The sequence below is a fragment of the Pseudomonas sp. 21 genome (genome assembly GCF_000955805.1).
Taxonomy (GTDB): domain Bacteria; phylum Pseudomonadota; class Gammaproteobacteria; order Pseudomonadales; family Pseudomonadaceae; genus Pseudomonas.
The window spans coordinates 288,732-400,275 of the sequence record NZ_JYOA01000007.1; the positions used below are offsets into that span (position 1 = coordinate 288,732).

The 111,544-nt window shown below is 66.2% G+C and carries 109 protein-coding genes, 1 tRNA gene and 1 pseudogene (1 of these 111 running past the window's edge); 33 read left to right on the forward strand and 78 right to left on the reverse strand.

Annotated elements, in window-relative coordinates; translation table 11 throughout:
* Window positions 1-28: 28 nt before the first annotated feature.
* The 4 genes from UB43_RS16820 to UB43_RS16835 form a co-directional block, all read right to left on the reverse strand.
* Window positions 29-1,153 carry an ABC transporter permease gene (locus UB43_RS16820; protein WP_045213141.1) on the reverse strand — a complete coding sequence of 375 codons (1,125 nt, stop codon included), beginning with the start codon at window positions 1,151-1,153 and terminating at the stop codon, window positions 29-31.
* Between the two features lie 3 nt (window positions 1,154-1,156).
* On the reverse strand, window positions 1,157-3,892 hold the full coding sequence (gene rbbA, locus UB43_RS16825) for a ribosome-associated ATPase/putative transporter RbbA (RefSeq protein ID WP_045213143.1): 2,736 nt from the start codon (window positions 3,890-3,892) through the stop codon (window positions 1,157-1,159).
* On the reverse strand, window positions 3,889-4,962 hold the full coding sequence (locus tag UB43_RS16830) for an HlyD family secretion protein (RefSeq protein ID WP_045213146.1): 1,074 nt from the start codon (window positions 4,960-4,962) through the stop codon (window positions 3,889-3,891). Before UB43_RS16830 ends, rbbA begins: the two co-directional genes overlap by 4 nt.
* Before the next feature lie 230 nt (window positions 4,963-5,192).
* On the reverse strand, window positions 5,193-5,606 hold the full coding sequence (locus UB43_RS16835; protein ID WP_045213149.1) for a flagellar basal body-associated protein FliL: 414 nt from the start codon (window positions 5,604-5,606) through the stop codon (window positions 5,193-5,195).
* A 162-nt stretch (window positions 5,607-5,768) separates the two neighbouring features.
* Between UB43_RS16835 and UB43_RS16840 the strand changes: the two genes are divergently transcribed.
* Window positions 5,769-6,746: an NADPH:quinone oxidoreductase family protein gene (locus UB43_RS16840; protein ID WP_045213152.1), complete on the forward strand. Its 978-nt coding sequence runs from the start codon at window positions 5,769-5,771 to the stop codon at window positions 6,744-6,746.
* A 124-nt stretch (window positions 6,747-6,870) separates the two neighbouring features.
* On the opposite strand, the gene UB43_RS16845 is transcribed toward UB43_RS16840, so the two are convergent.
* From UB43_RS16845 to UB43_RS16875, 7 genes are all read right to left on the reverse strand, one after another.
* Window positions 6,871-8,394 (reverse strand): malonyl-CoA synthase, encoded by a 1,524-nt coding sequence (locus UB43_RS16845; RefSeq protein ID WP_045213155.1) that lies wholly within the window; start codon window positions 8,392-8,394, stop codon window positions 6,871-6,873.
* A 9-nt stretch (window positions 8,395-8,403) separates the two neighbouring features.
* The gene (locus tag UB43_RS16850; protein WP_045213157.1) at window positions 8,404-9,723 is read right to left on the reverse strand and encodes a malonyl-CoA decarboxylase; all 1,320 of its coding nucleotides are present in this window, start codon (window positions 9,721-9,723) and stop codon (window positions 8,404-8,406) included.
* Between the two features lie 24 nt (window positions 9,724-9,747).
* The gene (locus tag UB43_RS16855; protein WP_045213159.1) at window positions 9,748-11,205 is read right to left on the reverse strand and encodes an amidase; all 1,458 of its coding nucleotides are present in this window, start codon (window positions 11,203-11,205) and stop codon (window positions 9,748-9,750) included.
* 175 nt (window positions 11,206-11,380) lie between these two features.
* Window positions 11,381-12,415 (reverse strand): extracellular solute-binding protein, encoded by a 1,035-nt coding sequence (locus UB43_RS16860; RefSeq protein WP_045213161.1) that lies wholly within the window; start codon window positions 12,413-12,415, stop codon window positions 11,381-11,383.
* Between the two features lie 21 nt (window positions 12,416-12,436).
* Entirely contained in the window at window positions 12,437-13,243 is an 807-nt protein-coding gene (locus UB43_RS16865) for an ABC transporter permease (protein ID WP_045213163.1), read from the reverse strand.
* Window positions 13,243-14,169, reverse strand: coding sequence for an ABC transporter permease (locus tag UB43_RS16870; protein ID WP_045213165.1), 927 nt, complete (start codon window positions 14,167-14,169; stop codon window positions 13,243-13,245). The genes UB43_RS16865 and UB43_RS16870 overlap by 1 nt, the downstream gene beginning before the upstream one ends.
* Window positions 14,170-14,181: 12 nt before the next feature.
* Window positions 14,182-15,300, reverse strand: a complete 1,119-nt coding sequence (locus tag UB43_RS16875) for an ABC transporter ATP-binding protein (RefSeq protein WP_045213168.1) — start codon at window positions 15,298-15,300, stop codon at window positions 14,182-14,184.
* Between the two features lie 248 nt (window positions 15,301-15,548).
* Here UB43_RS16875 and UB43_RS16880 point away from each other — a divergent pair, with 248 nt between their 5' ends.
* Window positions 15,549-16,454 carry a LysR substrate-binding domain-containing protein gene (locus UB43_RS16880; protein ID WP_045213170.1) on the forward strand — a complete coding sequence of 302 codons (906 nt, stop codon included), beginning with the start codon at window positions 15,549-15,551 and terminating at the stop codon, window positions 16,452-16,454.
* 135 nt (window positions 16,455-16,589) lie between these two features.
* On the opposite strand, the gene UB43_RS16885 is transcribed toward UB43_RS16880, so the two are convergent.
* From UB43_RS16885 to trxA, 4 genes are all read right to left on the reverse strand, one after another.
* Window positions 16,590-17,558, reverse strand: a complete 969-nt coding sequence (locus UB43_RS16885) for a CDP-6-deoxy-delta-3,4-glucoseen reductase (RefSeq protein ID WP_045213173.1) — start codon at window positions 17,556-17,558, stop codon at window positions 16,590-16,592.
* A gap of 120 nt (window positions 17,559-17,678) precedes the next feature.
* On the reverse strand, window positions 17,679-19,145 hold the full coding sequence (gene ubiD, locus UB43_RS16890) for a 4-hydroxy-3-polyprenylbenzoate decarboxylase (protein WP_045213175.1): 1,467 nt from the start codon (window positions 19,143-19,145) through the stop codon (window positions 17,679-17,681).
* A gap of 115 nt (window positions 19,146-19,260) precedes the next feature.
* Window positions 19,261-20,523 carry a transcription termination factor Rho gene (rho, locus tag UB43_RS16895; RefSeq protein ID WP_015475046.1) on the reverse strand — a complete coding sequence of 421 codons (1,263 nt, stop codon included), beginning with the start codon at window positions 20,521-20,523 and terminating at the stop codon, window positions 19,261-19,263.
* Window positions 20,524-20,761: 238 nt separating this feature from the next.
* Complete coding sequence (trxA, locus tag UB43_RS16900; protein ID WP_015475045.1) at window positions 20,762-21,088, reverse strand: thioredoxin TrxA; 327 nt, start codon at window positions 21,086-21,088, stop codon at window positions 20,762-20,764.
* A 190-nt stretch (window positions 21,089-21,278) separates the two neighbouring features.
* On the opposite strand from trxA, the gene ppx reads away from it, so the two are divergent.
* Window positions 21,279-22,781: an exopolyphosphatase gene (gene ppx, locus UB43_RS16905; RefSeq protein ID WP_045213176.1), complete on the forward strand. Its 1,503-nt coding sequence runs from the start codon at window positions 21,279-21,281 to the stop codon at window positions 22,779-22,781.
* A gap of 187 nt (window positions 22,782-22,968) precedes the next feature.
* On the opposite strand, the gene ppk1 is transcribed toward ppx, so the two are convergent.
* Together ppk1 and hemB are read right to left on the reverse strand one after the other, a co-directional pair.
* Window positions 22,969-25,173, reverse strand: a complete 2,205-nt coding sequence (gene ppk1, locus UB43_RS16910) for a polyphosphate kinase 1 (RefSeq protein ID WP_045213178.1) — start codon at window positions 25,171-25,173, stop codon at window positions 22,969-22,971.
* 20 nt (window positions 25,174-25,193) lie between these two features.
* The gene (hemB, locus tag UB43_RS16915) at window positions 25,194-26,213 is read right to left on the reverse strand and encodes a porphobilinogen synthase (RefSeq protein ID WP_045213179.1); all 1,020 of its coding nucleotides are present in this window, start codon (window positions 26,211-26,213) and stop codon (window positions 25,194-25,196) included.
* Window positions 26,214-26,446: 233 nt separating this feature from the next.
* Between hemB and UB43_RS16920 the strand changes: the two genes are divergently transcribed.
* Window positions 26,447-27,007 (forward strand): DedA family protein, encoded by a 561-nt coding sequence (locus UB43_RS16920; RefSeq protein ID WP_045213182.1) that lies wholly within the window; start codon window positions 26,447-26,449, stop codon window positions 27,005-27,007.
* On the opposite strand, the gene UB43_RS16925 is transcribed toward UB43_RS16920, so the two are convergent.
* A complete protein-coding gene (locus UB43_RS16925; protein ID WP_045213185.1) occupies window positions 27,008-28,246 on the reverse strand; it encodes a sterol desaturase family protein in 1,239 nt (412 codons plus the stop codon).
* Between the two features lie 126 nt (window positions 28,247-28,372).
* Here UB43_RS16925 and elbB point away from each other — a divergent pair, with 126 nt between their 5' ends.
* Complete coding sequence (gene elbB, locus UB43_RS16930; RefSeq protein WP_045213188.1) at window positions 28,373-29,023, forward strand: isoprenoid biosynthesis glyoxalase ElbB; 651 nt, start codon at window positions 28,373-28,375, stop codon at window positions 29,021-29,023.
* A 141-nt stretch (window positions 29,024-29,164) separates the two neighbouring features.
* On the opposite strand, the gene UB43_RS16935 is transcribed toward elbB, so the two are convergent.
* The 6 genes from UB43_RS16935 to UB43_RS16960 all read right to left on the reverse strand — a co-directional run bounded on the left by UB43_RS16935 (window position 29,165) and on the right by UB43_RS16960 (window position 35,855).
* On the reverse strand, window positions 29,165-29,635 hold the full coding sequence (locus UB43_RS16935) for a YaiI/YqxD family protein (RefSeq protein ID WP_045213190.1): 471 nt from the start codon (window positions 29,633-29,635) through the stop codon (window positions 29,165-29,167).
* Between the two features lie 71 nt (window positions 29,636-29,706).
* A complete protein-coding gene (locus UB43_RS16940) occupies window positions 29,707-31,608 on the reverse strand; it encodes a cytochrome c/FTR1 family iron permease (protein ID WP_045213193.1) in 1,902 nt (633 codons plus the stop codon).
* Window positions 31,609-31,736: 128 nt separating this feature from the next.
* Window positions 31,737-32,366, reverse strand: coding sequence for a LysE family transporter (locus tag UB43_RS16945; protein WP_045213196.1), 630 nt, complete (start codon window positions 32,364-32,366; stop codon window positions 31,737-31,739).
* A 241-nt stretch (window positions 32,367-32,607) separates the two neighbouring features.
* Window positions 32,608-33,366 (reverse strand): TerC family protein, encoded by a 759-nt coding sequence (locus UB43_RS16950; RefSeq protein WP_045213198.1) that lies wholly within the window; start codon window positions 33,364-33,366, stop codon window positions 32,608-32,610.
* A gap of 15 nt (window positions 33,367-33,381) precedes the next feature.
* Complete coding sequence (locus tag UB43_RS16955; RefSeq protein ID WP_045213201.1) at window positions 33,382-33,945, reverse strand: mechanosensitive ion channel family protein; 564 nt, start codon at window positions 33,943-33,945, stop codon at window positions 33,382-33,384.
* On the reverse strand, window positions 33,945-35,855 hold the full coding sequence (locus tag UB43_RS16960) for an ATP-binding cassette domain-containing protein (RefSeq protein WP_045213204.1): 1,911 nt from the start codon (window positions 35,853-35,855) through the stop codon (window positions 33,945-33,947). Before UB43_RS16960 ends, UB43_RS16955 begins: the two co-directional genes overlap by 1 nt.
* Window positions 35,856-35,902: 47 nt before the next feature.
* Here UB43_RS16960 and UB43_RS16965 point away from each other — a divergent pair, with 47 nt between their 5' ends.
* Entirely contained in the window at window positions 35,903-36,367 is a 465-nt protein-coding gene (locus tag UB43_RS16965) for a TIGR02444 family protein (RefSeq protein WP_045213206.1), read from the forward strand.
* A 3-nt stretch (window positions 36,368-36,370) separates the two neighbouring features.
* Here the strand turns inward: UB43_RS16965 and UB43_RS16970 are convergent, their stop codons facing one another.
* The 3 genes from UB43_RS16970 to UB43_RS16980 all read right to left on the reverse strand — a co-directional run bounded on the left by UB43_RS16970 (window position 36,371) and on the right by UB43_RS16980 (window position 39,433).
* Window positions 36,371-37,558 (reverse strand): AlgP family protein, encoded by a 1,188-nt coding sequence (locus tag UB43_RS16970; protein ID WP_045213209.1) that lies wholly within the window; start codon window positions 37,556-37,558, stop codon window positions 36,371-36,373.
* 665 nt (window positions 37,559-38,223) lie between these two features.
* Window positions 38,224-38,691 carry an Rsd/AlgQ family anti-sigma factor gene (locus UB43_RS16975; protein WP_045213212.1) on the reverse strand — a complete coding sequence of 156 codons (468 nt, stop codon included), beginning with the start codon at window positions 38,689-38,691 and terminating at the stop codon, window positions 38,224-38,226.
* Window positions 38,692-38,947: 256 nt separating this feature from the next.
* Window positions 38,948-39,433 carry a disulfide bond formation protein B gene (locus UB43_RS16980; protein ID WP_045213214.1) on the reverse strand — a complete coding sequence of 162 codons (486 nt, stop codon included), beginning with the start codon at window positions 39,431-39,433 and terminating at the stop codon, window positions 38,948-38,950.
* Between the two features lie 116 nt (window positions 39,434-39,549).
* Here UB43_RS16980 and UB43_RS16985 point away from each other — a divergent pair, with 116 nt between their 5' ends.
* Window positions 39,550-40,635 (forward strand): sorbosone dehydrogenase family protein, encoded by a 1,086-nt coding sequence (locus UB43_RS16985; protein ID WP_045213215.1) that lies wholly within the window; start codon window positions 39,550-39,552, stop codon window positions 40,633-40,635.
* 48 nt (window positions 40,636-40,683) lie between these two features.
* Here the strand turns inward: UB43_RS16985 and UB43_RS16990 are convergent, their stop codons facing one another.
* From UB43_RS16990 to UB43_RS17015, 6 genes are all read right to left on the reverse strand, one after another.
* Window positions 40,684-41,916, reverse strand: a complete 1,233-nt coding sequence (locus tag UB43_RS16990; RefSeq protein WP_045213217.1) for a heme biosynthesis HemY N-terminal domain-containing protein — start codon at window positions 41,914-41,916, stop codon at window positions 40,684-40,686.
* The gene (locus UB43_RS16995; protein WP_045213219.1) at window positions 41,913-43,025 is read right to left on the reverse strand and encodes a uroporphyrinogen-III C-methyltransferase; all 1,113 of its coding nucleotides are present in this window, start codon (window positions 43,023-43,025) and stop codon (window positions 41,913-41,915) included. The genes UB43_RS16990 and UB43_RS16995 overlap by 4 nt, the downstream gene beginning before the upstream one ends.
* A gap of 27 nt (window positions 43,026-43,052) precedes the next feature.
* Window positions 43,053-43,811, reverse strand: coding sequence for a uroporphyrinogen-III synthase (locus tag UB43_RS17000; protein WP_045213221.1), 759 nt, complete (start codon window positions 43,809-43,811; stop codon window positions 43,053-43,055).
* Window positions 43,808-44,746, reverse strand: coding sequence for a hydroxymethylbilane synthase (hemC, locus tag UB43_RS17005; protein WP_045213223.1), 939 nt, complete (start codon window positions 44,744-44,746; stop codon window positions 43,808-43,810). The genes UB43_RS17000 and hemC overlap by 4 nt, the downstream gene beginning before the upstream one ends.
* Before the next feature lie 113 nt (window positions 44,747-44,859).
* Window positions 44,860-45,606: an alginate biosynthesis regulator AlgR gene (gene algR / locus UB43_RS17010; RefSeq protein WP_017521347.1), complete on the reverse strand. Its 747-nt coding sequence runs from the start codon at window positions 45,604-45,606 to the stop codon at window positions 44,860-44,862.
* 4 nt (window positions 45,607-45,610) lie between these two features.
* Complete coding sequence (locus UB43_RS17015) at window positions 45,611-46,681, reverse strand: sensor histidine kinase (RefSeq protein WP_045213226.1); 1,071 nt, start codon at window positions 46,679-46,681, stop codon at window positions 45,611-45,613.
* A gap of 232 nt (window positions 46,682-46,913) precedes the next feature.
* On the opposite strand from UB43_RS17015, the gene argH reads away from it, so the two are divergent.
* Window positions 46,914-48,308 carry an argininosuccinate lyase gene (argH, locus tag UB43_RS17020; protein ID WP_045213228.1) on the forward strand — a complete coding sequence of 465 codons (1,395 nt, stop codon included), beginning with the start codon at window positions 46,914-46,916 and terminating at the stop codon, window positions 48,306-48,308.
* A gap of 54 nt (window positions 48,309-48,362) precedes the next feature.
* On the opposite strand, the gene UB43_RS17025 is transcribed toward argH, so the two are convergent.
* The 3 genes from UB43_RS17025 to gabD all read right to left on the reverse strand — a co-directional run bounded on the left by UB43_RS17025 (window position 48,363) and on the right by gabD (window position 52,740).
* Window positions 48,363-49,559, reverse strand: coding sequence for an HDOD domain-containing protein (locus UB43_RS17025; protein WP_045213230.1), 1,197 nt, complete (start codon window positions 49,557-49,559; stop codon window positions 48,363-48,365).
* A 247-nt stretch (window positions 49,560-49,806) separates the two neighbouring features.
* Window positions 49,807-51,087 carry a 4-aminobutyrate--2-oxoglutarate transaminase gene (gene gabT, locus UB43_RS17030; protein WP_045213232.1) on the reverse strand — a complete coding sequence of 427 codons (1,281 nt, stop codon included), beginning with the start codon at window positions 51,085-51,087 and terminating at the stop codon, window positions 49,807-49,809.
* A 201-nt stretch (window positions 51,088-51,288) separates the two neighbouring features.
* Entirely contained in the window at window positions 51,289-52,740 is a 1,452-nt protein-coding gene (gabD, locus tag UB43_RS17035) for an NADP-dependent succinate-semialdehyde dehydrogenase (protein ID WP_045213237.1), read from the reverse strand.
* Window positions 52,741-53,397: 657 nt separating this feature from the next.
* Between gabD and UB43_RS17040 the strand changes: the two genes are divergently transcribed.
* Both UB43_RS17040 and UB43_RS17045 read left to right on the forward strand, forming a co-directional pair.
* Window positions 53,398-53,474, forward strand: a tRNA-Arg gene (locus tag UB43_RS17040).
* A gap of 214 nt (window positions 53,475-53,688) precedes the next feature.
* Window positions 53,689-54,282: pseudogene (locus UB43_RS17045) on the forward strand (hypothetical protein).
* A 35-nt stretch (window positions 54,283-54,317) separates the two neighbouring features.
* Here UB43_RS17045 and UB43_RS17050 read toward each other — a convergent pair.
* Window positions 54,318-55,043, reverse strand: a complete 726-nt coding sequence (locus tag UB43_RS17050) for a hypothetical protein (RefSeq protein WP_045213238.1) — start codon at window positions 55,041-55,043, stop codon at window positions 54,318-54,320.
* 77 nt (window positions 55,044-55,120) lie between these two features.
* Entirely contained in the window at window positions 55,121-55,300 is a 180-nt protein-coding gene (locus UB43_RS17055; protein WP_045213239.1) for a hypothetical protein, read from the reverse strand.
* Between the two features lie 175 nt (window positions 55,301-55,475).
* On the opposite strand from UB43_RS17055, the gene UB43_RS17060 reads away from it, so the two are divergent.
* Window positions 55,476-55,910, forward strand: coding sequence for a CBS domain-containing protein (locus UB43_RS17060; RefSeq protein WP_045213241.1), 435 nt, complete (start codon window positions 55,476-55,478; stop codon window positions 55,908-55,910).
* Window positions 55,911-55,926: 16 nt separating this feature from the next.
* Here the strand turns inward: UB43_RS17060 and UB43_RS17065 are convergent, their stop codons facing one another.
* A complete protein-coding gene (locus UB43_RS17065; protein WP_045213243.1) occupies window positions 55,927-56,664 on the reverse strand; it encodes a metallophosphoesterase in 738 nt (245 codons plus the stop codon).
* A gap of 365 nt (window positions 56,665-57,029) precedes the next feature.
* On the opposite strand from UB43_RS17065, the gene UB43_RS17070 reads away from it, so the two are divergent.
* The 4 genes from UB43_RS17070 (at window position 57,030) to UB43_RS17085 (ending at window position 61,089) form a co-directional block, all read left to right on the forward strand.
* A complete protein-coding gene (locus tag UB43_RS17070; protein WP_045213245.1) occupies window positions 57,030-59,246 on the forward strand; it encodes a TonB-dependent receptor in 2,217 nt (738 codons plus the stop codon).
* Between the two features lie 14 nt (window positions 59,247-59,260).
* Window positions 59,261-60,337, forward strand: a complete 1,077-nt coding sequence (locus tag UB43_RS17075) for an ABC transporter substrate-binding protein (RefSeq protein WP_052969556.1) — start codon at window positions 59,261-59,263, stop codon at window positions 60,335-60,337.
* Between the two features lie 156 nt (window positions 60,338-60,493).
* Complete coding sequence (locus UB43_RS17080) at window positions 60,494-60,748, forward strand: type II toxin-antitoxin system HicA family toxin (protein ID WP_045213246.1); 255 nt, start codon at window positions 60,494-60,496, stop codon at window positions 60,746-60,748.
* On the forward strand, window positions 60,745-61,089 hold the full coding sequence (locus UB43_RS17085) for a type II toxin-antitoxin system HicB family antitoxin (RefSeq protein ID WP_045213247.1): 345 nt from the start codon (window positions 60,745-60,747) through the stop codon (window positions 61,087-61,089). The genes UB43_RS17080 and UB43_RS17085 overlap by 4 nt, the downstream gene beginning before the upstream one ends.
* A gap of 129 nt (window positions 61,090-61,218) precedes the next feature.
* Here UB43_RS17085 and UB43_RS17090 read toward each other — a convergent pair whose 3' ends face one another.
* A complete protein-coding gene (locus tag UB43_RS17090) occupies window positions 61,219-61,950 on the reverse strand; it encodes a class II aldolase/adducin family protein (RefSeq protein ID WP_045213248.1) in 732 nt (243 codons plus the stop codon).
* A 338-nt stretch (window positions 61,951-62,288) separates the two neighbouring features.
* Here UB43_RS17090 and UB43_RS17100 point away from each other — a divergent pair, with 338 nt between their 5' ends.
* From UB43_RS17100 to UB43_RS17130, 7 genes are all read left to right on the forward strand, one after another.
* Window positions 62,289-63,443 (forward strand): LLM class flavin-dependent oxidoreductase, encoded by a 1,155-nt coding sequence (locus UB43_RS17100; RefSeq protein WP_045213251.1) that lies wholly within the window; start codon window positions 62,289-62,291, stop codon window positions 63,441-63,443.
* A gap of 17 nt (window positions 63,444-63,460) precedes the next feature.
* Window positions 63,461-64,516: an ABC transporter substrate-binding protein gene (locus tag UB43_RS17105; RefSeq protein WP_045213253.1), complete on the forward strand. Its 1,056-nt coding sequence runs from the start codon at window positions 63,461-63,463 to the stop codon at window positions 64,514-64,516.
* An 86-nt stretch (window positions 64,517-64,602) separates the two neighbouring features.
* Window positions 64,603-65,658, forward strand: coding sequence for an ABC transporter substrate-binding protein (locus UB43_RS17110; RefSeq protein WP_045213255.1), 1,056 nt, complete (start codon window positions 64,603-64,605; stop codon window positions 65,656-65,658).
* Complete coding sequence (locus UB43_RS17115; RefSeq protein WP_045213256.1) at window positions 65,645-66,856, forward strand: MFS transporter; 1,212 nt, start codon at window positions 65,645-65,647, stop codon at window positions 66,854-66,856. Before UB43_RS17110 ends, UB43_RS17115 begins: the two co-directional genes overlap by 14 nt.
* Window positions 66,857-67,618 carry an ABC transporter permease gene (locus tag UB43_RS17120; protein ID WP_045213259.1) on the forward strand — a complete coding sequence of 254 codons (762 nt, stop codon included), beginning with the start codon at window positions 66,857-66,859 and terminating at the stop codon, window positions 67,616-67,618.
* Window positions 67,615-68,376, forward strand: a complete 762-nt coding sequence (locus UB43_RS17125) for an ABC transporter permease (protein WP_045213260.1) — start codon at window positions 67,615-67,617, stop codon at window positions 68,374-68,376. Before UB43_RS17120 ends, UB43_RS17125 begins: the two co-directional genes overlap by 4 nt.
* A gap of 26 nt (window positions 68,377-68,402) precedes the next feature.
* On the forward strand, window positions 68,403-69,197 hold the full coding sequence (locus tag UB43_RS17130) for an ABC transporter ATP-binding protein (RefSeq protein WP_045213261.1): 795 nt from the start codon (window positions 68,403-68,405) through the stop codon (window positions 69,195-69,197).
* A 137-nt stretch (window positions 69,198-69,334) separates the two neighbouring features.
* On the opposite strand, the gene UB43_RS17135 is transcribed toward UB43_RS17130, so the two are convergent.
* Complete coding sequence (locus tag UB43_RS17135; protein WP_177329802.1) at window positions 69,335-70,978, reverse strand: SulP family inorganic anion transporter; 1,644 nt, start codon at window positions 70,976-70,978, stop codon at window positions 69,335-69,337.
* Between the two features lie 472 nt (window positions 70,979-71,450).
* Here UB43_RS17135 and UB43_RS17140 point away from each other — a divergent pair, with 472 nt between their 5' ends.
* Together UB43_RS17140 and mdtI are read left to right on the forward strand one after the other, a co-directional pair.
* Window positions 71,451-71,810 (forward strand): multidrug/spermidine efflux SMR transporter subunit MdtJ, encoded by a 360-nt coding sequence (locus UB43_RS17140; protein ID WP_045213264.1) that lies wholly within the window; start codon window positions 71,451-71,453, stop codon window positions 71,808-71,810.
* Window positions 71,804-72,133 (forward strand): multidrug/spermidine efflux SMR transporter subunit MdtI, encoded by a 330-nt coding sequence (gene mdtI, locus UB43_RS17145; protein ID WP_045213270.1) that lies wholly within the window; start codon window positions 71,804-71,806, stop codon window positions 72,131-72,133. The genes UB43_RS17140 and mdtI overlap by 7 nt, the downstream gene beginning before the upstream one ends.
* 263 nt (window positions 72,134-72,396) lie before the next feature.
* Here the strand turns inward: mdtI and UB43_RS17150 are convergent, their stop codons facing one another.
* From UB43_RS17150 to flgB, 12 genes are all read right to left on the reverse strand, one after another.
* Entirely contained in the window at window positions 72,397-73,443 is a 1,047-nt protein-coding gene (locus UB43_RS17150) for a hypothetical protein (RefSeq protein ID WP_045213272.1), read from the reverse strand.
* 140 nt (window positions 73,444-73,583) lie between these two features.
* A complete protein-coding gene (gene flgL / locus UB43_RS17155; RefSeq protein WP_045213273.1) occupies window positions 73,584-74,498 on the reverse strand; it encodes a flagellar hook-associated protein FlgL in 915 nt (304 codons plus the stop codon).
* A gap of 23 nt (window positions 74,499-74,521) precedes the next feature.
* On the reverse strand, window positions 74,522-75,889 hold the full coding sequence (gene flgK / locus UB43_RS17160) for a flagellar hook-associated protein FlgK (protein WP_045213275.1): 1,368 nt from the start codon (window positions 75,887-75,889) through the stop codon (window positions 74,522-74,524).
* Window positions 75,886-76,926, reverse strand: a complete 1,041-nt coding sequence (locus UB43_RS17165) for a lytic transglycosylase domain-containing protein (RefSeq protein WP_045213276.1) — start codon at window positions 76,924-76,926, stop codon at window positions 75,886-75,888. The genes flgK and UB43_RS17165 overlap by 4 nt, the downstream gene beginning before the upstream one ends.
* A complete protein-coding gene (locus tag UB43_RS17170; protein WP_045213277.1) occupies window positions 76,926-78,029 on the reverse strand; it encodes a flagellar basal body P-ring protein FlgI in 1,104 nt (367 codons plus the stop codon). Before UB43_RS17170 ends, UB43_RS17165 begins: the two co-directional genes overlap by 1 nt.
* A gap of 15 nt (window positions 78,030-78,044) precedes the next feature.
* Complete coding sequence (flgH, locus tag UB43_RS17175) at window positions 78,045-78,707, reverse strand: flagellar basal body L-ring protein FlgH (protein WP_045213279.1); 663 nt, start codon at window positions 78,705-78,707, stop codon at window positions 78,045-78,047.
* A gap of 2 nt (window positions 78,708-78,709) precedes the next feature.
* Window positions 78,710-79,495: a flagellar basal-body rod protein FlgG gene (gene flgG / locus UB43_RS17180; RefSeq protein ID WP_045213281.1), complete on the reverse strand. Its 786-nt coding sequence runs from the start codon at window positions 79,493-79,495 to the stop codon at window positions 78,710-78,712.
* A 27-nt stretch (window positions 79,496-79,522) separates the two neighbouring features.
* Window positions 79,523-80,251 carry a flagellar basal body rod protein FlgF gene (locus UB43_RS17185; protein ID WP_045213283.1) on the reverse strand — a complete coding sequence of 243 codons (729 nt, stop codon included), beginning with the start codon at window positions 80,249-80,251 and terminating at the stop codon, window positions 79,523-79,525.
* 9 nt (window positions 80,252-80,260) lie between these two features.
* Window positions 80,261-81,448, reverse strand: coding sequence for a flagellar hook protein FlgE (gene flgE / locus UB43_RS17190; protein ID WP_045213285.1), 1,188 nt, complete (start codon window positions 81,446-81,448; stop codon window positions 80,261-80,263).
* 36 nt (window positions 81,449-81,484) lie between these two features.
* Window positions 81,485-82,156, reverse strand: a complete 672-nt coding sequence (locus UB43_RS17195) for a flagellar hook capping FlgD N-terminal domain-containing protein (protein ID WP_045213288.1) — start codon at window positions 82,154-82,156, stop codon at window positions 81,485-81,487.
* Entirely contained in the window at window positions 82,156-82,584 is a 429-nt protein-coding gene (gene flgC, locus UB43_RS17200; protein ID WP_045213291.1) for a flagellar basal body rod protein FlgC, read from the reverse strand. The genes UB43_RS17195 and flgC overlap by 1 nt, the downstream gene beginning before the upstream one ends.
* A gap of 4 nt (window positions 82,585-82,588) precedes the next feature.
* A complete protein-coding gene (gene flgB, locus UB43_RS17205; protein WP_045213294.1) occupies window positions 82,589-82,954 on the reverse strand; it encodes a flagellar basal body rod protein FlgB in 366 nt (121 codons plus the stop codon).
* A 62-nt stretch (window positions 82,955-83,016) separates the two neighbouring features.
* On the opposite strand from flgB, the gene flgA reads away from it, so the two are divergent.
* Window positions 83,017-83,838, forward strand: coding sequence for a flagellar basal body P-ring formation chaperone FlgA (flgA, locus tag UB43_RS17210; RefSeq protein ID WP_052969557.1), 822 nt, complete (start codon window positions 83,017-83,019; stop codon window positions 83,836-83,838).
* 99 nt (window positions 83,839-83,937) lie between these two features.
* Here the strand turns inward: flgA and UB43_RS17215 are convergent, their stop codons facing one another.
* The 8 genes from UB43_RS17215 to UB43_RS29575 all read right to left on the reverse strand — a co-directional run bounded on the left by UB43_RS17215 (window position 83,938) and on the right by UB43_RS29575 (window position 91,208).
* Window positions 83,938-84,984, reverse strand: coding sequence for an ATP-grasp domain-containing protein (locus UB43_RS17215; RefSeq protein ID WP_052969558.1), 1,047 nt, complete (start codon window positions 84,982-84,984; stop codon window positions 83,938-83,940).
* Window positions 84,985-85,173: 189 nt separating this feature from the next.
* On the reverse strand, window positions 85,174-86,103 hold the full coding sequence (locus UB43_RS17220) for a phosphatidate cytidylyltransferase (protein ID WP_045213295.1): 930 nt from the start codon (window positions 86,101-86,103) through the stop codon (window positions 85,174-85,176).
* 1 nt (window position 86,104) lies between these two features.
* The gene (locus tag UB43_RS17225; RefSeq protein ID WP_045213296.1) at window positions 86,105-86,734 is read right to left on the reverse strand and encodes a 1-acyl-sn-glycerol-3-phosphate acyltransferase; all 630 of its coding nucleotides are present in this window, start codon (window positions 86,732-86,734) and stop codon (window positions 86,105-86,107) included.
* 14 nt (window positions 86,735-86,748) lie between these two features.
* Window positions 86,749-87,195 carry a hypothetical protein gene (locus UB43_RS17230; protein ID WP_045213300.1) on the reverse strand — a complete coding sequence of 149 codons (447 nt, stop codon included), beginning with the start codon at window positions 87,193-87,195 and terminating at the stop codon, window positions 86,749-86,751.
* Entirely contained in the window at window positions 87,185-88,525 is a 1,341-nt protein-coding gene (locus tag UB43_RS17235) for a phosphatase PAP2/dual specificity phosphatase family protein (protein ID WP_045214167.1), read from the reverse strand. The genes UB43_RS17230 and UB43_RS17235 overlap by 11 nt, the downstream gene beginning before the upstream one ends.
* A gap of 11 nt (window positions 88,526-88,536) precedes the next feature.
* Window positions 88,537-90,294 (reverse strand): bifunctional alpha/beta hydrolase/class I SAM-dependent methyltransferase, encoded by a 1,758-nt coding sequence (locus tag UB43_RS17240; RefSeq protein WP_045213302.1) that lies wholly within the window; start codon window positions 90,292-90,294, stop codon window positions 88,537-88,539.
* Window positions 90,295-90,357: 63 nt separating this feature from the next.
* Entirely contained in the window at window positions 90,358-90,978 is a 621-nt protein-coding gene (locus UB43_RS17245) for a CDP-alcohol phosphatidyltransferase family protein (RefSeq protein WP_045213304.1), read from the reverse strand.
* A gap of 83 nt (window positions 90,979-91,061) precedes the next feature.
* Window positions 91,062-91,208, reverse strand: a complete 147-nt coding sequence (locus tag UB43_RS29575) for a hypothetical protein (RefSeq protein ID WP_156160435.1) — start codon at window positions 91,206-91,208, stop codon at window positions 91,062-91,064.
* 88 nt (window positions 91,209-91,296) lie between these two features.
* On the opposite strand from UB43_RS29575, the gene lafA reads away from it, so the two are divergent.
* From lafA to UB43_RS17260, 3 genes are all read left to right on the forward strand, one after another.
* Window positions 91,297-92,178 carry a lateral flagellin LafA gene (gene lafA / locus UB43_RS17250; protein WP_045213305.1) on the forward strand — a complete coding sequence of 294 codons (882 nt, stop codon included), beginning with the start codon at window positions 91,297-91,299 and terminating at the stop codon, window positions 92,176-92,178.
* Window positions 92,179-92,470: 292 nt separating this feature from the next.
* Window positions 92,471-93,310, forward strand: coding sequence for a winged helix-turn-helix domain-containing protein (locus UB43_RS17255; protein WP_045213306.1), 840 nt, complete (start codon window positions 92,471-92,473; stop codon window positions 93,308-93,310).
* On the forward strand, window positions 93,298-93,786 hold the full coding sequence (locus UB43_RS17260; RefSeq protein ID WP_156160436.1) for a hypothetical protein: 489 nt from the start codon (window positions 93,298-93,300) through the stop codon (window positions 93,784-93,786). The genes UB43_RS17255 and UB43_RS17260 overlap by 13 nt, the downstream gene beginning before the upstream one ends.
* A gap of 6 nt (window positions 93,787-93,792) precedes the next feature.
* Here UB43_RS17260 and UB43_RS17265 read toward each other — a convergent pair whose 3' ends face one another.
* From UB43_RS17265 to UB43_RS17345, 17 genes are all read right to left on the reverse strand, one after another.
* Window positions 93,793-94,848 (reverse strand): OmpA family protein, encoded by a 1,056-nt coding sequence (locus tag UB43_RS17265; RefSeq protein ID WP_082085856.1) that lies wholly within the window; start codon window positions 94,846-94,848, stop codon window positions 93,793-93,795.
* Entirely contained in the window at window positions 94,845-95,717 is an 873-nt protein-coding gene (gene motA / locus UB43_RS17270; RefSeq protein WP_045213308.1) for a flagellar motor stator protein MotA, read from the reverse strand. The genes UB43_RS17265 and motA overlap by 4 nt, the downstream gene beginning before the upstream one ends.
* 13 nt (window positions 95,718-95,730) lie before the next feature.
* A complete protein-coding gene (locus tag UB43_RS17275; RefSeq protein ID WP_045213310.1) occupies window positions 95,731-96,492 on the reverse strand; it encodes a FliA/WhiG family RNA polymerase sigma factor in 762 nt (253 codons plus the stop codon).
* 6 nt (window positions 96,493-96,498) lie between these two features.
* A complete protein-coding gene (locus tag UB43_RS17280; RefSeq protein ID WP_045213312.1) occupies window positions 96,499-96,984 on the reverse strand; it encodes a flagellar basal body-associated FliL family protein in 486 nt (161 codons plus the stop codon).
* A 44-nt stretch (window positions 96,985-97,028) separates the two neighbouring features.
* A complete protein-coding gene (locus UB43_RS17285; RefSeq protein WP_052969559.1) occupies window positions 97,029-98,171 on the reverse strand; it encodes a flagellar hook-length control protein FliK in 1,143 nt (380 codons plus the stop codon).
* A 3-nt stretch (window positions 98,172-98,174) separates the two neighbouring features.
* A complete protein-coding gene (locus tag UB43_RS17290) occupies window positions 98,175-98,492 on the reverse strand; it encodes a hypothetical protein (protein WP_045213314.1) in 318 nt (105 codons plus the stop codon).
* On the reverse strand, window positions 98,476-98,874 hold the full coding sequence (gene fliS / locus UB43_RS17295) for a flagellar export chaperone FliS (RefSeq protein WP_037017149.1): 399 nt from the start codon (window positions 98,872-98,874) through the stop codon (window positions 98,476-98,478). The genes UB43_RS17290 and fliS overlap by 17 nt, the downstream gene beginning before the upstream one ends.
* Window positions 98,871-100,220: a flagellar filament capping protein FliD gene (gene fliD, locus UB43_RS17300; RefSeq protein WP_045213316.1), complete on the reverse strand. Its 1,350-nt coding sequence runs from the start codon at window positions 100,218-100,220 to the stop codon at window positions 98,871-98,873. The genes fliS and fliD overlap by 4 nt, the downstream gene beginning before the upstream one ends.
* A 367-nt stretch (window positions 100,221-100,587) precedes the next feature.
* Window positions 100,588-101,028, reverse strand: a complete 441-nt coding sequence (flgN, locus tag UB43_RS17305; protein WP_045213324.1) for a flagellar protein FlgN — start codon at window positions 101,026-101,028, stop codon at window positions 100,588-100,590.
* Entirely contained in the window at window positions 101,025-101,309 is a 285-nt protein-coding gene (flgM, locus tag UB43_RS17310) for a flagellar biosynthesis anti-sigma factor FlgM (RefSeq protein ID WP_045213327.1), read from the reverse strand. The genes flgN and flgM overlap by 4 nt, the downstream gene beginning before the upstream one ends.
* A 181-nt stretch (window positions 101,310-101,490) precedes the next feature.
* Window positions 101,491-101,913 carry a flagellar FliJ family protein gene (locus UB43_RS17315; protein ID WP_045213329.1) on the reverse strand — a complete coding sequence of 141 codons (423 nt, stop codon included), beginning with the start codon at window positions 101,911-101,913 and terminating at the stop codon, window positions 101,491-101,493.
* Window positions 101,913-103,244, reverse strand: a complete 1,332-nt coding sequence (gene fliI, locus UB43_RS17320) for a flagellar protein export ATPase FliI (protein WP_045213332.1) — start codon at window positions 103,242-103,244, stop codon at window positions 101,913-101,915. The genes UB43_RS17315 and fliI overlap by 1 nt, the downstream gene beginning before the upstream one ends.
* Window position 103,245: 1 nt before the next feature.
* The gene (fliH, locus tag UB43_RS17325; RefSeq protein ID WP_045213333.1) at window positions 103,246-103,944 is read right to left on the reverse strand and encodes a flagellar assembly protein FliH; all 699 of its coding nucleotides are present in this window, start codon (window positions 103,942-103,944) and stop codon (window positions 103,246-103,248) included.
* Between the two features lie 6 nt (window positions 103,945-103,950).
* Entirely contained in the window at window positions 103,951-104,991 is a 1,041-nt protein-coding gene (locus UB43_RS17330; RefSeq protein ID WP_045213334.1) for a FliG C-terminal domain-containing protein, read from the reverse strand.
* A complete protein-coding gene (gene fliF, locus UB43_RS17335; protein ID WP_045213336.1) occupies window positions 104,969-106,663 on the reverse strand; it encodes a flagellar basal-body MS-ring/collar protein FliF in 1,695 nt (564 codons plus the stop codon). Before fliF ends, UB43_RS17330 begins: the two co-directional genes overlap by 23 nt.
* 9 nt (window positions 106,664-106,672) lie before the next feature.
* Window positions 106,673-107,008: a flagellar hook-basal body complex protein FliE gene (locus UB43_RS17340; protein WP_045213340.1), complete on the reverse strand. Its 336-nt coding sequence runs from the start codon at window positions 107,006-107,008 to the stop codon at window positions 106,673-106,675.
* A gap of 23 nt (window positions 107,009-107,031) precedes the next feature.
* Entirely contained in the window at window positions 107,032-108,432 is a 1,401-nt protein-coding gene (locus UB43_RS17345; protein WP_156160437.1) for a sigma-54 dependent transcriptional regulator, read from the reverse strand.
* Window positions 108,433-108,884: 452 nt separating this feature from the next.
* Between UB43_RS17345 and UB43_RS17350 the strand changes: the two genes are divergently transcribed.
* The 5 genes in view from UB43_RS17350 to fliR are tightly spaced (at most 22 nt apart) and all read left to right on the forward strand, a layout consistent with a single transcriptional unit that may run on beyond the window.
* On the forward strand, window positions 108,885-109,724 hold the full coding sequence (locus UB43_RS17350; protein WP_045213342.1) for a flagellar motor switch protein FliM: 840 nt from the start codon (window positions 108,885-108,887) through the stop codon (window positions 109,722-109,724).
* Window positions 109,721-110,092 (forward strand): FliM/FliN family flagellar motor switch protein, encoded by a 372-nt coding sequence (locus UB43_RS17355; protein ID WP_045213343.1) that lies wholly within the window; start codon window positions 109,721-109,723, stop codon window positions 110,090-110,092. The genes UB43_RS17350 and UB43_RS17355 overlap by 4 nt, the downstream gene beginning before the upstream one ends.
* 2 nt (window positions 110,093-110,094) lie before the next feature.
* On the forward strand, window positions 110,095-110,847 hold the full coding sequence (fliP, locus tag UB43_RS17360; protein ID WP_045214176.1) for a flagellar type III secretion system pore protein FliP: 753 nt from the start codon (window positions 110,095-110,097) through the stop codon (window positions 110,845-110,847).
* A 22-nt stretch (window positions 110,848-110,869) separates the two neighbouring features.
* Entirely contained in the window at window positions 110,870-111,142 is a 273-nt protein-coding gene (locus tag UB43_RS17365; RefSeq protein WP_045213351.1) for a flagellar biosynthetic protein FliQ, read from the forward strand.
* 4 nt (window positions 111,143-111,146) lie between these two features.
* Window positions 111,147-111,544: the 5' end (the start) of a flagellar biosynthetic protein FliR gene (gene fliR, locus UB43_RS17370; RefSeq protein ID WP_045213353.1), read on the forward strand. 403 nt of this gene lie beyond the right edge of the window; the window shows 398 of its 801 coding nt (coding positions 1-398); the start codon lies at window positions 111,147-111,149; its stop codon lies off the right edge, out of view.

Consider the following 111,544-nt stretch of genomic DNA (forward strand, 5'->3'; position numbering starts at 1 on the left):
CATGGCGCGCTCCTACAGGGGCTTGGCATCAGGCCATCTGCCCGATGGTCCGGCGGAAGCGCCACAAGGCGCCGGCGAAGAACGCCGCGCCGATCCCGACGATGGCCAGCAGTTGCGGCCAGACGATGGACAAGTCCGCACCGCGATAGAGGATCGCCTGGGCCAGGCTGACGAAGTGCGTGGTCGGCGCCGCCAGCATGATGTTCTGCACCAGCTCCGGCATGCTCTCGCGCGGCGTGGTGCCGCCGGAGAGAATCTGCAGCGGCATCAGAGTGAGGATCACCAGCAGCCCCAGTTGCGGCATCGAGCGCGCCACGGTGCCAATGAAGATGCCCATGGACGTGGTGGCGAACAGGTGCAGCGCCGCCCCCAGCAGGAACAGCCCCACCGAGCCGCTGATCGGCACATCCAGCCAGCCGCGGACCACCAGCTGCAACGAGATCGCCGCCGCCACCAGCACCACGGTGCCCATGGACCAGACCTTGGCCATCATGATCTCGAAGGCGGTCAGCGGCATCACCAGCAGGTGCTCCACCGTGCCGTGCTCGCGCTCGCGGATCAGCGCGGCGCCGGTGAGGATGATCGACAGCATGGTGATCTGGTTGATCACCTCCATTACCGCGCCGAACCAGGCCTGGGTCAGGTTCGGGTTGAACTCCATGCGCACCGCCAGCTCCGCCGGCATCGCCGCTTCGGCGCGGTAGCGGCTGACGAATTCGCGCACCTCGGTGCCAACGATGTTCTGGATGTAGCCGGCGCCGGAGAAAGCCTGGCCGGTCTGTGTCGCATCGACGTTGACCTGGATCGCCGGCTGTCGCCCGGCCAGCACGTCGCGCTGGAAGTCCGGCGGGATGTCCAGGGTGAAGGTGTACAGGCCGACGTCCATGCCACGGTCCATCTCGGCATGGCCGATCATTTCCGGGATGCGGAAATACGGTGGCTGGAAGGCGTTGATGATCCGCGTGGAGAGTTGCGACTGGTCCTCGTCGACGATGGCGATAGGCGCGTGGTGCAGGGTTTCCGGCACCCCGGTAGCGGAGCTGTAGACGCCCAGGGTGAAGGCCCAGGCGATCAGGATCAGCATCGCGTAGTCGCGGCCCAGGCTGCGGAATTCCTTGATGCCGAGGTTGAAGATGTTCGCCAGCTTGTTCATGGCTCAGTCCTCCTGCTTCTTCAGGCAGGCCACGCTGAGCAACGTCAGCACCACGATCATCGCCGCCAGCGGCAGGTAGTAGACCCACAGGTCGGGGAAGCCCAGCGCCTTGGAGAAGGCGCCACGGCTGATGATGAGGAAGTGCGAGGTCGGGTAGAGCTGGCCGATGAAGGCTGCCGCGCCCTCCAGCGACGACACCGGGTGGATCAGCCCGGAGAACTGGATCGCCGGGATCATGGTGGCGATGGCGGTACCGAACACCGCGGCGATCTGGCTCTTCATGAAGGTCGAGAGCAGCAGGCCCAGCCCGGTGCTGGTCACCACGTAGAGGAACGCACCGACCAGCAGCGCGAGGAAGCTGCCCTTGAGCGGCACCTGGAACAGCAGCACGGCCATGGCCAGCATCAGCACGAAGTTGATCATGCCCATGCCGATGTAGGGCAGCTGCTTGCCCAGCAGGAATTCCAGGCGCGTGACCGGCGTGACGTAGAGGTTGGTGATCGAGCCCAGCTCCTTCTCCCGCACCACGCCCAGGGCGGTGAGCATCGCCGGGATCATGATCAGCAGCAGCGGGATCACCGCCGGCACCATGGCTTTCAGGCTCTCCACGTCCGGGTTGTAGCGGTAGCGCACCTCAGTGCTGGCCGCCGCGCTGGCAGCAGCGCTGCCGTTCTGCCGGGCGAGGTCGGCCAGGTAGCTGGCGTGCAGCCCCTGCACGTAGCCGAGCACGGTATTGGCACGGGTCGGCATAGCGCCGTCGATCCACACGCCGATGGTCGGGTCGGCGCCACGCTTGAGGTCGCGGCCGAAGTTCGGCGGGATCTCCACCGCCAGGCTGATGTCGCCGCTGCGCAGGCGGCGCTCCAGGTCGTCCGGGTCCTGGATCGCCTGCTTCTCGATGAAGTAGCGCGAGCCGGCGATGTTCAGCGCGTAGGCCTGGCTGGTGGTGGTCTGGTCGCGGTCGAGCACCGCGTAGGTCAGGTCCTCGACGTCCATGTTGATGCCGTAGCCGATGATGAACATCAGCAGCGCAGTGCCGACCAGCGCCAGGGTCAGGCGGATCGGGTCGCGGCGCAGCTCCATGGCCTCGCGTCGCGCGTAGCTGAACAGGCGCAGCCAGCTGAAGCGATCGCTGCCCTTGTAGCGCGTGGATTCAGTGGTCGGTTCCGGCGCAGGGGCCGTTTCCGGCACTGGCGCGCTGCCAGCGGCTTCTTCCAGGTAGGCGATGAAGGTGGCTTCCAGCGTCGGCAGGCCGCGCTTGTCGATCAGCCCCTGCGGGGTGTCGCTGTCGAGCACCTTGCCGGCGTGCATCAGCGAGATGCGGTCGCAGCGCTCGGCCTCGTTCATGAAGTGGGTGGAGATGAAGATGGTCACGCCGTCGTTGCGCGACAGCTCGACCATCAGCTCCCAGAAGCCGTCGCGGGCCACCGGGTCGACGCCCGAGGTGGGCTCGTCGAGGATCAGGATTTCCGGCTTGTGGATCACCGCCACGGCCAGCGACAGGCGCTGGCGAATGCCCAGCGGCAGGCTGTCGGGCAGTTCGTTGCGGACCTTGCCGAGGTCGAAGCGCTGGAGCATTTCCTCCACGCGCGGGCCGATCTGCTCGGCCGGCAGGTGGAAGAGTTTCGCGTGCAGCTCGAGGTTCTGCAGCACCGTCAGCTCGGCGTACAGCGAGAACGCCTGGGACATGTAGCCCACGCGCCGGCGGGTCTCCATGTCGTTGGCGTTGACCGGCTGGCCGAACAGCGCGCAGGTGCCTTCGCTGGCCGGCAACAGGCCGGTGAGCATCTTCATGGTGGTGGACTTGCCGCAGCCGTTGGAGCCAAGGAAGCCGAAGATTTCCCCGCGCTCGATGCGGAAGCTCACATGGTCGACCGCGACGAAATCGCCGAAGCGGCAGGTCAGCCCCTCGGCTTCGATGGCGATCTGCGGTGCACCGTCATTCTGCGGACGAGGGGGAATCACCAGCTTGTGGTGGCCGGCACGCTTGCTCTCGGGCAGCAGCGCGATGAACGCCTCCTCGAGGTTCTGCGTCGATGTCTGTTCACGCAACTCGGCGGGTGTCCCGGTGGCGAGCACCTTGCCCTCGTCCATCGCCACCAGCCAGTCGAAACGCTCGGCCTCTTCCATGTAGGCGGTGGCCACCAGCACGCTCATGCCTTCGCGACCGGCGCGGATACGGCCGATCAACTCCCAGAACTGGTTGCGCGACAGCGGGTCGACGCCAGTGGTGGGTTCGTCGAGGATCAGCAGGTCGGGATCATGGATCAGCGCGCAGCACAACCCGAGCTTCTGCTTCATGCCCCCGGACAGCTTGCCCGCCGGTCGCTCGGCGAAAGGCGCCAGCCCGGTGCTCTGCAGCAGGTCGGCGATGCGCCGCTCGCGCTCGGCCTTGTCGTGGCCGAACAGGCGGCCGAAGAAGTCGACATTCTCGAACACCGAGAGCGTCGGGTAGAGGTTCTTGCCCAGGCCTTGCGGCATGTAGGCAATGCGCGGGCACACCGCGCGGCGATGGCGCACATCGCGCATGTCGCCGCCGAGCACCTGGATCTCGCCGTCCTGCATCTTCCGCGCGCCGGCCAGCAGCGCCAGCAGGCTGGACTTGCCGACGCCATCCGGGCCGATCAGGCCGACCATGCGGTTGGCCGGAATTTCCAGGCTGACGTCGTCCACTGCGCGGGTCTCGCCATAGCGCAGCGAGACGCCAGCCAGACGGGCCACGCAGTCGGCGGCGTTCATTGCGGAACCTTGATCTGCAGGTCAGCCGGCCATTCCACCTGCGGGTCGAGGCGCATGTAGGCCATGCCCGGCACGCCGGTCTTCACGTAGGTGATGTATTTCTCCAGCAGGCCCGGATCCAGGCGCGCCTTGACGCGGAACATCAGCTTCTCGCGCTCGTTTGCGGTCTCCACGGTCTTGGGCGTGAACTGCGCAACGCTGGCGACGTAGGACACCTTGGCCGGGATCACGTACTCGGGCACCGCATCGATCACCAGGCGCACTTCCTGGCCCAGCTCGACCTTGCCGGCCTGGCCCGAGGGCAGGAAGAAGGTCATGTAGACGTCGGCCAGGTCGACCATGTTGAGCAGCTTGCCGCCGGCCGGCAGGACCTCGCCCGGCTGCGCCACGCGGTACTGCACGCGGCCGTTGCGCGGGGCCTTGAGGTCGCTGTCGTCGATGTCGGCCTGCAGGCGCACGGTGCTCGCGGTGGCGGCCTCGATGGCCGACTGCGCCTCGATCACCTGGGAGCTGGCGGCAGCGATGCTGGCCTGAGCCGAGATGACCTGGGAGCGCGAAGCGGCCAGCGCCGCCTGGGAACTCTGCAGGGCAGCGCGGTCATCGTCGAGTTGCTGTTGCGGCAGGGCGTTGCGCTTGACCAGTTGCTCGGTGCGGGTGAAGCGCTTCTGCGCAGCGGTCAGCTCGGCCTGGCGCTGGGCGACCATGGCCTCGGCGGTGGCCTTCTCGCTGTGCCGCTGGGCCACCAGGGACTCGGCAGTGAGCTTGGCATTCTGCGCCCGCCGCACTTCGGCCTCGGCCTGCGCCAGCTGGGCCTTGAGCACCTGGGTGTCCATGCGCGCGACAACCTGGCCGGTCGTCACGAAGTCGCCTTCGTCCACGAGGATTTCCGCCACCCGCCCGGCGAGCTTGGTCGCGACATCCACCTCGGTGGCTTCGATGCGCCCGTTGCCGCTGGCAAAACCTTCGCCCAGCCCGGTCGGCTTGAACGTCTGCCAGGCCAGCGCGGCGAGCACGGCCACCACCAGCACCGCGAGACCGCGGGTGCGCCAGCTTTTTGCGTTTCCTGTCATCCGATTTCCCCTTTGTCCAGGCGCTCGAATTCGAGCGGATCATGAGGGGATGTTCGGCGACCAGCGGCAAACGGGGTTTGATTCAGGTCAGGCGTGCGCCGGAAATTTCCTACGCGCCTTATGAGGCGGGGCTTTCAGCCAGGCATTGCGGCGAGCAGCCGCAGCCAGGAGAGAGCAGCGCCTGCCGTGCGCAGATGAGTCGCGCTCATGCAGGTGCCGCCCGGAAGGGGTCAGGGCTGAACGATCAGATTGTTGAACAGCAGGTCGTCCACCAGCGGCTTGCCTTCCTCCTGCTGGAGGGCGGTCTGCACCTGCTTGAGGGCCTCCTGGCGCAGCTTTTCCTTGCCGTCGACGCTGCCGAGGGAGTCATCGGTCTGCTGGGCGAAGAGCATCACCAACTGATTGCGGATCAGCGGTTCGTGGTGCTCGACCTTCTCGGAAGCCTCCTTGCCGGTGACCTTCAGCGCGATGTCGGCCTTGAAGTACTTCAGGCGCGGACCGCTGCCATAGTTGCCCACCAGCGCCGGGGTGAGGTCGATGAACACGGGCTTGTTGGCGTCTTCCGGCTTGGCTTCCTCGGATTCGGAAGCCACGACGAAGGTACTGAAGGAAAAGGCCAGCAACAGGGCGAGGAAAGCTCTCAAGGCAATGTCTCCGGATTCGATGGGCAAAGGATAGCCACACTCGCGCCGCCGCCCAAGCTATATCGGGGCATAAGCCCAGGCCATGGTGATTTGCCCCCTGTGCCCGCGCTCCTACACTGGCCCTCTACTCACAAAGAAGAACCTCCAACGGAGTACGTCCTCATGAAAGCCGTGCTGTGCAAAGCCTTCGGCCCCGCCGAAACCCTGGTGCTGGAAGACATCGCCAGCCCCGAGCCGAAGAAGAACGAAGTCCTGCTGCAGGTGCATGCCGCCGGGGTGAACTTCCCCGACACGCTGATCATCGAGGGCAAGTATCAGTTCAAGCCGCCCTTCCCGTTCTCCCCGGGTGGCGAAGCCGCCGGTGTGGTCGGCGCGGTCGGTGAGAAAGTCACCCATGTGAAGCCCGGCGACCGCGTGATGGCGCTGACCGGCTGGGGCAGCTTCGCCGAGGAAGTGGCGGTGCCCGGCTACAGCGTGATGCCGATCCCCGACGGCATGGACTTCGCCAGCGCCGCCGCCTTCGGCATGACCTACGGCACCTCCATGCACGCGCTCAAGCAGCGCGCCAACCTGCAGCCGGGCGAGACCCTGCTGGTGCTCGGCGCCTCCGGTGGCGTGGGCCTGGCCGCCGTTGAAATCGGCAAGGCCATGGGCGCCAAGGTGATCGCCGCCGCCAGCAGCGAGGCCAAGCTGGAAGTGGCCAGGGCCGCCGGCGCCGACGTGCTGATCAACTACAGCGAAGGCAGCCTGAAGGACAAGCTCAAGGAAATCACCGGCGGCCAGGGCGTGGATGTGATCTACGATCCCGTCGGCGGCGACCTGTTCGAGGAAGCCTTCCGCTCCATCGCCTGGAACGGCCGCATGCTGGTGGTCGGTTTCGCCAGCGGCACCATCCCGTCGCTGCCGGCCAACCTCACCCTGCTCAAGGGCGCCTCGCTGGTCGGCGTGTTCTGGGGCTCCTTCGCCCAGCGCCAGCCGCAGGACAACGCGGCGAACTTCCAGCAGCTGTTCAAGTGGTTCGCCGACGGCAAGATCAAGCCGCTGGTATCGCAGACCTTCCCGCTGGAGAAAGCTGCCGACGCGATCAATCACCTGGGCCAGCGCAAGGCGGTGGGCAAGGTGGTGGTGACCGTTCGCTGATCGCTGCCCGCGACATGAAAAAGCCCCGCATCAGCGGGGCTTTTTCATGTCGGAGGAAAACCTGTAGGAGCGCGCCATGCGCGCGATCGCGGGCGTGGCCCGCTCCTACAGGGAGACTCCGGGTTCAGGAATACAGCGCCTTGAACTGCTCGCGCAGCACGTTCTTCTGCACCTTGCCCATCACGTTGCGCGGCAGCGCATCGACCACCATCACCCGCTTGGGCTGCTTGAAGCGCGCCAGCTTGCCGTCCAGCGCGGCGAGTACCTGCGCCTCGCTCGGCGCCTGGCCCTGGGTGGCCACCAGCACAGCGGTAACGCCCTCGCCGAAGTCAGGGTGCGGCACGCCGATCACCGCCGACTCGACCACGCCGGGCAGGGTGTCGAGGATTTCCTCCAGCTCCTTGGGGTACACGTTGAAGCCGCCGCTGATGATCATGTCCTTGTTGCGGCCGACGATCTGCACGTAGCCACGCTCATCGACGAAGCCGATGTCGCCGGTCATGAAGTAGCCGTCCGCGCGCAGTTCCTCGGCAGTCTTCTCCGGCATGCGCCAGTAGCCCTGGAACACGTTCGGCCCACGTACCTCGATCATCCCCGGCTCGCCCTGAGGCAGCGGAGTCGGCTCGGACTGCGAAGGATCGGTGATGCGCAACTCGACCCCCGGCAGCGGGAAACCGACGGTGCCGGCGATGCGCTGGCCATCCAGCGGGTTGGAGGTGTTCATGCCGGTCTCGGTCATGCCGTAACGCTCGAGGATGGCCATGCCGGTGCGCTCGGAAAACGCCTTGTGGGTCTCGGCGGTGAGCGGCGCGGAGCCGGAGATGAACAGGCGCATGTGCGCCACCGCCTCGCGGGTCAGGCCGGGCTGGTCGAGCAGGCGGGTGTAGAAGGTCGGCACGCCCATCAGCAGGTTCACCTGGGGCAGCAGGCGGAGCATCTGTGCAGCATCGAACTTGCTGAGGAAGAGCATCGAGCCGCCCGCCATCAGCAGGCTGTTGCAGGCCACGAACAGGCCATGGATGTGGAAGATCGGCAGCGCATGGAGCAGCCAGTCCTCGCCGGTGATCTGCCAGGCATCCACCAGTGCGCGGGCGTTGGAAACGAGGTTGCCGTGGCTGATCATCGCCCCCTTGGAACGCCCGGTGGTGCCGGAGGTATAGAGGATCGCGGCAAGGTCGCTGGAAGCGCGCGGCACGTCGACGAAGCGCCCCGGCTTGCCATGCACGGCATCCATCAGCGAGCCGTCGCCCTGGTCGCCGAGGGTTGCCACGCGGGCCACGCCGCTGGCTTCGGCCAGTTCGCGGGCCTGGGCTTCGAAGGCCGGCGCGCAGACGAACAGCGAAGGTTCGGCGTCGTCGAGGAAGTAGCGCAGCTCGTCGCCGGTGTAGCCGCTGTTGAGCGGCAGGTACACCGCGCCAACGCGCAGCACGGCGAGGTAGAGCATCACCGTCTCGGGGCTCTTGTCGACCTGCACGGCGACGCGGTCGCCCGGCTGCACGCCGAGCTCCACCAGCGCATGGGCGAACTGCGAGGTACTGCGCAGCATGTCGGCGTAGCTGTAGCCGCCGCCCAGGGGCGTGCGGATGAAAGGTTTGGACAGGTCGCTGGGCAGGTGCTTGCCGACTTCGGCGAAAAGGCTCTGGTTCATGGTGAGGTCCTAGCGTTTTGTTTTCGCCGTCAGGGTCGCGAGCTTGCGCACCTCGGGTGAGGCCGCGACCGCGCCCTGGTTGGCGTAGGCTTCGTGGTTCTTTTCGATCTGGCGCAGTTCGTAGCGGTAGTTGACCATCAGCCCGGCGGCCTGGCGCAGGCCGCTGGCGGACAGGTCGCCACGCCAGTTCAGGCGCTCCAGGCGGGCGCCGTTGCCGAGGTGGAAGCGCGCCACCGGGTCCAGCGGCAGGCCTGCACCGTTCTTGGCGTGCAGGAAATATTCGGCGGCCAGCGCCAGCAGCGGCTGCTCGGTGCGCGGTGGTGGCGGCGCGTCGGGCTTGAGCGCCTTGAGCAGCTCGGCGGCGGCCGCGCCCAGTTGCGGGTCGTCGCCCAGCCCATCGAGCCAGCGACGGAACCCGGGTACCGGCGACAGGGTGACGTACTGGCGCAGGCCGGGAATCTCCCGCGCCAGCTCTTCCACCACCTGCTTGATCAGGAAGTTGCCGAAGGAAATGCCGCGCAGGCCGTCCTGGCAGTTGCTGATGGAGTAGAAGACGGCGGTGTCGGGTTCTTCCGCCGGTTGATCCGCGGGCTTCGCATCCAGAATGTCGGCGATCGCACCCGGCATCGCGCGGGTCAGCGCCACCTCGACGAAGATCAGCGGCTCTTCCGCCAGCGCCGGGTGGAAGAACGCGAAGCAGCGGCGGTCGGCCGGTTGCAGGCGGCTGCGCAGGTCATCCCAGTCCTTGATGGCGTGGACGGCCTCGTACTTGATGATCTTTTCCAGGATCGACGCCGGGGTCGACCAGTCGATACGCCGCAGCACCAGGAAGCCACGGTTGAACCAGGACGCCAGCAGGTGCTGCAGGTCGTGGTCCACGGCTGCCAGCTCGGGTTTGGCCTTGAGCTCACCGAGCAGCCGGCGGCGCATGGCGATCAGCTCGGCGGTGCCGCCCGGCGCCTGGTTGAGGCGGCGGAACAGCTCCTGGCGCGGCGGTTCGCTGGCCTCGAACAGCTTCGTGGTGTTGGCCGACGAGGGATCGTCGAGATAGCGCTGGCAGGCTTCGGCCAGCGCGTCATGGGGCGGCGCGAAGTCCTTGAGCAGCGTGTCGAAGAAAGCCTTCTGCTGCTCCTCCGGACAGTCGCGGTAGGCGCACAGCACCTGCCGCGCCAGCGCCACGCCGGAGGCCTCGCCGTGGCCGGAGATCAGTTTGCGGCAGGCCTGCGCCAGCGCCTGGGCATTGCCCGGCGCCGGTTCGCGCGACTCCAGCAATTGCCGGCCGCGCTCGCTGATGCTCTGCAGCAGTTCCTGGAAGAAGCTGATATTCATGCGTCCCCCTCGCTTGTGGATAAATCAGTCGCCTTTCAGCATCGGCGGCGGACAGCGCTGGTACCAGCGCGAAGCCTGCTCGTAGGCGTGGGCCAGTTGCAGCACGGCCATATCGGCCTGGTGCCTGCCGATGATCTGCAGGCCCATGGGCAGGCCCTGCTCATTGAAGCCCACCGGCACGTTGGCCGCCGGGCAACCGGACAGGGTGGCCGGGATCACCACTTCCATCCAGCGGTGGTAGGTGTCCATGGCCTTGCCGGCGATCTCTTTCGGCCAGTCCCAGCTCTTGTCGAACGGGAACACCTGGGCACTGGGCAGCAGCAGGTAGTCGTAGCGCTCGAACAACTGGCTGATCGCGCGGTACCAGTCGCTGCGCGCGGCGGAGGCGCGGAATACGTCCATGGCAGACAGCTTCAGGCCGTTCTCCACTTCCCAGATCGCCTCGGGCTTGAGCAGCTCGCGCTTGGCCGGGTCGGTGTAGGCCGCGCCGAGGGAGCCGGCGACCATCCAGTGCCGCAGGGTGCGCCAGGTGTCCCAGAGGCGCTCGGGCGAGAAGCCCATGGCGGTGTCCTCGACGTGGCAGCCGATGGCTTCGAAGTCGGCGAAGGATTTGCGGCACAGCTCCAGCACGCCCTTCTCCATGGGCAGGTGGCCGCCCAGGTCGCCCAGCCAGCCCAGGCGTGCACCCTTGAAATCACGTTCCAGCTTGCCGGCGAATTGCTCGCCACTCTCGGCGATGGACAGCGGCGCACGTGCGTCGCCGCCTGCCTGCACCGACAGCAGCAGCGCCACGTCGCGCACGCTGCGGCCCATGGGGCCTTCGTAGCCAAGCTGGTCGATGAACAGGTCGGCGCTGTCGTCGAAGGGCACGCGGCCCTGGGACGGACGGAAGCCGACGATATTGTTGAAGGCCGCGGGGTTGCGCAGCGAGCCCATCATGTCGCTGCCGTCGGCCACCGGGACCATCTGCAGCGCCAGCGCGGCCGCGGCGCCGCCGCTGCTGCCGCCGGCGGTGCGATCGGGCGCGTAGGCGCAGCCGGTGGCACCGAAGATCGGGTTGTAGCTGTGGGAGCCGAGGCCGAATTCGGGGGTGTTGGTCTTGCCGATGATGATCGCGCCGGCCGCCTTGATGCGCTCGACCATGATGCCGTCGCGCTCGGGCAGGTAATCGCGGAACAGCGGCGAGCCGAGGGTGGTGCGGATGCCCTGGGTCAGCGACAGGTCCTTCACCGCGTGGGGCAGGCCGTGCATCCAGCCACGGTACTCGCCACGGGCCAGTTCGGCGTCGCGCTGGTCGGCTTCGGCCAGCAGGAGATCGTCCGGTTGCTGGCTGACGATGGCGTTGACCGCCGGGTTGTAGCGCTCGATCTGGTCGAGGTGCGCCTGCATCACTTCGCGGCAGGAAACCTGGCGCAGGCGGATGCGCTGGGCCAGTTCGTGGGCCTGGAGCTGGACGAGTTCGTTGTGCTTATTCTGGCTCATGGAACGAGGCCTTTTTTCATCAGGGCTTCCCGCAGCGGGAAGGTTCAGTCGGGTTCAACGGCCCCGCCGGCTGGCAAGGCTTCAATCGAATATCCTGTTCGCCGGGCCGCACGCTGCCGGCGCGCCCACGAAAGTGGACGCGAGCAGCGTCGGTCGGTGGCTTTCCCGGTCGGGATCAGCGCATCAGGTTGGTCCAGATCCGGTCGGCCAGGCGGATCGCGCCTTCGCCGCAGGTCTTGCTGAACACCACCTTGGTGCCCTCGGGGATGTGCAGTTCCGGCGCATCCTTGAGGCTGGCATCGAGGAAGGGTTCCACGCCCTTGATCGGGCTCTGGTGCTTGAGGAAGTTCTGGGTCATCGCCGAGTTTTCCGGCTGGCTGAGGAAGGCGATGAACTTCTTCGCGTTCTCCGGGTGCTTGGCGCCGGCCGGGATCACCAGGTTGTCCACCCAGGCCATCACGCCCTCTTTCGGATAGAGGTACTTCAGGCTGGATTTCATCTCACGCGCACGCATCGACGAGCCGCCCCAGAACATCGACATGTCGACTTCGCCCGAGGCCAGGTTCTCGCGGATCGAGCCGGCCTTGGAGCTGTAGGTCTTGACGAAGGGCTTCTGGGTCTTCAGCAGGGTCAGCACCTGCTGCATCTGCTTGGGGTCCTCGCTGCACAGCGGGATGCCCAGGTAGAGGCTGGCGGTGTCGATCACTTCGCTGGCCGAGTCGAACATGTTGATCTTGCCCTGCAGCTCCTTCGGCGGAGTGAACAGCACCGAGTAGCTGTCGGCCGGGCCGCTGTATTTCGCGCTGTCCAGCACCACGCTGGTGGTGCCCCAGATGAAGGGCACGGCGTAGGCGCCTTCCGGGTCCCAGGCGGGCTTCTTCAGGTTGTCCTCGACGTTGGCGTAGTACGGCTGGCCGGCCGGGTCGAAGCGCTCCAGCAACTTCTCCTGGATCAGGATCGGCACGAACTGGTGCGAGGGAATGGCCACGTCATAGCCGGTGCCGCCCTGCTTGAGCTTGGCCAGCAGAGTCTCGTTGGAGTCGTAGGAATCCACGGTGACCTTGATGCCGGTTTCCTTCTCGAACTTCTCCAGGATCTGCGGGGTGAAATAACCACTCCAGCTCACCACGTTGAGTTGCTCGGCGGCCTGTGCATGGACAGCCATGGCCAGCGTCAGCGAGGCCCCTACAGCAGCGATCAGTTTGCTCATCTTCTACTCCGGTATGTGGGCTCAGGCCTTCTTCTTGCCGAGCAGGTAGGACAGGGTTACGAACAGCACGGAAACGCCGAGGATCAGGGTCGACACCGCATTCACATCGGGCGTCACGCCCATGCGCAGCAGGCCGAAGATGAAGATCGGCAAGGTGGTGGTGCCGGCCTGGGAGACCATCATCGAGATCACGAAGTTATCCAGCGAGACGATGAAGGCGAGCATCACGCCGGAGAAGATCCCCGGCATCAGCAGCGGCAGGGTGACCTTGCGGAAGGTCCGCCAGGGCCCGGCGTAGAGGTCGGCGGCGGCCTGCTCCAGGGACAGGTCCATGTCGTTCAGGCGGGCACGGATCGGCAGGTAGGCGAACGGGATGCAGAACACCGTGTGGGCGATGATCAGGTTGCCGTAGCCCAGCGACAGGCCGAGGGTGGAGAACAGCGCCAGGGTGGCCACGCCGACGACGATCTCGGGCAGCACCAGCGGCAGCATGATCGCTCCCATGGACAGGCGCAGGCCCTTGAACTTGGCCCCGCGCGAGGTGCCCAGCGCGGCCAGGGTGGCGATCGCGGTGGCGATCACGCTGGCACACACGGCGATCAGCAGGCTGTTGCCGGCGGCCTGGCGCAGCGCCTGGTTGGCGAAGGCGCTGCGGTACCAGTCGAGGCTGAAGCCGGTCCACACGGTGGCGGACTGGTTGGCATTGAACGACAGCACCACCAGCACCACGATGGGCGCGTAGAGGTACAGGTAGAACAGGAAACTCAGGACGCCGAAGCCACGGAAGTCCTGTACGCCCAGACGGCGCTTGGTCAGCAGCGAGAGCATCATTCACCTCCCCGGGCGATGCGCAGGCGCTCGGCGCGCATCGCGTAGAACATCAGCACCAGCATCACCGCGCCCATCAGCACCAGCGACAGCGCCGCACCGAAGGGCCAGTTCCGCGAGTCGCTGAACTGCCGGAAGATCAGGTTGCCGAGCATCATCTTGGTACCACCGCCGAGCAGCTCGGGGGCGATCATCGCGCCCAGGCAGGGCACGAAGGTGAGGATGGCGCCGGCCAGGATGCCCGGCCGGGCGATCGGCAGGACCACCTTGCGCAGAGTGCGGATGCGCCCGGCGTAAAGGTCCTGGGCCGCTTCGAGCAGGCGCATGTCCATCTTCTCGAGGGTGGCGTAGATCGGCAGCACGACGAAGGGCGCGTAGGTGTAGACCAGGCCCAGCAGCACGGCGCCGTCGGTGTAGAGCAGGTTCAGCGGCTGGTGGATTAGCCCTAAGCTCATCAGCGTGCCGTTGACCACGCCGGTGCCGCGCAGCAGCAGGATCCAGGCGTAGGTACGGATCAGCAGGTTGGCCCAGAACGGCACGGTGATCAGGAAGATCAGCAGGCCGCGACGGTGCGCCGGCTGCATGGCCAGCCACACCGCCACCGGGAAGCCCACCAGCAGGGTGATCGCGGTGGTCGCCGCGGCGATGCCGATGGAGCGCAGCGCGATCATCACGTAGGAGTCGGCGAAGGCCAGGCTGTCGTCGAGCTGGCGCTCGAACAGCAGCGAGACGTAGGCGTCGATGCTGAAGTGCGGGTTCACCCCGCCGTAGGGGTTGGCCTGCATCAGCGAGTAACCGACGACGATGAAGATCGGCACGATCAGGAACAGGCCGATGGACACCAGCGCGGGCGACACACCAAGGAAGCTGCGCAGCGCCTGGCGCCGCTCCAGCGCATTGCCGGAGGTTGTGGATAACCGGTTCATGCTCACCTCCGTTCAGTCCACCAGGACGCTGGCGCTGCCTTTCTCGAACAGCAGCCCGGCGCGTTGCCCGGCGACCAGGCGGCCACGCTGGCCAGCACTGTTCGGCGCGCGGACGGTCAACTTGCTGCCGTCCTGGAGCTCGACCTGGTACTGCAGGTCGGTGCCCAGGTAGATCTGCTGGACGACGGTGCAAGGCGCGGCGGACGACGTGTCCTCGGCCACCAGTTGCAGGCGCTCGGGACGGATCGACAGGGTGACTTCGGCGCCGACCTTCAGGCCCTCGCGGGAGCCGGCCTCGATCAACTGCTCACCGCCGATGCGGTAGTAAGCGCGGTCGCCGTCGAAGTTCTCGACGCGGGCCGGCAGGAAGTTGGTCTCGCCGATGAAGTCGGCGACGAAGCGGTTGCGCGGGTGTTCGTAGATGTCGTCGGGGCGGCCGACCTGTTGCACCTCGCCCTCGGAGAGCACGGCGATGCGGTCGGACATGGTCAGCGCTTCTTCCTGGTCGTGGGTGACGAAGATGAAGGTGATGCCGGTCTTGGCCTGGATCGCCTTGAGTTCTTCACGCATGGCCTGGCGCAGCTTGAGATCGAGCGCGGAGAGCGGCTCGTCGAGCAGCAGCACCTTCGGATGCGGCGCCAGCGCACGGGCCAGGGCGACGCGCTGCTGCTGGCCGCCGGAAAGCTGGGTCGGCTTGCGCTGGGCGAAGCGTTCCATCTGCACCAGGGCGAGCATCTCGCGGACGCGCTCGGCAACCTGCGCCTTGCTCATGCGCTGGCCCATCGGGTGGGATTCCAGGCCGAAGGCCAGGTTCTCGGCGATGGTCATGTGCGGGAACAGCGCGTAGTGCTGGAAGACGGTGTTCACCGGGCGCTCGAAGGGCGGCCGGTCGGCGATGTTCTCGCCGTACAGCTGGATTTCCCCGGCGGTGGGGAATTCGAAGCCGGCGATCATCCGCAGCAGGGTGGTCTTGCCGCAGCCCGAGGGGCCGAGCAGGGTGAAGAATTCGTTGTCGCGGATGTCCAGGTCGACGCATTTGAGCGCGACGGGACCGCTGGCCGGGTCGCCGTAGACCTTGCGCACGGAGCGGATCGAGACCGCCGCCGTCTGCAGGCTGTGCAGGGCATTCATGGTGAAACCTCCGCATCCTTCCCGTCCGCCGCACGCTGGCGTTCGGGGGATCTTGTAGTTGTTCTGGCAGGGCTGGAGTAGACGCTGGATGCAGCGCTGGCCGTGGGTTCGGCTCGATATTGTGGTGATGCTGCTGGAGCGGATATTCGAAGAAAGGTGGTTGAGCGAAAAGCTCAATTTTCTTACATTCGATATTAAATAATTTAACAGCTGAAATTTAACAGCTCAGCCCGCCTTCGAGGTCAGCCATGTCCATCCAGCGTCTCCCGCCGCTCAATGCCGTCCGCGCCTTCGAGGCCGCCGCACGCCTGGGCAGCTATGTCGCCGCCTCGAAAGACCTGCATGTGACGCAGCCGGCCATCGGCCGTCACGTGAAGCTGCTGGAGGATTGGCTGGGCGTGCAGTTGTTCGAACGCACGCCGCGTGGGGTCAGCCTGACGCCCGCCGGGCAGCGCTACTACGCGAAGATATCCACAGCCCTGCAGCAGATCGCCGATGCCGGCCACGAACTGGCCCCCGGCGGCACCGCGCGCTGGTTGAAGATCATGGTGGTACCGGCCTTTGCCAAACGCTGGCTGATGCCGCGTCTTGAAACCCTGCGCCAGCAGCGCCCCGGCCTGAAGGTGGCGGTGGAACCCAACCCGACTTTCAGCGAAGTGGACGGTAAAAGCGCCGATCTGGGGATTGTCTACGGGCTTCCTGGCGTCTATCCGCAGTGCCACAGCACCCTGGTGCGGCCGGCGGTGTTCCCGGTGTGCTCGCCCTCCTACCTCGCCGAGCATGGCCCGCTGAATAGCGTGGACGATCTCGCCCGGCACAAGCTGATCCACGTGGACGACGGCGAATGGTGGAACCTCTGGTTGTCCACCATCGGCCTGGACCTGCGGGTGAGTTCGGATGTGCTTTACGTCAGCAACGACCACGCCCTGTCCATGGCCGAGGCCGGCCACGGCATCGCCCTGGCCAACCTGGTGCTGGTGAAGCACCAGCTCGCCGCCGGCACGCTGGTGCGGCCGCTACCCGAGGAAGTGCCGCTGGAAAGCTACCAGCTGCTGCTGCCCACCGGTGCGGTAAGCGCCGACGTGGCCTGGTTCGAGGACTGGATTCGCGCGGCGCTGCAGGAGGAGTTTTCCATCGAGTCTCCGCGAGACTAAGCCGCCGGGGTATCGCAGCCAAGGCGTCATCCTGTAGGAGCGAGCTTGCTCGCGAACACGCCCAACACCGACGCTGCCGGGCACATCGTTCGCGAGCAAGCTCGCTCCTACAGAAAGTCCAGGCCCTGAGCTGAATCAGCCGCGCGGGGCGTAGGCGAAGACGTCGGCGCGCATCTGGTGCGGGTCCATGCCCGCCGCGACCAGCGCATCCAGGGTGCCATAGACCATCGCCGGCGACCCGCTGGCGTAGACGCGCAGGCCGGACAGCTCGGCGAAGTCCTCGCACACTGCCTCATGCAGCAGGCCACAGCGCCCCTGCCAGCCACACAGGTCGCTGACGATCTTGTGCAGGTGCAGGTTGGGCACGCTTTCCCACAGCTCCCAGTGTGGCAGCTCGTAGAAGTCTTCCGGGCGCCGCACGCCCCAGTACAGGTGGACCGGGTGGGCGAAGCCGGTGGCACGGCAGAATTCGATCAGGCTGTGCATCTGCGCCATGCCGGTGCCGGCGGCGATCAGCACCAGCGGGCCGTCCGGCAGGTCGGCCAGGTGCGCGTCGCCGAAGGGCATCTGCACGCGGGCGAAACGGTCGCGCTGGAGCTGCGCCAGCAAGTCGATGGCGCTGCTCTCGCGGGCCAGGATATGCAATTCCAGGTCACGGCCTTCCTGCGGCGCGGAGGCCAGGGAGAAGGCGGCCGGGTCGCTGCCGTCACGCTCGATCAACAGGTACTGCCCGGCGTGGTAGCGCGGCGGTTTGCCGGCCGGCGCGCGCAGGCGCACGCGCCAGACATCGCCGCCCACCGGCTCGCAGAGTGTCAGTTGGCAGGACAGCTTGCGCACCGGCAATTCGCCGGGCGCCAGCACGCCGTCCCAGTGCAGCACGCAGTCTTCCAGCGGCTCGGCCAGGCAGGTGAAGAGCTCGCCATGGTCACGCACCTCGCCATCCTGGCGCACGCGGCCTTCCACCAGCAGCGCCGCACAGATGTGGCAGTTGCCGTTGCGGCAGCTCTGCGGGCACTCGTAGCCCAGGCGCCGCGCACCGTCGAGGATACGTTCCCCGGGCGTCAGCTCGAGCTGGGCACCGGAGGGTTGCAAGGTCACTTTCAAGCGTCGTTCTCGTTCTTTTAGTTGCAGGAGCGAGCTTGCTCGCGAACACCCCCAGCAGCGGAGTTGGGTTCGCGAGCAAGGACTAGGCGTCCCCCTCGGTCCTACAGGCGGGCGGCCACATCAATCGATGCCCAGGCTCGCCCAGATTTCATCGACCCGACGGGTTACCGCCGGGTCCTTCTCGATCACCCGGCCCCACTCGCGGCTGGTCTCGCCCGGCCACTTGTGGGTGGCGTCCAGGCCCATCTTCGAGCCCAGGCCGGAAATCGGCGAGGCGAAGTCCAGGTAGTCGATCGGCGTGTTGTCGATCATCACCGTGTCGCGCTTGGGGTCCATGCGCGTGGTGATGGCCCAGATCACGTCGTTCCAGTCGCGGGCGTTGATGTCGTCGTCGGTGACGATAACGAACTTGGTGTACATGAACTGTCGCAGGAACGACCAGACACCGAGCATCACGCGCTTGGCGTGGCCGGGGTACTGCTTCTTCATGGTCACCACCGCCATGCGGTAGGAGCAGCCTTCGGGCGGCAGGTAGAAGTCGGTGATCTCGGGGAACTGCTTCTGCAGGATCGGCACGAAGACTTCGTTCAGCGCCACGCCGAGGATCGCCGGCTCATCCGGCGGGCGGCCGGTGTAGGTGCTGTGGTAGATCGGTTTCTGCCGGCGGGTGATGCGCTCGACGGTGAACACCGGGAAGCGGTCCACCTCGTTGTAGTAGCCGGTGTGGTCGCCGTACGGGCCTTCATCGGCCATCTCGCCGGGGTGGATCACTCCTTCGAGGACGATCTCGGCGCTGGCCGGCACCTGCAGGTCATTGCCGATGCACTTGACCAGCTCGGTCTTGTGGCCGCGCAGCAGGCCGGCGAAGGCGTATTCGGAGAGGCTGTCCGGCACCGGGGTCACCGCGCCGAGGATGGTCGCCGGGTCCGCACCGAGGGCCACGGCCACCGGATAAGGCTGGCCGGGATGCTTCTGGCACCACTCGCGGAAGTCCAGCGCGCCGCCACGGTGGCTCAGCCAGCGCATGATGACCTTGTTGCGGCCGATCACCTGCTGGCGGTAGATGCCCAGGTTCTGCCGTTCCTTGTTCGGCCCGCGGGTAACCGTCAGGCCCCAGGTGATCAGCGGCGCGACGTCGCCGGGCCAGCAGGTCTGCACCGGCAGCTTCGACAGGTCGACGTCGTCGCCCTCCTCGATCACTTCCTGGCACGGCGCGTCCCGCAGGACCTTGGGCGCCATGTTGATGACCTTCTTGAAGATCGGCAGCTTGGACCAGGCGTCCTTCAGCCCCTTGGGCGGCTCGGGCTCCTTGAGGAAGGCCAGCAGCTTGCCGATCTCGCGCAGTTCGGAGACGTCCTCGGCGCCCATGCCCAGGGCCACGCGCTCGGGCGTGCCGAACAGGTTGCCGAGCACGGGCATGTCGAAGCCGGTGGGCTTTTCGAACAGCAGGGCCGGGCCCTTGGCGCGCAGGGTGCGGTCGCACACCTCGGTCATTTCCAGCACCGGGGATACCGGCGCCTGGATGCGCTTGAGCTGTCCGCGCTGCTCCAGGGCAGCGATGAACTCGCGCAGGTCGCGATACTGCATGAGGGTCTCGATGGCGGCAGGATGATGCGACAGTCTACCGCCTATCACCGCCTGGCAGAAACACGAAGGCCGGGTTTCCCCGGCCTCGTGGCTTGCATCAGAGCAACAATGGCGCTTACTTGCTGCGCTTCATCGAATCGAAGAACTCGTCGTTGGTCTTGGTCTGGCGGAGCTTGTCCAGCAGGAACTCGACCGCGGCGATTTCGTCCATCGGGTGGAGGATCTTGCGCAGGATCCACATGCGCTGCAGCTCTTCCTCACCGGTGAGCAGCTCTTCGCGACGGGTGCCCGAACGGTTGATGTTGATCGCCGGGAACACGCGTTTTTCCGAGATGCGACGGTCGAGGATCAGCTCCGAGTTACCGGTGCCCTTGAATTCCTCGTAGATCACTTCGTCCATCTTCGAGCCGGTTTCGATCAGCGCGGTGGCGAGGATGGTCAGCGAACCGCCTTCCTCGATGTTGCGCGCGGCGCCGAAGAAGCGCTTGGGCTTTTCCAGGGCGTGGGCGTCGACACCACCGGTGAGCACCTTGCCGGAGCTGGGGATCACGGTGTTGTAGGCACGGGCCAGACGGGTGATGGAGTCGAGCAGGATGATCACGTCCTTCTTGTGCTCGACCAGGCGCTTGGCCTTCTCGATCACCATCTCGGCGACCTGCACGTGGCGGGTCGGCGGCTCGTCGAAGGTGGAGGCAACCACTTCGCCGCGCACGGTGCGCTGCATCTCGGTCACTTCTTCCGGGCGCTCGTCGATCAGCAGGACGATCAGGTGGCACTCGGGGTTGTTGCGGGTGATGTTCGAGGCGATGTTCTGCAGCATGATGGTCTTGCCCGCTTTCGGCGGGGCGACGATCAGGCCGCGCTGGCCCTTGCCGATCGGCGAGCAGAGGTCGATCACACGGCCGGTGAGGTCCTCGGTGGAGCCGTTGCCGGCTTCCATGGTCAGGCGCTTGGTCGGGAACAGCGGCGTCAGGTTCTCGAAGAGAATCTTGTTCTTCGCGTTCTCCGGACGATCGAAGTTGATCGAGTCGACTTTCAGCAGGGCGAAGTAGCGCTCGCCCTCCTTCGGCGGACGAATCTTGCCGATGATGGTGTCGCCCGTGCGCAGGTTGAAGCGACGGATCTGGCTGGGCGAGACATAGATGTCATCCGGGCCGGCCAGGTACGAGGAATCGGCGGAGCGCAGGAAGCCGAAGCCATCCTGGAGAATCTCCAGCACGCCGTCACCGGAGATTTCCTCGCCGCTTTTCGCGTGCTTTTTCAGCAGTGCGAAGATGATGTCCTGCTTGCGCGAACGAGCCATGTTTTCCAGGCCCATGGCATCGGACATTTCCAGCAATTCGGCAATCGGCTTTTGCTTGAGTTCGGTCAGATTCATAGAAGGGACGTAAATACGCTGAAAGGGGAAAAGGGAACAAGCGTGATGCTTGAAGAGCCGCGCCGTAGATGACGGACAGGATCGCTTGGAATTCGAATGGGAAGTGCGTCGGCGACGGCTTGCAGGGAACAACGAAAAACTCGTTGTGCGCCCGAATTTAACACCCGAGTTTCGGAGCGTCTAGGGGCAATAACGAAAAAACCCCGCACATTGGCGGGGCTTTTCGGGCTTCGTCGACTCAGATGTTGCTGTCGAGGAAGGCAGCCAGCTGCGACTTGGACAGTGCGCCGACCTTGGTGGCTTCAACGTTGCCGCCCTTGAACAGCATCAGGGTCGGAATGCCACGCACGCCGTACTTGGGCGGGGTGTCCTGGTTCTCGTCGATGTTCAGCTTGCAGACTTTCAGCTTGCCCTGATAGTCCTTGGCGATCTCGTCGAGTACCGGGGCGATCATCTTGCACGGGCCGCACCATTCGGCCCAGTAGTCGACCAGCACGGGACCGTCGGACTTCAGTACGTCCTGCTCGAAGCTGGCATCGGTAACATTGACGATATGTTCGCTCATGTATTCTCTCCGTCAATCGGATGCGAAAAAGTGTCCGCCATCATATCCCGCCTCGGCCCACACCGAAAGGCGCAGCCGATTGAGTGTATCTATCGCTGCCGCGGCGACTTCTGATCGGTGACAACCCCTTCATTGGCACTCCCCGCCTAAAATGGCAGGATGTCTCCCGTATTTTCCCGGACCTGCCCCTATGCCCCATACCCCTGCCAAGACCTTCCCGATGATCGCGGCCATTGACCTTGGCTCGAACAGTTTCCACATGGTTTTGGCGAAGGCCGATCACGGCGAGATCCGCATCCTCGAGCGGTTGGGCGAGAAGGTCCAGCTGGCCGCGGGCATCGGCGAAGACCGCATGCTCACCGCGGAAGCGATGCAGCGCGGCTACGACTGCCTGAAGCAGTTCGCCCAGTTCATCAACGGCATGCCGCCCGGCTCGGTGCGCGTGGTGGGCACCAACGCCCTGCGCGAAGCGCGCAACCGCGCCGAGTTCATCCGCGTCGCCGACCAGATCCTCGGGCACCCGGTGGAAGTCATCTCCGGCCGTGAAGAAGCGCGCCTGATCTACCTCGGCGTTTCCCACACCCTGCCGGACAACCCCGGCAAGCGCCTGGTGGTCGACATCGGCGGCGGCAGCACCGAGTTCATCATCGGCCAGCAGTTCGAATCGCAACTGCGCGAGAGCCTGCAGATGGGCTGCGTGAGCTTCACCCAGCGCTACTTCAAGGACGGCAAGATCACCCCGGCGCGCTATGCCCAGGCCTATACCTCGGCCCGCCTGGAACTGATGAGCATCGAGAACAGCCTGCGCCGCCTGGGCTGGGACGAGGCGGTCGGCGCCTCCGGCACCATCCGCGCCATCTGCCTGGCGATCCAGGCCGGCGGCCATGGCAACGGCGAGATCAACCCCGAAGGCCTCGCCTGGCTCAAGCGCAAGATGTTCAAGCTGGGCGAGGTCGAAAAGCTCGACATCGATGGCATCAAGCCGGACCGCCGGCCGATCTTCCCGGCCGGCATGGCGATCCTCGAGGCGCTGTTCGACGCCCTCGAACTGACCCGCATGACCCACTCCGAAGGCGCCCTGCGCGAAGGTGTGCTCTACGACCTGCTGGGCCGCCACCACCACGAGGACGTCCGCGAGCGCACCATCGGTGCGCTCATGGAGCGCTACCACGTCGATCCGGAACAGGCCGCGCGCGTCGAGGCCAAGGCGCTGGAATCCCTGGACCAGGTCGCCAAGGCCTGGGACCTGAACGACGAGGGCCACCGTGAGCTGCTGATGTGGGCCGCGCGCGTGCACGAACTGGGCCTGGACATCGCCCACTACCACTACCACAAGCACGGCGCCTACCTGCTGGAGCACTCGGACCTGGCCGGCTTCTCGCGCCTGGACCAACTGACCCTGGCGCTGCTGGTGCGCGGCCACCGCCGCAACATCCCGGTGGACAAGTTCAACGAGCTGGGCGACGAGGGCGACAAGCTGATCCGCCTGTGCGTCGTATTGCGCTTCGCCATTCTCTTCCACCACATCCGTGGCACCCAGGAAATGCCGGCCGTAGCCCTGAAGGCTTCCGGCAAGTCGCTGGACGTGCGCTTCCCGGATGGCTGGCTGGCGGCCAACCCGCTGACCCAGGCGGACTTCGAGCAGGAAGCGGAATGGCTCAAGCGCGTGGGCTATTCGCTCAGCGTGAGCTGATCGCACCTGCGACAGACAAAGGCCCCGGCGCGCAAACGCCGGGGCCTGTTCATTTCCAGCCCACGCAGGTGCTTTCACACCGCGCAGGAGCGGACTCCGTCCGCGATCGCCCACTGCCGGCACCACAATGCCCGGACGCGCATAAAAAAGCCCTGCCGAGGCAGGGCTTTCGATATCGCCAGCCGGATCAGCGAACGCTGATCACCGGCGTGCACAGGCGCTCCAGCAGGGTCGCCTGGGCGTTGCGGGCGTTCTGGTTGCCGCTGGGGCTCTGGCGCACATAGCTGCCATCGGACTGCAACACCCAGGCCTGGGTGTTGTCGCTCAGGTAGGACTCCAGCTCCTTCTTCACCCGCAGCACGAGCTTCTTGCCTTCCACCGGGAAGCAGGTCTCCACGCGCATGTCGAGGTTACGTTCCATCCAGTCGGCGCTGGAGAGGTAGAGCTTCTCCTCGCCGCCATTGAGGAAGTAGTAGATCCGGCTGTGCTCGAGGAAACGGCCGATGATCGAGCGCACCTGGATGTTGTGCGACACCCCCGGCACGCCCGGACGCAGGCAGCACATGCCGCGCACCACCAGGTCGATCTTCACGCCGGCCTGGCTGGCCTTGTACAGCGCGCGGATGACCTTGGCGTCGGTCAGCGAGTTGACCTTGGCCATGATGTGCGCCGGCTTGCCCTCGGCAGCCTGGGCGGCCTCGCGGTTGATCATCTCCAGCAGGTTCTTCTTCAGGGTGAAGGGCGCGTGCAGGAGCTTCTTCATGCGCAGGGTCTTGCCCATGCCGATCAGCTGGTTGAACAGCTTGTGCAGGTCCTCGCAGAGCGCCACGTCGGCGGTCAGCAGGCTGTAGTCGGTGTACAGGCGGGCGTTGCCGGCGTGGTAGTTGCCGGTGCCCAGGTGCGCGTAGCGGCGCAGCTCGCCGTCCTCGCGACGCAGGATCAGCATCATCTTGGCGTGGGTCTTGAAGCCGACCACGCCGTAGATCACCACCGCACCGGCCTGCTGCAGGCGGCTGGCCAGCTGCAGGTTGGATTCCTCGTCGAAGCGCGCCCGCAGCTCGATCACCACGGTGACTTCCTTGCCGTTGCGCGCGGCCTCCACCAGCGCGTCGACGATCTCGGAGTTGGCCCCGGAGCGGTACAGCGTCTGCTTGATCGCCAGCACGCTGGGGTCCTTGGCGGCCTGGCGCAGCAGGTCGACCACCGGGGTGAAGGACTCGAACGGGTGCATCAGCAGCACGTCGAGCTTGCCCAGGACGTTGAACAGGTTTTCCTTCTTCTGCAGCAGCTTGGGGATCGCCGGGGTGAACGGCGGGGACTGCAGCTCCGGATGACTGGCCAGACCGGTCACACTGAACAGGCGGGTCAGGTTGACCGGCCCGCTGACGCGGTACAGCTCGGTCTCGGACAGGCCGAACTGCTTGAGCAGGTAGTTGGACAGGGGAACCGGACAGGTGTCCACCACTTCCAGGCGCACCGCATCGCCGTAGCGGCGCGAGAACAGCTCGCCTCGCAGCGCGCGGGCCAGGTCCTCGACGTCCTCGGCATCCACCGAGAGGTCGGCGTTACGGGTCAGGCGGAACTGGTAGCAGCCCTTCACCTTCATGCCGTGGAACAGGTCGTCGGCGTGGGCGTGGATCATCGACGAGAGGAACACGTAGTTGTCACCCGGCCCTGCGACTTCTTCCGGCAGGCGGATGATCCGCGGCAGCGAACGCGGCGCCGGGATGATCGCCAGGCCCGAGTCGCGGCCGAAGGCGTCCAGGCCTTCGAGCTCGACCATGAAGTTCAGGCTCTTGTTCACCAGCAGCGGGAACGGGTGGGTCGGGTCGAGGCCGATCGGGGTGACGATCGGCGCGATCTCATCGCGGAAGAAGCGACGGACCCAGGCCTTGATCTTCGGCGTCCAGTAGCGGCGGCGGATGAAGCGGATGTCGTGCTTGGCCAGCTCCGGCAGCAGGATGTCGTTGAGGATGCTGTACTGGCGAGCGACCTGCTCATGCACCTGCTCGCTGATGCGCGCCAGCGCCTGGTGCGGCAGCAGGCCGTCGGCGCCGGCCTGCTCGCGGGCGAAGGTGATCTGCTTCTTCAGGCCGGCGACGCGGATCTCGAAGAACTCGTCGAGGTTGCTGGAGAAGATCAGCAGGAACTTCAGGCGTTCCAGCAGCGGGTAGGACTCATCCAGCGCCTGTTCCAGCACGCGGATGTTGAACTGCAGCTGCGAGAGCTCGCGATGAATGTAGAGGGCACTGTCGTCCACGTTGATCGCCGGGACCGCCGGTTCGACGAGTGGCGGCGTCGCCTCGGCGACCTCCTCCACGACGACTTCGGTGATTTCAGCGGTGGTGTCAGCTTCGATAACTTCGGTTTCGCTAATGCCTTCGGTATTCATCGCTCGTCTCATCGACGGGGTCAGCCCCCGCTTTTCATTTTCAATTGTTGTGCCGCGCGCTTGGCGAAGTAGGTCAGGATGCCATCTGCGCCCGCGCGTTTGAAGGCCAGCAGCGATTCGAGGATCACTGCCTCGCTGAGCCAGCCATTGTTGATCGCGGCCATGTGCATCGCGTACTCGCCGCTGACCTGGTAGACAAAGGTCGGCGCGCGGAATTCGTCCTTGGCCCGGCGAACGATGTCGAGATAGGGCATGCCCGGCTTGACCATGACCATATCGGCGCCTTCGGCGAGGTCAGCGTAGATCTCGTGCAGCGCTTCGTCGCTGTTGGCCGGGTCCATCTGGTAGGTGGCCTTGTTGCCCTTGCCCAGGTTGGCGGCGGAACCGACGGCATCGCGGAACGGGCCGTAGTAGGCGCTGGCGTACTTGGCCGAGTAGGCCATGATGCGGGTGTTGATGTGGCCGGTGGACTCCAGGGCCTCGCGGATGGCGCCGATGCGGCCGTCCATCATGTCCGACGGAGCCACGACCTGGGCGCCGGCTTCGGCGTGGGAAAGCGCCTGCTTGACCAGCACATCGACGGAAATATCGTTCAGTACATAACCATCCTCATCGAGGATGCCGTCCTGGCCGTGGCTGGTGAACGGGTCCAGTGCCACGTCGGTGATGATGCCCAGCTCCGGGAAGCGCTCGCGCAGGGCGCGGGTGGCGCGCTGGGCGATGCCGTCGGGATTGAAGGCTTCGGCGCCATCGAGGGATTTCTTCTCCAGCGGAGTCACCGGGAACAGCGCCAATGCCGGGATGCCCAGCTCCACCAGCTCTTCGGCTTCCTTGAGCAGCAGGTCGATGGACATGCGCTCCACACCGGGCATCGAGGGCACAGCTTCACGCTGGTTCTTGCCGTCGAGGACGAACACCGGAAGGATCAGGTCGTTGCTGGTCAGGACGTTTTCGCGCACCAGACGGCGGGAAAATTCGTCACGACGGTTGCGACGCAGACGAGTGAAGGGGAAGGCACGATCGGCGGGAATGAAGCTCACGGCGTACTCCAGGGCCTGATGCAGCAGGCACAGTCTGACAGTTATAGCCCTGAATTATGACCGATTGGTAACAACCGGTAACAGTGACCCTTGGTCGCGGCATCCTGCCGCAGCGGCATGCCGCCGCTCTGCACCGGCACGGACTTGTTCCAGGTCAGTTGTGCAGACTGGGGTGCCTTCCCTGCGGGCGGCAACCGAGTTAGGCTTCGCGTTCATTTCGCTGCGTTGCCTCGATAATGCTCCAACAATTCCTGCAGGATTTCGGCTACTTCGCGCTGTTTCTCGGCACGTTCTTCGAGGGTGAGACCATTCTGGTCCTGGCCGGCTTCCTGGCATTCCGCGGTTACATGCAGCTGGAGTACGTCATCGCGGTGGCTTTCTTCGGCAGTTACGCGGGTGACCAGCTCTGGTATTTCCTCGGTCGTCGCCACGGTCGCAAGCTGCTCGCGCGCAAGCCACGCTGGCAGAAAATGGGCGACAAGGCGCTGGAGCACGTGCGCAAGCATCCCGATCTGTGGGTGCTGAGCTTCCGTTTCGTCTACGGCCTGCGCACCGTGATGCCGGTGGCCATCGGCCTGTCCGGTTACCCGCCGGCGCGCTACCTGCTGCTCAACGGCATCGGCGCCATCGTCTGGGCCACGGTGCTGGGCAGCGCTGCCTTCTACTTCGGCAGCGTGCTCGAAGGCGTGCTGGGCAACATCAAGAAGTACGAACTCATGGTCCTTGGCGGCCTCGTGGTGATCGGCCTGCTGTTCTGGCTGCGCCGCCGCTTCAAGGCTGCCAAGGCAGACTGATCAGGCCGCCTGCGGCAGGCGCTCGGCGCGCCGCAGGCCCAGCAGACCGATCAGGCTGAGCAGCGAGTAGACCGCCAGCGCCCAGGGCGCCCACTGCGGCAGTTCGATCCCTCCCCACAGCGCCAGCGCTGCCACTGCCGGCACGTTCAGCGCCAGTCGCAGCAGTTCCAGGCGCAGCGCCCAATTGCGGTTTTCCAGCCAGCAACCGATGGCGTAGAGCCCGAAAGCCATCCAGCTCCAGCCGATCACCAAGGGCAGCACTTGCCAGTGTTCCCCGACGCCGAGCAACCAGGTGCCGACCACCACGTAGGTGGCGAACTGCAGCCCGGCGTACCACTGCCGGCCGCGCGTCAGCGGCACCTCGAACTTGCGGAAAGCCGCCAGGTCCGGCTTGGTCATCGGGTAGCGCCGGGCTACGTCCTCGGGGCGCCAGCCGGTGCGCATGAACCAGATGCGCAGCTTGTCCCACAGGCTGCCAGCACGACGCGCATCGTTCCACAGGTGCGCATAGACCTGCAGGTTGGCCCACAGCGGGTTCCAGCTGGCCAGCGGGACCGTCACGCCGAACACCACCGGCTCCTCGTCCAGTTCCTCCTGGAAGGTGCCGAACAGACGGTCCCAGAGGATGAACACGCCGCCGTAGTTGCGATCCATGTAGACCGGGTTCTGCGCGTGGTGCACGCGGTGGTTGGACGGGGTGATGAAGATCCATTCGAACCAGCCCAGCTTGGGGATGTGCCGGGTGTGCACCCAGAACTGATAGAGCAGGTTCAGCGCGGCGACGGTGAGGAACACCAGCGGCGGCACCCCGGCAATCGCCATGGGCAGGTAGAAGATCCAGCCGAAGATGAAGCCGGTACTGGTCTGCCGCAGCGCAGTGGAGAGGTTGTAGTCCTCGCTCTGGTGGTGCACCGAGTGCGCGGCCCAGAGCACATTGCGCTCGTGGCCCAGGCGGTGGTTCCAGTAGTAGCAGAAGTCGTAGAAGACGAAGGCGAACACCCAGACCCAGAGGTTCTGCGTGGACATCTCGAAAAGCGCCAGGTGCTGCCAGGCGATGGCGTAGGTGAACACTGCCAGGCCCTTGGTCAGCAGGCCGCTGGTGGTGGACAGCACACCCGCACTGAGGCTGTTCAGCGCATCGCTCAGGCGATAGGTGCGCAATCCGCGCCAGCGGTCGGCGAACAACTCGATCGCGATCAGCAGGAAAAAGAAGGGCACGGCGAAGAGGATGTAGTTCATGGCGCGACCGAATCGTTATGCTTATGAAGAAGGATCCTAGTCCCTTGCCCGACGCCGGCCACGGCCGTCGGCGACAGCCCGGGCGGCATATCGCGACAGCCCCGGCCCCTCGTACAGGAGCAGTTCATGAAGAAAGTTGCCGTTATCCTCTCCGGTTGTGGCGTCTACGACGGTGCGGAAATCCACGAGAGCGTGATCACCCTGCTGCGCCTGTCCCAGCGCGGCGCACAGGTACAGTGTTTCGCCCCGAACATCGCCCAGCACCACGTGCTGAACCACCTCACCGGCGAGGAAATGGCCGAGAGCCGCAATGTACTGGTGGAATCCGCGCGTATCGCCCGTGGAGAGGTGAAGGACGTGCGCGAAGCCAAGGCCGAGGACTTCGATGCCTTGATCGTTCCCGGCGGCTTCGGTGCGGCCAAGAACCTCAGCAACTTCGCCTTCAAGGGCGACCAGTGCGAAGTGCAGCCGGACGTACTGGCCCTGGCCAAGGCCTTCGCCGCGGCGAAGAAGCCGGTCGGCCTGCTCTGCATTGCCCCTGCTTTGGCGGCGCGCATCTATGGCGCCGGCGTGGAGTGCACCATCGGCACCGACGAAGGCACCGCACAGGCGCTGACCAGCATGGGCGCCAAGCACATCGATTGCGCCGTGGAAGACATAGTCGAAGACAAGGACCACAAGCTGGTCACCACCCCGGCCTACATGCTCGCGCAGTCCATCGCCGAAGCCGCCAGCGGCATCAACAAGGCGGTAGACCGGGTGCTGGAGCTGGCCTGAAACCGTAGGAGCGGACTCCGTCCGCGATGGTTTCCGGCGCGCTGCGGACCTATCGCGGACGGAGTCCGCTCCTACACCCAGTCCACCATCGGTGAATATGAAAACGCCCGGCATTGCCGGGCGCTTTCGTTTCAGGCCGGATCAGGCCTTGCGGCCCTCCGCCTCGCGCATCAGCCGCGTCAGCAGCCGATCCAGGCTGTTGGCGAAGGCCTGGCGATCCTTGTCGCCGTAGGGCGCCTGCCCACCTCCCACCTGGCCCTGCTCGCGCAGGTCGGTGAACAGGTTGCGCACGGCCAGGCGTTCGCCCATGTTCTTCTCGTCGAACTCGCGGCCACGGGGGTCCAGCGCGTCGACACCCTTCTTCACCAGGCGGTCGGCCAGCGGAACGTCGCTGCAGATCACCAGGTCGCCTGGCTCAGCTTGTTCCACCAGATAATCGTCGGCAGCGTCCATCCCGCTGGGCACGACGATCAGGCTGACGCAGGCGAACGGCGGCTTGGCCACGGGCTGGCCGGCGACCATCACCACCTCCAGCTTGCGCTTGAGGGCGAACTTGGCCACCAGGTCCTTGGCCGCGCGCGGGCAGGCGTCGGCATCGATCCAGATACGCATCGGAAAACCATTCTCCAGAAAGCACGACGGCCAGTATCGCACTGGCCGTCGTGTATCGCTCAGCTATCGCCTCAGGAAGAGGCCACCTCGGCCGCCTTGCGGCGCTCGGAGAAGTAGCTGCGTCCGTAGAGCACGGCCACCGCCAGCAACGCCACGGCCTGGGCCGACAGCGAGTAGGCGTCGGCCTTGATGCCGAGCCAGTCGAAGTCGAAGAACGGCACCGGGCGGGTGCCGATCACGCCGGCTTCCTGCAGGGCGACCACGCCGTGGCCGGCGAAGACCACCGACAGGGCGCAGAGCAGCGCGGCGTTGACGGTGAAGAACAGCTTCAGCGGCAGTTTCGCCGAGCCACGCAGGATCACGAAGGCGATGCCGATCAGGATCACCACCGCAGTGCCCGCACCGGCGATCACCGCGTTGTGGCCGGCCGGGCCGGCCTGCAGCCAGAGGGTCTCGTAGAACAGGATGACCTCGAACAGCTCGCGGTAGACCGAGAAGAACGCCAGCACCGCGAAGCCGAAGCGACCGCCGCCGCCCACCAGGCTGCTGCGGATGTAGTCCTGCCAGGCGGCGGCGTGGCGGCGGTCGTGCATCCACACGCCGAGCCAGAGCACCATCACGCAGGCGAACAGCGAGGTAAAGCCTTCCATCAGCTCGCGCTGGGCGCCGCCGATATCGATGACGTAGGCGGCAACTGCCCAGGTGGCGAAGCCGGCGACGAAGGCCAGGCTCCAGCCGATGTGGACGCCGCGCACGGCCTTCTCCTGCCCGGTATTGCGCAGGAAGGCGAGGATCGCGGCCAGCACCAGGATGGCTTCCACGCCCTCGCGCAGGAGGATCAGCAGCGCCGAGACGAAGCTGATGGAGAAGCTCAGCGAGTCGCCGCTCAGGGCCTTGGCGGCGTCCGCCAGCTTGGCCTTGGCCAGCGCCAGCTGCTGCGCCACTTCGGCTTCCGGCAGGCCGTCACGCAGCGCCTGGCGGTAGGCCATCAGTTGCTTTTCGGTGGCCTTGCGCAGGTCGGCGTCGACGTTGTCCAGCGAGCTTTCTACCAGCTCGAAGCCTTCCAGGTAGGCCGCCACGGACAGGTCATAAGCCTGGTCGTGATCGCCGGAGCGATACACGGCGAAGCTCTTGTCCAGGGTCGCGGAGGTATAGTCGATCTGCTGCGCCGGGCCACGGTGCTCCAGCGGCGGGTGGGCGCGCAGGGCGCGGAAGCTCTCGGCCGCCGCCTCGCCATCGCGCTCGGCGACATCGGCCGGCGTCTGGGTCGAGAGGGTCGCCAACGGGTAGGCGTGGGCCGGATCGACCTTGGCCTGACCGGCGCTGAGGCCAGCGATGTAGGACGCCAGGTCCCAGCGCTGACGCTCGTCGAGCTGGTCGGCGAAGGCCGGCATGTCGGTCCCGGAAACGCCCAGGCCGATGACATTGCGCAGGTCGTACAGGCTCAGCTGGTCGAGGCGCGCACGGTCGGTCAGGTTGGCCGGCGGCGGCTCCAGGCCGATGCCCGCCGGGCCGTCGCCCTTGCCAGCATCACCGTGACAGATCGAGCACTGCTGGGTGTAGATCTCGGCGGCGCGGGTCGGGTCCGGGGTAATCGATGGGGTCTGCACCACCTGGTAGATATCGGCGACGCGCGCCTCCAGGTGACGGGCCTGCTGGGCGACTTGCTTGCCCGGGAGGCGCTGCTCGATGGCCTGCTTGAGGCTGGCGGCGTCCTTTTCCAGGTCGGCGCGTTCGGGGGCGGCCGGCAGGGTGACGATCAGCGCCTGCAGATTACCGACGAATTCCAGCTGCTCCTTGTATTCGCTCTCGTCCACGACCTTGCCGTCAGTGACGGTGGCCGGGTAGTCAGCAGCGAGATAGCTGAGCAGGTGAAGGGCTTGGGAGGGGTCGACAGCCGTGTCGGCGTGAGCTCCAAGGCTGAAGAGACCGACCAGCGGCAACAGCCAGACGCAAAGTTTGGAGGGGCGCATACGGAAAGGTAAATGAGAATGAAAGAGGTTAAATTGTCACCTCAGGTTTCCGTCTATGCAAGGACAAATGTCCCGCAGAGTTGCGTCCGAAGCGCCCACGAGGGCGCTCCGGAGCCAGGGAATCCCCCTCAGGCCGGCGCGCGGCGGACGGTGGCGAGCAGTGCGGCGGCGCCCACGAACAGGGTAGCGAAGGTGCGATTCATCACCCGCTGCTGGCGTTGCGAGCGCAGGGCGCGCAGCACGCGCGCGGCCAGCCCGGTGTAGCCGGCCATGACGATCAGGTCCACGGTGATCATGGTCGCGCCCATGATCACGTACTGGATCGCCATCGGGCGGTGCGGGTCGACGAACTGTGGCAGCACCGCGAGCATGAAGATCACCGCCTTGGGGTTGCTGGCGTTGACCAGGAAGCCGCGCAGCACCAGGGTCATCGGGCGGCCGATGGGGCGCTCGCCGCTCGCTGCCATTACCTGCGGGGCAGCGGTCCACTGGCGGTACGCGAGGTAGACCAGGTAGACCACGCCGAACCACTTGATCGCGCTGAACGCCACCGCCGAAGCCGAGAGCAGCGCGCCGACGCCTGCAGCGACGATCGCGATCTGCAGCGCCAGGCCGATCTGCAGGCCCAGGGCATTCCAGTAGCCGCGCCAGAAGCCGTATTGCAGCCCGCAGGACATCGAGGCGATGGCCCCGGCGCCGGGCGACAGGCTGATCACCCAGCAGGCGATGAAGAAGGCGAACCAGGTACTGGCGAGCATTGCGGACCTCACGGCGCCCAGGCAGGCGCAATAATTTGTTACGGAGGCTCAGTTTGCCTCAGTCGCGCCAACTCGCCCAGCATTGCCGACGAAGGTCGCAGGCCGCGTTTGTAGGAGCGAGCTTGCTCGCGAACCGCCCCAGCTACGGAGTCGCGGGAAATTCTGTTCGCGAGCAAGCTCGCTCCTACAACAAGCAAAAAGCCCGGCGCTGGGCCGGGCTTTCTGTTTCACGACAGACCGATCAGCTCGGAATGTCCTTGCGCAGCTTCACCGGCTCCTCGCCGCGCTTGCGCGCCAGGGCGCCGCGCAGGCGGATGTTGATCGCCTCCACCGCCAGCGAGAAGGCCATGGCGAAGTACACGTAGCCCTTGGGCACATGGATCTCGAAGGCTTCGGCGATCAGCACGGTGCCGACCACGATGAGGAACGACAGCGCGAGCATCTTCAGCGACGGGTGCTTCTCGATGAAGGCGCTGATGGTGCCGGCCGACAGCATCATCACACCGACCGAGATGACAATGGCCGCGACCATCACCGGCACGTGCTGCACCAGGCCTACGGCGGTGATCACCGAGTCCAGCGAGAAGACGATGTCGATGATCGCGATCTGGATGATGATGCCCATGAAGCCGCGGGATTTTCCGCCCTGCTGCCCGCCCTCTTCCGCGCCTTCGAGGCTGTGGAAGATTTCCATGGTGCTCTTGAACAGCAGGAACAGGCCGCCGAAGAACAGGATCAGGTCGCGCCCGGAAATGCCGTGCTCGAACACGGTGAACAGGTCGGCCGTCAGGCGCATCACCCAGGTGATCGACAGCAGCAGCAGGATGCGCGTGCCCATCGCCAGCGCCAGCCCGAAGAAGCGCGCCTTGGGTTGCTGCTCTGGCGGCAGGCGGCCGACCAGGATCGAGATGAAGATGATGTTGTCGATGCCCAGTACGATTTCCAGGGCAGTCAGGGTCAGAAAGGCAACCCAGATCTCAGGGCTTGTGAGCCATTCCATAGTGGGGGATGTCCATTAAGGGGTGGTGGGGAGATTCGGGCCACGCCAGCGGCGGATGGCCTTCTGGAAGAACAGGTTGTTCGGCACCTGCAGCAACGGGCCGGGCGTACCGTCCTCCGCGACTTCCTCCAGGGTGGTGTAGAGCAGGTTGATCGCTATCACCCTGCCCTTCACGCCGGGCTTGTCGGCGGACTCGATGACTTCCACGCGATCCCCCAGGCGGAACGGGCCCATGGTGAAGATCATCAGCGCGCAGAACAGGTTGGAGAGCACGCTCCAGATGGCGAAGAAGGCCACCGCCGCGACGGCGGCGAAGCCGGTCAGCGCGGCCCAGAGCACATCGGCGGAGACGCCCAGGCGCTCCAGCACCAGCATCACCGCCGAGCCCATGATCAGCCAGCGCAGTCCGCCGCGCAGCGGCAGCAGCAACTCCGGCGGCATCGGGTAGCGCTCGCCGAGCCGGCTGACGGCACGCGTCACCACGCGCTGCACCAGCCACGCCAGCAGCAGGACGAGAATGATCTGCCCGCCGCGCAGCAGCGGTTCGCTCCACGCCACCAGCAGGTTCACGTCATCCATCACTCACTGGCCTCGAGCTGGCGCTGCAGCTCTTCGAGGGTTTCCAGGGCCATCAGCCAGGCCTCTTCCAGCTCGCTTTCGCGGCCCTTCAGGGTCGCCTGGCGAGCCAGCAGATCACGCAGTTCATCCTTGCGCGAGGACTCGTAGAGCGCGCTGTCGCCCAGGCGCTGCTCCAGCTCGGCAAGCTGCTCGTGGACCTTGCCCAGCTCCTTCTCCAGCTTGTCCGCCTCGCGCTTGTGCGGGGCGAGCTGCTGACGCAGGGCCGCGGCGGCCTGGCGCTGGGCGCGCTTGTCGGTCTTGTCGCCAGCGGGAGTGGCGGGCGACGACGGCGTCTGCCGCGCGCGGAAGTCCACCAGCCAGCGGGCGTAGTCTTCGAGGTCGCCGTCGAACTCCTGGATGCGCCCGTCGGCCACCAGCAGGAACTCGTCGGTGGTGCTCTTGAGCAGGTGACGATCGTGCGACACCACTACCACGGCGCCGGAGAACTCCTGCAGCGCGAGGGTCAGCGCCAGGCGCATTTCCAGGTCGAGATGGTTGGTCGGCTCGTCGAGCAGCAGCAGGTTGGGCTTCTGCCAGGCGATCAGCGCCAGCGCCAGGCGCGCCTTCTCGCCACCGGAGAAGTTCAGCACCGGCTCGTCGCAGCGCTCGCCACGGAAGTCGAAACCGCCGAGGAAGTCGCGCAGCGTCTGCTCGCGTTCCGCCGGCGCGATGCGCGCCAGGTGCAGCAGCGGGCTGGCCTTGGGGTCCAGCGAGTCGAGCTGGTGCTGGGCGAAGTAGCCAATGGCGAGATTCTCGCCACGGGCGAGCTCACCGGACAGCAGCGACAGGTCGCCGGACAGGGTCTTGATCAGGGTCGACTTGCCCGCGCCGTTGGGGCCGAGCAGGCCGATGCGCGCGCCGGGCACCAACTGTAGCTTGACCTTCTCCAGCACGGTTTTCTCGCCGTAGCCGAGGCGGGCTTCGGAGAGATTCAAGAGCGGGCTGGAAATCTTGTCGGACTCGCGGAAGGCAAAGTCGAACGGCGAATCGACGTGGGCCGGCGCCAGCTCTTCCAGGCGCTCCAGCGCCTTGATCCGGCTCTGCGCCTGGCGGGCCTTGGTGGCCTGGGCGCGGAAGCGAGCAATGTACTTTTCCATGTGCGCGCGTTGCGCCTGCTGCTTCTCGTACGCCTGTTGCTGCTGGGCGAGACGTTCGGCGCGGGTGCGCTCGAAGGCCGAGTAGCCACCGCGGTACAGGGTCAGCTTGCGCTGCTCGAGGTGGGCGATGTTGTCCACCACGGCGTCGAGGAAATCGCGGTCGTGGGAGATCAGCAGCAGCGTGCCCGGATAGCCCTTGAGCCACTCTTCCAGCCAGAGGATGGCGTCGAGGTCCAGGTGGTTGGTCGGTTCGTCGAGCAGCAGCAGTTCGGACGGGCACATCAGCGCCTGCGCCAGGTTCAGGCGCATCCGCCAGCCACCGGAGAAGTCGCCGACACGGCGGTCCATCTGCTCGGGCGTGAAGCCCAACCCCGCCAGCAGCTTGCGCGCACGGGCATCGGCAGTGTATCCGTCGGCACTGTCCAGTTCGCTGTGCAGGCGCGCCAGGGCAGTGCCGTCGTGGGCGTCTTCCGCCGCGGCGAGGTCCGCCTGGATCTTGCGCAGGTGCACGTCGCCGTCGAGCACGTAGTCGACGGCGAGGCGGTCGAGGGTATCGACCTCCTGGCGCATGTGCGCGATGCGCCAGTCCGCGGGCAGGTAGCAGTCGCCGGCATCCTGGCCGAGCTGGCCGCGCAACAGGGCGAACAGGCTCGACTTGCCGGCGCCGTTGGCGCCGATCAGGCCGACTTTCTGTCCGGCGTGCAGGGTGAGTTCGGCACCTTCCAGCAAGCGCTGGGGGCCACGCTGTAGCGTAAGATTTTGTAGTCGAATCATGGCGGCGGAGTTTATCAGCTTCGCCTGGCAATCGCTGTGGGTGCTCTATGTCTGATGATGTCTGGTCGTATGCACTGAAACTCTACGCCCGCCCTGGGGTTGAGGCGGCTTGCCTGACCCTGCAGGAAGGCGGCGCGGATGTCTGCCTGGTGCTCGCTGCGGCGTGGCTGGGCCGCACCGGCGTGGCCTTCGCGGCGTCGCGAATGAACGAGCTGGAATGCACAGCGCAGGGATGGCGCGAAGAGGTGGTCGTGCCTTTGCGTTCGCTGCGTCAGCGCTGGCGGGAATCGGCGAAGCAGGATGTGCAGCTGGCGCCGCTGCGCGAGCGGATCAAGCAGCTCGAACTGGAAGCGGAAAAAGTGCTGCTGGAGAGACTGGAGAGGCTGGCGCAGGATTGGCCACGGGGTGAAGCGGAGGATCTGGCGCGCTGGCTGGAAGCCGCGGCTGGCGAGGCAGGCGGCTTGCGCCGCGATGTGCGGGAAACCCTGCGCACCGCGGCGAGCCTCTCCTGAGCCTTAGGAAGCGCTGGAGGAGTTGCTGCTGGCCGGAGCAGCCGGTGCCGGAGTGGCGCTGGCAGCCGGGGTCGCGGCCGGAGTGCTCGGCTGGGCAGCCGGTGCGCTCGGGGCAGCCGGAGCGGCCGGTTTGGCAGCGACGGCAGGCTTGGCCGCAGCCGGTTTGGCAGCAGGCTTGGCGGCCGGTTTTGCGGCAGGCTTGGCCGCGGCTTTCACGGCCGGTTTGGCAGCCGGCTTAGCGGCGGGCTTGGCAGCTGGTTTGGCAGCGGCAGCGGGCTTCGCGGCAGGCTTGGCAGCCGGTTTGGCGGCAGCGGCGGGCTTGGCGGCAGCAGGCTTGGCGGCCGGCTTCACTGCGGGTTTGGCAGCAGCTTTTGCAGCAGGCTTGGCAGCCGGTTTAGCGGCGGGCTTGGCAGCCGGTTTGGCAGCGGCAGCAGGCTTCGCAGCAGGCTTGGCAGCCGGTTTGGCGGCAGCTTTGGCAGCAGGCTTGGCAGCCGGTTTAGCGGCAGGCTTGGCAGCAGCAGTCTTGGCGGCCGGTTTGGCTGCAGTTTTTGCGGCGGGCTTGGCGGCCGGTTTCGCAGCAACCTTGGCAGCCGGTTTGACGGCGGGTTTGGCAGCCGGCTTGGCAGCAGCTTTAGCGGCAGCAGGCCTGGCAGCGGCAACCTTGGCGGCCGGCTTCGCAGCAGGCTTGGCGGCGGCTTTCACGGCAGGCTTGGCAGCCGGTTTGGCAGCGGGCTTGGCGGCCGGTTTGGCAGCAGCCTTGGCAACCGGTTTGGCAGCGGCGGCAACCGGCTTGCGGGTAGCAAGGGATTTGCCAGCGGCTTCCTTCACCTTGGTCACGCCCTGGGCGAGCTTCAGGCTCTCCTGCACATCGCGCTTGAGGTTGGCGATGTAGGCACGGGTTTCAGTCTGACGGTTCTTCAGAACATCCAGCACGCCATCGAGCTCAGCGATGCTCGACTTGGCCTTGGCCTGCGCCTTCGCCTTGCCGGCCTTGGTCGCGTCCTGCAGCTTGGTGCGTGCGTTGTGCAGCTTCTCCTGAGCCTTGCCGCGCTGTTTCTCGAGCTTGGCGAGCAGCTTTTCGGAATCGACGAGCGCCTGCTTGCAGGCACCTTCGAGGTGTTCGATCAGACTGTTCGACAACTGGTGCAGCAGGTGCAGAGGGGTAGTGACGGGTTTCTTGTTGGCCGACATGACGTGCCTCCTGGCGGACGTGGTTGCGCCCATACTAGCCCCGCTGATGGCCTCTCGCCAATGTCCCTGGTGTGCTGCAGGCCGCAGCAGGCATTGGCTTCAGAGATTTTCAGCAGTGCGCGAAGGCGCGTTCTTTCACTCACACAATGACGCTGCCTCACGCACTTGGTTCCGTTGCCGCAATCGGCCTGGCAGCGCAAACGCCCGTGGCGCGTGCGTTTGGCGATGAGAAATAAATTTTCCAGGCAGGCCCAAAACACCCGTCGCAGAGCCTTTCACGCGACACGCAGCAGCACCGCAGGAGGCGGACTGGCAGTCGTTTTCAGCCCGCCAGCGCGACGCGAGAATCGCTGTCACGGCACCGTGGAAGTGCTCTTGCGAGCACGCGTTCGCAGTCACCGTTACGGCCTATTTTGAGCCGCGATTCATCACGCGAAAAAGGCGGCGAGAACACCGCTGCAAGCTGCCAGACGGCGCGAATTTTTCAGCGTTGCGCGCTCAAAGTGCGACGCTCGAACATCGCAGACAGAGTCCGCTCCTACGCGGGTTGAACCTTGGGTAGGAGCGGACTCCGTCCGCGATAGGCATGAACGGCACTAACCCAGCACAAACGAAAACGGCGCGAGTGCTTCAAGCGCTCGCGCCGTTGTCGGACGTCCCTTCGCTCAGGCCGTAACGGCTTTCTGCTCGTGGGAGTTGTGCAGCACTTCGATCAGGCAGTCTTCCAGTTCGAAGCGTTCGTGCAGTTGCTGGCGCAGGCTTTTCAGTTCGCTGGTCAGGCAGGTGCCTTCGCGGCAATCGCCGTTGTCGCAACGATCGTTGAAGTTCAGTGCATTGGCGGTGATGGTCTCCAGGCGCGGGTAGATCTGCTTGGCCAATTCCAGGCCGCGCGTATCACCGAAGGCCTGCGCCTCGTTCATCAGTTGTTCGTAGACTTCGAAGTGGCCCGCCGACACGTAGTCGAGCAGTAGCTGGCAGAAGCTCTGCAGGTTCTCGGCATTGGTCTTCGGCGCCTGGACACCGTCCAGGGAATCGAATGCCCGGACCAATTCATGTCGATCCCGCAACCAGCGGTCGATCAGCTGGTGTACGCCTCCCCAACGTTCCTGGGCATTACGGCAGCTCTCGAGCATGTTGTCCTCACTTCCCTTTCGCCGTCCCGGCTAGGTCCGCCCCGGGACAATATTCTGTCGAATCTCGACGTCCGCGATGTGTGAAGCTTGTTCGGCGGCGGCTTTCCGACGGAGTGGAAAACCAGAGTATGCCCGCCCGTTATCGCCTTCAAGACACCGGCATCGGGAAAATTCATACGAGCGTTTAATCGACAGACCGCGATGCCTCTGGCCTGCACCGATGCGGCGCAGGCCATGGCGAATTGAGATGCGACGCTCAGCCGCGGCGGCGGAAGAACTGCACGATGGCGAACAGGGCAAAACCGATGAAGGCCAGCAGACTCCACTCCGCAATGCTCATGCCGAGGAGCGTCCAGGTGACCTCGGCGCAGTCGGCCGAACCGTGGAACATGGTGTAGAGGATCTGCGTGTAAGGCATGCTCTCGAGCATGAAGTCCAACGGCGGCAGGCAGGATGGCAGCTGGTCCGGCGGCAGGGTCTGCAGCCAGATCTGACGACCCGCAGTGCCGGCACCGCCCAGGGCGCTGAGCAGGATCAGCAGCGAGTAAACGCGCGGCGCACGGCCGTGCAGCGCGGCGATCAACGAGAACAGACCGCAACCGGCAAAGAAGATGCGCTGCAGGATGCACAGCGGGCAGGGTTCCAGCCCGACCACGTACTGCAGGTAGAAGCCGGTGCCGAGCAAAGCGACGCAGGCGAGGAAGGCGAGGAAGAACAGGGAACGAGGGCTGGCCAGGTTCATGGCGGCTCCGCTGAAAAGCGCTGTTGCAGGAAAGGCCGCTACGGTAGTGGAAACACGGCGATCAGTTCAAGGCGAGTGTCTAGACTGGCCGTGGCACTCATCCGGGAATTCCTGCCATGCGTCGTCATTTCCTACTTTGCTCGCTGCTTTCCCTGACAGCAGCGCCGGCCATGGCCGCCGCCGACCTCAGCCAGATCCGACTCCCTGAAGGCTTCCAAATCAGCCTGCTCACCGACCAGGTGCCGGGCGCCCGCGCCATGGCCTGGGGCGAAAAGGGCACGCTGTTCGTGGGCAGTCGCTCCGCCGACAAGGTCTACGCGGTGAAGCCCGACGGCCAGGTGAAGACACTCGCCGATGGCCTGCAGATGCCCGTGGGCGTGACCTTCCACAAGGGAGACCTGTACGTGTCGTCGATCAACCGCATCGTCGTGCTGCGCGACATCGAAGCGCACCTCGACGCTCCTCCCAAGGCCGAAGAACTGCCGGCACAGTTTCCGAAGGAGACTGCGCACGGTTGGAAATTCATCGCCTTCGGCCCGGACGACAAGCTCTATGTGCCGGTCGGAGCCCCCTGCAACATCTGCCGCCCGGACCGCGAGCGGTACGCCAACCTGCAGCGCATGAACGCCGATGGCAGCGCGCGGGAAGTGGTCGCCTACGGTATCCGCAACACCGTCGGCTTCACCTGGCATCCGCAGACCAGGCAGCTGTGGTTCACCGACAACGGACGCGACATGCTCGGGGACGACAAGCCCGATGACGAGCTGAACAAGGTCAGCAGGGTGGGCGAGGACTTCGGTTATCCCGATTGCCACCAGGGCGACATCGCCGATCCCGAGGAAGGCAGGAAACCCTGTTCCGCATTCACGCCCCCCGTGGCCAAGCTGGGCCCGCACGTCGCCGCGCTGGGGCTGCGCTTCTACACCGGCGAGCAGTTCCCTGCCGAGTACCGCAACAACCTGTTCATCGCCGAGCATGGCTCGTGGAACCGCACGCAGAAGATCGGCTATCGCGTGGCGCGGATCGAGCTCAACGAGGACGGCACACTGAAGCGCCAGAGCGTGTTCGCCGAAGGCTGGCTCGACAAGGATGGCGGGGTCAGCGGAAGGCCGGCAGACGTGCTGGTGGCGCCGGACGGCTCGCTGCTGGTCAGCGATGACCAGAACGGCGCGATCTACCGCATCAGCTACGGCAAGCCCTGACAATGAAAACGGCGCCCCAGGGCGCCGTTTTCATGGGCATCGACAGGATCAGGCGCGCACTGCCACCGGCAGTGAAACCGGCGGAGCCAGCAGGCCCAGGCCTTCCTGGAACAGCTGGTTGCTGCGTTCCACTTCACCCAGCTGCGCCAGCAGGCGCGCCAGTTCGGCGCAGGTTTCCGCGCTGCGCTGGCGGGCCAGGCTGGCTTCCAGGTACTCGCGCGCCTTGCCCCACAGCTTGTTCTGCAGGCACAGGCGGCCGAGGGTCAGCAGCAGCTCGGGATCATCGCCCTGTTGCTTCAGCCAGCCTTCCGCGGTCTTCAGCTGGTGCGCAGCATCGCGGCCACGGGCGCGGCCATAGAGGTGCACCAGGCGGCTGTCGTAGCCCTCCTTGAGCGCCTTGCGCAGCACGTCCTCAGCCTCTTCCGGCGCGCCCAGGCGCAGCAACTGTTCGGCGTAGGCGGCCACCAGCGGCGGCTGTGCGCGAAGGTTGGAGGGCACGTTCTGCCAGCGCTGGGTCAGCGGTTGCAGGCTGCTTTCGCCCTGGCCGATGCCCTGCTCGCCCGCCTCGCCCAGTGCGGCCATCCAGGTGCGGCGCTCCAGGTCGGCCAGCTCGGCGTTCTGCAGCACGCGCTCCTTGCGCAGCTCGGGGAGCAGCACGCACAGCGCCTGCCAGTCGTGGAGGCTGACGTAGAGCTGCTGGAGCAGGCGCAGGACGGTCGGATGACGCGGATGATCCTGGTGCAGCTTGTCCAGCACCACGCGAGCGCGGGTGAAGTCGCCACGGTTGATCAGCAATTGGGAACGGGTCAGGCCCACCGCAAGTTCGGAGCCGGGCTCGCGCTCCTGGGCACGGTCCAGCAGCTCGTCGCATTCCTCGGTCTTGCCCAGTTCGTTGGCCGCGCGGGCGGCGCCCAGGTAGTGCGGCAGCGGCCGGTCGCTCAGCTCGGCGGCACGACGCAGGTGACGCAGCGCCTGCGCCCAGTGCCCTTCGGCGAGATCGCGCTGGCCATGTTCCTCGGCCAGTTGCGAGCGGCGACGACGGTTGAAGCGTGACCAGGGATTCACCACACGGCCGGAGACGCCCAGCAGGCGCAGCACCAGGCGCACGGCGAGGTAGATCACCCAGAGCACCACCAGCAGCGCGAGGAAGGTCCACAGGCTGGATTCGTAGCGGAAGCTCTTGTAGGCGATCAGCACGTAACCCGACTGCTCGGCGACGGCCAGCCCGACCAGGGTGGCCGCCAGGACCACGGCAAGGATCAGGACGTAGAAGCGGCTCATGGCTGGGTCCCCGCGTCGGGCGCCACCGCCTCCTGCTGCTGCACCGCGTTTTCGCGGCGCGACAGGTAGGCCTGCAGCGAACTCAGGGCCGGACCGAGGTCCGGCGTCTGCACGGTAACGGCCTGCCCGCTGAGCTCATCCAGGCGCGCGATCAGCGCGCGGCTGTCGGCGAGGTCCGCGTTGAAGAAGTCGCCGACGATCTGCTTGGCCTGTTTGAGCGCCTGCTCGTAGACATCCTGCTTGCCATTCAGCGCGGCCCATTGCGCCTGTTCCAGCGCCAGGCTCAGGGCGAGGCGGACGCGATCCAGTTGCTGGCCGGAGAGCAGCGGACGGATGTCCTGGCCGGCATTGAAATCGATGCGCACGTAGCGCGAGATGCGTTCCCACCACTGGTCCCAGGTGCTGCTGCCGTCGCCCCAGGCGGTGCTCGGGCCGGTGCCGCCCTCGGAGGGCTTGAACGCCGGGTTCAGCGGTTGCAGCTGGGCAGCCTGGTCACGCAGCGCGCCCAGTTGCAGGAACAGCCCGGTGCGGTCCGGACGCGGCAGGGCGCGCAGCGCTTCGAGGCTCTTGGCCAGTTGCGCACGCGCGGCGAAGGCGCCCGGATCATTGTTCACACGGAGGATGTCGTCGGCGCCCTGGACCAGCTCGGTGGCGCTGTCGATGTCCTGCAGCGCGGAGAGACGCAGCGCCGCCAGACGCAGCAGATGCTCGGACTCGGCCAGGCGCCATTGCTGGCGGCTCTGCCCCAGCACCTGCTTGACCTGCTTGGCCAGTTGCTGCTGGTCGCCCTGCAGCTCTACCACGAGGCGGCGGCGGGCTTCGAGTTCGTCGGCCTTGGGCAGGGTATCCAGGCGCTTGCTCAGCTCGGCGTTGGCGTTCTGTACGCCCTGCGCCTGGGCGCGGGCATCTTCCAGTTGCGCAGCACGCTGCTGCTCGACGCCCTTGAGTTGCTGGACCTGCCAGAGGCCCCAGCCGCCTGCGGCGAGGCCGGCGGCGCCCACCAGCAGGGCGAGCAGTGCGATGCCCGTGCCGCCCTTGCGCGGGGCCGGCGCGGCGGCCGGACTGGACGATGTTGGTGAAGTCTCTTGGGGAGTGACGGCTTCGCTCACAGATCCATCCTTCGCTCGGAAATTGTTCTAGTCGGCGCTTCTCAACGCTTCCATTAATGCCGCCGGGCTTGCGCCCCGGCAATCGATTACTTGTAGCGCACCCATCTCCCGCGCCTGCTCAGCCACCCGAGGGCTGGGCACGAACAGCGGCATTGCACTGACTTGCGACCAGTCCTGCGCCGCCAACTGGCGCAAGTGCTCCAGCCCCTGCCCACTACTGACCACGATGGCGTTCAAACGCTCCCCCTGGATTCGCCGCAGCAATTCGCCCGGGGGGTAAGCCGGCATTTCGCGCCGGTAGAGTTCCAGATAGTCGACCACCACGCCTTGGCCGCGCAGGCGCTCGGCAAGGAATTCTCGGCCACTCTCGCCGCGCATGATCAGCACCTTCGGATCATGCACCTGCAGGGCCTGCTCGAACTCCGGCAGGGCCAGCAGGGCCTCGCTGTCGTCACCCTCCTGCGGGCAGACCACATCCAGACCGTAGTCTTCGAGGATAGCCGCCGTGGCGGCGCCGACGGTGAACCAGCGCTGGGTCAGCGGCGGTTGCGGCCAGTAGCGGTCGAGCCGCTCCAGGCCCAGGCGCGCCGCGGGCTTGCTGACCACGATAACCGCGCAGTAGCGGTCCAGGTCAAGGATCAGGCTGCGCTCGATGGGCGTCTCTTCGCGTGGCGTGATCGCCAGCAAGGGCAGGCAGTCACCGTGGATGCCGTGCTCGGAGAGGGTGGCGGCGAGCGCCGCGCAATCCTCTTCCGGACGGGTCAGCAGCAGCCGCCAACGGCTCACGGGTGGCCGGCCTCGCCGTAGACTGCATTGAGAATTTCCTGGGCGCCCTGGCCCAGCAGGTCTTCCGCGACCTTCACGCCGAGGGTTTCGGCTTCGGCGAACGGCGCGCGCGCCTCGGCGCGAAGCAGTTGGGTGCCGTCGGGCTGGCCAACCAGGCCGCGCAGCCACAGTTGCTCGCCTTCGAGGATGGCGTAGCAGGCGATGGGCACCTGGCAGCCACCGTTGAGGCGCTTGTTCAGCGCACGCTCGGCAGTGACACGCAGAGCTGTCTCGCGGTGATGCAGCGGCTGCAGCAGCGCGTGGATTTCCGCATCGGCAGTACGGCATTCGATACCCACCGCTCCCTGCCCACCGGCCGGCAGGCTGGCCTCGACGCTGATGGAAGAGCGGATGCGGTCTTCGAAGCCGAGACGGATCAGGCCGGCGGCGGCAAGGATGATGGCGTCGTATTCGCCGGCATCGAGCTTGGCCAGGCGGGTGTTGACGTTGCCGCGCAGGAAGCGGATCTGCAGGTCCGGGCGGCTGGCCAGCAGCTGGGCCTGGCGGCGCAGGCTGGAGGTGCCGACCACGCTACCGGCGGGCAGGTCGTCGAGGCTCGCGTAGGTGTTGGAGACGAAGGCGTCGCGCGGGTCTTCACGTTCGCAGATGCAGTACAGGCCCAGGCCTTCGGGGAAGTCCATCGGCACGTCCTTCATGGAGTGCACGGCGATGTCCGCTTCGTTTTCCAGCAGGGCGGTTTCCAGCTCCTTGACGAACAGGCCCTTGCCGCCGATTTTCGCCAGCGGTGCGTCCAGCAGCTTGTCGCCGCGGCTGGTCATCGGCAGGAGGGTCACGGTCAGGCCGGGATGGGCCTGCTCCAGGCGGGCCTTGACGTATTCGGCCTGCCAGAGTGCCAGGGCGCTCTGGCGCGTGGCGATACGGATTTCGCGAGACATGGGCATTTCCAGGCAAAGGAAGCGTGCAAGAAAGTGCCCGCATGATAACAGCTCACGCAAACGAAAAGCCCGGGGGACGCCCCCCGGGCTTCAGGCGCTGCGGCACTGTGTCGCTACAGATTGTGCATCAGCCTCCGCACACCCGCGACGTGGCGTCGGCTGACGGTCAGCGCATCGCCATTGAGTCCTTTCAGGTACAGCTGGAAGTGCCCCAGCGGGGTGCGCTGCAGGCGTTCGATGCGCTCGCGGGAGACCAGCGCGTTGCGGTGGATGCGCACGAAGCGGTCGCCAAACTCGTCCTCCAGCGCCTTCAGCGGCTCGTCCAGCAGCACTTCGCCGCCCGCGTGGCGCAGGGTCACGTACTTGTGGTCGGCGATGAAGAAGATCACGTCTTCCAGCGGGATCAGCTCGATGCCTTTGCGGGTCCGCGCGCTGATGTGGCTGCGCGGGCCGGGGCCACCGGCGGCCGGCGGCTTGGTCAGCGCCGCCAGCTGCACGCGGTTGGGCCGCGAGGCTTTCTTCAGGGCGTCGGCCAGGTCCTCGCTGCGGACCGGCTTGACCAGGTAGCCGACCGCACTGACCTGGAACGCCTCCAGGGCGAATTCATCATGGGCGGTACAGAAGATCACCGCCGGCGGGGCTTCGCGCTCGCACAGCTTGGCGGCCACCTGAAGCCCATCGAGGCCGGGCATGCGGATATCCAGCAGGACGATATCCGGCTTCAGGCTGTCGATCAGCGTCAGCGCTTCTTCGCCGTTGCTGGCGGATGGCTCGAGGACGCGATAGCCGTCCAGTTGCCCCACCAGCCGGGCCAGGCGCTCTCGCGCCAGGGGTTCGTCATCGACGATCAGGACATTCATAAGCTCAGGCTTCCTGCATGAGACGCGCACATGGATAGCGTAGACAGGTGAAGTGCCGTCCGTCACGGCGCTCGACGCTGAGACTAGCTTTTGGCCCGAAAAGTGCCGCAAGTCGCGCTGCAATATTCTGCAGGGCCTGCTTGGTCCCCTTCGTGGGCAGCGTCTCGGTCGATTCGTCGTACGGGTTGCTCACGCAGAGCTGGAACACACCGTCACGGTAGTCCGCCTCAACTTTCACCAGACCGCCTTCGATGCGCGGCTGGATGCCATAAATCAACGAGTTCTCGAGCAACGGCTGCAGCGTCAGCTGGGGAATCGGTACGCCTTCGGGCACGCCGCTCACCTGCCAGTCCATCTGCAACCGGTCGCCAAGACGGAACTGCTCAATGGAAAGATAGCGTCTGGCCAGCTCAAGTTCCTCTCCCCAGGAAATTAATGTTCCAGGTTTGGCCAGGCTGGCGCGAAAAAGGTCCGAAAGATTCAGTACCGCCAGCTCGGCCTTGCCTGGATCGATCTCGATCAGGCTGGCGATGCTGTTGAGGCTGTTGAACAGGAAGTGCGGACGGATGCGCGCCTGCAGCGACTCGATCCGCGCCCGCAGCTCAGCCTGCTCCTGCCGTCGCCATTGGCTCTGGAGATAAAAGTAGCGTAGCAACAGCGTGGACATGATGAGCGCAATCAATGCGTGTCGCAGGTAGAGATTGACTTCGCCGGTGCGCGACATGGGGCCGCCGAGGGAAAAATAATCCGCCACCCAGGTGCAGCCCAGCGTCAGCAGAACCACCAGCACACAGCTGAGGAGGCCGGAGAACCACGCCGGCCAGCGCGCCATGAATGGCCGCAACTGGCACAGCAGGCCGGCCGAGAGCAGTACGATCCACTGCACGAACAGCGAGGACAGGGCCAGGCGCACCCAGTTGAAGCTGGGGGTCATCGGCTCGGCGAGCACCAGCACGAGCACCAGCAGCTCCGCGAGCAGCACCAGGCTGAACAGCGCTTCGGGCTGGCAGAGTTCGGGGATGAAGTAATCTTCGTTGGGCGCCGGCTTGTCGCCGGTCTTCGTCAGTCTGGGCATCGACGCAGTTTCCGTAAGCGCCCGCACGGCGGCAAGCGCCGCGTGCGACCAAAAGCCAGGAATTGTCGGGCAGCGCAAAGATCGGCACGGAGCCTGCGACGATTCACCGCCGCTCCCCCGCTGCAACCCGCCAAAGCGCCGCCGGTTTTGTCCTTCAGCCTGCTATTATCGTCGCACTTTGCCCTTCATGCAGGCCGCGCGCCGCGCCTGCCCGTTTCAGCGAGAGAGATCCATGAGCGTAGAGAAGACCAACCAGTCCTGGGGCGGCCGTTTCAGCGAGCCCGTCGATGCCTTTGTCGCCCGCTTCACCGCTTCCGTCGACTTCGACAAGCGCCTCTATCGCCACGACATCATGGGCTCCAAGGCCCACGCCACCATGCTGGCCAAGGTCGGCGTACTGAGCGACGCCGAGCGCGACACCATCATCGAGGGTCTCAAGCAGATCCAGAGCGAGATCGAGGCCGGCACCTTCGACTGGCGCGTCGACCTGGAAGACGTGCACATGAACATCGAGGCGCGTCTGACCGACCGCATCGGCGTCACCGGCAAGAAACTGCACACCGGCCGCTCGCGCAACGACCAGGTCGCCACCGACATCCGCCTGTGGCTGCGTGACGAGATCGACCTGATCCTCGCCGAGATCACCCGCCTGCAGCAGGGTCTGCTGGGCCTGGCGGAAGCCGAAGCCGACACCATCATGCCCGGTTTCACCCACCTGCAGACCGCGCAACCGGTGACCTTCGGCCACCACCTGCTGGCCTGGTTCGAAATGCTCAGCCGCGACTACGAGCGCCTGGTGGATTGCCGCAAGCGCGCCAACCGCATGCCCCTGGGCAGCGCCGCGCTGGCGGGCACCACCTACCCGATCGACCGGGCCATCACCTGCGAACTGCTGGGATTCGAAGCGATCTCCGGCAACTCGCTGGACGGCGTGTCCGACCGTGACTTTGCCATCGAGTTCTGCGCGGCGGCCGCCGTTGCGATGATGCACCTGTCGCGCTTCTCCGAAGAGCTGGTGCTCTGGACCAGCGCCCAGTTCCAGTTCATCGACCTGCCCGACCGCTTCTGCACCGGCTCCTCGATCATGCCGCAGAAGAAGAACCCGGACGTGCCGGAACTGGTGCGCGGCAAGTCCGGCCGCGTGTTCGGCCACCTTGCCGGCCTGCTGACCCTGATGAAGGGCCAGCCGCTGGCGTACAACAAGGACAACCAGGAAGACAAGGAACCGCTGTTCGACGCCGCAGACACCCTGCGCGACAGCCTGCGCGCCTTCGCCGACATGGTCCCGGCGATCAAGCCCAAGCGCGAGATCATGCGCGAAGCGGCCCGCCGCGGCTTCTCCACCGCCACCGACCTCGCGGACTACCTGGTGCGCCGTGGCCTGCCGTTCCGTGATTGCCACGAGATCGTTGGCCACGCCGTGAAATACGGCGTGGACAGCGGCAAGGACCTCGCCGAGATGAGCCTGGACGAGCTGCGCCAGTTCAGCGACCAGATCGACGACGACGTGTTCGCCGTGCTGACCCTGGAAGGTTCGGTGAACGCCCGCGACCACATCGGCGGCACCGCGCCGAACCAGGTCCGCGCCGCCGTCGCGCGTGGCAAGGAACTGCTGGCTTCGCGCTGATCGCGCTACTCGCCAGAAGCAAGGGCCGCGTCAATCGACGCGGCCTTTTTCGTTTCAGCTTCTGCCTAGAAAGCCCAGCTGCGCCGGCGTCAGCCGCAGCATCCGCGCCGCCTTGTGTTCGCTGAGCGTAGGCAATTGATCCTCTGGCAAGCGCGCTGCGCTGGAGGCCAGGTTGACGATCAGCGCCTCGCGGCTGAACACGCCGTTGTCGATGGCGTAGGCCGCGGCGATCAGGTTGCGCAGCTCCAGCGGCAGGCGCCAGCGGGTGCGCAGGGCGGAGCCGAAGCTGGCGCCGTGCTCCTTCAGGGCCTTATCCACATCCGCCTCGCCCAGTTCGCCACCGGCGCTGTGCCAGTCCTGCAGGCTGCGCAGTAGCGCAAGATCACCCAGGCAATGCAGCAAGCCGGCTGTAAAGCAGCGATCGGCATCGGCGCCGAGGGACTCGGCCAGCGCGAAGGCTGCGTCGGCGCTATGCCGGGAAAGCTCCCAGAAGCACTCGGCACGCTCCTTGAGCAGCGGGTCATTGAGCGTCGCGGCGCGCTGCAGCGCGACCGCCAGCATCAGGTTCAACGCCTGCGCTACGCCCAGGCGCGACAGCGCCTGCATCAGCGTCTGGCAGGGCATGCCGACGTGCCGCGCGGCGCTGTTGGCAGCGGAGATCAGGCAGGCGGTGATCTGCGGATCATGGCCGAACTCCTGTTCGAGCATCTCCAGGTTGATGTCGCTGGCCTCCATGCAGCGGTTCACCGCCGCACCGACCTCGCCCATCAGCGGCGCGCCCTCGGTGGCGTCGCGTTCGGTCTGCAGGAAGCGCTCCAGCGACAGGCTCTGCTCCAGCGTGGGCAACTCGCAGACGACGTTCTCGCCCGGCGCCAGCAGCAGAGAACGCAGGCGTTCGCGCAGGTTTTCGGCGTTGAAGGGTTTGACCAGGTAGGCCGTTGGCGCCAGCGGCACGGCGGCGCGCACGCTGGCGGCGTCGGCCTTGGAGCTGATCAGGATGAATGGCTGGGCAACCGGCCCGCGGCGGCGCATGCGCACATGGCGGAGCAACTCCAGGCCGTCGCTGCCGGGCAGCTCGCGCTCGGCCAGGATCAGGACAAAGGGATGCCGACGACAAGCCTCGATGGCCGTATCACCGTCCTCGCAGAACTCGACAGTCGCGTCGCAACGCACGCTCAGCACCAGCTGGCCGAGCAGCTCGCGGCTCCAGGGGTCGCTGGCAGCGACCAGCACGCCGGGAGAAACGCTCATGGATCGCACCTCGTTCGGGACGTATGCCGTCACGGGCGGAAGCAACCGATCCTGAGCCTTCTCTGCCGAGTGCCCGGTCCTTCGGATGCCGCCGGCCAACGGCCTTCGGATACTGCGCAGCGTAGTCCAAAGCCCACGAGCTTTCCCATGCGCGCCATCAACTTCGGCGGACATTTCTCACAAAAGGAAGGCATAAAAAAGGCCCGCTTGCGCGGGCCTTTTTCTTGAACCGTTAGAGCGGTAAGGCTCAGGCCAGTTCGTCGAAGCACTCGGCCAGGATGGCCAGGCCTTTTTCCAGCTGCGCGTCAGGGATGGTGACGGGCATCAGGAAGCGGATCACGTTGTAGTAGGTACCGCAGGAGAGCAGGATCAGACCTTTCTCACGGGCACGAACCACGATCTTGCTGACCAGTTCAGCGGCCGGCTTGTTGTGATCGCCGCCTTCGAACAGCTCGATGGCGATCATCGAACCCAGGCCACGAACGTCGCCGATTACCTTGTGCTTGGCCTGGATGTCGCGCAGACCCGCCTTCAGGCTTTCGCCAACGGCTTGCGAACGCTCCAGCAGCTTCTCTTCGTCGAACACTTTCAGCACGGCCAGGGCCGCGGCGCAAGCGATCGGGCTACCGGCGTAGGTGCCGCCCAGGCCGCCGGGAGCGATGGCGTCCATGATTTCGGCTTTGCCGGAAACACCGGAGATCGGGAAACCACCGCCAACGGACTTGGCGAAGGTGGTCAGGTCCGGAACGATACCCAGTTGCTCGGTGGCGAAGAAGGTGCCGGTACGGCCAGCGCCAGTCTGCACTTCGTCAGCGATCAGCAGGATGCCGTGCTCGTCGCACAGGGCGCGCAGGCGCTGCATGAAGGCCTTGGAGTTGACGTAGAAGCCACCCTCGCCCTGAACCGGCTCGATGATGATGGCAGCGATGTCGCGCGGCTGAGCGTCGTTCTTGAAGATGCGCTCGATGCTGGCGATCGACTCGTCTTCGCTCACGCCGTGCAGTTCGCACGGAGCCAGGGCGCGGAAGATGCCGCCCGGCATCAGGCCCATGCCAGCGGAGTACGGAACGACCTTGCCGGTCAGGCCCAGGGTCATCATGGTACGACCGTGGTAGGCGCCGGTGAAGGCGATCACGCCGGCACGGCCGGTGGCGGCACGGGCGATCTTGACGGCGTTCTCAACGGCTTCGGAGCCGGAGGTGACCAGCAGGGTCTTCTTCGGGAAGTTGCCCGGAACGCGCTTGGCGATCTCTTCGGCCAGCTCGATGTAGGGCTCGTACGCCAGCACCTGGAAGCAGGTGTGGGTCAGCTTGGTCAGTTGTTCCTGAACGGCGGCAACCACTTTCGGGTGCAGGTGACCGGTGTTCAGTACGGCAATGCCGCCGGCGAAGTCGATGTACTCACGACCTTCGACGTCCCACACGGTGGAGTTCTCGGCGCGCTCGGCGACGACCGGGTGGATCTGGCCTACACCGCGCGGTACGGCGGCCTGACGACGTTGCAGCAGGGATTCGTTGGTTTTGCTCATAGCTTCCTCAGTGGCCGCTCATCGGGCGACCGGATCAAAGGATGAAAGCGGGGAGAAGCCTCACGCGACAGCATACGATGATCGACTGTCGTGGAACTTGCGGCCCGCCAGACGGGTTGTCCGGTGCTACCACCGGAAAACGCCGACGCGAAGGTGGCTGTCAGCTCTTGCCTGCCACCTCGCGCCCACGGAAAAAACGGATCAGATACCGCCGAGGCAGAGGTATTTGACTTCGAGGTAGTCCTCGATGCCGTACTTCGAACCTTCGCGACCCAGGCCCGAGGCCTTGATGCCGCCGAACGGCGCGACTTCGTTGGAGATCAGGCCGGTGTTGATACCCACCATGCCGTATTCCAGCTGCTCGGCGACGCGGAACACGCGGGCCAGGTCGCGGGCGTAGAAGTAGGAAGCCAGGCCGAACTCGGTGTCGTTGGACATGGCGATGACTTCGGCCTCGTCCTTGAAGCGGAACACCGGCGCCAGCGGGCCGAAGGTCTCGTCCTTGGACACCAGGGCGGACTTCGGTACGTCGACCAGGATGGTCGGCTCGAAGAAGGTGCCACCCAGGGCGTGCGGCTTGCCGCCAGTGAGGACCTTGGCGCCCTTGGAAACGGCGTCGGCGATGTGCTCTTCGACCTTGGCGACAGCCTTGGAATCGATCAGCGGGCCGGTGGTGACGCCCTGCTCCAGGCCGTTGCCGATGTTCAGCTTGGCCACCGCGACTTTCAGCTTCTCGACGAAGGCGTCATACACACCGTCCTGAACGTACAGGCGGTTGGCGCAGACGCAGGTCTGGCCGTTGTTGCGGTACTTGGAGATCAGCGCGCCTTCGACGGCAGCGTCCAGGTCGGCATCGTCGAACACGATGAACGGCGCGTTGCCGCCCAGTTCCAGGGACACTTTCTTGATGTCCTTGGCGCATTCGGCCATCAGCTGGCGACCGATCTCGGTGGAGCCGGTGAAAGTCAGCTTGCGCACGATCGGGTTGCTGGTCAGCTCGCCGCCGACTTCGCCGGCGCTGCCGGTAACCACGCTGAACACGCCTTTCGGAATGCCGGCGCGCTCGGCCAGCTCGGCCAGGGCCAGGGCGGAGTACGGAGTCTGCGAAGCAGGCTTGAGCACCATGGTGCAGCCGGCGGCCAGGGCCGGACCGGCTTTACGGGTGATCATCGCGGACGGGAAGTTCCACGGGGTGATGGCCGCGGTCACGCCGATCGGCTGCTTGATCACGATGATGCGCTTGTCGGGCTGGTGGCCCGGAATGGTGTCGCCGTAGATGCGCTTGGCTTCTTCACCGAACCACTCGAGGAAGGAGGCAGCGTAGGCGATCTCGCCCTTGGCTTCGGCCAGCGGCTTGCCCTGCTCGATGGTCATCAGGCGAGCCAGGTCGTCCTGGTTCGCGATCATCAGGTCGAACCACTTGCGCAGCTTGTTGGCGCGCTCTTTCGCGGTCAGTGCACGCCAGGCCGGCAGGGCCTTGTCGGCGGCTTCGATGGCACGACGGGTTTCGTCGGCGCCCATCTTCGGCACGGTGCCGATGATCTCGTTGGTGGCCGGGTTGTTCACGTTGATGGTCTTGCCGTTGTCGGCATCGACCCAGGAACCGTCAATGTAAGCCTGTTGGCGGAACAGCTTGGCATCATTGAGTTGCATGACCTGTCTCCTTTCGAGGAAAGCCTGTGGACGACGGGTCTACCTCGAGTCCCCGCCTGCCTTGTTGTCTGGATGGGAGAGACCGCGGTCTCTGCCGTTCATTCGTCCCGGCCGACCAGTATCGACGCCGGATGCGAATGGCGCCTCTGCATGGAGGCGACGCCAGGCGAACGGCTCTTAGTTCGCTCGGCATGCGGACACGAAAAAACGCAGGCCGGGGTCATTGCCCGGTCTGGTTGAACTCGTTCACGCACAGATTCCCGGGCTCGGCCCAGGAGTACGACTGCCCTACAACCTTCCGGTACGCTGATCGACGGAAGCCGCACGGAGACCTGTCACAAGGGACATGCGGTGGGTGCAACGGAAGACTGTCATCCCGCAGGCTGATGGCCGGCTGGTGTGATGCCAATTCTCCGGTCTCCTGTTGTTGTGATGGGGAGGCGTTTGAAATCTCAAACGAATCCTAGGGCCCTCGACTGCAAAGGGCAATAGCTCGTTCGACAAAACCAACGAAGGTATCCGCTTGCAGGGGGTTTTCGGAGGATTTCTACCGACAAGCGGCTGTTTTCGTTCGATATCATGAACGAGCGTACCTGCATTGGACGCCTGCACGGGAGATGCGTATGATTGCCGCCTGCCGCGCCAGCCGCGGCATACGCACCAGTAGCTCAGCTGGATAGAGTACTGCCCTCCGAAGGCAGGGGTCGTGGGTTCGAATCCCGCCTGGTGCGCCATCTAACTGGTTTCGAATTGCTTCAGAAAGTCTGCGAAACCGCCTGAAAAGCCCGCCCTGAGCGGGCTTTCCTGTTTCTGGCGGTCAACTCCGCGTAGGCCAGGCCTTCAGGCGGCCTTCAAGGCCAGGAAGACCCTCGACGCCCGACGATTCCTCTTCGCCATACAAGGTTGTATAAGCCTTGCGCCATCGCGCGAGAAAAGGACAAACCGCCCATGCTCCGGCTCCTGCTGCCAGCCCTGCTGCTGACCCTTGCCGGCTGCGCCACCAAGCCTCCGGCGCACCCCGAAAACCTCTGCGAGATCTTCCGCGAAAAGCCGAAATGGCATGAAGCGGCGCTGCAGGTGCAAAAGCGCTGGGGCGGAACGATCCAGGTGCCCATGGCGATGATGTACCAGGAGTCCTCCTTCAAGCACGACGCCCTGCCGCCGCGTTACTACTTCCTCGGCTTCATTCCCTGGGGCCGGGTCAGTTCCGCCTACGGCTACGCCCAGGCCAAGGACGAGACGTGGGCGGACTACAAGAAGGAAGCCGGCGGCTGGGGCGCCGACCGCGACGACTTCGCCGACGCACTGGACTTCATGGGCTAGTACATGAACAAGACCTACAGCGTAAACCGCGTCTCCAAGTGGGACGCCTACGGCCAGTACCTGAACTACCACGAGGGCTGGGGTGGCTACCGCCAGCGCAGCTATGACGCCAAGCCGTGGCTGAAGACGGTGTCGCAGAAGGTCCAGACGCGCGCCTCGCTGTACGGCGCCCAGTACAAGAGTTGCGAGCAGGAATTGTCCGGCGGCGGCTGGTTCTAGCGACCCCGAATGTTCACGCTACAGCGCAGGAGCACTCAGCGCCCCATGATCCGCCGGTACTCGTCGCGGTATTCCTCGTAAGGCAGGTTGCGACGCTGCAGCTCCATCAGCTGCTGCTCCTGGCTCAGCGGGCGGGAGACGTGGGCAACGGTTTCCGCCGCGGTCGGAGAGACCGGCTGCGGCACCGCCTCGGGCGGCTGCGCCGGCGTGGTGGCGGGCAGTGGCGCCGGCAGGCTGCGGGACGGGCGGGCGACCAGCAGGGCGCTGGTGATCTCTTCGACTATCTGCTCGGACACCGCGCTGACTTCGGAGGAACCCATGGTGGTGAACAGGTCGCCATCGGCTTCGCTTTCGTAGCGGCGCGAGGCAAGCAGCTGGCCGGTCAGGCCGTCGTGGTAGCGCACGGTGGAGGTGATCCACTCCTCCTCGCCACTGCCGGGACGGTTGTTGGCGTTGTGCCCGGCGCCGACCTCGATCACGACCAGGGTGGACAGGGTGTCGGTGGCGCGTGGTTCGCCGTCCTGCTCGGTGAGCTGGTAGTCGGCCGAGCCGGCCTCGTCGCGCAGTGCCTCGCGCCAGCTGGCCTTCAGCGCGCCCCAGCGCGGATTGGCCGCCACCGTGGCGTCGGGCTGGAAGTTCACCACCATCACGTGGCGGGTGTCGCGGTAGAGGGAAATGGGCGCGGTGCGGTCATCCCGGCGGACGTCCGAAGAACATCCACAGAGCAGGGAGACGGCCAGGGCGAGCGTGACGTAGCGCATGGTGCTTTCTCTTTATTGTCTGGCCAGCATTCTGCCAGCCAATCATGACGCCCGGATATCGTCCGAAGGTCAGTCCTCTACCAGTCCTCGTCGTCCAGGCCCGGCTGGTACTCCTCCGCGTCGTCGTCCTCTTCGTGATCGCCGGGCGAGTCCTCGAAGAACGCCGCATCCTCCTCCAGCAGGCCGTCGAGGTCGTCATCGAGGTCCAGCAGGTGGTCGTGTTCGGGCTCGTGGAGGTCGAGGTCTTCGTCAGTCATGGCCGGTCTTTCGTGGGGGGAAACGGGGAAGGAATTCACAGTATAAGTCGCGCCGCGGGAGGATGACGCTCCCGTGACGGCGGACGGCGCTTTCCGGCCTTGCCGGATCGCGATTCGTCCACGATTCTCTATGAACCACGGGCATCGCGCCGTGAACGACGAACAGGGGGTAGGAATGAAGACTGTGGCTCAGCTGTTGAACGCCAAGGCGGACCAGCAGGTTTACACCATCGCCCCGGATGCGCTGGTGATCGATGCACTGCGCCTGATGGCGGAGAAGAACCTCGGCGGCCTGCCGGTGGTGGAGGCCAACCAACTGGTCGGCTTCTTCAGTGAGCGCGACTACGCCCGGCGCCTGGCGCTCAAGGGGCGCAACTCGGAAGACACACCGATCAGCGCGGTGATGACCGCGCCGGTGATCACCGTGGACACCCACCTGAACGTCGACAAGTGCATGGGCATCATGACCGAGCGCCACCTGCGCCACCTGCCGGTGGTGGAGAATGGCGAGCTGCTCGGGCTGCTGTCCATCGGCGACCTGGTGAAGGCCGCCATCGCCGAACAGGCCGCGCTGATCCAGCAACTGGAACAGTACATCCGCGGCGAGTGATCGCCCCGGCGGTCGCTCAGCGCGCGGCCGCCGTTTCCACTTCACCGCTGTGCATGTCGACGAGGCTCAGGCAGCCGTCGGCATAGCCGCTGCCCGTGTCGATGTAGTGGGTATTACCCAGCGGGCGCACGGCGCTCTGCGCGGTATGGCCGACGTACAGGCGCTCCAGCCCGGCAATGACCGTGGCGTCTTCCTTCTCGATTCGCGTGCGTGCCCACATCGCAAGGCCGACGGCGTTGCGCCGGGCGCTTTCACCCAGCTCGCCGGCCAGCGCGGCAACGCCGCTGTCCCAGTCCGGAAAGGCCGGTGATACCGGCGCCTCGGCGTGCACGATGCCGGCGCGACGGCCCTCCCCCAGTTCGACTTCGATCACCAGCGGCAACTGCTGCAGCCGCCGGGCGATGCGCTCGCGGGTCACCGGGGTGAGCTTGTACAGCCAGGTGCCGCCATTGCGGAAGTGCAGGTCGCGGTCATCGCCGGCCAGCACCACATCGATCACCAACTGCTCGTGATTACCGCGCACCGAGGCGAACCAGGGCTTGGCCAGCCACTCGAGCACCTGCGGCGAATAGGGCCCGCGATCCACCAGATCGCCGGCGGCGAACAGGCGGTCGGCGGCCGGATCGAATCCGACCTGGCCGAGCAGACGCTGCAGCAATTCGAAATGGCCGTGCACATCCCCCACCACGAAGTCGCGGCCGCGCGGGTTACGCGGGAAGCGTTGCAGGGGTTGCTCCGGCAAGAGCGTATTCATTGCCAACTCCAGTGCTTTCAAGTGACCAGCTTATCAGCTGCACATTGCGTTCCAGCGGCACTGCGACGAAAGCCGCGCCGCTCGGCCGACCTGCTGCTGACCCACTGCTGCCCAGGCAGCGACGGCCCAGCATGGAGTGTTGCCCCAGCAGCACAGCGGTCGCACATCCCAACAAAATCACTTTTATATCAGCAACTTACCGACAACAGAGAAAGCGGTACGGATGTTGCGATGTCCCCGGCAAGCCTTTCGGCCTTCATCACGCGTGAGCCAGCACAAGAGCAACGCAATAACAGCTTCATGCCTTGCGGCGACGACCGAGCACCACAGAGCCAGCCGTCCTTTCGCCGCCCCCTGGGGACACCATGTTCAAACGCAGCACCCTTTCCCTCGCCATCCTGGCGAGCCTGGCCAGCGTCGTCGTCCACGCGGCCGACGGCGAGTCGCCGAAAACCGAAGAAGCGAGCGCCGCGCCGACCCTCGGCAAGGTGGTGGTCACCGCGCAGAAGCGCGAGGAATCGGTACAGGAAGTGCCGGCGCCGATCACCGTGCTGAGCGGCGAGAAGATCCGCGACGCCTCCCTGCAATCGGCCAGCGAAGTCACCCGCTACACCCCCAACGCCTCCGCCGGCACCACCGACGGGCACGGTCGCCCGCGCTGGTGGATTCGCGGCCTGGGCACCGGTGACCAGGGCGCCAACACGGTCAGCCCGATCGGCATCTACGTCGACGACGTGTACATCGCCAACATCAGCGCCACCGGCTTCCCGCTGTTCGACCAGGAGCGCGTGGAAGTGCTGCGCGGCCCGCAGGGCACCCTGTGGGGCAAGAACACCACGGGCGGCGCGATCAACTTCATTTCGCGCAAGCCGACCTTCAGCCCCGAGGGCTACTTCAAGGTCGACATGGGCAATTACGCCAATCGCATCGTCGAAGGCGCGGTGAGCGATGCGCTGGTGGACGACAAGCTGGCCGGGCGCGTGTCCTTCCATCACCAGGGCCGCGACGGCTACACCGAGAACCTCAACGATGGCGACGACCAGGGCGCGCTGGAAGACGACGCCGTGCGCCTGCAACTGGCCGCGCGGGTCAACGACAACCTGGACGCCAACCTCAACGTCCACGCCCGCCACTACCACGACACCGCCAGCTACAACACGGTGAGCTACGGCACCCGCCCGGACGGCACCAACCAGTTCGGCTATTCCATCGACCCGAAGCTGGGCAAGGCCAACTTCAACGCCAAGTACCAGGCCGAGATCGACCAGGCCGGCAGCAACCTCAACCTGGTCTGGCAGCTGGGCGACCTGGAGCTGACCTCCATCACCGCCTTCGAGCACTTCACCCGCGACGGCTGGACCGACAGCGACAACACCCCGCTGGAACTGCAGCGCAGCTACAGCTATGCCGACAGCCAGCAATGGTCGCAGGAACTGCGCCTGGCCTCGCCGCGCAGCGACCGGCTGAACTGGGTGCTGGGCTTCCACTACTTCAACGAAGACCTGGAGTCGAAGAACGCCAACGCGGCGCTGCCCAACGTCTACGTGCCCAGCTACTACAACAACGTCAGCTACGACCAGAAGACCGAGAGCTACGCGATCTTCGGCAGCACCACCTACAACTTCACCGACGACTTCAACGTCACCGCCGGCCTGCGCTGGACCCGCGAGACCAAGGACATCGACCTGGAGCGCCTGGTCAACCGCGGCGCCGCCAGCTTCGGCGACGGCCACTGGTGGCAGCCGGGCAACGTCGACTCACCGCTGGTCGTCAACGCCACCCAGGACGAGAGCAACACCTGGAGCGACTACAGCTGGGACCTGACGCCCGAGTACCGGATTTCCGATAACGCCCGCGCCTACTTCCGCTATGCCCGTGGCTTCCGCTCCGGCGGCTACAACGCCGGCGTCACCAGCCAGGCCACCGTCGCCAAGGTCGATCCGGAATACCTCACCTCCTACGAGCTGGGCCTGAAGTCGGAGTGGTTCGACGGCCGCCTGAACGCCAACGCCAGCGTCTTCTACTACGACTACAAGGACATCCAGCTCAACATCGTCACCGCGGTGAACAACCAGACCGTCTCGCGCCTGGCCAACGGCGCCCAGGGCGAGGCCTACGGCGCCGAGTTCGAGCTCGAGGCCATCCCGGTGCAGAACCTCCACGTCAACTTCGGCCTGGGCCTGCTGCACACCGAGTTCACCGACTACACCTCGGGCAATGACGACTACTCCGGCAACCACTTCGTCCGCGCGCCCAGCGTCTCGGCGGTGATCGGCGCCGACTACCGCATCCCGCTGAACGTCGGCGGCGCGGTGGTGCTGGGCACCGACTGGAATACCCGCAGCCGCCAGTACTTCTTCACCAACGACCAGAGCGCCAACATGCGCACCGGCGGCTACACCCTGGGCAACGCGCGCGTGACCTACGAACTGCCGGGCGAGACCACGCGCATCACTGCCTACGTGAACAACCTCACCGACAAGGAATACCGCAACCACACCCTGCCCACCGGCTACCAGACGGCGGCGGTCATGTACGGCGACCCGCGCACCTTTGGCGTCTCGGTCACCACCGACTTCTGAGCGAGGTAATCTCCATGAACCTTCTGCATCGCGCGCTGCGCCGGCTGCTGCCGGCCGCCGCCGTGCTGCTCGCGGGCCACGTCCTGGCCGCCGAGCAGCCGACCACCCTGCGCATCGCCACAGTGGCCTATGCCAACGCCGGACAAATCACCTTCAACGGCCCGTCCTACGTGATCGACCGCGACAAGTGGCTGGAGCAACAACTGGCCAGGCGCGGCATCAAGCTGGAGTGGGTGCCTGCGGCGACGGGCTCGGTGGGCACCTTCGTCAACGAAGAGTTCGCCAACCGGCGCATCGACTTCGCCTTCTACGGCGACCTGCCGTCGATCATCGCCAACGCCTCGGGCGTGCAGACCCGACTGATCGTTCCCGGCGGCATCGGCAACAACGTCTACCTGGTGGTGCCGCCGGGCTCCACGGCGAAATCCATCGCCGACCTCAAGGGCAAGCGCATCGCCCTGCACCGTGGCCGGCCGTGGGAACTGTCGTTCGCCAAGCTGCTGGAAGCCAACCACCTGGGCTTCGAGGACTTCCGCATCTTCAACCTCAACCCGCAGGCCGGCGCCGCCGCATTGAGCGCCGGGCGAGTAGACGCCTTCTTCACCCTCAGCGACGCCTTCCTGCTGGAAGACAAGCAGGTCGGCCGCGTCATCTGGTCGAGCAAGGAGGCGCCGGCCGACTGGAAGATGCGCGCCGAAGTCTGGGGCGCGCGGGACTTCGTCAAGGCTCACCCGGACCTCACCCAACTGGTGGTGGACGCCTACCTGAAGGCCGCGTGGTGGGTCTCCCAGGACGCCAACCAGGCGGCGTACCAGGAAGCGCAGTCACGCTCCGGCGTGCCGGTCAGCGTGCTGCAACGAGAAGTCTCCGGCGAGCCTTGGCCTGCGCACTTCTCCCCGCTCTACGACGACGCCCTGCGCCAGCACTACACCGATGGCATCGCCTACAGCCTGAAGGCGAAGCTGATCCGCAACGAAGTGAAGGTGGACGACCTGCTGGAGCCGAAGTTTGTCGAGCAGGGGTTGAAGAATCTGCAGCTGGAGAGCTTCTGGCAGCGCAGCGCCGGGCCTTCCGTCGCTGCCAAGCCGTGACCTGAGCGTAGGAGCGGACTCCGTCCGCGATAGCCTCCAGCGCGCCGCGAGCCAATCGCGGGCGAACTCCGCTCCTACAGAAAAGCTCGACGATCCACTCGGATCATGGGCGCGTCACGGGCATAAAATGCTATCATCAAGCGATAGCATTTCCAGATGCAAAGTCGCCACCGAAAAACCCTCGTAATGATATTCCGCACGCCAACCAGTGCATCGATAGTCTTTACCGACATCGAAGCTCTGATTCTGCATTTGGGCGGCGCTGTCGAAGAGCGCGAGGGTTCGCGGGTGAAGCTGATGCTGCAGGGTCAAACCTGGCGTTGCCATCGCCCGCATCCGGGCAAGGAAGCCAAGCGCTACCAGGTCGAAGAAGCCCGGGAATTCCTGCGTCGGGCTGGAGTGGAAACATGAGCCGCATGTCTTACAAGGGCTACACCGCCCGTATCGAATTCGACGACCGTGACGATCTCTTCGTCGGCCGGCTGCTGGGCGTGCATGACATCATCAGCTTCCATGCCGACAGTGTCGGCGGTTTGCACGCTGCCTTACAGGAAGCGGTCGAGGACTACCTCGCCGATTGTGCCGAGCGTGGCGTAGAGCCGGAGAAGCCCGCCTCCGGAAAGATCATGCTGCGCATCCGGCCGGAAGTGCACGCCGCCGCCGCCATTGCAGCCAAGGCGTCCGGCAAGAGCCTGAACCAATGGGCAGAGAATGTCTTCGAGCGCGCCGCGCGCAGACGCACCAGCAGTTGAGCGCACATGTGTAGGAGCGAGCTTGCTCGCGAACAAACCCTGCGGCGGACTTGGTTCGCGAGCAAGCTCGCTCCTACGAACAGCAAAAGAAAAGCCCTCGCAAGAGGGCTTTTTGTTTGCGGCAAAAACTCAGGCCGCCGCGCCCAGCAGTTTCTGGCCCTGCTCCCAGAGGCCGGTCATCTTCCATTGCTGCTCCAGCACGCCGGGGCCGAATTCCCGGGAGCCGCCGAGGCCTTCGGCGAGGCCCTGGAAGTAGGCGCCTTCTTCGATCAGCAGGATCAGCTTGGAGGCCTTGATCAGGTCCTCGCCCCAGAAGGTCGCGCCACCGTTGGCTTCGAGGATGGCCGGGGTGTGCGGGTTCTCGGCGAGCTTGTCGAGGATGAACAGCGGCTCGGGCTGGCGGCGGTCGATGTAGATCGGCAGCTCGCGGGCCAGGGTCACGCGCTGGGAGGCGGCGTAGCGGATCGGCAGCACGCGGTGGGCGCTGGCCCAGCCGCCGAGGTACGGCGTGTGGACGTGGATCACCACGTTGATTTCCGGGCGCGCCTGGAAGATCGCCGCATAGCGCTTGCCGTTGCCGCCGGCACCGCGGCCGCTGAGCGGGGTCGCTCCGGCGATGCTTTCGTCGAGGATCACCTCGCCGTCATAGGTCGAGATCACCGCGCGGATTTCCTGGTCGTCGGCCCAGGGATTCGGCGCGTGGACGGCGATCACCTGGTCGCTGTCCGGCACGCGCACATAGGCCTGGTAGGTATTGGTGGCGGTGAGGGTGCGGCTTTCCTTGAGCACGCGGAAGGCCTTGGCGAAGTCACGGCGGACCTGTTCGAGCTGGCTGGCGAGTTGCGGATCGAGGGTGGACATGGAGTGCCTCCTGGCAGTCGGGATGGATGAACCGCGTGGCGGTGTTCCAGTGACTGAGCAGGACTTGTGCCACTAAAAAATATCACTATTAATCAACAGGTTAGAAAGCAATCAAGCCAGCGGCGGCGCGCCACGCCTGGCTGAACGGGCGAAATTGCTGCCCGCCCAGCATCCCCTGCTGACCCACTGCTGCTGTACAGACAAACGCCTTGCTGCCGCAGCAGCACACCACCCTGAAAGCCGCGCACGGCCTGGCCTGCAGCCTTTGGGCACAGCCCTTGCTCAACACCTTGCACGAGCAGCACGACGCTGCCCCCGCCACGTAAAGGAGCAAGGCCATGAGCACCGAATTCTTCTGGCGACTGCCGCTGGGCAGCGACGGTCCCTATCTCGCCTCGGACAAGAACAACCGCGGCAGCCACATCGAGCGCCCCGGCAACATCGCTCCGGGCCGCCTGCCCAACGGCGAGCCGGACGGCTTCACCTACATCGACTACATCGCCCAGGTGGCCAAGGCCGCCGAGATCGCCGGCTTCGAGGGCGCGCTGCTGCCCACCGGCCCGGAGCCGTGGATCGCCGCCGCCGCCCTGGCCCGCGAGACCCGCCGGATCAAGTTCCTCATCGCCTTCCAGGCCGCCTGGACCCTGCCCGCCTACGCCGCACAGCAGGCAGCGATCCTCCAGCACCTGTCCCGCGACCGCCTGGAGTGGAACATCATCACCGGCGGCAACCCCGCCAGCCAGCGCGCCAACGGCGACTTCCTCGAGCACGACAAGCGCTACCAGCGCACCGGCGAGTTCCTCGACATCATCGACGGCCTGTGGAAGAACGAGCAGTTCTCCTACCAGGGCGATATCTACCAGCTGGAGAACGGCTCGCTGCCCATCGCGCTGCGCAACGTGCGCAAGCCGGGCGTGTACTTCTCCGGCTTCTCGGACCCGGCGCTGGACGTCGCGGCAAAGCACGCCGACGTCTACCTGAACTGGGCCGAGCCCATCGACAAGCTCAAGCCGCACCTAGAGCGCGTGCGCGAGCTGGCCGACAAGCAGGGCCGCGAGATCCGCTTCGGCATCCGCATCGACCTGTTCGCCCGCGAGACCGAAGAGGCCGCCTGGAGCGAGCTGCGCCGCCAGTACGAGCGCATCGACGCGCGCACCAGCGCCTTCATCAAGAACTTCGCCACCGGCTCGGACTCCGTCGGCGCCGCGCGGCAGACCGCCTACCACCAGAACGTCGAGCGCTTCGACGACCTGATCCTCGGCCCCAACCTCTGGGCCGGCTTCGGCAAGGCCAAGCCGGGCCCGACCATCGGCCTGGTGGGCAGCCACGAGAACGTTGCCGAGCGCCTCGCCGAATACCGCGACGCCGGTTTCTCCACCTTCATCCTCGCCGGCAACCCGCACCTGGAAGAAGCCCTGCGCATCGGCCAGGAAGTGCTGCCGCTGGTGCAGGGCAAACGCGCCGACGTCCACGAACTCAAGGCCCGCGCCTGACCCACAAGGAGCTGCACATGTCCCGTCCCCTCGATACCCTCTGGTACACCCGTTGCCCGGTTCCCACCGGCCTCGGCATCGCCGTGCAGAAAGGCTGGCTGGAAGAATCCCTGGCCGAGCAGGGCACGCAGATCCAGTCGCTGCGCGAGTCCGCCGACCAGGCGGTGCGCGAGTCGCACTTCGACCACACGCTGCAGAACTCGGTGCGCCACGGCGGCAACATCCCGGCCATCTGGGCCCGCGCCAGCGGCCGCGAGACCCGTGTGATCGGCCTGTCCTGGGCCGATGAAGCGCAACTGATCCTGACCACCGCCGAGAGCGGCATCCGCACCGTGCGCGACCTCAAGGGCCGGCGCTTCGGCCTGCCGGACTGGAGCGGCGCGCAGATCGACTTCACCCGCGCCCAGGCCATCCGCGGCCTGGAAAACGCCCTACGCCTGGAAGGCCTGGAAGTGCGCGACCTGGAGCTGGTGGACTTCGGCCTGAAGGGCACCTTCAGCGACGAGGCGCCGGGCAACATCGTCGGCATCACCGGCCACGGCGGCAGCCGCCGGCGCAGCCAGAACCCGGAACTGGTCGGCCTGCTGCGTGGCGAAGTCGACGCGATCTTCCTCAAGGGCGCCCACGCCGTGCAGCTGGCACAGCAGTTCGGCCTGCACACGGTGATCGACACCGGCGCGCACCCCGAGCCGCTGATCCGCGCCAACAACGGTACGCCGCGCACCCTGAGCGTCGACCTCAACCTGCTGGAGCAGCACCCCGACGCCGCCACCGCGATCCTCGCCTCGGTACTGCGCGCCGAGGACTGGGCGCACCAGCACCCGGACGACACCCGCCGCTACCTGGCACGGGAAACCAACAGCAGCGAGTTCTGGGTCGCCACCGCCTACGGCGAAGACGCCCACCTGCGCCTGCGCACCAACCTGGACGAAGGCTCGATCCTCGCCCTGCAGGACTTCACCGACTTCCTGCACCGCTGGAACTTCGTCCCGGCGAGCTTCGACGTGCGTGAGTGGATCGACCCGCGCCCGCTGGAAACCCTGCGCAGCCGCCTCGCGCAAAAGGCCGGCTGACCAACGTCACGAGGGCGACTCCCTCTGTTTCCCGACCTGAGCCCCCGCGCGCCGGCGCGGGGGCTTTCATCCCCCGACGGACACCCATGAGCACACCGCTGGAAACCCTCTGGTACACCCACAGCCCCGTCCCAACGGGCCTCGGCATCGCTGTCGAATCCGGGCGCCTGGCCCAGGCCTTCCGTCCCTTCGGCACGCGCATCCAGTCGCTGCGCGAGTCCTCCGAACGCGAGGTGCGCGAGGCGCACTTCGACCATCACCTGCCCTATTCCGTGCGCCACGGCGGCAACATCCCGTCGATCTGGGCCCGCGCCAGCGGCGCGCGCACGCGGGTGATCGGGCTGTCGTGGAGCGACGAGGTGCAATTGATCGTCAGCGCGCCGGACAGCGGCGTGCGCAGCATTCGCGACCTGCGCCACCGGCGCTTCGGCCTGCCGAAGTGGGCCAACGTGCAGATCGACTTCACCCGCGCCCAGTCCCTGCGCGGCCTGGAAAACGCCCTGCGCCTGGAAGGCCTGGAAGTGCGTGACGTCGAGCTGGTGGACTACCCCTACGGCGGCACCTTCAGCGACGACCCCGTGCGCCATGTGTTCGGCGCCCAGGTGGCGCTCAAGGGCAACCGCGTGGTGCAGCGCAACAACGAGCTGATCGGCCTGCTGCGCGGCGACATCGACGCGATCTTCCTCAAGGGCGCCCACGGCCTGCAGCTGGCCCACGAATTCGGCCTGCACGTGGTGATGGACGTCGGCTCGCACCCCGAGCCGCTGGTGCGCTCCAACATCGGCACACCGCGCACCCTGACCGTCGACCAGCAACTGCTGGACGAGCACTTCGACGCCGCCGTACTGGTGCTCGACAGCGTGCTGCGCGCCGAGCAGTGGGCCTGGGCACACCCGGAAGAAACCCGTCGCTTCCTCGCCCGCGAGCTGAACACCAGCGAATTCTGGGTGGCCAGCGCCTATGGCGAGGACGCGCACCTGCGCCTGCAGACCAACCTCGCCGAGCGCTCGATCAACGCCCTGCGCGACCTCACTGCGTTCCTCCAGCGCTGGGAGTTCATTGGCGCCAACTTCAGCGTCGACGACTGGATCGATCCGCGCCCGCTGGAAGCCCTGCTGGGGAAGATCGATGTCGCCATCTAGCACCACGCGGCCCGGCGCCTTCCTGCTCAACTTCATGCTGCTGGCGGCGTTCAGCGGCGCCACCATCGGCATGGCGAAGATCGTCACCACGCTCTACGCCATCAGCATCGGCGCCAATGCCATGCAGATCGGCATCATCTCGGCGATGGAAGCCCTCGGCATGGTGATCCTCACCCTGCCCGCCGGCTTCGTCATCGCCCGCTTCGGTGCGCGCCGGGTGTACTTCCTCGCCAGCCTCGGGCCGATGCTGCTGAACCTGGCCATCCCGCTGTTCGGCGGCTGGCTGTGGCTGGCGTTCGCGCGGCTGCTGATCGGCCTGTGCATCCCGTTCCGCATCGTCGCCATGAACAGTGCCTTCCTGCGCCAGCTCAAGCGCATCGGCAACGACAAGGCCGGCTGGTACCGCGGCTCGCTAACCCTGGGCATGGGCCTGCTCGGGCCGCTGCTGGGCAACTGGCTGAGCGGCGCGGCGAGCTTCACCTGGGGCTTCGCCGCCATCGGCCTGTGCTTCGGCCTGATGGCCTTCTACAGCCTCGGCTTCTGGGAAGGCGAGGCGCCCGCTGAAGACGTTCCCGTGGCCGCCGCCACCGGCGGATTGCTGCAACAGGTCGGCGCCATGCTGGCCAATGTCGAGATCGCCGAGAGCTGCCTGATCGAACTGCTCAGCGCCGCCACCAGTGCGCTGTTCGGCACCTTCATCCTGCTGCTGGCGATGGAAGTCGCCGGCCTGTCGCAAGGCCAGGCAGTAAGCCTGGTGATGATCCAGGGCCTGGCCTCGGTGCTCGGCCTGTTCGGCTTCGGCTACCTGATCGAGCGCAGCGGCCGCAAGCTGGCCTACGTCGGCAGCCTCAGTGCGGCGCTCGCCGCCCTGCTGCTGCTCGGCAGCGCGCAAAACTACTGGCTGCTGGCACTGGGCGGCGTACTGCTCAGCGCGGCGGCGGCGCTGATCCACCTGGTGAACATGGCCCAGCTGGGCGAGCACGCCATGGACAAGAGCAAGATTTCCGGGCTGTTCAACCTGGCGTCCATGTCCGGCAGTTTCTCCGGCGCGCTGCTGGGCGGGGCGATCAGCCACTTCGTCGGGCTGGGCAACCTGTTCCTCTGCTGGATTCCCCTGGTGCTGCTGGCTGCGCTGTTCTGCTGGCAACGCAAGCAGCGCCGCCAGAACGCCGGGCCATTGCTCGGACAGGAGGGCTGAATGCTTGACCGTACCCTGGACCGCCTGAGCTGGTTCGCGTCCCCGCTGCTCCTGCTGCTGGCCTGGTTCGTCGCCGCCCGCGCCGGCTGGTTCCCGCCGCAGTTGCTGGTGCCGCCGGCGGAAGTCTGGACCAGCTTCCAGGACCTGCTGGCCAGCGGTGAACTGCGCGAGCACGTGGTCAACAGCCTGTCGCGCCTGGCCATCGGTTTCAGCATTGGCGCACTGGGCGGCCTCATCTTCGGCACCGCCATGGCGCTGTCGAAGACCATGGAAGCCTATTGCGCGCCGCTGTTCCACACGCTGCGCCAGGTGCCGTCGATCGCGCTGATCCCGATGTTCATCCTGTTCTTCGGCGTGGAAGAAACCTTCAAGGTGCTGATCGTCACCAAGGCCGCCTTCTTCCCCGTGGCGCTGGCCGCCAGCGAGGGCGTGAAGGGCATCCCGCGCGGCTATTTCGAGGTCGCCAGCGTGTACCGCCTGCCACTCTGGAGCCTGCTGCGCGACGTCGCCTTCCCCGCCGCCGCGCCGCCCATTGTCACCGGCCTGCGCATCAGCCTGAGCCGCGCCTGGATGGTGCTGGTGGCCGCCGAACTGCTCGCCGCCGACAGCGGCCTGGGGCAGATGATCGAGCTGAGCCGGCAGATGCTGCGCATCGACATCGTGATGGTCGGGGTGATCGTCACCGGCGCCATCGGCTTCGCCCTCGACTTCGCCTTCCGCCTGCTGGAGAAGCGCCTGCTGCGCTGGAGACCGACACCATGATCCGCTTTCTCAAGAGCCTTCGCGGGCTGCTGTTGCCGGCGCTGCTGATCGCCGCCTGGCACTGGCAGTCGCAACAGGGCGCCAGCGCCGCCTATGCCTTCGTCCCGCTGGAGCGCATCGGCGCCGGCTTTGCCGAGCTGATCCGCACCGGCGAGCTGTGGCTGAGCGTCGCCGCCAGCCTGCAACGCACCTGCCTGGGCCTGCTGATCGGCGTGCTCGCCGGCTTCGCGCTGGGCGCCGGGATGGCCTTGTCGCGCCCCGTGGAGCGGCTGTTCGCACCGCTGTACCACACGATCCGCCAGGTGCCGATCCTCGGCCTGATCCCGCTGATCGCCCTGTGGTTCGGCAGCGGCGAGCCGTCCAAGGTGCTGATCGTCAGCCTCGCCGCCTTCTACCCGATGACGCTGAACGCCTTCGAAGGTTTCCGCGACGTGGAGAAGCGCTACCGCGAAGTGGGCCGCCTGTATGCCTTCGGTCCCTGGCAGCAGTTCCGCGAAGTGCTGCTGCCCGGCGCGCTGCCCAGCCTGAGCAACGGGGTGCTGCACGCGCTGGCCTTCGCCTGGGTCAGCTCGGTGGGCTGCGAGCTGTTCCTCTCCACCGGCATGGGCCTGGGCAACCTGATGATGAACGCCGAGACCGGCTCGCGCATGGAGATCGTGGTGATCGGCGTGCTCAGCATCGGCCTGCTCGGCTACGCCATGAACCAGCTGTTCGCCCGCCTCGCCCGCCACCTGCTGCGCTGGCGCAACCTGCGCTGACCCTTATTGCCATGAGTGCCCAGACCATGAACGCGATCCTCGACCCCGCCATCCTTCCCGCCCAGCAGGCGCAATCGGGCGCACTGGCCATCCAGGGCCTGAGCAAGGCCTACGCCATCGACGGGCGCAGCCTGCCGGTGCTGGAGAACATCTCCCTCGACGTGCGCCCCGGCGAATTCGTCAGCATCGTCGGCGCCAGCGGCTGCGGAAAATCGTCCCTGCTGCGCCTCATCGTCGGCCTCGAAAACGATTACAGCGGGCGCATCCTGCTCGACGGCCAGGCCGTGACCGGCACCAGCCTGGAACGCGGCATCGTATTCCAGGACCACCGCCTGTTCCCCTGGAAGACCGTGGAAGACAACGTCGCCCTGGCGCTGAAGAACCAGAAGCTCAGCCGCGCCGAGAAGCGCGAACTCGTGGCCGATCACCTGGAACTGGTGGGCCTGACCGGTTTCGAACAGGCCTACCCGCACCAGCTGTCCGGCGGCATGGCGCAACGCGCCGCCATCGCCCGCGCGCTGATCACCCGGCCCAAGGTGCTGCTGCTCGACGAACCCTTCGGCGCCCTCGACGCCCTCACCCGCGTGCGCCTGCAACACGAACTGCAACGCATCTGGGTGCAGCAGCGCAGCACCATGATCATGGTCACCCACGACGTGGAAGAAGCGCTGTACCTGGGCGACCGGGTGGTGGTGATGGACGCCCGGCCGGGGCGGATTCGCCATGAGGTGCGGGTCGACCTGCCGCATCCGCGCGAGCGTGGGGAGCCGGTGCTGACGAAGCTCAAGGAAGAACTGCTGGCGGAGCTGATGCAGGGCTGATCCTGATGTAGGGCGGATAACGCCTGGGGCGTTATCCGCCCTACGGGCTGCTGCACCGCTGATCGTTGGGTAGGAGCGGACTTCGTCCGCGATCGGTCCGCATCGCGCCGGATACCCATCGCGGACAGAGTCCGCTCCTACGCAGCCGGTTGACTTACGGCAGAGAGCGCCGCCGGGAAATCCGGGTGATACCCCGCGCCGATCTCTTCCAGCACACCCGCCTTGCGCAGCTTGCCCAGCACCCGCGCATTGGCCTCGCACAGGCGCACCTCGATGCCCCGCCGCTGCAGTTGCTCGATCACCTCCTGCAGGGTCTGCAGGCCGGTGATGTCCATGAACGGCAAGTGGCGCAGGCGGATGATCAGCACCTTCGGGTCAGTGTGGGTCTTGGCCAGCGCGCGCTCGAAGGTCTCCGCCGCGCCGAAGAACAGTGGCCCCTCGATGCTGTACACCAGCACGCCCGGCGGCAGGTCGCCAAGGCCACGGCCGCGCAACTCCACGTCCAGCTCGGGGCCATCCTCGGCGTGTACCTCCACCGAGGACGCCATGCGCCGCAGGAAGTGCAGCATGGCGAGGATCACGCCGATGTTCACCGCGATCACCAGGTCGCTGAACACGGTGAGCAGGAAGGTCACCAGCAGGATGGCTACGTCGGCGCGCGGCGCGCGTTTGAGCATGAACAGGAAGTGCCGCGCCTCGCTCATGTTCCAGGCCACCACGAAGAGGATCGCCGCCAGCGCGCAGAGCGGGATGTTCGAGGCCAGCGGCGCGAGGAACAGCAGGATCAGCACCAGCGTGGCCGCATGGGTGATCCCGGCCAGCGGGCTGTTGCCGCCGTTGCGGATGTTGGTCGCGGTGCGCGCGATGGCGCCGGTGGCGGCGATGCCGCCGAACAGCGGGGTGACCAGGTTGGCGATGCCCTGGCCGATCAGCTCCTGGTTGGAGTCGTGGCGGGTGCCGGCCATGCCGTCGGCGACCACCGCCGAGAGCAACGATTCGATGGCGCCGAGCATGGCGATGGCGAAGGCCGGGCCGATCAGTTCGAGCACGCGCGGCAGCGTCACTTCCGGCAGGCTGAAGCTGGGCAGGCCTTGGGGAATGCCGCCGAAGGCGCTGCCGATGGTGGCCACGCCGTCGAAGTGGAACAGCGACTGGATGGCCGTCACCACCACCATCGCCACCAGCGGGCCGGGCACCCGGCGCAACGCGGCGATGCGCGGGGTGAACAGCACCAGCGCCAGGCTCAGCAGCGCCAGCAGGGTCGTCGCGAGGTGCAGTTGCGGCAGGGCCTGGATCAGGTGCCAGAGCTTCTGGTGGAAGTGTTCGCCAGTCACGGCGGGAAGGCCGAAGAAGTCCTTCCACTGGCCGACCCAGATGATCACCCCGATACCGGCGGTGAAGCCGACGATCACCGGCGCGGGGATGAAGCGGATGATGCTGCCCAGGCGACTGACGCCCAGCAGCACGAGGATCGCGCCGGCCATCAGCGTGGCGATCTGCAGGCCGTCGACGCCGTACTTGGCGGTGACCCCGGCGAGGATGACGATGAAGGCGCCGGTCGGCCCGGCGATCTGCACCCGGCTGCCGCCCAGCAGCGAGACCAGGGCGCCAGCGAAGATCGCCGTATAGATGCCCTGCTCCGGCTTCACCCCGCTGGCAATCGCGAAGGCCATCGCCAGCGGCAGCGCGACCACCCCGACGATGACGCCGGCCACCAGGTTGCGCGTCCAGTGCTCACGGCCAAAGAGTCCGGCCTTCCAGGCTTCTCGCAGGGCGATCATCACAGTCTCCGACGGGATATCGATGCTGGATGCTAACAGGCCGGAGCAGAAAGCGGCCTGGCGCAGGTCATGACTGTGGCGTGCTGTCGCAGGCGAAACAGGGTGAACAAAATATTGCACAACCCTGGCTGCGCGCTGCTTCCAGCAGGTTTTTGAAGTGCCGGAATATGGGCTTCTCGCCCCGGAACAGAGGCGGTCGATTTGCCAGGCGACCTGAAATTTGGCACAATATGTTCATTATGTTGAACATCAAGGCTCTACCTCTCCCCACTTCCCGCCTGGTGTCGCGCGAGCGTCACTGGACCGGCGACCTCTAGCTCCTCCCTTCGGCTGCTACCTGTTGGTGGTGCCAAGTGCGGCGAACACTCCCAGGTGATTGCCGCCCGAGTCGGCGCCACGAAACCCGAACCGAAACCGCCGCAAGGATGCTCTCAGCGAGACTGCGCGCGGCTGCCCGTGGGAGGGCTCCACCATGCGTTCCTGGATCTATCTGTTTGCCGCCATCGGCTTTGAAGTCGTTGGCACCACCTCGATGAAATTCACCCACACGCTGTTCCCGGTCGCCGGGCTGCTGCTGATGTACCTGATGATCGGCCTGTCGTACTACTTCCTGTCGCTGGCCATCAAGCGCGTGCCGGTCGGCGTGGCCTACGCCCTGTGGGAAGGCATCGGCATCGTGCTGATTACCCTGGTCAGCGCCTTCTTCCTCGGCGAGCACCTGAGCCTGGACAAGGCCCTGGGCCTGGCCGTGATGATCGCCGGCATCCTGCTGGTGAAGTCCGGCACCCGTACCGGTAAGCGTGAGGAGAACATGGAGGCTGTCACATGCTGAACCATGACCTGATTCCGATGGCCTGGCTGGGCCTGGCCATCGTCCTGGAAGTGATCGCCAACCTGCTGCTGAAGTACTCCGACGGCTTCCGCAAACGCGCCATCGGCGTGGCCTCGATCCTCTGCGTACTGGGCGCGTTCACCGCGCTGTCGCAGGCGGTACGCGGCATCGAACTGTCGGTGGCCTACGCCATCTGGGGCGGCTTCGGCATCCTCGCCACCGTCGCCATGGGCTGGGCGCTTTTCGGCCAGCGCCTGGTGTGGCGCGGCTGGGTCGGCCTGGCGATGCTGGTGCTGGGCATGGGCCTGCTGAAGCTGGCGTGATCACTTCGAGTGAAATGGAAAAGGCGGAGCTGGGCTCCGCCTTTTTTTTGCCTGGAATCAGGTGCCGTGCGGTTCGCGGGCGTGGCCCGCTCCTACGCTGAATCCCTGTAGGAGCGGGCCACGCCCGCGATCGGCGTCCGCAGGACGCCCTTGAATCCATCAGGCCAGAACGTAGGGCGCATAACCTGGAACAGGTTATCCGCCGCAACCCGCGCGGCGGATAACGCTGGCGCGTTATGCGCCCTGCGAAAGACCCAAGCGAATCACGCCAGCAGGCTCACCACCGCAAAGCGGCTGAGATTGGCCTGCGCCACCACCGTCTGCGCCGCTGCGCTGTAATGCGTCGCGCTGCGCCCCATGCGGTCGAGCATCGAGGCGGCGAAGGTGTGCGCCCACTCGCGCTCGTCCTCGCTGGCGTGGCGGTCGAGGAAGTCGCGGATGTCGTCCTGGCGGTGGCGCAACTGGTCGCGCAGGCCGCCGATGCGATCCAGCGCCGAGACCACCGAATCGAGCAACTGGCGCTGCTCGCGGAAGGCATCGGTCCTGACCTCGGTGGGGAATGCCAGCAGCCCTTCTTCCTGGCTTTTCAGCCGGGTGTTCTTGCCCTTGGCGAACAGCTTGCCTTCGCCCTGCACCGCCAGCTGGCCCTTGAGCTGCTGCCAGTCGGCCTCGGGCGCGGAGAACTTCAACGCGCCATCGCTATCGAGTTCGGCGCGGATGCCGGCCTGGCCCAGTGTCGCATTGAAGCGGCGCAGCACCTGTTCGGTGCTCATGCCGTCGTCCAGCACCACCGCCGCCGGTTCGGCGAGTTGGCGGCCGGCGCTGAACAGCAGGGTTTCCTTGCCGGAGCGCTGGATCGCTTCCACCGACTCCAGCCCCTCCAGGCTGAAGCGGCTGCGCACCGGTTCGTTGAGGCGCAGGCGGAAGTTGGCGTCGAGGCTGCCGTCCGAGCGCTGGGCGCGCTGCTCCAGCAGCTCGTTGACCTGCCGGGTGGCCTGGCGCACGCCCTCGCGGTCCTGGGATTGCGGCGCGCTGAGTTCGCGGCTGAGGTTGAGCTTGAGGCCGCCGAGGCGGTCCTGCAGGTCGCCCAGGTAGCTGTCGGCGGACTGCATGGACGACAACTGCTGGTTGAGCTGCAGGTTGAAGCTGCCGCTCTTCTGCGCGCCGCGCGCCATCTGTGCGGCGTTCTCGCCTTTTTCCTCACCTTTGCGCAGGGCGTTCTGCCGCTCACCCGTGGAGGGCAGGATGACGTCGCGGCGGGCGCTCGGGTCGAAGACGGCGGCGGCCGGCAGTTGCTTGATGACCTTCATGGTGACCTCTGCACCGATGTGCCTCCGCCCGGCGCAAGGGCCGGGCGGAGGCGGGATAAAAAGTAGGGGAACCGGGCGCTGCGCCGCCGATTGGCGTCCAGACCTCCTTGCGGTGCGGCCCGGCTCCCCTACGAAGAAACTTACAGGCGGCTGAACAGCGACAGGTCGTTGAGCTTCAGGTAGGTCTTCTGCGTCGCCTGCAGGGCCAGCTGGTAGGTGTTCAGGTCGATGGTCGCGCCGGCATAGTCCAGCTGCGACAGCTCGCCGTTGATCTTCTGGTTCACCAGCGAGACTTCCTCGTTGCTCGAGTTGAGCATGGTCAGGGTGTTCTGCCGGCCGCCCAGCTCGGTGATGGCGCCGAGCACGCCGTCGTGGGCGCTGTCGAGGCTGTCGATGGTCGCGGCGATCTGCGCGTGTACCGCCGGGTCGGCGACATCCAGCGCCGGGTCCTTGAGCATCTTCACCGTGGCATGCAGCTGGTTGAGGAAGTCCATGTTGCTGCCGAAGACGCCCAGCGCGGTGACGTTCTCTTCCACCTGCACACCGTTGGCCACGGCAGCCTGGCGCGACTTGTCGTTGCCGGTGGCGACGTAGGTATCGGTCAGCGGTTCGTAGGTCACCGCGGCGGTGTCGCTCAGGGTGCCGGAGAACAGGTAGCGGCCTTCCTCGTCACGCACGTTGACGAAGCTGACGATGGTCTTCTCGATGTTCTCCAGCTCGCCGGCCATGGCGTTGAGGTCGCCGCCGGTGTTGGAGCCGTTGGCCGCCCAGAGCAGCAGGTCGCGCACGTTGAGCATCGCGTCGGAGGTGGCCTGCAGGTTGGTTTCCTGGGTCGACAGGTTGCCCGAGACGTTGCCGATGTTGGTGCGGTACTGCGCCAGGCTCGCTTCCTCGCGCTGGATGCGCAGCATGCGCACGCTGGCGATGGGGTCGTCGGAGGGCTGGAGGATGCGCTGGCCGCTGGACATCTGCTGCATCAGCTTGCCCAGGGCCGCCGAGTTGCTGTTCATCGAGCCGCCCATCAGCGCGGTGATCTGTGCATTGGTAATGCGCATGCTGCTTTCCTTCGCAATGGCCCTTAGAAGGCCGCGAGCATCGAGTCGAACAGCTCCTTGGCGGTGCTGATGACTTTCATGTTGGCCTGGTAGGCCTGCTGGTAGGTGATCAGGTTGACCGCCTCCTCATCCAGGCTCACCGCGCTGACGCTGTCGCGACTGGCCTGTGCCTGGCTGGCCACGGTGGTGGCGGTCTTCTGGTCGGCCTGGTTCTGCCGGCTGGCGCTGGCAACTTTGCCGAGCAGGCCGGCGAAGGCGTCGTTGAGGGTCACCTGGCTGCCGTCGAGGGTGATCGACTGGCCCTTGAGATCGAGCAGCGCCAGCAGGTTCACGTTGTTGCCGGACTCCCCCGCGGTGTCCGACAGCGCCAGCTCCTCGGGCTTGAGGTCGTTCACGCTGAGCATCGCCGTGGTGCTGCCGGCGTTGTAGGTGAGCAGCGCCTGGCCGGGGTTGCCGTTGAGATCGAAACCGTTGGCCAGGGTGTCGTTGACCATCTGCGCGAACTGTCCGGCCATCTCGTGCAGCGCGGTCTGGTTCGGTCGCAGGGTGTCGTACTCGGTGTCGAACAGCGCACCGAGGGAGCCGCCCATGCCGTCCTGGGCCAGCGGGAAGCTGGTGCCGGCGAAGGTCAGGGCGATTTCCTGCTCGCCCGTGGCGGTGCGGCTGATCGCCAGTTGCCCGGCGGAGTTGCCCGCTACCAGCGGCTGGCCGTTGGCGAGCGACACGGTGAGCGAGCCGTCGGCCACTTCGTTGACGCGGATCGAGGCGTACTTGGACAGATCCGCCACCAGGCTCTCGCGGTGGTCGCGCAGCGCGGTGGTGTCGCCGCCGGAAGAGCCGACCTCGACGATCTGCTTGTTCAGCGCAGCGAGGTTGGACGTCAGCCCGTTGATCTCGCCGACCATGGAGCCGCGCTGCTCCTGCAGGGCACGCAGCTGGCTGTCGATGTTGCCGGACAGGCCGTTGAAGCGCTGGGCGAGGTTCTTCGTCTCGTTGACGATCTGCTGGCGCAGGGCGACCGAGCCGGGGGTGGCGGTGGCCTCGCTGAGCGCGGCGAAGAAGTTGTCCAGGCCGACACTGATGCTCGAGCCTTCGCCGCCCATCAGCCCTTCCAGCGCGGACAGGTACTGCTGGCCGCTGTCGTAGTAGCTCTGCTCGGTGGTGGCGCGCCACAGCTGCTGGTTCTGGAAGTCGTTGGCCATGCGCCGGATGCTGGTCACCGTCACGCCGCCGCCGACGTTCAGGCCACCCTCGCCGGCCAGCGAGGCAAGCACCGGGTTCAGCCGGCTGAAGCCGGGGGTGTTGGCGTTGGCGACGTTCTGGCCGGAGGTAGCCAGGGCGATCTGCGCCGCGCGCAGGCCGCTGTAGCCGATCTGGCTCAACATACTCAAGAGGCATTCTCCTTCGACTCGAGGCGGATCGGCTGGGCAAAGGCCGCCGAGGCCGGTCGGGAAACAAATTCGGGCTGTTGTCCCTGATAGGCGACGGAATCGGCGTGGCGCTTAAATCCTTCCTGCGGCGCGTGCTTCAGGCCGCTCTCCGGCGACAGTCCGCTGCCGGGCATGCGTGCCGGCGCCTGGGCCTCGCGCACCCGACGGAGCACGCCGAGGGTGTAGTCGCGGGTTTCGTCGTAGGGAATGCTGCGCACCCAGTCGGCCATGCCGATCTGTCCGCTGCGCGGGTCGCCGTTGTTCTTCAGCCACTCGTCCACCTTGCCGGGGCCGGCGTTGTAGGCGGCCAGGGCGAGTACGTGCTGGCCGTCGTAGCGGTCGAGCATCTTGCCCAGGTAGGCGCTGCCCAAGGCTTTGTTATAGGCCGGGTCGCTGGTCAGGCGCTGCTCGTCGTAAGGCAGGCCGAGCTCGCCGGCCACTTCGCGGGCGGTATCGGGCATCAACTGCATCAGGCCGCGCGCGCCCTTGGGCGAAACAGCGGCAGCGTTGCCGCCGGATTCCTGGCCGATCACGCTGTCCACCAACGTGCGGAAACCGGCGCTGCCCTGCTGCCAGGCGTGGGCGAGACGGTCCACGCCGCGCTGCCAGGTATCCACCAGCGGGTTGCGGCTGGACACCGAGGGGCGGCGCAGCGCCTCACCGCCATCGGCGAGCGCGACAGGTTCGGCAGTATCGGTGGGCTCGGCGGAAAGCTGGCGCACCAGCAGGTCGGCGATGCCGGTCTGCTTGCGCGAGGCCAGGTGCTCGGCCAGCGCTTCGTCGTAGAAGTCGCGCATCGTATCGAGGTCGCGGCTGCGCAGCGGGCTGCCGGCGGACAGCACGTCGCCGGCCTTGCGCATCTGCTTGAGGATCTGCTGCAGGAACATCGCCTCGAACTGCTCGGAGGCGGCCTGCAACTGCTCGCGGCGCACCTGCTCGGGCGACTCGCCCGGCTGGCCGGTGGGAACGATGGGGCGATTGAGCGAGGTGATGCTCATCAGATGACCACCAGCTCGGCATTCAGCGCGCCGGCCTGCTCCAGCGCCTGGAGGATGCTCATCACATCATCCGGCGTGGCGCCCAGGCTGTTCACCGTGTTGATGATGCTTTCCAGGCTGGTGCCTTCGGGCCATTTGAACATCGGTTTCTTGTCCTGGCTGACCGACACGTCCGACTGCGGCGTGACCGCCGTGGTGCCGTTGGAGAACGGCCCCGGCTGGCTGACCTGGGGGTTCTCGCTGATGGTCACGGTGAGCGTGCCGTGTGCCACCGCGGCGGCCTTCACGCGCACGCCCTGGCCGACCACCACGGTGCCGGTGCGGCTGTTGAAGACGACCTTGGGCCGGGTACGGCCTTCCTGCACCTCCATGCCTTCGAGCATGGCCATGAAACTGGTGCGCTGGGCGCTGCTGACCGGCGCGCGCACCGACACCTTGGTGCCGTCCAGCGCAGTGGCGGTGCCGGAGCCGAAGCGTTCGTTGACCGCGTTCATCACCTGGGTGGCGGTCTGGAAGCTCGGCTTGCGCACGTTGAGCATCACGTCCGGGCGCTGGGCGAAATCGCTGGGGATCATCCGTTCGATGGTCGCGCCGTTGGGAATCAGGCCGCTGTTGGCGCTGTTGATCGACACGCTGGAGCCGCTCTGGCCCTGGGCGTGCAAGCCGCCAACCACGAGATTGCCCTGGGCCAGCGCATAGACTTCGCCGTCCACGCCCTGCAGCGGTGTCATCAGCAGCAGGCCACCGCGCAGGCTCTTGGCGTCGCCCAGCGAGGACACGGTGACGTCGATGGTCTGCCCGGCGCTGTAGGACGGCGGCACGCTGGCGGTGACGCTCACGGCGGCGACGTTCTTCAGTTTCGGATCGACGTTCGGCGGCAGGTTCACGCCGAACTGCTTGAGCATGTTGGCCACCGACTGGTTGGTGAACTTGACCTGGTTCTTGTCGCCGGTGCCGTCCAGGCCGACCACCAGGCCATAGCCGATCAGCTGGTTCTCGCGCACGCCTTCGATGTCCACGAGGTCGAGCAGCGGGATGGCCAGCGCCTCGGCCTGCCAGAACAGGCAGGCCGTCGCCAGCAGGCGGGAAAGAGTTCTACGCATGAAGGGCTCGCCTGCTTACATCGGGAACAGCGGATGGGTGAAGAAGCGCGTCAGCCAGCCGGCCGAATTGCTGTCGTTGAGCACGCCGCGTCCGGCATAGGAAATCTTGGCGTTGGCGACGTTCTGCGAGGACACCTGGTTGGAGCGGTTGATGTCGTCGATGCGTACCAGGCCGGTGAGGCGGATGAACTCGTCGCCCTGGTTCAGGCGCAGGGATTTCTCGCCCTTCACCAGCAGCACACCGCCGGGCAGTACCTTGTGCACCGTCACGGCAATGGAGCCAGTCAGGGTGTTCTGCTGCGAGCTCTTGGCCGAGCCGTCGAAGTCACGGTTGGCCGTGGCCGACGTTTCCAGGCCGCCGTATTCCTTGGTCAGGATGGTCGGCACCGGCACGTCCAGGCTGGATTTCTTGCCGAAGCTGGTGCCCGCGCTCTTGCTCGACTGGGTGGACTCGCTGAGCACCACGGTGACGATGTCGCCGACGCCGATGGCGCGCTTGTCGCGCAGCAGCGAGCCGCCGTAGCCGGAACGGAACAGGCCGCCGCTGGTGGTCGGCGGCTGGCTGTAGTCCAGCTCCGGGGGCTGGTAGGTCGAGGAATCCTCGTCCGGCAGCATCTCCTCGAAGCTCTGGCAGCCGGCGAGCAGCGCCAGGGCGAGCAGCAGGGCAAGGCGCGTCATCGTCAGACCGTCTGGTTGAGGAACTGCTGCATGCCCGACGCAGCGTCGAGCACCTTGGCGTTGGCCTCGTAGGCGCGCTGGATGGCGATCATGTTCACCATCGCTTCCACCACCTGCACGTTGGAGCCTTCCAGCACGCCCTGCTTGAGGGTGCCCAGGCCTTCCTCGCCCGGCGTGCCTTCCTGCGGCTCGCCGCTGGCGGCGGTTTCCTTGTAGAGGTTGCCGCCGATGGCTTCCAGGCCCGCCGGGTTGGTGAAGTTGACCAGGGTAATCTGGCCCAGTTCGGTGGGCAGGGTCTCGCCGGGGAGGATGGCGGTGACGATGCCGTCGCTGCCGACGGTGAAGCGGCTGGCGCCGGCCGGCACTTCGATGTTCGGCGTCAGCGGCAGGCCCTGGGCGTTGACCACGATGCCTTCGTTGTTCAGTTGCAGCTGGCCGTTCTCGGTGTAGTAGGTGTCGCCATTGGGCGCCTCGACCTGGAAGAAGCCGCTGCCGACGATGGCCAGGTCCATCGGTTGCCCGGTGGTCTGCATGCTGCCTTCGGTGAACACCTTCTGCGTGCCGACGACGCGCACGCCGCTGCCCAGCTGGATGCCGGACGGCACGGTGTTGACCTGGTCAGCCTGGGCGCCGGGTTGCAGCTGCACCTGGTAGAACAGGTCCTCGAACACCGCGCGGTCGCTCTTGAAGCCGACGGTGTTCACGTTGGCCAGGTTGTTGGCCACGGTGGACATCGCGGTGTCCTGTGCCGCCAGGCCGGTCTTGCTGACCCAAAGTGCCGAACTCATGTTGTGCTCCTGTCTGCGCGCCGCGCGTTAGCCGCCACGGATCATGCGGTCGCCGGCCTCGGCGAGATCCGAGGCGGCCTTCATCATCTTTACCTGGGTCTCGAACCGCCGGTTCAGGCTCATGGTGCCCACCAGTTGCTCGATGGCCGAGACGTTGCTCTGCTCCAGGTGCCCGGAGACCAGGCGCACGTCCTCGCTGGCGGCGACGTTCTGGCCGTCCTTGCTCACCAGCAGGCCCTGGGCGTTCTTCACCAGCGACGCAGCCGGGGCGTCCACCAGCTTGAGGCGGTCGACGTCGGTCATCATGAAATCGCCGCGCGGCATCACCGAGATGGTGCCGTCGCTGCCGATGGCGATGGCGTCGTACTCGGGCAGGGTGATCGGGCCACCCTCGCCAAGCACGGCGCGGCCGTTGATCATCAGTTGGCGGTCGGCGTCGATCTCCAGGTTGCCCTGGCGCGTGTACGCCTCGCCGTTGCCGCTCTGCACGGCGAGCAGCCCGCTGCCCTGGATCGCGACGTCGAGGTCGCGACCGGTGGCCATCAGGGTGCCGGCGCTCATGTCGACGCCGCTGCTCTCGATGCGCGCGAGGTGGCGGCTGTCGTAGCCGGCGCCGCTCACGTCCACGGCGGTGGCGTGTTCCAGGTCGGCACGGAAGCCGGGGGTGTTGACGTTGGCCAGGTTGTTGGCGCGGATGTCCAGCGCAGACATGCTGCGGCTGGCCGCCGTCATCGCGGTGTAGCCGAGACGATCCATGGGGTTTCCTTAGATGGCCGAGAACAGGACCTGGGTGAGTTCCTTGTCGGTGGTCATCACCTTGGTGTTCGCCTGGTAGTTGCGCTGGCCTTCCATGAGGCCCACCAGTTGCTGGGTGATGTCGACGTTGGAGCCTTCCAGGTTGCCGGCCGACAGCGAGCCGAACTGGCCGATGCCGGGCACGCCGATCAGCGGGGCGCCGGAGGCGGAGGTCTCGGTCCAGGCGGTGCCGCTCTGGTTCTGCAGCCCGCCGCTGTTGATGAAGTTCGCCAAGGCGACCTGGCCCTGCAGCATGCGCTGGCCGTTGCTGTAGTTGACGTAGACCTTGCCGTCGTTCTCCACCGCGATGCCGGTCTGCTCGCCGGCGGCGTAGCCGGTGGTGCGGTTGGTGGTGACGACGAAGTCCGAGCCGTACTGGCTGGTGCCGGTGTAGTCCAGCGCGATGTTCATCGGATCGACGCCCGGCAGGGTGAAGCTCACCGGCACCGAGGCGATCGGCGAGGATAGCGAGCCGTCCGGCGCGAAGGTCAGCGACTGGGTGGCGCCAACGGCATTGCCGTCCACTGCGTAGTGGGCGTCCCAGGTGTTGGTGCCGGTCAGCACGAAGTACTGGGTCAGGGTGTGTTCCTTGCCCTGGGAGTCGTAGATCTTGCTGGTGTAGGTGGAGTTGTAGGTCTCCACCTTCTGCGGGTCGAACGGCGAGACGGTCGGCACTTTCTCGTTGGAGTCGAGGTTGGCGACGAACTCCAGCTTGTCGGTGGCCTTGGCCGGCAGGTTGGCGGTCTTCACCTGCAGGTCGGAGACGGTGCCCACCAGCAGGTTGCCCGCGGCGTCGGTCGGGTAGCCCTGCAGGCGCTGGCCGGTGGCGTTGATCAGGTAGTTGGCGTTGTCCTGGCTGAACACGCCGGCGCGGGTGTACTGGGTGTCGCCGTTGCCGCTCTTGACCACGAAGAAGCCGCCGCCGGAGATGGCCAGGTCCAGCGCGCGATTGGTCGACACCAGCGAACCGCCCTGGCTGATGCTCTGGGTGGTACCGGCGACTTCCACGCCCATGCCCTTGCTGTCGGCATAGACGCTGCCGAACTCGGTACGCGAGGACTTGAAGCCCACGGTGCCGGAGTTGGCGATGTTGTTGCTGATGGTGTCCAGCTGCTGGGTGACGGCGTTCAGGCCGGTCAGGGCGATGTTGAAGCTCATGGCGTTATCTCATCCTAAGAGGGGGGAAGCAGGCGCTCAGGCGGCCTGGCCCTGACTGAATTCGACGATCTTGTAGAACGGCACCGAGCCTGCGCCCTCGACTTCCAGCACGGGGCCGTCGGCGCTGACGCGGACGTTGCGCACCAGGCCGGAAACCTCGACACCCGGCGTCTCGCCGCTCTCGGTCTTGACCGCCAGCGTGTACTGGCCGGGCTTCAGGCCGAGCGCTTCGGGGTCCACGGTGAAGGGCACCGCGCCGGCTTCCTGCGGGCCGAGGGTGATATCGGTGCGCACGCCGTTGGCATCGGTGAGCTGCAGTACGGTGGTAGCCGAGGCATGCTCCAGGGTGATCTGCCCGCTGACCTTGTCGCCGTCCAGCTGCAGGCTGTCGGCGCTGACCTTCACTTCCTGGCCGACCAGGCCGGCGGCGGTGAGGGTCTGCAGGTTGTCCATCAGCACCAGGTTGTTCTGCTGCAGGGTGGTCATGTTCTGCATGCTCTTCACCTGCGCCATGGCCGAGTACTGGTTGATGAACTCGGTGCTGTCCACCGGCTTGGTCGGGTCCTGGTATTGCACCTGGGCGACCAGCAGGGTGATGAAGCTGTTCTCCATGTCGGTCAGCTCGCCGAGGTTGACCGCCTGCCTGGGCGTGTCGGACGAGGTGCCGCTGGTGCCGGTGGAGCTGGTGTCGTTGTTGACCGTGCTCATCAGGCGTCTCCCAGTTTCAACAGGCTGGACTGCATGCTCTTCACGCGGTTGAGCACTTCCACGCCGGTCTCGAAGCTGCGGGTGGCGGACATCATGTCGGTCATCTCCTCGATCTCGTTGACGTCGGGGTAGTAGACGTAGCCGGTGGCATCGGCCAGCGGGCTGCCGGGCTCGTAGCGGCGCTGCGGCGAGCGGCCGGAAGTCACCACGTCGAGCACCTGCACGTGGGCGCCGCCCATGCCGGCGCCGCGGGTGAGCTGGTCGTTCTCGTAGACGGCGGCGAACATCGGCTTGCGCGCCTGGTACACGGTGTCCGGGCTGTTGGCGGCGGAGTCGGCGTTGGCCAGGTTGCTGGCCACGGTATTCAGGCGCACGGTCTGCGCGTTCATCGACGAGCCGGCGATGCGGTAGATGGAGTCGAATGCCATGGCGTCAGCGTCCCTCGATGGCCTGCTTGAGGCCGCGGAATTTCATGGTCAGGAAGGTCAGGCTGGTCTGGAAATCCATCGCGTTGCGCGAGAATTCCGCCTGCTCGGTGGACAGCTCCACGCTGTTGCCGTCCTGGGAAGGCTGGTTGGGGATGCGGTACTTCAGGTCCATCGCGTGCGGGCCGGTGCTGGCCAGCAGAGCGGACGGATTGTCCTGGCGCTGCATCTCGGCGGCGAAATCGATGTCCCGCGCCTTGAAGCCGGGGGTGTCTTCGTTGGCCAGGTTGGAGGCCAGGATTTCGCTGCGCTGCATGTGCAGCGAGAGGGCTCTCTCGTGGATACCCAGGGTCTCGTCAAACCGTATACTCATTCGCGCAACCCGCTCTCGTCGTTCGGCCATCTTTCGGTGTGCGCAGCGACAGAGCACAAAGCATGCCCACCCCGGAATATCGCTTCATGTCGTTGATTTACAAGGCTTTATGCGCAGATAAAAAACGCGCATGCAACGCGGCTTTTCCGCTTTCGACGCGCCGTGCGAGGGGATGCGGAAAGGCCCTTTCCGCCTGCTTCCTCCTGCTGCTCCCCGCCCTTGCGCACGCGCAGGATGCGCGTGCGCAACTCGACGCCGCCGCGCAGCAGCAGGTCGCCGCCGAGCTGAAGGAAGCCGCGCGCAAGGCCGGCTGGAAAGGCATGACTTTCACGGTGAACAACAACCTGCCCAACAGCCTGGGCAAGCTCGCTGCCTGCCCCGGCGGCCCGCAACTGCGCGCGCTCGAAGCGCCCGCTGCGGTCACCGCGCGACGACGCTTCGAAGCCTCCTGCGCGGGGCAATCCGGCTGGCCGGTCACCTTCATCAGCCAACCCACCGTGTACCTGCCAACGGTGGTCGCCAGCGCCGAGATCGCGCGCGGCCAGACGCTGGACGCGGCGCAGCTCAAGCTCGCGCCGGTGGAGCTCGGCAAGAGCTCGCGGGGTTACTTCACCGCAATCGCCGAGGTGGCCGGCAAGACGGCCCGCCGCCGCATCCGCGCCGACCAGCCGCTGACGCCAGCACTGCTCGATGGGGCCATGCTGGTGCGCCGCGGCCAGCAAGTGAAGATCGTCGCCAGCCAGGACGGCATCCAGGCCAGCGCCGTCGGCGAGGCACTGGCCAACGGCAAGCAGGACGACGTGATCCGCGTGAAGAACCTGCGCAGCCAGAAGATCATCGAGGCGAAGGTGACGGCGTCAGGCGAGGTGAGCAGCATCTTCTGATGCCGGCCGCTCCGGCAGGTCGATCCCGACCTCCCAGGGTGCGCAGGCGCGGCGGACGGCGAACTCACAAATGGCGCGCGCCCATTCCCGCAGGCTCCTTCAACTCCGCAACGGCGACAGGACATCGCGGACGGAGTCCGCTCCTGCGTGCGCCGGTTGCCCCGTGCAGGTGGTCACCTCCACCAGCCGCCGCGCATGGATGCTTGGCGCCGGCAGCACCGGCGCATCCAGGGGCGCTTCGCGGAAGCAGCGCAGGTGGTTGGCGACCATGTCGTAGCCGGACAGGTGGCTGAAGGCGATCCCGCCGGAGAAGCGCGGGTTGACGTCCATCAGCAGCGCCTCGCCGTCCTGCACCAGGAACTCCATGTTGATGCAGCCGTTCACGCCCAGCACGCGGGCGACCTGCCCGGCCATCTCGACCAGTTGCGGGTCGGCCAGCATGCGCACGGTCAGGCCTGCGCCAGTAGGCGTGCGCACCAGTTCCTGGCGCGCCATGGCCGCCCAGTCGCCGCTGCTCCGCTGGCGCACCACATCCACCACGCAGACCTCACCCGGCAGCAAGGGCTGCACGATGTAGTCGCGGTCCGAGAAACGCTTGCGCACGTAATGCAGGAAGTCCCCATCGCGTACCTGCATCAGCCCTTCGCAATTGCGCCCGTCGCGCGGCTTGGCGATCAGCGGCAGGTCCAGCCCCGGCACGGGCAGGTCCTCCAGGCGCCAGGTGGGAATCGTGCGGATCAGCGGGTCATGGCGGAAGGCCTGGTGCACCCGCCACTTGTCGCGGGCGATGTGAATGGTCTCCAGCGGCTGCATGCACAGCGTGATGCCGCGTTCGGCGAACGCTTCGTGGTGCAGCGCAAAGGCATCGACCTCCGGGTCGATCAGCGGCAACACATGCGTCACCCGCTCGGCTTCGCAGATTCTGAGGATGTGCTCCACATACTCGGTAACATTTCTCGCCGCCGGAACCCGATGGAAGGCATCCAGCAAGGCCGAGGTCGTGCACCAGTCGCGGGGCTGGGTATTGGTCCCCACCACTCGCGCGCGCCAGTGTTCGCGCAATGACGAGATCACCGATTCGGCGGAGTAGGAGCCGATGGCGGTGACCAGGCAGGTAAAGGGGAAAACGCCGGTCGAGCCGTTCAAGACGCGGCCCCGCCGGTGACTCGCGGAAAGAGAGTGCTCATTGCTTCATGGCCCCGCAAAGATTCGACTGCCTACGTCCAAACACTCCGTTGCCGTATGACACTCCGCCAGGTGATAGAGCAAGCGTAGCCGCGAACCGGCGCTCCGGATGGGTTACTCCGGAGCGCCCGGGGGGATTTCCGACGGAAGTCAGGTCCACCAGTAACGGACGAAGTGGAAGAACACCGGTGCAGCGAAGCACACCGAATCCAGGCGATCGAGCATGCCGCCGTGGCCTTCGATCATGTGGCCCCAGTCCTTCACCCCGCGGTCGCGCTTGATCGCCGACATCACCAACCCGCCGAAGAAGCCCAGGATGTTGATCATCAGGGCGATCAGCAGCGCCTGCCAGAAGGTGAAGGGCGTGATCCACCACAACGCGCCGCCGATCAGCGTGGCCAGCGCCACACCGCCGACGAAGCCTTCCAGGGTCTTGGACGGCGACAGGTTCGGCGCGATCTTGCGCTTGCCCATGAGCTTGCCGCAGACGTACTGCAGCACGTCGGACAGCTGCACGACGATGACCAGGAAGGCGATCAGCAGCAGGTTGCGCCCTTCGTAGCCGGCAATCTCCAGGGTCAGCAGCGCCGGCACATAGGAGATGCAGAACACGGCCAGCATCAGCCCCCACTGCACCTTCGAGGCGCGCTCGAGGAAATGCTTCGAGTCGCCCCCCAGCGAAGCGAGGATCGGCAACAGCAGGAACACGTAGACCGGAATGAAGATGGAGAACAGCCCGTACCAACCGATGCCGATCAGCAGGTACTGCATCGGCAGCACGAAGTAGAACGCCGCCACCAGCGCCGGATAGTCGCTGCGGCGGGTCGGCATCAGGGTGAGGAATTCGCGCAAGGCGTAGAACGACACCCCGTAGAACAGCAGGATCACCGCCCAGTAACCCAGTGCGAAGGCGCAACCGATCACCGCGACCATCACCCACCAGGCGTTGATCCGCGCGTTGAGGTTGTCGATCACCGCGTGCGGTCCGGGCGGCGCTTTCCAGCGCAGCACCGCGCCGACCAGCGAGGCGAGGACGAGGATGGCGCCGATGCCACCGAAGAGCAGCCAGGTCTGGTTCATCTCAACGACCCTCCGCCGCGGCCAGTTTCAGCAGTGCCTCGCGGGCGCGTTCGAGGAACGCTTCCTTGGCCTCGTCCTCCTGTACCGCCAGCGGTGCGCCGAAGCTCAGGGTGCATAGCAGCGGCAAGGGCAGCGCGCGGCCCTTGGGCATCACGCGGTTGAGGTTGTCCAGCCAGACCGGCACCAGCTCGACCTGCGGATGGGCCTTGGACAGGTGATAGATGCCGCTCTTGAAAGGCAGCAGGCGCACTTCCTCGTCGAGGTTGCGGGTGCCTTCGGGGAAGAGGATCAGCGAGTCGCCGTCGGCCAGGGCGCGCTCCACCGGCTCCAGCGGATTACCACCCTCCGCGCCGCGCGTGCGGTCGATCAGCACGCCATGGAACACGCGGTTGATGATGAAGCCACGCAGGCCGCCCTTGCCCCAGTAGTCCATGCCCGCCACCGGCCGCGTGCGCGAGCGCAGCTCCGGCGGCAGCGAGGCCCAGAGCAGGACGAAATCGCCATGGCTGCTGTGGTTGGCGTAGTAGATGCGCTGCGCAGGGATCGGCGTGGTGCCGATCCACAGGCTGCGCAGGCCGGTCACCGCACGGGCTCCGGCGATGATGGCGTAGGCGCAGAGTCGTTCCAGCATTGCGGGTACGTTCCTCAGGATTGGAAGGTCAGGGCGATCAGGCACAGCAGTGCAACCAGCCACTGCAGCGCGCACAGCACTACCTGCCGACGCAGGAGCTTCAGCGCGCCACGGCTGCGCTCGCTCCAGGTGCGGCCGGACATTTCTTCCGGCACACCCACATAGGTGGCCAGTGCGTCATCCAGTTGGCGGGTTTTCTCCGGCAGTGCTTCGCCGGCGTTGGCCATGGCTTCGAACAGGTCGGCGTCCAGCGCCACGCGCATGGCATAGAACTTCTGCACCAGCCCGAGCAGCACCAGCAACGCCATGCTCAGGCTGAACGCCAGGGTGGCGCTGGCCATCAGCGCGCCGTAGAAGCCGAGCGCCAGCGCCAGCACGGTGAGCGCCGAGGAAAGGCCATTGAGACTGCTGCCGCGGCGCAACAGGCTGGCTACCAGGATCAGGGCCGGATCAACCGACATGACTCACCTCCTGTGACAGGTTCGGCTGGCCGGCGATCTGCGCCAGCACCGCCAGTTGTTCGGCCTTGAGCACCACCCGCGGACGCGCGTGGCGAACCTGCGCCAGCGCATCCTCGAGCGTGGCCGCACGGCCGGATAACAGCAGCCACGCGGCCAGGACCGTCGCACTGCGCGAATACCCCAGGGCGCAGCAGACCAGCAGCGGGCCGCGCGCGCGAAGTTCGTCGATCAAGGCGGCGCCCAGTCGACACTGATCGACGCTGGGCGTGATCAGGTCCAGCAGCGGCAGGCTCGCGTAACGATCGTCATGCGCGGTGCAGGGAAGCTCCGCACAGAGGTCGAGCACTCCCAGCTCGGGCCGCGCCTTGCGCTCCGCCGCGCCGGGCAGGCGACCCAGCCAGAGCCCGGGCAGTACCTCATCGGGCTGCGGGTGCTGGCGCGTCCAGGCGCGGGAGTTGATCCAGGCGGCCAGCCGATAAGGCGCCAGCAGCCAGCAGACAGCCAGCGAGTGGCGACCCTCCGCGCGCTTCTGGAAGCCCTCCGCGCCGATACCCAGGTAGCACAGCGCAACCAGCGCCAGCGACACCGCCGGCCAGCTCAACCAGAGCCATATGCCGCCTCCGCTCAGTGCCAACAGCCCGCAAAGCGCCGCGCCGATGGCGTAGAAGGTGGCCAGTCGAAGTCGCCGCGGATCGGTGCTCAGTGTCCAGGCGGCCAGCGGCGAACGCCCTTCCCGCGGCCACAGCCAGAGGCAGAAGAAACCCGCCAGGGCACCCGTCGGCACATCGATGAAGTGGTGCTGCCAGGTGGTCAGGACCGACAGCCCGATCAGCGCGAACCAGCCATGCAGCAACCAGCGCCAGACCCCGCTGGCGTAGCGCCCGTAGGCCGCCCAGAGCACCACCAGCAACGCGATATGCAGCGAAGGCGCCTGGTTGAAGGGCTTGTCGAAGCCCATCAGCACATCGAACAGCCAGCCGAAAAGGCCGTCCAGTGCCGGGCGCTCGAAGCTGAAGCGCAGCGGGAAAAGCAGGAAGCAGCTGACCGCGATCACCTGCGCCGTGAGCAGCCGCAAGCCGTGGCTGTCCAGCTCGCGGCGAGTGCGTGGCAGCAGGAAGGACAGGCCGTAGAGCAGGTCGATCGACCAGTACGGAATGATCGTCCAGGGCCACAGCGGCGTGCCGCGCTCCCAGTCGAACACCAGCACACCGACCGATTCGCGCTGTCCCGTCACCCAGTTGGCGAAGCCGTAGCTGGCGAAGAAGAATGGCGCGAGGCACAGCAACCAGATCACCGCCCGGCGAAACACGCCGGGGTCGCGCGGCGGCATCGCTGCGCCCATCAACGGCGCTCCCGGCGGGCCAGCGACACGGTGAAGATGCCGTCCTCGTCGATGCGCTGGGCCAGCTTGCGGAAGCCTGCCGCTTCAACCAGTTGGTCCATCTCCCGTTGCGTGCGGCGGCGCATTACCCAGGCCTGCCCGGCGCGGTGGCTGGTCAGGGCGCGGGCGATCAGCTCCAGCTGCGGGTGCCAGGGCTGGCCGGTGTAGATCAGGTAGCCGCCCTCCTCCACCGCTTCGCCGAGGCCGGCCAGCGAGCCGCTGACCAGAGCGTTGTCGGCGAACAGCTCGTACAGACCGGACACCACCGCCAGGCTCGGTTTCGGCTCTACAGCGGCCAGGTCAGCGCCATCGAAGGCATCGCCCTGGACGAAGCGCGCACGTTCTTTCAGGCCAAGGCGCTCGATCAGCGCCGAGCCTTCGCGCACATTCAGTTCGCTGTAGTCGCGCAGCAGGACGCTTTCCGGCAGCGGTTCGACGCCCTGCAGCGCTTCGAGAATGTAGCGTCCGTGGCCGGCGGCGATATCGAGGATGCGCACCTCGCGGCCCTGCTCGCGCAGGCTGGCCATGGCCAGGCGCAGCAGTTCCTCGATGTTCACCTTGCGCTGGCGGATGCCGCGCCAGCCGGCGGACTCCAGGTAGGTGCGGTCGATCATCCGGCCCACCGGCCCCGCCCCGGCGGGCTGGTTGCGGTAGACGTAGTCCAGCGTGCTGCCGGAGTCGAAGCCGGTCTGGAAGCCGAGGTTGATGCCGTCGGACAGCAGCCGGCCGAGGCGCATGTTGGCGCGTGTGGCGCGCCAGTAGAGATCGCGGATGGACCCGTTGGGCAATGGCGTCGCCAAGGCTTCCGCCTCGGCGCAGGTGTAGCCGAAGCGGTCGGCGTCGCGCAGGTCGGCGAGCTCGGGCGCGCGAGCGAAGCACTCGAGAATGAAGCGCCGCGCGCGGGTGGTCGCCTGCTCGCGGTTCAGCTCGCCGAGGGTGTCGTGGAAGAAGCCGGGCAGGATGTGCAGCTCCTTGCGCGCCGTGCCGAGGTTGTCGAAGAAGCGCTGCTGCGGTTTGCGGTGCACCACGAAGTCGGCGCCGGAGATCAGCAGTTGCGTCGGCACCTGGATCGCCTGGGCGTCCGCCACCACGCGGTCCGCCGCCTCATACAGGCCCAGCAGCACGTTCACCGAGATGGCCTTGGCGATCAGCGGGTCGCTGTCGTAGGAGGCGATGCGCTCGGGGTCGTGGGTGAGGAATTTCGCCTTCACATAGCTGTTGACGAAGAAGTTGCCGCGCCACCAGCGCGCCAGCTTCAGGCCCGGCCGGGCGAAGGGCACATAGAGCTTGACCTTGAACGCGGGCGAGGCGAGTACCAGGCTGCGGATCGGCGGCGCATAGTCGTGCACCCAGGTGGAGGCGACCACCGCGCCGACACTCTGCGCCACCACCGCCATGTCGCTGATGGCGATGCCGTAGGTCGAGGCGATGTGCTCGACGAAGGTCTGCACGTCGCGCACGCTGGTGCCGAAACTCGGGCTGTCGCCACGCGCGCCGGGGGACTGGCCGTGGCCGCGGGCGTCCCAGGCGAAGACGTCGAAGCCGGGCAGCTCGAGCTCGTCGGCCAGGTGGCCGATGCGCCCGGAATGTTCATGGCCGCGATGGAACAGCAGCACCGCACGGCGCGGCTCGTCGCTGCCGGCAGCGGCCGGCCAGTGGCGGTAGAACAGCTCGACGCCGTCATGGGTAACGAAGTGGTGATTCGAAGACTCGCGCATAACTTCCTCTGTTCGATGGCTTGCGGGACTGTCCGGTCCCTGTCCTGACGTGGCGGTCCTGGCTCAGCCGGCCTGCCGTTCCTTCTGCTCGGCCAGGCCCTGGCGCACCCGGTTGACGATAGTCAGCACCAGCAGCAGTGCCAGCAGCACCAGCAGCGGGTTCAGCCAGACCAGCGGCAGTTGCCCGACCGCCACGGCGGCGCCGAAAACGCCGAAGCACAGTGCGCGGTCGCTCTTGCCCATGGGCCCGTCGTAGCGCCGGGAGGCACCCACCATCACCCCGAGCACGCCGGCGTACTCGCTGATCACCGCCAGCAGGACCACCAGCACCACCAGCGCCGGGCTCACACCCGGCAGCAGGGCGAATGGCAGGTACAACGCGCTGTCGGCGATCACGTCGGTGAGTTCATTGAGATAGGCGCCCAGCTTCGACTGCTGGCCGAACTCGCGGGCGAGCATGCCATCCATGGCATTGAGCGCCATGCGCAGGAACATCCACAGGGGGACCAGCAGGAATATCCAGGCATGGCCGGCCAGCAGCGCGACCGTGAGCGCCACCAGCAGCGAAAGGCCGCAGGCGCCCAGCGTCACCTGGTTGGCGGTGACGCCGCGCTCGTACAGGCGGGTGACCAGGGGGCGGAGCAGGTTCTGGAAGCGGGACTTGAGCTGGTAGACGGAGATCATGAGGTTCCTTTCTCAAAGTTCGGCTCAAAGTTCGGAGCACGGTGTTCGGACGAACGATCCACAGCCTTGTGGACCCGAGGAGCTTAGCCGCACCCCGGCGTCAGGGCTGTCAGATATGTCTCAACAACATAGATGACCGCTCCCGAGTAAAAGGACACATGCTGCAGGCCGGCGATGCCCGCGCGGCGCCGGCCGGTATCGCCGGAATCCCCGCGCCAGATTTTTTTCATCCGCCCTTAATCCTTCCCCGCGAGCTGTCGCCTTACCCCTTCAGCAGGCACAACGCCGGCTTCATTCAGCTCATACAGGAAGTCCACCATGGCCTTGTCGATTCAAACCAACTACTCCTCCCTGATCACCCAGACCAACCTGGGCAAGACCAACAGCCTGCTGGCCACCAACCAGCAGCGCCTGGGCACCGGCCTGCGCATCAACTCCGCTGCCGACGACGCCGCCGGCCTGCAGATCGCCACCCGCCTGAACGCGCAATCCCGCGGAATGGACGTGGCCATGCGCAACACCAGCGACGCCATCTCCCTGATGCAGACCGCCGACGGCGCCTTCAGCGAGCTGACCGACATCACCCAGCGCATGAAGGACCTGGCCACCCAGGCCGCCAACGGCACCAACACCACCGACGACGGCAAGGCCCTGTCCGCCGAGTTCAACGAACTGGGCAAGGAACTGAAGAACATCATCGCCAACACCAAGTTCGGCGGCGATGCGCTGTTCGGCGTCGATGGCGCCAGCGGCAAGTTCGGCACCGCCAACGGCGTGACCTTCCAGATCGGCTCGGACAAGGCCGAGACCCTGAACGTCGACGTCACCACCGAACTGAAAGCCGTGACCGACGCCTTCGGCGCCCTGACCACCCAGTTCGCAGCCACCAGCGCTGACGGCACCGAGCTGGAAACCATCAGCGGCGCCAACGGTTCCATCGACCTGGCCAACGATGCCCTGGACGCCATCGGCAGCCTGCGCGCGCAGTTCGGTGCGAACATCAACCGCCTGCAGCACACCTCCAACAACCTGGCCAACATGAAGGACAACACCGACCTGTCCAAAGGCCGCATCATGGACGCCGACTTCGCCGTCGAAAGCGCCAACATGAGCAAGAACTCCATGCTGATGCAGTCCGGCATCTCCATGCTCAAGCAAGCTGGCCAGATGCCCAGCATGATCATGGGCCTGCTGGGCTAAGCCCCGGCCAGCGCGAGGCGCCCCCCGCCTCGCGCGCCCTGATCCGCCAACGCCCCGCCCCGGCGGGGCGTTGTGCTGTCTGCGGGTACGCTGACAAACAGCATTGCGACTTCCCGTCGCGGCGCAGCCCCTCTGCGTCAGTGGTTTCAAGGCTCGTGTGAAAATTGCAAGCACGAGTGTGCAAAATTCAGAACTTGCACCCACATTTTTCTGACGTCAAAATAATGCCTCTGCCTCCATGGACAAATGGAGTTTCCCCGCGACCGTCAAGGGAGCGGCTCGCAAGGGCAAGATGAACACACTCACTTCCACGCCAGCGGACAGTCGGCCGATCGCCTGCCTGACCCTCCGTACCGGGCGTTCCGATTGCGTCGCGCAGTTCTATCCCGCGCTCTATCAACTCGACCTCGACCGTGACGGCCAGGTGGAGCGTATCGACCTGGGTTTTTCCGGCAGCCGCGTACTCGAACGCCTGCTGCAGAGCCCGGGAGACGTGGTGGCCCGCGATGAGCTGCTGACCCACGCGTGGTCCGACCGGGTGGTCGGCCAGGGCAGCCTGAACCAGCAGATCTACACCCTGCGCCAGGTGCTGGCGGACGAGAAGCAGCGGCAGATCATCCAGACGCTGCCGCGCCGCGGCTACATGTTCAACCCGCAGTACCTGATCGGCCAGGCCAGCGAGCCGGATGCGGAAGTCACCGACGCCACCCCGGAAGTCATTCCGCTGGAGGAAGTCGTTCCCGTTCCCGGGCTGCGACCGCCGAATCTACGGCGCCTGAAACTCGCCGCCGCCAGCCTCTGCATCCTTGGCGTGCTGGTCCTCTCCGGCGCCTTCTACTACACCCAGGTTCGCAGCCCGGTCCTCACCGCCGAACAGAACGTCGGCTCCCTGCAGATCACCTACGTCGAAGACAACGAACAGGACCTGCAGCGGCTGATCAGCAACACCCGCCCCCTGGCCCACCAACTGGCCGACCTGGCCAGCCGGCCCATCGGCCTCCTGCTGCACATGACCTCGGGCTTCTATGAACTGGTCTGCGTGCAACCCGAAGGCAACTCCAACTGGCTGCTGATCCATGAAAGCCAGGTCGCCCGGATTCCCCAGGAGCAGCTGCGCAAGTGCCTGAACTGAACCTTCGTCGCCAGGTCGGCGCGGCCCGCCGCTGCCTGGTGATTTCGCTGTTCGGCTTGATCTGCCTGGCCCTGGCGCTGGGCATGCTGTGGAAGCACGCCCACGGCACCTCGGCCATCGATGGCCGCTACGCTTCGTCCGGCCAGGTGCTGCTGGGCAATGGCAAGGTGCTGGAGATCGCCCAGACCACCATGTTCCACGAGGGGCGCTTCTACTCGATGATCCAGCAGGACGCCAACATCCTCGAAGTCTCCGGCCTGGTCGGCAGCGACCTGAGCGGGCGCTTCCAGTTGCAGGTGGAGGAGAACAGCATCAGCAACCTGCAGGCCGACAGCGGCCTGGACAGCGAGCTGATCTTCAACCTGCTCTACGGCCGCCAGCGCGGTGCCCGCATCACCCTCGAACCCCTGGGCGGCTGCCTCTACGGCGTGGAGACGCGCCAGGTGTTCTGTCCGCGCCACCTGCGCAATCGCTGAGCCTGCTCAGAGCTTCAACGTCGGCTCCGCCACCCGGGAGGGGGGCGTTGCTTCGAGCGCCGCTGAAGCCGGCGCCTTCACCTCCGTCTCCTGCTGCGGCTGCGGCTGCGGCTGCGGCTGCGGCTCGACGAGCTTCGCGCCCGACGCCGAGTAGTGCACCTGGGCGTAACTTTCGCCGAAGATTTCCCGGTACAGGCTCTCCGCGCGCTGGGTCAGCAGGAGGATCTCGATGCGCCGGTTGGCGCCGTTCTCCGGGTCTTCCGGGCGCAACGGCATGACGTCGGCCTGGGCCGCCACCTGCAGCACGTGCGCAGCCGGCAGGCCACTGTCGACCATCACGTTGCGCGCGCGCAGGGCGCGGTCGCCGGAGAGGTTCCAGTTGTTGTAGCCATCGGCGCCGCGGTACTGCACGGCATCGGTGTGGCCACTGAGGATCAGCTTGTTCTGCACCTTGGCCAGTACGCCGGACAGCGCGCCGAGCAGCTTCTGGAAATGCGGATCGAGGGTCGCCTGGCCACGGGCGAACATGAAGCGCTGCTGGTCGTCCTTGATCAGGATGCGCAGCCCCTGCGGCACCACGGTCACTTCGATGTTGGCCAGGGCATCGACCTTGCCGGACACCTCGCGGATCAGCTCGGCCAGCTCGCGCAGGTCCTCGTTGCTGTCGTACTGGCGGCCTGCGCCGTCCTGCTGCACGCTCGAATCCTGCGGCTGCTCGCCAGCCTTGCCTTGCTTACCTGAGTCGATGGCGAGCTGCGGGGCGGGCTTTTCCGGCGTCTTGATCGGCTGCGGCATGCCGTCCAGCTCGATGGGTGTGCGGCTGGCGCCATCGAACACGCCGGCACCACCATCGACCACCGGGTTGGCATCCTGGTCGCCCACCGCCACCGGTTGCGGCTCGGTCTGCGGGTGGACGATCCACAGCACCATGAACAGCGCCATCATGGCCAGGGTGAAGTCGGCGAAAGCGACCTTCCAGGCGCCGCCATGCTCGTCATCGTGGCCCTTCTTGCTGCGGCGCTTGATGATGACTTCGCTGTGCTTGTCGGCACGTTTCTTCATGCTGCGTCCCGCTCTTCCTCATAGCGGGTGACCCAGGTCTCCAACTGCTTGAAGGCCGGCTTCACGTCCTGCTCGATCAGCTTGCGACCGGCGTCCACCGCCAGCAGCGTGGGCTTGCCGGCGACGTGGGCGACCAGCGTGGTGCGCACGCACTCCAGCGCCGACAGCTCGGTCTTCACCCGCTGCGACATGGCGTTGGACAACGGGTCCATCAGGCAGTAGCAGACGAAGATGCCGAAGAAGGTGCCCACCAGCGCAGCGGCCACGTGGGCGCCGATCTCGGCCACCGAGCCGCCGATGTTGCCCATGGTGATGATGATGCCGAGGATCGCCGCGAGGATGCCGAAACCGGGCATCGCCTCGCCGACCTTGTGCAGCGATTTGGACGGCTGCAGCAGGGCGTGCTCCATGGCGTCCAGTTCCTGCTCGAGGAAGCCTTCCAGCTCGTGGGCGCTGATCTTGCCCATGGCCATCAGGCGGAAGTTGTCGGCGATGAACGCCATCAGGTTCTTTTCCTGGAGGATCAGCGGGTAGCGGGCGAACAGCTCGCTCTGCTCCGGCTCCTCGATGTGCGCGTCGAGCACCTTCAGGCCGCCGACGTCGACCATCTCCAGCAGCTCGTAGAGCAGCATCAGCAACTGGCGCTGGAATTCCTCGCCGCGGCGCTTGAAGACGAACACGCCCTTGATCTGCGAGCACATCTCCAGCAGCACTTCGCGGGGGTTGGCGACGACCAGGGTGCCCAGGCCCGCGCCGAGGATGATGATCATCTCCGCCGGCTGCCAGAGCGCGCGCAATTCGCCGTGGGCCATGGCGTAGCCGCCGAGCACGCAGGCGATGATGATCAGGGCGCCGATGATTTTCTGCATGGTTTGGGATTCTTCAGGGAGTGTCGGGGGTCGTGAGGAAACGGCTGCACTTGCCGATCGCCTGCTTCATCAGCTGGCAGATGCGCGCATCGGTCAGCTCCAGCACCAGGGCGATTTCCTTGAGGTTCAATTCGTGCTGGTAATACAGGTTGAGGATCAGCCGCTCGCGCTCGTTGAGGCGCTCCAGCGCCTGGGCCAGCAGGCGCTCCTTGAGCACTCGCTCTTCCAGTGCGTCACCGCTGCCCTGCACACCGTCGTGGCCGTTCTGCAGCAGCGCATCGAAGCTCTCGATGGCCTCGGAGGATTCGGCGCGCAGGTAATCCTGGTAGCCCGCCTCGTCGAGGCCGGTGGCGGCCAGCACTTCCTCGTCGCTGGGCACGCGGCCAAGCTGGCGCGCCAGGGAACGGATCGCATCGCGCACCTTGTGCGCCTGCTGGCGCACCTGGCGCGGACGCCAGTCCTGGCGCCGCAGTTCGTCGAGGATGGCACCGCGGATGCGCAGCGCGGCGAAGCGGCCGAACTGCTCGTCCGGCTCGCCGTAGCGACGCAGGCCTTCGAGCAGGCCCATCAGGCCGATCTGCTCCATGTCCTCGCGATCCAGCACCTGGTTGGCCTGCAGCGACAGCTGGCTGACGATGCGCCGCACCAGCGGCAGGTACTGCATCATCCAGCGCTGCTCGGCCGCCGGCGACAGGCGCGCGTGGCCGCCTTCGGGGCTGTCGTAACCGCCGACGCCACTGGCATAGCCGTGATCAGGATCGCGAAGGGCGTGCATGGCGGCTTACTGGACGATCATCTTGCTGAGCATCACGTGCTCGAAGGGCACCACTACCTTGCGCGCGGCGAAGTCGTCGATCACCGCCTTTTCCAGGCGCGTCTGCACGTCGCCGATGGGCATCGCACGCAGCACTTCGAACTTCTCCGGGGTCAGGTTGGCGACCACCGAACTGCGCACCATCGGCGCAACGCTCTCGAGCTTCTTGCGCTCCTGCTCGGCCCTGGCCTGCAGCACCAGGTCGATCACGAAGTAGTGCTCGCGGTCTTCGCCGCGGGAGCTGACGATGATCTTCTCCACCGGCACGAAGAGGTACTCGGCGCTCTCCTGCTCTTCCTCCGTTGCATCTTCCTTGGCTGCCTCCTTGTCGGAAGCGGCGGCGGCCGGGGCGAGACTGGCGGACTTGATCATCTTGTAATTGACGAACACGCCGCCCAGCACGACGGCGATATTCACGATGAGCATCAGTAGAACGAGACGCGGCGTGGACATGGGGTTTCTCGAAAAATCCTGTGGGGGTGCGGGCCGCTGGCGGCCTACACGGTAATCAGTACATCGCTGTCGCCACGCGGCGCGGAGCGCTCGCCCGCCTGCGTGTCGCGCGGGTTGGCGGCGACTGCAAGCGGCTCCTCGGTGAAGCGCTGGCGGTTCTGCTGGCCCTGCTGGCCGGACGGCGAATCGGAGGACACCTGCACGTTGACCTGCAGGAAGTTCTGCCCGACCAACTCCTGGCGCAGGCGCTCGCTGGTGTTCTGCAGCATCCGCACGACATCGCCGTTGGAGGCGGAAATCTGCACGTTGAGCTGGCCGGCCTCATGGCGCACGAGGATCTCCAGGGCGCCCAGTTCCGGCGGGTCCAGGCGAATCGTGGCGTTCTGCACACGCTGGCCGAGTTGCAGCTCGACGTTGTCGCGCAGCGCACTGACCATCTGCTCGCCCCAGTGGGCCTCGTTGTTGCCCTTGAGGTGCAGCGGCCTGTCGAACAGTGGCGAGGTCGGCGTCAGGGTGGCGGGCTGTGCGTTGCCGTCGGCAGCAGACAGGCGCGGATCGATTGCGGCGGCCGGCAGTGCGGGCATGCCGGAGTTCGGCGTCTGCGCGGCAGCGGCCAGGTGCTGTTGCAGCAGCGTCTGCGCCTGGCTCTGGGTCGTCTCTCGGGGGGCCGGCGGAGCCGCCTTGGCGGGCTCCTCGGAAAGCTCGGCAGGAGGCAGCAACCTATCCTCCGGCTTCACTCCGACGGGCGCCGGCTGCGCAGACGAGTCGGCCGCCGGGGTGGCGAAGCCGGCCACGCGGGCGCTGGTCTGCGCCGGCGGATTGTCCCGCGCCTGCACCACCAGGCCGGCCTGGCTGAGCATCCCGGCGAGCCAGTTCTCCGCACCGGAGGGCGAAGCTTCTTCCGCCTGCCGGTCTTGCGCATCGCTGTCGCGGCTTTCCGCGGGCAGCGCCTCCGGCAGGACCGGCAAGGCAAGGTTGGGCTGCGGCAATGGGTCCTCGACCTGCGCCGTATCGAACTGCGCGAGGAACGACTGCACGGTGATGGTCCGCTCGCCGGCATTCGACTGCACCGGTTGTTGCTCGCGGAAGCCGGCTTCATCGCGGCGCGAACCCTGCGGGCGCGCTTCAGCCACCGCAGGCGCATCGCGGCCAGTGCCCGGCAGGGATTGGGTCGGGAGCTGGATCACGGTCTATCGACCCTCCTGGTACGTATCCACCTGCATGTACGCCGAGCGTCCCTCGGCATATTCCAGGTGCGAGAGCAGGAGGCGGCGCAGACGCTCGCACTCCTCGGCGCAGGCCTGCGACGCCTGTTCGTGCAGGCGCTTGAGGTGCTTCTTGGCCAGCAGTACATCAGCGGCCAGCCCGGCCTGCGACGACATCGCCACCAGTTGCGCGCGGATCGCCAGGTCGACCTGACCCATGGCTTTCCAGTCCTTGCGCTGCAGCGCCCCACCCAGCCGTTCGTACAGCTGCAGCAGGCGCTGGCGATCATCCACGGGCGGCACTCACGCCCTCCCAGCCTTCACGCAGGATGCCCAGCAGGCGCACCACTTCGTCGATGCCGGCAACCTCCAGCGACACGCTGACGTCGGAGAGGCGGTAGATGCAGTAGTCATAGAGGCGCGCCAGGCCCTGCACGGTCTCGCCGCCATTCTCGTAGTCGAGCGCGCCGTTCAGGCCGTTGAGGATGTTCAGGCACTTCTCCAGGGAGCGGCCCTTCTGCTGGTAGCGCTTGTGCTCGATATGCCCGCGGGCGCGGGCCAGCTCGTCGAGCAGGCCGTCGAACAGCACCAGCACCAGTTCATAGGGCGAGGACGAGGCGGCCTTGGACTCCAGGTCGATCATCCGGTAACTGTCGTAGCTTTCGTTCATGCCGTAGGCGGTCATCCGAACATCCCGCTGGTCTGGTCCATCGACTGCATGGTCTGCATCATCGAGGTGTATTGCTTGAGGTAGCGCGCGTAGTAGGTGTCGTACTGCTTCTGCAGGTTGTCGTAGTCATCGTCGACGCGGCGCAGGCTGTTGTTCAGGGCGTCCTTGCGGTTCTTCATGACGCCGTTGACGCTGTTGGTGTAGACGGCAACGCCCTTGTCCAGGCTGTCGAGCAGGTTGCCCTTGCCCATGAACAGCTTGTCCAGGGCCTCGGGGTCGCTGGCGATGGCCTTCTCGAAGCGGGTGGCGTCGAGGGTCAGCTTGCCGCTGCGGTCGGCGCTGATGCCCAGGGTGATCAGGTTGGCGCCGCCGAAGCTGGTGCGAACCATCTGGTTCAGCGCGTTCTCGATGGAGCGCACGCTGGAGTCGCCGGCCAGGGCGCCACGAGCGTTGCCGTTCTGGTCGCCGGCGGCGGTCAGGCTGTCGATGGTGCTGGCCAGCGCGTTGAAGGCGTCGATGAAGGTCTGCACCTTCTTCTTGGTCTCGCTCTGGTCCTGCGCGACGGTCAGGCGGATGGCCTGCTCACCGGACTTCTGCGCCTGGGTGAAGGTGGCACTGACGCCGTCGATGATGTTGTCGAAGGTGTTGCTGGCGTTGGTCAGCAGCATGCCGTTCTCACCACCCAGGCGGACGCGGGCGTCCTGCGCCTTGGACAGTTCCTGCGGGTTGCCAATGGCGTTCTCGAAAGCGCTGTTGGCGCTGTCGGTGCCGCTCAGCGACAGGCTGATGGCGTTGTCCGCGCCGGACTTCTCCGCGCCCAGCACCAGCGACACCTGGCCGTTGCTGCGCACCAGGGTGGCCTTCACGCCGGTGTTGTCGGTGGCCTTGTTGATCGCCGCGGCCAGCTCGTCCAGCGAGTTGCTGCCGTCGCCGTCGGTGTCGATCTTGCTCAGGTCGATGTCGAAGGACTTGCCGTTCTGGGTCAGGGTCAGAGTGCCCTGGGTGTCGACATCGCCGGACTGCAGCCCGGAGAAGGACAGCTGGTGGCTGGTGGCGAGCTGCTCGACGAAGAAGTCGTAGCTGCCGGGCACGGCGTTCTTGTCGACCTTGGCGGTCAGGTAGCCGTCCTTGCTGGTGGTGGCGCTGTTCACCAGCATGCTGGTGTTGCTGCCGGTCACGCCCTGCAGGCTCTTCACCGCCGAGGAGAAGGTCTTGAGCGCCGACTCCAGGGAGGTCACGGCAGTCAGCTGGGACTGGTACGAGGACTTGTTGCGGTCAGCCTTGTTCAGGCCGTTCTGCACTTCGTACGTGGCCAGCTGCTGAGCCATGCTTTTGACGTAATCGGAATCTATGGTCGCCATGTGAATCCACCTCTTTGGGTCGGAAGAGCAATTACGGTGCCAATGCTGCAAGGCCCGCCGCTTAGGGCTTTGCGGGCTCTACAGGGAGAAGGCGAACTTCCGCCTGGCATGCTTTGGCGCGCAGCGGGAAGCGGTGTTTCCGCCTGCCGCAAGTGCGCCTTGATGCAGGGAAAGGGCGACCGTGGGGAGGGATTCGTTAAGCCGTTTCGGCGGGATGTTTTTCGCGTGCAATGGCCGGGACGGGTGCCGTGCGGTTCGCGAGCAAGCTCGCTCCTACAGGGGGACGCCGGCGCGCTCTTTGTAGGAGCGNNCTTGCTCGCGAACAGCGCCCACCCAGGAAAACCGCGACCGAAAGATGAAGCGCGGATCAGTAGGTCTGGCGCGAATACACCGACTGCTCGCGCGGATCGCCCATGAGCTGGCTGAGGATGTCGTGGTGCATCGCCAGCAGCTTGCCGTTGCGCTCGTTGAGGCGCTTGCACTGGGCGGTGAGCTGGCCCAGTTGCTGCCACTCCTGCTGCAGCTCCTCGCGACGTGGCGGCTGGTAGTTGGACAGCAGCGTGCGCATGCCGTCGGCGTCCATTGGCAGATGGAAGGCGCGCAGCACGCGGCTGCGGCGCTGGGCGCGGCCGGCGATGGACTCGAGCAGTGCCTGGATGTCGGGGTTCAGCGCTTCGATCTGCGCGCTGTCCCGCGCCAGCAGGTGGCGATACAGCTCCTGCAGGCGCTCGCGCAGCGCCAGGCAATCGCGGCCATCCTGCTGGATGTCCTGCTCGATCACCTGCAGCAGCCGCGCGCGCTGGGTCATGCGTCGCTGCCGCGATGGTAGGAGAGGATGCTGGTGGCGAGCACGCTGGTGTCGTTCTGCAGCTCGCCATTCATCAGCGCACGGCGGATTTCCGCAACGCGGCTCTGGTCCACGTCGGGCATGGCGCGCAGGGTTTCCTGCATCTCGTCCAGGCGCAGCGAATCGCTGACCGGCGCACTGGCGCTGGTCTCCGCCACCGGGGCGACGCGCTCGCTGCGCGCGCTCTTGGCGGACTCGCTGGTGGCCAGCGCAACGCTGGTCAGTTGCCGGGTGATTTCCATGGTCGGTATCCGAATGTTTTTGGGGCTTTCCCTCAGAGGGCGACCGCCTCGCGGGAAAACTTAAATGCCGTGTTTCGCGCTCGCCGAACTGACGGCGGATAACCGCAAGCGGTTATTCGGCCTACGGATCGACGCTCCCACGCAGGGCGCATAACGCGGCACGCGTTATGCGCCACTCGCTTCATGCCCTGGCGCGCCACCAGGACTGCGCGGCGAGGCCATCCTGGATTTTCTGCTCCTGCTGCGCAAGCTGCAGCTGCCACTGGCCGACCTTGGCCTCGATCACCTGCGTGAGCACCTTCTCGCTGCGCATGGCCGCCATCAGCTCGCCCTGGATGCGCGCCAGGGTCTGTTCGGCGACCTCCAGCTCGCGGCGCTGCAACTGCAGCATCTTGTGCAGGGTGGCCTTGTACTGCTGCTGGTTGTGCCGCTGCAGCGGCGTGCTGGTGGCCACGCTGAAGCCGCACAGGCGATCCAGCCCGGTGATGTTGTTGCGGTAGCGCTGGCAGAGGTTCTGCTGGTAATTCACCCGGCCCAGCAACTCGCGGACCTTGCCGCCGCGCACGTCGGCCAGGCGCCCGAGCATGTCGATCTGCGTCTTCATCAGCGGCCACCGACGATGCTTTGCAGGGTGGCGACGCTGTTGCCCAGCTCGGCGCCGTCGGCGGTTTCCTGCCGCAGGTAGCGCTCCAGCATCGGCGCCAGTTGCACGGCGCGGTCGGTCTTCACGTCCATGCCCGGCGTGTAGCCGCCCAATGGGATCAGCTCCTTGATGCGCTCATAGGTGCCGCTGAATTCCTTGAACTGCCGCGCGGCGGCGAGGTGCGTCGGCTCGGCCACCTGGCTCATGCAACGGCTCACCGAAGCGCCGATGTCGATGGCCGGGTAATGCCCGACATCCGCCAGCCGGCGCGACAGCACGATGTGCCCGTCGAGGATCGCGCGGGCGCAGTCGACGATCGGGTCCTGGTGGTCGTCGCCCTCCGCCAGCACGGTGTAGATGGCGCTCAGGCTGCCGGTCTCGCCCTCGCCGTTGCCGGCGCTTTCCACCAGCTCCGGCAACATGCCGAACACCGACGGCGGATAGCCCTTGGTGGCCGGCGGCTCGCCCAGCGCCAGGGCGATCTCGCGCTGGGCCATGGCGTAGCGGGTCAGCGAATCCACCAGCAGCAGCACGTCCTTGCCCTGGTCGCGGAAGTAGGCGGCGATGCTGTGGCACAGCTCGGTGGCCTTCAGGCGCATCAGCGGCGATTCATTGGCCGGCGCCACCACCACCACGGCCTTCTGCAAGCCTTCCGGGCCGAGGGAGTGCAGGATGAATTCCTGCACCTCGCGGCCGCGTTCGCCGATCAGGCCGACCACCACCACGTCGGCCTTGGTCTGCCGGGTGATCATCCCCAGCAGCACGCTCTTGCCCACGCCGCTGCCGGCGAACAGGCCGACGCGCTGGCCCTTGCCCAGGGTCAGCAGACCGTTGATGGCGCGCACGCCAACGTCCAGCGGCTCGGACACCGGACGCCGGCGCAACGGGTTCACCTGCGGCAATTCGGTGGGCAGGGGATGACGGCCGGCGAGCTTGCCGAGGCCGTCCAGGGGTTCGCCGAGGCCGTTGACCACGCGCCCCAGCCAGGAATGATCGATGTGCAGCACGGCTTCGTCCGGCGCCGGGAAGACCCGCGAGCCGGAGGTCAGGCCGACGGGTTTCTTGAAGGGCATGAGGTAGGTGATGTCACGGTTGAAGCCAACGACCTGCGCCTCCAGGCGCTCGCCGTCGGCGACTTCCACGTAGCAGCGCTGGCCGGTCATGCGCCGGCAGCCGAGGCTCTCCAGCAGCAGGCCGGAGACGCGCACCAGGCGACCGCTGACCCGCGCCAGCTGGACCGAGTCCAGCGAACGCAGCGCTTCTTCGAGCTTGAAGCCGTCGCCCAGGGCCATCTCAGTCTTCGTCCTGCAGGTGCGCGCTCAGGGCTTCCATGCAGCTGTCCAGGCGCTGCTGGCAACCGATGTCGGCTTCCGCCTGGGCGGTGACGACACGGCATTCGCCCAGCGCCAGGCGCTCGTCCGGCACCAGGCGCCACTTGGCGGCACGCTCGGGGTTCAGCTCGCGGATGCGCGCGCATTCTTCCGGGTTGAGCAGGATCTGCACCTCGCCCTGCTCGCCCGGCATGGCGGCCAGGGCTTCCTCGGCCAGGGTCAGCAGCTGCGTCGGGTTGAGCGTCAGCTCGACACGGATGACCTGTTTCGCCACCTTCTGCACCAGCTCCAGCAGCTCTTTCTGGCGGCTGCGCTGGAAGGCCTGGTGGTACTCGCCGAAGGCCTCGACGGCGGCCTGCAGCGGCGCGCTGGCCTCGTCGAATACCTGGCGGCCGGTGGCACGGCCTTCCTCGCGGCCCTTGCGCAGGCCGTCCTGGCGACCGGCTTCGAAGCCTTCGCGCAGGCCGGCTTCGCGGCCTTCGCCGACGCCGTCCTGGTAGCCCTTCTCCAGGCCTTCCTGGAAGCCCTCGGAGATGGCGCGCTGGCGCGCCGCCGGGTCGCTGTCCCAGCCATGATTGTCGGCGCTGGCGGTGGCGCAGCGCGGCGGGAAGCGGTACGGGCGCCAGGCGCGGCTGTCGGCCTTGATGACTTTGATCGCCATGCGCGGTTACTCCACCGTCTGCTCGCGGAACAGTTGCACCTGCAGGTCACCTTCGGCCGCCAGCTCGCGCACCACGCCCATGATGTCCTTGCGCACCTGCTCCACGCGGCTCAGCGGCACCGGGCCCTGGCGGCGGTTGATGGACTCCATCTGCTGCGCCTGGCGCTTGGGCATGGCGCCCTGGATGGCACGCACCAGCTCGGGCTCGGCGCCCTTGAGGGCAACCACCCACTCGTCCAGCGGGATGACTTCCAGCAGGGTCTGCAGCACTTCCTGGTTCTGCCGGGAGAGGATGAAGAAGTCGTACATCTCGTCTTCGATCTTGCCGACCAGGTCGTCGTTGTGGGCGCGCAGCAGCTCGAACATCTGGTTACGGTCGCCCTTGAAGCGGTTCATGATGTCCGCCGCCTGCTTGACCCCGCGCACCTGCGAACCCTGGGTGGAGAGCACGCGCAGGCTGCGGTCGATCAGCTGTTCGAGCTCGGCGATGACATCGCTGTTCACCTCGCTCAGGTTGGCGATGCGGAACAGCAGTTCGTCCTGGCGCTCCGGCGGCATGGCCTCGAGTACGTCGGTGGCCATGCCCGGCGGCAGGAAGGCGAGGAACACCGCCTGCATCTGCGCATGCTCCTTGGCGATCAGCGCGGCGAACTGCTTGGGATCGATCCACTCCATGCGCGCCATCTTGGCGCGGATTTCCTCGCCATAGATGCTGTCCAGCAGGTTGCGCGTGATGTCGCTGCCCAGCGCCTTGCCGAGCATGCCGGCGAGGTAGGAGCGCGAAGCGCCCTTGATGCTGGACTGCAGCTTGTAGTCGTCGAAGAACCGGCCGATCACGTCGGAGACGGTGTTCTGCTTGACGTTGGACAGCCGCGCCATCGCCTGGCTGATGCTGACGATCTCCTCGCGGCTGAAGTTGCGCAGGATGCCGGAGGAGGCTTCGTCACCCATGCTCAGCATGAGGATCGCCGCCTGTTCCAGGGAGCTCACGGCGCGCATCTGCGGGCCGCGCTTTTTCGTTTCTTCAGGCAGGCTCGTGTCGGTCATTGCGGCCAATCCAGTGCTTGATCACTTCCGAGACCCGTTCCGGGTCGTTCTTCGCCAGCATCTGCAGATGCTCGATCTGGTGCTCCAGGCCCGAGCCCGGCGCCGGCAGGCGGATCTCCGAGAGCGGGTTCAGTTCGCCGAGCACGTTGAGCCCGCCGACGCTTTCACTGCCCAGCGACAGGCGCCGCTCGGCGTCCAGCGCCAGTGGATACTCGGTGCCGCCTTCGGGCAGCTCGGCGGTGGCCGTGGGTTGTACGCGCTGGGTCAGGCTGCGCACTGCCGGGCGCACGCCGAACAGCAGGAACAACAGCGCAATCAGGCCGAGCACGGTGTAGCGCACCAGTGATTGCAGGGCGCTGCTTTCCCACCAGCTGGCGGAGGACTCCTCCACCGCCGTGGCGGCGAAGGGGAATACGCTGACGGTGATCAGGTCGCCGCGCTGGGCGTTGAAGCCCACGGCGCTCTTCACCATGGCTTCGAGGTCGGCGCGGGCCTTGTCGGTCCAGCCGCCCTCGGGCGCGGTAGACTCGTTGATCACCACGGCGACGCTCTGCTGGCGCAGGGCGAAGGCCGGGTACTTGATGTGGGTGACGCTCTGGTCGAAATCGTTCTGCCGGGTGGCTTCCTCGCGGGTCGAGGTTGCGGCCTTGTTGTCGGTGCTGGCGACCTTGCCGTTACCCGGAGGATTGTTGCCCTGGGCGTTGTTCTGCCCTTGCTGCTGTTGCGGCGGCGGTTCCGGCGGACGGTTGCTCAGCGAGCCGGGCACGCCGAGGGCGAGCTGGTCCAGCGTGCTTTCGTTGCGCAGCACTTCGCTGCGCAGGCGTGGCGCTTCGCCGTAGGCCTGCAGGGTTTCTTCCTTCTGGCTGAAGTCGATGTCGGCGGACACGCTGATGCGGTAGTTGCCCAGGCCGAGCACCGGCGCCAGCACTTCCTCGACATTGCCCACGGCCTTGCGCTGGTACTCGTCCACCGCCTGCCAGTTCTGCGAAGGAGCGCCGACGCCACTGATGCCGCGCGACAGCAACACGCCGTTCTGGTCCACCACGCTGACGTCTTCGGGCTTGAGCTGCGGCACGCTGCCGGCCACCAGGTTGACGATGGCGCCGACCTGCTCGGGGCTCAGCCGCTGGCCGGGCGCCAGTTGCAGCAGCACCGAGGCCTTGGCCGGGTCACGCCGGCCGACCACGAAGGAATTGCTGTCTTCACGGGCGACATGCACACGTGCCTGCTCGATGCCCTTCAGGCCCATGATGGTGCGGGCCAGCTCGCCTTCCAGGCTGCGCTTCAAGCGCACGTCCTGGAGGAAGTGGCTGGTGCCCAGCGGCTCGTCCTTGTCGAACAGCTCGTAGCCGGCCGGCAGGGACACCTTCACGCCCTTGGCCGCCAGCAGCATGCGGGCGCGCGCCAGGTCTTCCTCGCGCACCAGCACCTGGCCGCTCTGCGGATGCAGGCGATAGTCGAAGGCCTCGGCGTCCAGCACCTGCATCACGTCGGCGGCCGGGTAGGCTTCGCCGGCGCCGTAAAGCGGGCGGTAGGCACCCTGGTCGCGCCACAGGTAGAAGACCACGGCAGCGGCCAGCAGGGCGGCGCCCAGGGCGATGCCGAGCAGCCCCAGGCGCGGGTCGAGCTTGAGTTTGTCGAGCGGCAGGCGCCCTTTGAGATTCTGCAGCACTGTCAGTCCTCACAGCGGCATGCGGATGATTTCGTCGAAGGCGCCGGTGAGCTTGTTGCGCACCTGCAGCAACGCGGAGAACGACACGCTGGCCTTCTGGCTCTGGATCATGGCGCCGACCAGGTCTTCGCTCTGCCCGCTGTCCACCGCGGCCATGGCGGCGCTGGACTGGTGCTGCTGGGCGTCCACCGCGCGCAGCGCCTGCTCGAAGCTGGCGCCGATGCCCTGCGCCGGCGCGCTATCGGCGATCTGCGCAGCAGGCCGCACGGCCGGGCCGCTGGCGAGGTCGGCATAACGGTTCATCCGGTCCAGCATGTCCTGCTGCACCTGCATGATCGAACTCATGGAAGTCTCCCCCGGAAACGAAATCAGAACTGCACCTGCACGCCCTGCTCACGCATCGCGTTGAGCCGGTAGCGCAGCGCGCGGGTAGTCATGCCCAGGCTCTCGGCGGCCTTGGTCTTGTGCCCGCCGAAGCGGCGGATGGTGTCGATCACGTGCTGGTACTCGGCGAGCTTGCCGCTGGCGCGCAGCGCGGCGCGGCCGCCTTCGGCCGCCAGCGGGATCACCGCGGCGACGGTACCGGTGGGTGCATCCGGCGCGGCCAGTCCGAGGTCGCGGGGCTGGATGAACAAACCGTTGCGCAGCACCAGGGCGCGCTGCAGGGTGTTTTCCAGCTCGCGCACGTTGCCCGGCCAGTCGTGTTGCAACAGCGCCCGGCTGGCGGCTTCGGTCAGCAGGTCGTGCTCGGCGTCCTGCGGGGCGTACTGGCGGATGAAGCGGCGCGCCAGCGGCAGCACGTCTTCCTTGCGCTCGCGCAGGGGCGAGATGTGCAGGGGCAACACGTCGAGGCGGAACATCAGGTCGGCGCGGAAACGCCCTTCGTTGACCTCGGCCTGCAGGTCGCGGTTGGTGGCGGCGATGATGCGCACGTCCAGCTCGATCTCGCGACGGCCGCCCAGGCGCTCCACGCGCTGTTCCTGCAGCACGCGCAGCAGCTTGGCCTGCAGGGCCAGCGGCAGTTCGCCGATTTCGTCCAGCAGCAGGGTGCCGCCGTTGGCCAGTTCGAACTTGCCCGGCTGGGCATTCACCGCGCCGGTGAAGGCGCCGCGTTCGTGGCCGAAGAGGATGGATTCGAGCATCGCCTCGGGGATCGCCGCGCAGTTCACCGCGATGAAGGGCGCGTCCTGGCTGGCGATACCGTGGATGTAGCGGGCCAGCAGTTCCTTGCCGGTGCCGGTCTCGCCGGTGATCAGGATCGGTGCGCGGGTCTGCGCGACGCGTTGCGCCATGGCCAGCAGCCGGCGACCGGCCTGGGAGCGCGAGACGAACAGCTCCTGGGCGGTGCTGGAGGCTTCCTGGCGACGCAGCAGCGCGGCCAGCTGGCCGGCGCCAAAGGGCGACAGCAGGTAGTCGACGCAACCCAGGTCGAGCAGGGTGGCAGCCTTGTCCTGCTCTTCATAGCCGACGATGGGCACCACGTCGCGCTCGCGGCCATCGCTGAGCAGCGCACCGACCCGGGCATAAAGGTCAGGAGCAGGGAAGGCGCCGGCGAGGATGAACAGCAGGGCAGCGTCGCTGCGCGCACGGGCCAGTTCGGCGAAGCCGGAGAAGCGCTCGACGCGGCAGCCTTCGGCCAGCAGCGCCTGCAACAGGAGGGCGTGAGCGGCGTCCGAGGACGGCCCGATGATCGCAACTTTTTTCTGCGCCGGCCGCTCTTCGAGCAGCGTTTCACATAATTGATCGATCGACTGGCTTAAACTGTTCACCGCAACTTTCCATTCGCTAGTGCGTTCGAAAACCCTCCTGTGTTCAACGCCAGAATCGGCCGAAAAATGTTATCGGCGACTGCGGAACTTCTTTACGGATCGGTTATCTCACACGTGGCATTGCAACAACTTCGTCACAACTCGAGTCGCTACAACCTGTAACTAACTCAGCCACACTAACAAGTGCCAGCACTACGCCATAGCTTCCCGCCGATTAATTTAAATCAATAGACAAAAAGTTCCGTCAAAAACAGCATTTGATATCTATTGATTTAATCGAACGACCTCAGATCGCTATCATTGCGCCACGTCAGCAGCCTGTGACGCAGCAGTCACGGGCCTCCTGAAAGACAGAGCATGCCGCGAGCAACGATCAGCCGATTCCGGCGGTCATGACACCTCCCGTGTCCTTGGGCAGATGGCAGATCGAACCTGGAAGTACGACGCTGAGCATGACTGGTAAATCAAAAGTCCACCATGGCGTGCCCGCCGATAGTCTGATTCGACTGAAACCGCAGAAACTCGGCCGGCATTATCACAAGATCCCACAGTACATCAAAGAGATCTCCGGAAAGTATCCGAGGATTATCAGCGACTACTTCCTGCGGCATTATCGAATCAATCTCGAACTGGATAACCTGACCATTCACGAGGAACTTCCCCGTGAGCTGGAGTGCCTGTTCGATTCGCCCCTGGGCAAGTTCGGTTTCGCCATGGACCGCGCCCTGCTCACCGAAGTCATCGAGTGCTATTACGGCGGCACCGTGGTCGCCCATCGCGACACGCCGCCGATCAGCAGCTCCGAGCAGCGCATGCTCGACCGCCTCGGCCTGGACGTGGTGGACCTGTTCGGTCGCGCCCTGCTGATGGGCGAATCGGTGGGCCGGCTGCAGCAGATCGATCCCACCTACGAAGAAGTGCAGTGGGAATACGTGGCCGAGTTCAGCTACGTCAGCCACCTGACCGGCGAGCGATCGTCGCTCTACCTCTACCTGGACAACCCGCTGGCGGACGAACTGACCCGCCGCCTCGCCGGCCCGCCGCCACCGCGCCTCACCGGCAACCCGGTGGAGCACATCAAGCACCTGCCGCTGCGCCTGGACTGCGTGGTCGCCGCCGCGCGCCTGCCACTCTCGCAGGTGCTGGCCCTGGAGCCGGGCGATGTACTGACGATCCGCCCGCTGGAGCGCGTCGAAGTGCGGGTCAACCAGCAGAAGCTGTTCCGTGGCGCCATCTTCGAAGATGACGGCACCCTCTTCCTCTCCTCCCTGGAAAGCGTGAAAAACCCATGACCGGTTCCCTCTCCGACTCCGAGTTCGAGTCGCTGATCAACGACGGCGACCTGGGCCTCACCCAGGACGTCACCGACATCCCCGCCGAGCCCGCGCGCGCGTCGCTGCCGCAGCAGGACCTGAGCTTCTTCGGCAAGATCCCGGTGAACGTCACCCTGGAAGTCGCCTCGGTGGAGATCTCGCTGAAAGAGCTGATGGACGTCGATGCCAACAGCGTGATCATCCTCGACAAGCTCGCCGGCGAACCGCTGGACGTGAAGGTCAACGGCGCGCTGTTCGCCAAGGCCGAGGTGGTCGTGATGAACGGCAACTACGGCCTGCGCGTGCTCGAACTGTGCGGCGCCAGCCTCGACGCCCTGACTGCCTGATGATGCTTCGCCGCTGTCTGGCCCTGCTCGGCCTTCTGCTCGTCGCGCTCTGCCCGCTCTCCGCGCAGGCGGCAGGCGGCGAGGTCACGCTGTTCAACCTGCACGACACGGCGGACGGCCAGGCCTTCAGCGTCAAGCTGCAGATCCTCATCGTCATGACGCTGCTGGGTTTCCTCCCGGCGATGCTCATGCTGATGACCTGCTTCACCCGCTTCGTCATCGTGCTGGCGATCCTGCGCCAGGCCATCGGCCTGCAGCAGAGCCCGCCGAACAACGTGCTGGTGGGCATCGCCCTGATCATGACGCTGCTGGTGATGCGCCCGGTGTGGCAGGACATCTACGCCCACGCCTACCAGCCCTTCGAGGCCGACCAGATCAGCCTGGAAGACGGCCTCGGTCGCGCCAAGCAGACGCTGAGCCGCTTCATGCTCGCGCAGACCAACCGCACCTCGCTGGAAACCATGGTCTCGCTGGCCGGTGAAACCGTGCCGGAGAAACTGGAGGACCTGGACTTCTCCCTGCTGCTGCCGTCGTTCGTGCTCAGCGAGCTGAAGACCGCCTTCCAGCTGGGCTTCATGATCTTCATCCCGTTCCTGGTGATCGACCTGGTGGTGGCCAGCGTGCTGATGGCGATGGGCATGATGATGCTCTCGCCGATGATGATCTCGCTGCCGTTCAAGCTGATGATCTTCGTGCTGGTGGACGGCTGGGCCCTGATGATGGGCACGCTGACCAGCAGCGTGCAGCCGTTCTAGCGGCCCTGACGGAACACTACAGATGCTCACTCCGGAAAGCGCCGTCGATATCGTTTCCAACGCCGTGCACATCACCGCGCTGATCGTCTGCGTGCTGATCGTACCGAGCCTGATCGGCGGGCTGCTGGTGAGCATTTTCCAGGCGGCCACGCAGATCAACGAACAGATGCTCAGCTTCCTGCCGCGCCTGCTGATCACCCTGGGGATGCTGGTGTTCGCCGGCCACTGGATCCTGCGCACGCTCTCGGAACTGTTCATCGAATCCTTCCACCAGGCGGGCCGACTGGTCGGCTGATGCCATGCAGCAAGGTGCATCCCTCCTGCAGGCCTTCGACACCCTGCAAACATTGCAGGCCTGGTGGTGGCCCTTCTGCCGGATCATGGCGGTGTTCGCCCTGGCGCCGATCTTCAGCCACAAGGCGATCCCCATGCGCCTGCGCATCCTCCTCGGCCTGGCGCTGACCGTCGCCCTCGGCGCCGCGCTGCCGCGACCGCCGGCCATCGACCCGCTGTCCGCACAGGGCCTGCTGGTGGCGCTGGAACAGGTCGCCTTCGGCCTGATGCTGGGTCTTGCATTGATGCTGGTGTTCACCGTGTTCACCCTGGTGGGCGATGTGATTTCCACCCAGCTGGGCCTGAGCATGGCGGTGTACAACGACCCCATGAACGGCGTGTCGTCGTCCTCGATCTTCTACCA

Coding starts and splice junctions, on each gene's coding strand:
- UB43_RS16820 (WP_045213141.1), bottom strand. CDS start 1,153: ATGAACAAGCTGGCGAACATCTTCAACCTCGGCATCAAGGAATTCCGC.
- rbbA (WP_045213143.1), bottom strand. CDS start 3,892: ATGAACGCCGCCGACTGCGTGGCCCGTCTGGCTGGCGTCTCGCTGCGC.
- UB43_RS16830 (WP_045213146.1), bottom strand. CDS start 4,962: ATGACAGGAAACGCAAAAAGCTGGCGCACCCGCGGTCTCGCGGTGCTG.
- UB43_RS16840 (WP_045213152.1), top strand. CDS start 5,769: ATGAAAGCCGTGCTGTGCAAAGCCTTCGGCCCCGCCGAAACCCTGGTG.
- UB43_RS16845 (WP_045213155.1), bottom strand. CDS start 8,394: ATGAACCAGAGCCTTTTCGCCGAAGTCGGCAAGCACCTGCCCAGCGAC.
- UB43_RS16850 (WP_045213157.1), bottom strand. CDS start 9,723: ATGAATATCAGCTTCTTCCAGGAACTGCTGCAGAGCATCAGCGAGCGC.
- UB43_RS16855 (WP_045213159.1), bottom strand. CDS start 11,205: ATGAGCCAGAATAAGCACAACGAACTCGTCCAGCTCCAGGCCCACGAA.
- UB43_RS16860 (WP_045213161.1), bottom strand. CDS start 12,415: ATGAGCAAACTGATCGCTGCTGTAGGGGCCTCGCTGACGCTGGCCATG.
- UB43_RS16865 (WP_045213163.1), bottom strand. CDS start 13,243: ATGCTCTCGCTGCTGACCAAGCGCCGTCTGGGCGTACAGGACTTCCGT.
- UB43_RS16870 (WP_045213165.1), bottom strand. CDS start 14,169: ATGAACCGGTTATCCACAACCTCCGGCAATGCGCTGGAGCGGCGCCAG.
- UB43_RS16875 (WP_045213168.1), bottom strand. CDS start 15,300: ATGAATGCCCTGCACAGCCTGCAGACGGCGGCGGTCTCGATCCGCTCC.
- UB43_RS16880 (WP_045213170.1), top strand. CDS start 15,549: ATGTCCATCCAGCGTCTCCCGCCGCTCAATGCCGTCCGCGCCTTCGAG.
- ubiD (WP_045213175.1), bottom strand. CDS start 19,145: ATGCAGTATCGCGACCTGCGCGAGTTCATCGCTGCCCTGGAGCAGCGC.
- rho (WP_015475046.1), bottom strand. CDS start 20,523: ATGAATCTGACCGAACTCAAGCAAAAGCCGATTGCCGAATTGCTGGAA.
- trxA (WP_015475045.1), bottom strand. CDS start 21,088: ATGAGCGAACATATCGTCAATGTTACCGATGCCAGCTTCGAGCAGGAC.
- ppx (WP_045213176.1), top strand. CDS start 21,279: ATGCCCCATACCCCTGCCAAGACCTTCCCGATGATCGCGGCCATTGAC.
- ppk1 (WP_045213178.1), bottom strand. CDS start 25,173: ATGAATACCGAAGGCATTAGCGAAACCGAAGTTATCGAAGCTGACACC.
- UB43_RS16925 (WP_045213185.1), bottom strand. CDS start 28,246: ATGAACTACATCCTCTTCGCCGTGCCCTTCTTTTTCCTGCTGATCGCG.
- elbB (WP_045213188.1), top strand. CDS start 28,373: ATGAAGAAAGTTGCCGTTATCCTCTCCGGTTGTGGCGTCTACGACGGT.
- UB43_RS16935 (WP_045213190.1), bottom strand. CDS start 29,635: ATGCGTATCTGGATCGATGCCGACGCCTGCCCGCGCGCGGCCAAGGAC.
- UB43_RS16940 (WP_045213193.1), bottom strand. CDS start 31,608: ATGCGCCCCTCCAAACTTTGCGTCTGGCTGTTGCCGCTGGTCGGTCTC.
- UB43_RS16945 (WP_045213196.1), bottom strand. CDS start 32,366: ATGCTCGCCAGTACCTGGTTCGCCTTCTTCATCGCCTGCTGGGTGATC.
- UB43_RS16950 (WP_045213198.1), bottom strand. CDS start 33,366: ATGGAATGGCTCACAAGCCCTGAGATCTGGGTTGCCTTTCTGACCCTG.
- UB43_RS16955 (WP_045213201.1), bottom strand. CDS start 33,945: ATGGATGACGTGAACCTGCTGGTGGCGTGGAGCGAACCGCTGCTGCGC.
- UB43_RS16960 (WP_045213204.1), bottom strand. CDS start 35,855: ATGATTCGACTACAAAATCTTACGCTACAGCGTGGCCCCCAGCGCTTG.
- UB43_RS16965 (WP_045213206.1), top strand. CDS start 35,903: ATGTCTGATGATGTCTGGTCGTATGCACTGAAACTCTACGCCCGCCCT.
- UB43_RS16970 (WP_045213209.1), bottom strand. CDS start 37,558: ATGTCGGCCAACAAGAAACCCGTCACTACCCCTCTGCACCTGCTGCAC.
- UB43_RS16975 (WP_045213212.1), bottom strand. CDS start 38,691: ATGCTCGAGAGCTGCCGTAATGCCCAGGAACGTTGGGGAGGCGTACAC.
- UB43_RS16980 (WP_045213214.1), bottom strand. CDS start 39,433: ATGAACCTGGCCAGCCCTCGTTCCCTGTTCTTCCTCGCCTTCCTCGCC.
- UB43_RS16985 (WP_045213215.1), top strand. CDS start 39,550: ATGCGTCGTCATTTCCTACTTTGCTCGCTGCTTTCCCTGACAGCAGCG.
- UB43_RS16990 (WP_045213217.1), bottom strand. CDS start 41,916: ATGAGCCGCTTCTACGTCCTGATCCTTGCCGTGGTCCTGGCGGCCACC.
- hemC (WP_045213223.1), bottom strand. CDS start 44,746: ATGTCTCGCGAAATCCGTATCGCCACGCGCCAGAGCGCCCTGGCACTC.
- algR (WP_017521347.1), bottom strand. CDS start 45,606: ATGAATGTCCTGATCGTCGATGACGAACCCCTGGCGCGAGAGCGCCTG.
- UB43_RS17015 (WP_045213226.1), bottom strand. CDS start 46,681: ATGCCCAGACTGACGAAGACCGGCGACAAGCCGGCGCCCAACGAAGAT.
- argH (WP_045213228.1), top strand. CDS start 46,914: ATGAGCGTAGAGAAGACCAACCAGTCCTGGGGCGGCCGTTTCAGCGAG.
- UB43_RS17025 (WP_045213230.1), bottom strand. CDS start 49,559: ATGAGCGTTTCTCCCGGCGTGCTGGTCGCTGCCAGCGACCCCTGGAGC.
- gabT (WP_045213232.1), bottom strand. CDS start 51,087: ATGAGCAAAACCAACGAATCCCTGCTGCAACGTCGTCAGGCCGCCGTA.
- gabD (WP_045213237.1), bottom strand. CDS start 52,740: ATGCAACTCAATGATGCCAAGCTGTTCCGCCAACAGGCTTACATTGAC.
- UB43_RS17050 (WP_045213238.1), bottom strand. CDS start 55,043: ATGCGCTACGTCACGCTCGCCCTGGCCGTCTCCCTGCTCTGTGGATGT.
- UB43_RS17055 (WP_045213239.1), bottom strand. CDS start 55,300: ATGACTGACGAAGACCTCGACCTCCACGAGCCCGAACACGACCACCTG.
- UB43_RS17060 (WP_045213241.1), top strand. CDS start 55,476: ATGAAGACTGTGGCTCAGCTGTTGAACGCCAAGGCGGACCAGCAGGTT.
- UB43_RS17065 (WP_045213243.1), bottom strand. CDS start 56,664: ATGAATACGCTCTTGCCGGAGCAACCCCTGCAACGCTTCCCGCGTAAC.
- UB43_RS17070 (WP_045213245.1), top strand. CDS start 57,030: ATGTTCAAACGCAGCACCCTTTCCCTCGCCATCCTGGCGAGCCTGGCC.
- UB43_RS17075 (WP_052969556.1), top strand. CDS start 59,261: ATGAACCTTCTGCATCGCGCGCTGCGCCGGCTGCTGCCGGCCGCCGCC.
- UB43_RS17080 (WP_045213246.1), top strand. CDS start 60,494: ATGCAAAGTCGCCACCGAAAAACCCTCGTAATGATATTCCGCACGCCA.
- UB43_RS17085 (WP_045213247.1), top strand. CDS start 60,745: ATGAGCCGCATGTCTTACAAGGGCTACACCGCCCGTATCGAATTCGAC.
- UB43_RS17090 (WP_045213248.1), bottom strand. CDS start 61,950: ATGTCCACCCTCGATCCGCAACTCGCCAGCCAGCTCGAACAGGTCCGC.
- UB43_RS17100 (WP_045213251.1), top strand. CDS start 62,289: ATGAGCACCGAATTCTTCTGGCGACTGCCGCTGGGCAGCGACGGTCCC.
- UB43_RS17105 (WP_045213253.1), top strand. CDS start 63,461: ATGTCCCGTCCCCTCGATACCCTCTGGTACACCCGTTGCCCGGTTCCC.
- UB43_RS17110 (WP_045213255.1), top strand. CDS start 64,603: ATGAGCACACCGCTGGAAACCCTCTGGTACACCCACAGCCCCGTCCCA.
- UB43_RS17115 (WP_045213256.1), top strand. CDS start 65,645: ATGTCGCCATCTAGCACCACGCGGCCCGGCGCCTTCCTGCTCAACTTC.
- UB43_RS17120 (WP_045213259.1), top strand. CDS start 66,857: ATGCTTGACCGTACCCTGGACCGCCTGAGCTGGTTCGCGTCCCCGCTG.
- UB43_RS17125 (WP_045213260.1), top strand. CDS start 67,615: ATGATCCGCTTTCTCAAGAGCCTTCGCGGGCTGCTGTTGCCGGCGCTG.
- UB43_RS17130 (WP_045213261.1), top strand. CDS start 68,403: ATGAACGCGATCCTCGACCCCGCCATCCTTCCCGCCCAGCAGGCGCAA.
- UB43_RS17135 (WP_177329802.1), bottom strand. CDS start 70,978: ATGATCGCCCTGCGAGAAGCCTGGAAGGCCGGACTCTTTGGCCGTGAG.
- UB43_RS17140 (WP_045213264.1), top strand. CDS start 71,451: ATGCGTTCCTGGATCTATCTGTTTGCCGCCATCGGCTTTGAAGTCGTT.
- mdtI (WP_045213270.1), top strand. CDS start 71,804: ATGCTGAACCATGACCTGATTCCGATGGCCTGGCTGGGCCTGGCCATC.
- UB43_RS17150 (WP_045213272.1), bottom strand. CDS start 73,443: ATGAAGGTCATCAAGCAACTGCCGGCCGCCGCCGTCTTCGACCCGAGC.
- flgL (WP_045213273.1), bottom strand. CDS start 74,498: ATGCGCATTACCAATGCACAGATCACCGCGCTGATGGGCGGCTCGATG.
- UB43_RS17165 (WP_045213276.1), bottom strand. CDS start 76,926: ATGAGCATCACCTCGCTCAATCGCCCCATCGTTCCCACCGGCCAGCCG.
- UB43_RS17170 (WP_045213277.1), bottom strand. CDS start 78,029: ATGCGTAGAACTCTTTCCCGCCTGCTGGCGACGGCCTGCCTGTTCTGG.
- flgH (WP_045213279.1), bottom strand. CDS start 78,707: ATGACGCGCCTTGCCCTGCTGCTCGCCCTGGCGCTGCTCGCCGGCTGC.
- flgG (WP_045213281.1), bottom strand. CDS start 79,495: ATGAGTTCGGCACTTTGGGTCAGCAAGACCGGCCTGGCGGCACAGGAC.
- UB43_RS17185 (WP_045213283.1), bottom strand. CDS start 80,251: ATGGATCGTCTCGGCTACACCGCGATGACGGCGGCCAGCCGCAGCATG.
- flgE (WP_045213285.1), bottom strand. CDS start 81,448: ATGAGCTTCAACATCGCCCTGACCGGCCTGAACGCCGTCACCCAGCAG.
- UB43_RS17195 (WP_045213288.1), bottom strand. CDS start 82,156: ATGAGCACGGTCAACAACGACACCAGCTCCACCGGCACCAGCGGCACC.
- flgC (WP_045213291.1), bottom strand. CDS start 82,584: ATGGCATTCGACTCCATCTACCGCATCGCCGGCTCGTCGATGAACGCG.
- flgB (WP_045213294.1), bottom strand. CDS start 82,954: ATGAGTATACGGTTTGACGAGACCCTGGGTATCCACGAGAGAGCCCTC.
- flgA (WP_052969557.1), top strand. CDS start 83,017: ATGCCCACCCCGGAATATCGCTTCATGTCGTTGATTTACAAGGCTTTA.
- UB43_RS17220 (WP_045213295.1), bottom strand. CDS start 86,103: ATGAACCAGACCTGGCTGCTCTTCGGTGGCATCGGCGCCATCCTCGTC.
- UB43_RS17225 (WP_045213296.1), bottom strand. CDS start 86,734: ATGCTGGAACGACTCTGCGCCTACGCCATCATCGCCGGAGCCCGTGCG.
- UB43_RS17230 (WP_045213300.1), bottom strand. CDS start 87,195: ATGTCGGTTGATCCGGCCCTGATCCTGGTAGCCAGCCTGTTGCGCCGC.
- UB43_RS17235 (WP_045214167.1), bottom strand. CDS start 88,525: ATGCCGCCGCGCGACCCCGGCGTGTTTCGCCGGGCGGTGATCTGGTTG.
- UB43_RS17240 (WP_045213302.1), bottom strand. CDS start 90,294: ATGCGCGAGTCTTCGAATCACCACTTCGTTACCCATGACGGCGTCGAG.
- UB43_RS17245 (WP_045213304.1), bottom strand. CDS start 90,978: ATGATCTCCGTCTACCAGCTCAAGTCCCGCTTCCAGAACCTGCTCCGC.
- UB43_RS29575 (WP_156160435.1), bottom strand. CDS start 91,208: ATGAAAAAAATCTGGCGCGGGGATTCCGGCGATACCGGCCGGCGCCGC.
- lafA (WP_045213305.1), top strand. CDS start 91,297: ATGGCCTTGTCGATTCAAACCAACTACTCCTCCCTGATCACCCAGACC.
- UB43_RS17255 (WP_045213306.1), top strand. CDS start 92,471: ATGAACACACTCACTTCCACGCCAGCGGACAGTCGGCCGATCGCCTGC.
- UB43_RS17265 (WP_082085856.1), bottom strand. CDS start 94,848: ATGAAGAAACGTGCCGACAAGCACAGCGAAGTCATCATCAAGCGCCGC.
- motA (WP_045213308.1), bottom strand. CDS start 95,717: ATGCAGAAAATCATCGGCGCCCTGATCATCATCGCCTGCGTGCTCGGC.
- UB43_RS17275 (WP_045213310.1), bottom strand. CDS start 96,492: ATGCACGCCCTTCGCGATCCTGATCACGGCTATGCCAGTGGCGTCGGC.
- UB43_RS17280 (WP_045213312.1), bottom strand. CDS start 96,984: ATGTCCACGCCGCGTCTCGTTCTACTGATGCTCATCGTGAATATCGCC.
- fliS (WP_037017149.1), bottom strand. CDS start 98,874: ATGACCGCCTACGGCATGAACGAAAGCTACGACAGTTACCGGATGATC.
- fliD (WP_045213316.1), bottom strand. CDS start 100,220: ATGGCGACCATAGATTCCGATTACGTCAAAAGCATGGCTCAGCAGCTG.
- flgN (WP_045213324.1), bottom strand. CDS start 101,028: ATGACCCAGCGCGCGCGGCTGCTGCAGGTGATCGAGCAGGACATCCAG.
- flgM (WP_045213327.1), bottom strand. CDS start 101,309: ATGGAAATCACCCGGCAACTGACCAGCGTTGCGCTGGCCACCAGCGAG.
- UB43_RS17315 (WP_045213329.1), bottom strand. CDS start 101,913: ATGAAGACGCAGATCGACATGCTCGGGCGCCTGGCCGACGTGCGCGGC.
- fliI (WP_045213332.1), bottom strand. CDS start 103,244: ATGGCCCTGGGCGACGGCTTCAAGCTCGAAGAAGCGCTGCGTTCGCTG.
- fliH (WP_045213333.1), bottom strand. CDS start 103,944: ATGGCGATCAAAGTCATCAAGGCCGACAGCCGCGCCTGGCGCCCGTAC.
- UB43_RS17330 (WP_045213334.1), bottom strand. CDS start 104,991: ATGACCGACACGAGCCTGCCTGAAGAAACGAAAAAGCGCGGCCCGCAG.
- UB43_RS17340 (WP_045213340.1), bottom strand. CDS start 107,008: ATGAGTTCGATCATGCAGGTGCAGCAGGACATGCTGGACCGGATGAAC.
- UB43_RS17350 (WP_045213342.1), top strand. CDS start 108,885: ATGACTGGTAAATCAAAAGTCCACCATGGCGTGCCCGCCGATAGTCTG.
- UB43_RS17355 (WP_045213343.1), top strand. CDS start 109,721: ATGACCGGTTCCCTCTCCGACTCCGAGTTCGAGTCGCTGATCAACGAC.
- fliP (WP_045214176.1), top strand. CDS start 110,095: ATGCTTCGCCGCTGTCTGGCCCTGCTCGGCCTTCTGCTCGTCGCGCTC.
- UB43_RS17365 (WP_045213351.1), top strand. CDS start 110,870: ATGCTCACTCCGGAAAGCGCCGTCGATATCGTTTCCAACGCCGTGCAC.